This is a genomic window from Mesorhizobium sp. (genome assembly GCF_004962245.1).
Lineage (GTDB): Bacteria > Pseudomonadota > Alphaproteobacteria > Rhizobiales > Rhizobiaceae > Mesorhizobium.
In genome coordinates, this window is record NZ_SUHQ01000001.1 from 120,118 (window position 1) to 231,560 (window position 111,443).

Annotated in this window: 112 protein-coding genes, 2 tRNA genes and 1 pseudogene (2 of these 115 only partly in view); 48 read left to right on the plus strand and 67 right to left on the minus strand. The window is 62.1% G+C overall.

Translation table 11 applies throughout. From position 1 onward, the window contains the following. From E5X88_RS00585 to E5X88_RS00640, 12 genes are all read right to left on the minus strand, one after another. A protein-coding gene (locus E5X88_RS00585) for a protein-L-isoaspartate(D-aspartate) O-methyltransferase (protein WP_292157171.1) crosses the window boundary here: on the minus strand, positions 1 to 507 show its 5' portion. The gene continues 159 nt to the left of window position 1, outside the view; the window shows 507 of its 666 coding nt (coding positions 1–507); its start codon is at positions 505 to 507; the stop codon falls past the left edge of the window. Continuing rightward, on the minus strand, positions 504 to 1,262 hold the full coding sequence (gene surE, locus E5X88_RS00590) for a 5'/3'-nucleotidase SurE (protein ID WP_292157173.1): 759 nt from the start codon (positions 1,260 to 1,262) through the stop codon (positions 504 to 506). Before surE ends, E5X88_RS00585 begins: the two co-directional genes overlap by 4 nt. Further along, positions 1,262 to 2,773 carry a serine--tRNA ligase gene (gene serS, locus E5X88_RS00595; RefSeq protein WP_292157175.1) on the minus strand — a complete coding sequence of 504 codons (1,512 nt, stop codon included), beginning with the start codon at positions 2,771 to 2,773 and terminating at the stop codon, positions 1,262 to 1,264. The genes surE and serS overlap by 1 nt, the downstream gene beginning before the upstream one ends. A 216-nt stretch (positions 2,774 to 2,989) precedes the next feature. Then, complete coding sequence (gene tatC, locus E5X88_RS00600) at positions 2,990 to 3,799, minus strand: twin-arginine translocase subunit TatC (protein WP_292157623.1); 810 nt, start codon at positions 3,797 to 3,799, stop codon at positions 2,990 to 2,992. Between the two features lie 44 nt (positions 3,800 to 3,843). Continuing rightward, positions 3,844 to 4,527, minus strand: coding sequence for a Sec-independent protein translocase protein TatB (tatB, locus tag E5X88_RS00605; RefSeq protein ID WP_292157177.1), 684 nt, complete (start codon positions 4,525 to 4,527; stop codon positions 3,844 to 3,846). Positions 4,528 to 4,556: 29 nt separating this feature from the next. Beyond that, positions 4,557 to 4,778 (minus strand): twin-arginine translocase TatA/TatE family subunit, encoded by a 222-nt coding sequence (locus tag E5X88_RS00610; protein ID WP_013895102.1) that lies wholly within the window; start codon positions 4,776 to 4,778, stop codon positions 4,557 to 4,559. Between the two features lie 178 nt (positions 4,779 to 4,956). After that, positions 4,957 to 5,736: an SMC-Scp complex subunit ScpB gene (gene scpB / locus E5X88_RS00615; RefSeq protein WP_292157180.1), complete on the minus strand. Its 780-nt coding sequence runs from the start codon at positions 5,734 to 5,736 to the stop codon at positions 4,957 to 4,959. Beyond that, a complete protein-coding gene (locus E5X88_RS00620) occupies positions 5,733 to 6,533 on the minus strand; it encodes a ScpA family protein (RefSeq protein ID WP_292157626.1) in 801 nt (266 codons plus the stop codon). Before E5X88_RS00620 ends, scpB begins: the two co-directional genes overlap by 4 nt. Before the next feature lie 147 nt (positions 6,534 to 6,680). After that, entirely contained in the window at positions 6,681 to 7,700 is a 1,020-nt protein-coding gene (nagZ, locus tag E5X88_RS00625) for a beta-N-acetylhexosaminidase (RefSeq protein WP_292157182.1), read from the minus strand. Between the two features lie 158 nt (positions 7,701 to 7,858). After that, a complete protein-coding gene (locus E5X88_RS00630) occupies positions 7,859 to 11,302 on the minus strand; it encodes an SPOR domain-containing protein (protein ID WP_292157185.1) in 3,444 nt (1,147 codons plus the stop codon). A gap of 103 nt (positions 11,303 to 11,405) precedes the next feature. Beyond that, positions 11,406 to 13,163, minus strand: a complete 1,758-nt coding sequence (gene argS / locus E5X88_RS00635) for an arginine--tRNA ligase (RefSeq protein ID WP_292157187.1) — start codon at positions 13,161 to 13,163, stop codon at positions 11,406 to 11,408. A 62-nt stretch (positions 13,164 to 13,225) separates the two neighbouring features. Further along, on the minus strand, positions 13,226 to 14,440 hold the full coding sequence (locus E5X88_RS00640) for a deoxyguanosinetriphosphate triphosphohydrolase (RefSeq protein ID WP_292157189.1): 1,215 nt from the start codon (positions 14,438 to 14,440) through the stop codon (positions 13,226 to 13,228). Positions 14,441 to 14,529: 89 nt separating this feature from the next. On the opposite strand from E5X88_RS00640, the gene erpA reads away from it, so the two are divergent. The 5 genes and pseudogenes from erpA (at position 14,530) to E5X88_RS00665 (ending at position 17,020) form a co-directional block, all read left to right on the plus strand. Beyond that, on the plus strand, positions 14,530 to 14,877 hold the full coding sequence (gene erpA / locus E5X88_RS00645; RefSeq protein WP_292157191.1) for an iron-sulfur cluster insertion protein ErpA: 348 nt from the start codon (positions 14,530 to 14,532) through the stop codon (positions 14,875 to 14,877). A 7-nt stretch (positions 14,878 to 14,884) separates the two neighbouring features. Beyond that, complete coding sequence (locus E5X88_RS00650) at positions 14,885 to 15,397, plus strand: hypothetical protein (protein ID WP_292157193.1); 513 nt, start codon at positions 14,885 to 14,887, stop codon at positions 15,395 to 15,397. Between the two features lie 2 nt (positions 15,398 to 15,399). After that, positions 15,400 to 15,792, plus strand: coding sequence for a VOC family protein (locus E5X88_RS00655; protein WP_292157628.1), 393 nt, complete (start codon positions 15,400 to 15,402; stop codon positions 15,790 to 15,792). 7 nt (positions 15,793 to 15,799) lie between these two features. Beyond that, positions 15,800 to 16,599: pseudogene (gene xth, locus E5X88_RS00660) on the plus strand (exodeoxyribonuclease III). Positions 16,600 to 16,726: 127 nt separating this feature from the next. Continuing rightward, positions 16,727 to 17,020 (plus strand): hypothetical protein, encoded by a 294-nt coding sequence (locus E5X88_RS00665; protein WP_292157195.1) that lies wholly within the window; start codon positions 16,727 to 16,729, stop codon positions 17,018 to 17,020. 75 nt (positions 17,021 to 17,095) lie between these two features. Here the strand turns inward: E5X88_RS00665 and E5X88_RS00670 are convergent, their stop codons facing one another. From E5X88_RS00670 to E5X88_RS00685, 4 genes are all read right to left on the minus strand, one after another. Continuing rightward, positions 17,096 to 17,935 carry a tetratricopeptide repeat protein gene (locus E5X88_RS00670; protein WP_292157197.1) on the minus strand — a complete coding sequence of 280 codons (840 nt, stop codon included), beginning with the start codon at positions 17,933 to 17,935 and terminating at the stop codon, positions 17,096 to 17,098. Then, positions 17,922 to 19,646 carry a dihydroxy-acid dehydratase gene (ilvD, locus tag E5X88_RS00675; protein ID WP_292157199.1) on the minus strand — a complete coding sequence of 575 codons (1,725 nt, stop codon included), beginning with the start codon at positions 19,644 to 19,646 and terminating at the stop codon, positions 17,922 to 17,924. Before ilvD ends, E5X88_RS00670 begins: the two co-directional genes overlap by 14 nt. 278 nt (positions 19,647 to 19,924) lie before the next feature. Next, a complete protein-coding gene (locus tag E5X88_RS00680; protein ID WP_292157201.1) occupies positions 19,925 to 21,133 on the minus strand; it encodes an outer membrane protein transport protein in 1,209 nt (402 codons plus the stop codon). A 426-nt stretch (positions 21,134 to 21,559) separates the two neighbouring features. After that, on the minus strand, positions 21,560 to 24,343 hold the full coding sequence (locus E5X88_RS00685; RefSeq protein WP_292157203.1) for a valine--tRNA ligase: 2,784 nt from the start codon (positions 24,341 to 24,343) through the stop codon (positions 21,560 to 21,562). Between the two features lie 281 nt (positions 24,344 to 24,624). Between E5X88_RS00685 and E5X88_RS00690 the strand changes: the two genes are divergently transcribed. Further along, complete coding sequence (locus tag E5X88_RS00690; RefSeq protein ID WP_292157629.1) at positions 24,625 to 25,269, plus strand: VOC family protein; 645 nt, start codon at positions 24,625 to 24,627, stop codon at positions 25,267 to 25,269. A 61-nt stretch (positions 25,270 to 25,330) separates the two neighbouring features. Here the strand turns inward: E5X88_RS00690 and E5X88_RS00695 are convergent, their stop codons facing one another. From E5X88_RS00695 to E5X88_RS00715, 5 genes are all read right to left on the minus strand, one after another. Continuing rightward, positions 25,331 to 26,248: a PopZ family protein gene (locus E5X88_RS00695; protein WP_292157205.1), complete on the minus strand. Its 918-nt coding sequence runs from the start codon at positions 26,246 to 26,248 to the stop codon at positions 25,331 to 25,333. Positions 26,249 to 26,511: 263 nt separating this feature from the next. Beyond that, positions 26,512 to 27,918, minus strand: coding sequence for a TolC family outer membrane protein (locus E5X88_RS00700; protein WP_292157207.1), 1,407 nt, complete (start codon positions 27,916 to 27,918; stop codon positions 26,512 to 26,514). A 184-nt stretch (positions 27,919 to 28,102) separates the two neighbouring features. Then, entirely contained in the window at positions 28,103 to 28,771 is a 669-nt protein-coding gene (locus E5X88_RS00705) for a protein-L-isoaspartate O-methyltransferase (RefSeq protein WP_292157631.1), read from the minus strand. Positions 28,772 to 28,877: 106 nt separating this feature from the next. Then, positions 28,878 to 28,951, minus strand: a tRNA-Cys gene (locus tag E5X88_RS00710). A 330-nt stretch (positions 28,952 to 29,281) separates the two neighbouring features. Beyond that, a complete protein-coding gene (locus E5X88_RS00715) occupies positions 29,282 to 29,542 on the minus strand; it encodes a hypothetical protein (protein WP_126042622.1) in 261 nt (86 codons plus the stop codon). A 222-nt stretch (positions 29,543 to 29,764) separates the two neighbouring features. On the opposite strand from E5X88_RS00715, the gene E5X88_RS00720 reads away from it, so the two are divergent. Beyond that, positions 29,765 to 29,839 (plus strand) — tRNA-Asn (locus tag E5X88_RS00720). A 108-nt stretch (positions 29,840 to 29,947) separates the two neighbouring features. Next, positions 29,948 to 30,496: a hypothetical protein gene (locus E5X88_RS00725; protein ID WP_292157211.1), complete on the plus strand. Its 549-nt coding sequence runs from the start codon at positions 29,948 to 29,950 to the stop codon at positions 30,494 to 30,496. A gap of 176 nt (positions 30,497 to 30,672) precedes the next feature. On the opposite strand, the gene E5X88_RS00730 is transcribed toward E5X88_RS00725, so the two are convergent. The 3 genes from E5X88_RS00730 to E5X88_RS00740 form a co-directional block, all read right to left on the minus strand. Beyond that, the gene (locus tag E5X88_RS00730) at positions 30,673 to 31,014 is read right to left on the minus strand and encodes a hypothetical protein (RefSeq protein ID WP_292157213.1); all 342 of its coding nucleotides are present in this window, start codon (positions 31,012 to 31,014) and stop codon (positions 30,673 to 30,675) included. A 306-nt stretch (positions 31,015 to 31,320) separates the two neighbouring features. Next, positions 31,321 to 31,602 carry a hypothetical protein gene (locus tag E5X88_RS00735; RefSeq protein WP_292157216.1) on the minus strand — a complete coding sequence of 94 codons (282 nt, stop codon included), beginning with the start codon at positions 31,600 to 31,602 and terminating at the stop codon, positions 31,321 to 31,323. Next, complete coding sequence (locus tag E5X88_RS00740) at positions 31,599 to 32,372, minus strand: hypothetical protein (protein WP_292157218.1); 774 nt, start codon at positions 32,370 to 32,372, stop codon at positions 31,599 to 31,601. Before E5X88_RS00740 ends, E5X88_RS00735 begins: the two co-directional genes overlap by 4 nt. A 92-nt stretch (positions 32,373 to 32,464) precedes the next feature. On the opposite strand from E5X88_RS00740, the gene E5X88_RS00745 reads away from it, so the two are divergent. After that, on the plus strand, positions 32,465 to 32,758 hold the full coding sequence (locus tag E5X88_RS00745) for a helix-turn-helix transcriptional regulator (RefSeq protein WP_292157220.1): 294 nt from the start codon (positions 32,465 to 32,467) through the stop codon (positions 32,756 to 32,758). 516 nt (positions 32,759 to 33,274) lie between these two features. Then, on the plus strand, positions 33,275 to 33,508 hold the full coding sequence (locus E5X88_RS00750) for a hypothetical protein (RefSeq protein WP_292157222.1): 234 nt from the start codon (positions 33,275 to 33,277) through the stop codon (positions 33,506 to 33,508). Positions 33,509 to 33,517: 9 nt separating this feature from the next. On the opposite strand, the gene E5X88_RS00755 is transcribed toward E5X88_RS00750, so the two are convergent. After that, complete coding sequence (locus tag E5X88_RS00755) at positions 33,518 to 33,682, minus strand: hypothetical protein (RefSeq protein ID WP_292157224.1); 165 nt, start codon at positions 33,680 to 33,682, stop codon at positions 33,518 to 33,520. A 522-nt stretch (positions 33,683 to 34,204) separates the two neighbouring features. On the opposite strand from E5X88_RS00755, the gene E5X88_RS00760 reads away from it, so the two are divergent. The 7 genes from E5X88_RS00760 (at position 34,205) to E5X88_RS00790 (ending at position 40,818) form a co-directional block, all read left to right on the plus strand. After that, the gene (locus E5X88_RS00760) at positions 34,205 to 34,846 is read left to right on the plus strand and encodes a peroxiredoxin-like family protein (protein WP_292157226.1); all 642 of its coding nucleotides are present in this window, start codon (positions 34,205 to 34,207) and stop codon (positions 34,844 to 34,846) included. A gap of 1,046 nt (positions 34,847 to 35,892) precedes the next feature. Further along, positions 35,893 to 37,515, plus strand: coding sequence for a chaperonin GroEL (groL, locus tag E5X88_RS00765; protein WP_292157228.1), 1,623 nt, complete (start codon positions 35,893 to 35,895; stop codon positions 37,513 to 37,515). A 39-nt stretch (positions 37,516 to 37,554) separates the two neighbouring features. Continuing rightward, positions 37,555 to 37,857, plus strand: a complete 303-nt coding sequence (locus E5X88_RS00770; RefSeq protein ID WP_292157230.1) for an XRE family transcriptional regulator — start codon at positions 37,555 to 37,557, stop codon at positions 37,855 to 37,857. A 26-nt stretch (positions 37,858 to 37,883) separates the two neighbouring features. Then, positions 37,884 to 38,771, plus strand: a complete 888-nt coding sequence (locus E5X88_RS00775; RefSeq protein WP_366664792.1) for a universal stress protein — start codon at positions 37,884 to 37,886, stop codon at positions 38,769 to 38,771. 184 nt (positions 38,772 to 38,955) lie between these two features. Continuing rightward, positions 38,956 to 39,552 (plus strand): flavin reductase family protein, encoded by a 597-nt coding sequence (locus E5X88_RS00780; RefSeq protein ID WP_366929921.1) that lies wholly within the window; start codon positions 38,956 to 38,958, stop codon positions 39,550 to 39,552. Between the two features lie 14 nt (positions 39,553 to 39,566). After that, entirely contained in the window at positions 39,567 to 40,226 is a 660-nt protein-coding gene (locus E5X88_RS00785; protein WP_292157232.1) for a hypothetical protein, read from the plus strand. A 289-nt stretch (positions 40,227 to 40,515) separates the two neighbouring features. After that, positions 40,516 to 40,818, plus strand: a complete 303-nt coding sequence (locus tag E5X88_RS00790) for a DUF982 domain-containing protein (protein ID WP_292157235.1) — start codon at positions 40,516 to 40,518, stop codon at positions 40,816 to 40,818. A 161-nt stretch (positions 40,819 to 40,979) separates the two neighbouring features. Here E5X88_RS00790 and E5X88_RS00795 read toward each other — a convergent pair whose 3' ends face one another. From E5X88_RS00795 to ftsH, 4 genes are all read right to left on the minus strand, one after another. After that, positions 40,980 to 41,384 (minus strand): host attachment protein, encoded by a 405-nt coding sequence (locus E5X88_RS00795; RefSeq protein ID WP_292157237.1) that lies wholly within the window; start codon positions 41,382 to 41,384, stop codon positions 40,980 to 40,982. Between the two features lie 107 nt (positions 41,385 to 41,491). Further along, positions 41,492 to 42,139: a BON domain-containing protein gene (locus tag E5X88_RS00800; RefSeq protein WP_292157635.1), complete on the minus strand. Its 648-nt coding sequence runs from the start codon at positions 42,137 to 42,139 to the stop codon at positions 41,492 to 41,494. Positions 42,140 to 42,252: 113 nt separating this feature from the next. Then, positions 42,253 to 42,747 (minus strand): pyridoxamine 5'-phosphate oxidase family protein, encoded by a 495-nt coding sequence (locus tag E5X88_RS00805; protein ID WP_292157239.1) that lies wholly within the window; start codon positions 42,745 to 42,747, stop codon positions 42,253 to 42,255. 71 nt (positions 42,748 to 42,818) lie between these two features. Then, entirely contained in the window at positions 42,819 to 44,639 is a 1,821-nt protein-coding gene (gene ftsH / locus E5X88_RS00810) for an ATP-dependent zinc metalloprotease FtsH (RefSeq protein ID WP_292157241.1), read from the minus strand. A gap of 107 nt (positions 44,640 to 44,746) precedes the next feature. Between ftsH and E5X88_RS00815 the strand changes: the two genes are divergently transcribed. Beyond that, the gene (locus E5X88_RS00815) at positions 44,747 to 45,808 is read left to right on the plus strand and encodes a hypothetical protein (protein ID WP_292157637.1); all 1,062 of its coding nucleotides are present in this window, start codon (positions 44,747 to 44,749) and stop codon (positions 45,806 to 45,808) included. Here E5X88_RS00815 and prs read toward each other — a convergent pair. Then, positions 45,753 to 46,850, minus strand: a complete 1,098-nt coding sequence (gene prs / locus E5X88_RS00820; protein ID WP_292157242.1) for a ribose-phosphate diphosphokinase — start codon at positions 46,848 to 46,850, stop codon at positions 45,753 to 45,755. The two genes, E5X88_RS00815 and prs, sit on opposite strands and share 56 nt — an antisense overlap. An 88-nt stretch (positions 46,851 to 46,938) precedes the next feature. Here prs and E5X88_RS00825 point away from each other — a divergent pair, with 88 nt between their 5' ends. The 3 genes from E5X88_RS00825 to E5X88_RS00835 all read left to right on the plus strand — a co-directional run bounded on the left by E5X88_RS00825 (position 46,939) and on the right by E5X88_RS00835 (position 49,112). After that, complete coding sequence (locus E5X88_RS00825; RefSeq protein ID WP_292157244.1) at positions 46,939 to 47,760, plus strand: helix-hairpin-helix domain-containing protein; 822 nt, start codon at positions 46,939 to 46,941, stop codon at positions 47,758 to 47,760. Further along, entirely contained in the window at positions 47,760 to 48,203 is a 444-nt protein-coding gene (locus E5X88_RS00830; RefSeq protein WP_292157639.1) for a DUF3775 domain-containing protein, read from the plus strand. Before E5X88_RS00825 ends, E5X88_RS00830 begins: the two co-directional genes overlap by 1 nt. Before the next feature lie 369 nt (positions 48,204 to 48,572). Then, positions 48,573 to 49,112: an Hsp20/alpha crystallin family protein gene (locus E5X88_RS00835; protein ID WP_292157246.1), complete on the plus strand. Its 540-nt coding sequence runs from the start codon at positions 48,573 to 48,575 to the stop codon at positions 49,110 to 49,112. A gap of 147 nt (positions 49,113 to 49,259) precedes the next feature. On the opposite strand, the gene E5X88_RS00840 is transcribed toward E5X88_RS00835, so the two are convergent. Continuing rightward, entirely contained in the window at positions 49,260 to 49,457 is a 198-nt protein-coding gene (locus tag E5X88_RS00840; RefSeq protein WP_292157248.1) for a hypothetical protein, read from the minus strand. 47 nt (positions 49,458 to 49,504) lie between these two features. Between E5X88_RS00840 and E5X88_RS00845 the strand changes: the two genes are divergently transcribed. After that, entirely contained in the window at positions 49,505 to 49,903 is a 399-nt protein-coding gene (locus tag E5X88_RS00845) for a LuxR C-terminal-related transcriptional regulator (protein ID WP_292157250.1), read from the plus strand. A 674-nt stretch (positions 49,904 to 50,577) separates the two neighbouring features. Here E5X88_RS00845 and E5X88_RS00855 read toward each other — a convergent pair. The 3 genes from E5X88_RS00855 to E5X88_RS00865 all read right to left on the minus strand — a co-directional run bounded on the left by E5X88_RS00855 (position 50,578) and on the right by E5X88_RS00865 (position 53,205). Further along, positions 50,578 to 50,748, minus strand: coding sequence for a hypothetical protein (locus E5X88_RS00855; protein ID WP_292157252.1), 171 nt, complete (start codon positions 50,746 to 50,748; stop codon positions 50,578 to 50,580). A 503-nt stretch (positions 50,749 to 51,251) separates the two neighbouring features. Next, positions 51,252 to 52,289 carry a Gfo/Idh/MocA family oxidoreductase gene (locus E5X88_RS00860; protein ID WP_292157254.1) on the minus strand — a complete coding sequence of 346 codons (1,038 nt, stop codon included), beginning with the start codon at positions 52,287 to 52,289 and terminating at the stop codon, positions 51,252 to 51,254. Between the two features lie 409 nt (positions 52,290 to 52,698). After that, positions 52,699 to 53,205, minus strand: a complete 507-nt coding sequence (locus tag E5X88_RS00865) for a hypothetical protein (RefSeq protein WP_292157255.1) — start codon at positions 53,203 to 53,205, stop codon at positions 52,699 to 52,701. Positions 53,206 to 53,610: 405 nt separating this feature from the next. Here E5X88_RS00865 and E5X88_RS00870 point away from each other — a divergent pair, with 405 nt between their 5' ends. Next, the gene (locus tag E5X88_RS00870; RefSeq protein ID WP_292157258.1) at positions 53,611 to 53,865 is read left to right on the plus strand and encodes a DUF982 domain-containing protein; all 255 of its coding nucleotides are present in this window, start codon (positions 53,611 to 53,613) and stop codon (positions 53,863 to 53,865) included. A 334-nt stretch (positions 53,866 to 54,199) separates the two neighbouring features. On the opposite strand, the gene E5X88_RS00875 is transcribed toward E5X88_RS00870, so the two are convergent. Further along, positions 54,200 to 54,505 (minus strand): DUF982 domain-containing protein, encoded by a 306-nt coding sequence (locus E5X88_RS00875; RefSeq protein ID WP_292157259.1) that lies wholly within the window; start codon positions 54,503 to 54,505, stop codon positions 54,200 to 54,202. A gap of 237 nt (positions 54,506 to 54,742) precedes the next feature. Here E5X88_RS00875 and E5X88_RS00880 point away from each other — a divergent pair, with 237 nt between their 5' ends. Together E5X88_RS00880 and E5X88_RS00885 are read left to right on the plus strand one after the other, a co-directional pair. Next, complete coding sequence (locus tag E5X88_RS00880) at positions 54,743 to 55,534, plus strand: DUF1236 domain-containing protein (protein ID WP_292157643.1); 792 nt, start codon at positions 54,743 to 54,745, stop codon at positions 55,532 to 55,534. A gap of 615 nt (positions 55,535 to 56,149) precedes the next feature. Next, a complete protein-coding gene (locus tag E5X88_RS00885; RefSeq protein ID WP_292157262.1) occupies positions 56,150 to 56,683 on the plus strand; it encodes a hypothetical protein in 534 nt (177 codons plus the stop codon). A 38-nt stretch (positions 56,684 to 56,721) separates the two neighbouring features. Here the strand turns inward: E5X88_RS00885 and E5X88_RS00890 are convergent, their stop codons facing one another. Next, positions 56,722 to 57,396: a response regulator transcription factor gene (locus E5X88_RS00890; protein WP_292157646.1), complete on the minus strand. Its 675-nt coding sequence runs from the start codon at positions 57,394 to 57,396 to the stop codon at positions 56,722 to 56,724. Next, positions 57,396 to 58,805, minus strand: coding sequence for a sensor histidine kinase (locus tag E5X88_RS00895; protein WP_292157264.1), 1,410 nt, complete (start codon positions 58,803 to 58,805; stop codon positions 57,396 to 57,398). The genes E5X88_RS00890 and E5X88_RS00895 overlap by 1 nt, the downstream gene beginning before the upstream one ends. A gap of 334 nt (positions 58,806 to 59,139) precedes the next feature. Between E5X88_RS00895 and E5X88_RS00900 the strand changes: the two genes are divergently transcribed. Both E5X88_RS00900 and E5X88_RS00905 read left to right on the plus strand, forming a co-directional pair. Further along, the gene (locus E5X88_RS00900) at positions 59,140 to 59,439 is read left to right on the plus strand and encodes a DUF1236 domain-containing protein (RefSeq protein ID WP_292157266.1); all 300 of its coding nucleotides are present in this window, start codon (positions 59,140 to 59,142) and stop codon (positions 59,437 to 59,439) included. Beyond that, positions 59,399 to 59,956 carry a hypothetical protein gene (locus tag E5X88_RS00905; RefSeq protein WP_292157268.1) on the plus strand — a complete coding sequence of 186 codons (558 nt, stop codon included), beginning with the start codon at positions 59,399 to 59,401 and terminating at the stop codon, positions 59,954 to 59,956. The genes E5X88_RS00900 and E5X88_RS00905 overlap by 41 nt, the downstream gene beginning before the upstream one ends. Before the next feature lie 132 nt (positions 59,957 to 60,088). Here the strand turns inward: E5X88_RS00905 and E5X88_RS00910 are convergent, their stop codons facing one another. Next, positions 60,089 to 61,261 carry an amidohydrolase gene (locus tag E5X88_RS00910; RefSeq protein WP_292157271.1) on the minus strand — a complete coding sequence of 391 codons (1,173 nt, stop codon included), beginning with the start codon at positions 61,259 to 61,261 and terminating at the stop codon, positions 60,089 to 60,091. A gap of 97 nt (positions 61,262 to 61,358) precedes the next feature. Between E5X88_RS00910 and E5X88_RS00915 the strand changes: the two genes are divergently transcribed. Continuing rightward, on the plus strand, positions 61,359 to 62,186 hold the full coding sequence (locus E5X88_RS00915) for an AraC family ligand binding domain-containing protein (protein WP_292157274.1): 828 nt from the start codon (positions 61,359 to 61,361) through the stop codon (positions 62,184 to 62,186). A gap of 19 nt (positions 62,187 to 62,205) precedes the next feature. On the opposite strand, the gene E5X88_RS00920 is transcribed toward E5X88_RS00915, so the two are convergent. The 3 genes from E5X88_RS00920 to E5X88_RS00930 all read right to left on the minus strand — a co-directional run bounded on the left by E5X88_RS00920 (position 62,206) and on the right by E5X88_RS00930 (position 64,296). After that, a complete protein-coding gene (locus E5X88_RS00920; protein WP_292157276.1) occupies positions 62,206 to 62,754 on the minus strand; it encodes a nuclear transport factor 2 family protein in 549 nt (182 codons plus the stop codon). Then, on the minus strand, positions 62,751 to 63,731 hold the full coding sequence (locus E5X88_RS00925; RefSeq protein WP_292157278.1) for an alpha/beta hydrolase: 981 nt from the start codon (positions 63,729 to 63,731) through the stop codon (positions 62,751 to 62,753). Before E5X88_RS00925 ends, E5X88_RS00920 begins: the two co-directional genes overlap by 4 nt. Positions 63,732 to 63,792: 61 nt before the next feature. Further along, the gene (locus E5X88_RS00930; RefSeq protein ID WP_292157280.1) at positions 63,793 to 64,296 is read right to left on the minus strand and encodes a nuclear transport factor 2 family protein; all 504 of its coding nucleotides are present in this window, start codon (positions 64,294 to 64,296) and stop codon (positions 63,793 to 63,795) included. Between the two features lie 127 nt (positions 64,297 to 64,423). Here E5X88_RS00930 and E5X88_RS00935 point away from each other — a divergent pair, with 127 nt between their 5' ends. From E5X88_RS00935 to E5X88_RS00945, 3 genes are all read left to right on the plus strand, one after another. Beyond that, positions 64,424 to 65,332, plus strand: a complete 909-nt coding sequence (locus E5X88_RS00935; protein ID WP_292157282.1) for a LysR family transcriptional regulator — start codon at positions 64,424 to 64,426, stop codon at positions 65,330 to 65,332. Positions 65,333 to 65,468: 136 nt separating this feature from the next. Continuing rightward, positions 65,469 to 66,233, plus strand: a complete 765-nt coding sequence (locus tag E5X88_RS00940; RefSeq protein ID WP_292157284.1) for a copper homeostasis protein CutC — start codon at positions 65,469 to 65,471, stop codon at positions 66,231 to 66,233. 19 nt (positions 66,234 to 66,252) lie between these two features. Beyond that, on the plus strand, positions 66,253 to 66,750 hold the full coding sequence (locus E5X88_RS00945; protein ID WP_292157286.1) for a GNAT family N-acetyltransferase: 498 nt from the start codon (positions 66,253 to 66,255) through the stop codon (positions 66,748 to 66,750). 10 nt (positions 66,751 to 66,760) lie between these two features. On the opposite strand, the gene E5X88_RS00950 is transcribed toward E5X88_RS00945, so the two are convergent. The 5 genes from E5X88_RS00950 to E5X88_RS00970 all read right to left on the minus strand — a co-directional run bounded on the left by E5X88_RS00950 (position 66,761) and on the right by E5X88_RS00970 (position 72,624). Continuing rightward, complete coding sequence (locus E5X88_RS00950) at positions 66,761 to 67,783, minus strand: acyltransferase (RefSeq protein WP_292157288.1); 1,023 nt, start codon at positions 67,781 to 67,783, stop codon at positions 66,761 to 66,763. Positions 67,784 to 68,042: 259 nt separating this feature from the next. Further along, entirely contained in the window at positions 68,043 to 68,840 is a 798-nt protein-coding gene (locus E5X88_RS00955) for a xanthine dehydrogenase family protein subunit M (RefSeq protein WP_292157289.1), read from the minus strand. 108 nt (positions 68,841 to 68,948) lie between these two features. Then, positions 68,949 to 71,300 (minus strand): xanthine dehydrogenase family protein molybdopterin-binding subunit, encoded by a 2,352-nt coding sequence (locus E5X88_RS00960; RefSeq protein WP_292157290.1) that lies wholly within the window; start codon positions 71,298 to 71,300, stop codon positions 68,949 to 68,951. Positions 71,301 to 71,429: 129 nt separating this feature from the next. Further along, entirely contained in the window at positions 71,430 to 71,930 is a 501-nt protein-coding gene (locus tag E5X88_RS00965; protein WP_292157291.1) for a (2Fe-2S)-binding protein, read from the minus strand. A gap of 262 nt (positions 71,931 to 72,192) precedes the next feature. Next, the gene (locus tag E5X88_RS00970; RefSeq protein ID WP_292157292.1) at positions 72,193 to 72,624 is read right to left on the minus strand and encodes a nuclear transport factor 2 family protein; all 432 of its coding nucleotides are present in this window, start codon (positions 72,622 to 72,624) and stop codon (positions 72,193 to 72,195) included. A gap of 122 nt (positions 72,625 to 72,746) precedes the next feature. Between E5X88_RS00970 and E5X88_RS00975 the strand changes: the two genes are divergently transcribed. Together E5X88_RS00975 and E5X88_RS00980 are read left to right on the plus strand one after the other, a co-directional pair. Then, positions 72,747 to 73,997, plus strand: coding sequence for an FIST signal transduction protein (locus E5X88_RS00975; protein ID WP_292157293.1), 1,251 nt, complete (start codon positions 72,747 to 72,749; stop codon positions 73,995 to 73,997). A gap of 9 nt (positions 73,998 to 74,006) precedes the next feature. Continuing rightward, positions 74,007 to 75,347 (plus strand): hybrid sensor histidine kinase/response regulator, encoded by a 1,341-nt coding sequence (locus tag E5X88_RS00980; RefSeq protein WP_292157294.1) that lies wholly within the window; start codon positions 74,007 to 74,009, stop codon positions 75,345 to 75,347. 473 nt (positions 75,348 to 75,820) lie between these two features. Here the strand turns inward: E5X88_RS00980 and E5X88_RS00985 are convergent, their stop codons facing one another. After that, positions 75,821 to 76,504, minus strand: coding sequence for a response regulator transcription factor (locus tag E5X88_RS00985; RefSeq protein ID WP_292157295.1), 684 nt, complete (start codon positions 76,502 to 76,504; stop codon positions 75,821 to 75,823). A gap of 157 nt (positions 76,505 to 76,661) precedes the next feature. On the opposite strand from E5X88_RS00985, the gene maiA reads away from it, so the two are divergent. Continuing rightward, complete coding sequence (gene maiA, locus E5X88_RS00990) at positions 76,662 to 77,312, plus strand: maleylacetoacetate isomerase (protein ID WP_292157296.1); 651 nt, start codon at positions 76,662 to 76,664, stop codon at positions 77,310 to 77,312. A gap of 32 nt (positions 77,313 to 77,344) precedes the next feature. After that, a complete protein-coding gene (locus E5X88_RS00995) occupies positions 77,345 to 78,385 on the plus strand; it encodes a zinc-dependent alcohol dehydrogenase family protein (RefSeq protein ID WP_292157297.1) in 1,041 nt (346 codons plus the stop codon). A 54-nt stretch (positions 78,386 to 78,439) separates the two neighbouring features. Here the strand turns inward: E5X88_RS00995 and E5X88_RS01000 are convergent, their stop codons facing one another. Further along, positions 78,440 to 79,303: a DMT family transporter gene (locus E5X88_RS01000; RefSeq protein ID WP_292157298.1), complete on the minus strand. Its 864-nt coding sequence runs from the start codon at positions 79,301 to 79,303 to the stop codon at positions 78,440 to 78,442. A gap of 106 nt (positions 79,304 to 79,409) precedes the next feature. On the opposite strand from E5X88_RS01000, the gene E5X88_RS01005 reads away from it, so the two are divergent. Continuing rightward, positions 79,410 to 80,813, plus strand: a complete 1,404-nt coding sequence (locus tag E5X88_RS01005; RefSeq protein ID WP_292157299.1) for a PLP-dependent aminotransferase family protein — start codon at positions 79,410 to 79,412, stop codon at positions 80,811 to 80,813. Positions 80,814 to 80,993: 180 nt separating this feature from the next. On the opposite strand, the gene E5X88_RS01010 is transcribed toward E5X88_RS01005, so the two are convergent. The 3 genes from E5X88_RS01010 to E5X88_RS01020 all read right to left on the minus strand — a co-directional run bounded on the left by E5X88_RS01010 (position 80,994) and on the right by E5X88_RS01020 (position 83,519). Further along, complete coding sequence (locus tag E5X88_RS01010) at positions 80,994 to 81,491, minus strand: MaoC family dehydratase (protein ID WP_292157300.1); 498 nt, start codon at positions 81,489 to 81,491, stop codon at positions 80,994 to 80,996. A 223-nt stretch (positions 81,492 to 81,714) separates the two neighbouring features. Further along, positions 81,715 to 82,143, minus strand: a complete 429-nt coding sequence (locus tag E5X88_RS01015) for a phasin family protein (RefSeq protein ID WP_292157301.1) — start codon at positions 82,141 to 82,143, stop codon at positions 81,715 to 81,717. A gap of 80 nt (positions 82,144 to 82,223) precedes the next feature. Further along, entirely contained in the window at positions 82,224 to 83,519 is a 1,296-nt protein-coding gene (locus E5X88_RS01020; protein ID WP_292157302.1) for a DUF445 domain-containing protein, read from the minus strand. A gap of 197 nt (positions 83,520 to 83,716) precedes the next feature. On the opposite strand from E5X88_RS01020, the gene rirA reads away from it, so the two are divergent. Continuing rightward, positions 83,717 to 84,178 (plus strand): iron-responsive transcriptional regulator RirA, encoded by a 462-nt coding sequence (gene rirA, locus E5X88_RS01025; RefSeq protein WP_292157304.1) that lies wholly within the window; start codon positions 83,717 to 83,719, stop codon positions 84,176 to 84,178. A 279-nt stretch (positions 84,179 to 84,457) separates the two neighbouring features. Here rirA and E5X88_RS01030 read toward each other — a convergent pair whose 3' ends face one another. The 5 genes from E5X88_RS01030 to hemP are packed head-to-tail and all read right to left on the minus strand — an operon-like array spanning position 84,458 to position 88,595. Beyond that, a complete protein-coding gene (locus E5X88_RS01030; protein WP_292157306.1) occupies positions 84,458 to 85,246 on the minus strand; it encodes a heme ABC transporter ATP-binding protein in 789 nt (262 codons plus the stop codon). Positions 85,247 to 85,256: 10 nt separating this feature from the next. Beyond that, positions 85,257 to 86,357, minus strand: a complete 1,101-nt coding sequence (locus E5X88_RS01035; protein WP_292157308.1) for an iron ABC transporter permease — start codon at positions 86,355 to 86,357, stop codon at positions 85,257 to 85,259. A gap of 10 nt (positions 86,358 to 86,367) precedes the next feature. Continuing rightward, entirely contained in the window at positions 86,368 to 87,276 is a 909-nt protein-coding gene (locus E5X88_RS01040) for a hemin ABC transporter substrate-binding protein (RefSeq protein WP_292157310.1), read from the minus strand. 11 nt (positions 87,277 to 87,287) lie between these two features. Continuing rightward, complete coding sequence (locus tag E5X88_RS01045; protein ID WP_292157312.1) at positions 87,288 to 88,361, minus strand: hemin-degrading factor; 1,074 nt, start codon at positions 88,359 to 88,361, stop codon at positions 87,288 to 87,290. 27 nt (positions 88,362 to 88,388) lie between these two features. After that, a complete protein-coding gene (gene hemP, locus E5X88_RS01050) occupies positions 88,389 to 88,595 on the minus strand; it encodes a hemin uptake protein HemP (RefSeq protein ID WP_292157314.1) in 207 nt (68 codons plus the stop codon). Between the two features lie 299 nt (positions 88,596 to 88,894). On the opposite strand from hemP, the gene E5X88_RS01055 reads away from it, so the two are divergent. From E5X88_RS01055 to E5X88_RS01075, 5 genes are all read left to right on the plus strand, one after another. Further along, positions 88,895 to 91,030, plus strand: coding sequence for a TonB-dependent hemoglobin/transferrin/lactoferrin family receptor (locus E5X88_RS01055; RefSeq protein WP_292157316.1), 2,136 nt, complete (start codon positions 88,895 to 88,897; stop codon positions 91,028 to 91,030). Positions 91,031 to 91,035: 5 nt separating this feature from the next. Next, positions 91,036 to 91,479, plus strand: a complete 444-nt coding sequence (locus E5X88_RS01060) for a hypothetical protein (RefSeq protein ID WP_292157319.1) — start codon at positions 91,036 to 91,038, stop codon at positions 91,477 to 91,479. Positions 91,480 to 91,819: 340 nt separating this feature from the next. Next, on the plus strand, positions 91,820 to 92,584 hold the full coding sequence (locus E5X88_RS01065) for an energy transducer TonB (protein ID WP_292157321.1): 765 nt from the start codon (positions 91,820 to 91,822) through the stop codon (positions 92,582 to 92,584). Positions 92,585 to 92,652: 68 nt separating this feature from the next. Continuing rightward, a complete protein-coding gene (locus E5X88_RS01070) occupies positions 92,653 to 92,967 on the plus strand; it encodes an antibiotic biosynthesis monooxygenase (protein ID WP_292157323.1) in 315 nt (104 codons plus the stop codon). Between the two features lies 1 nt (position 92,968). Beyond that, positions 92,969 to 93,340: a VOC family protein gene (locus tag E5X88_RS01075; protein WP_292157324.1), complete on the plus strand. Its 372-nt coding sequence runs from the start codon at positions 92,969 to 92,971 to the stop codon at positions 93,338 to 93,340. A gap of 224 nt (positions 93,341 to 93,564) precedes the next feature. Here E5X88_RS01075 and putA read toward each other — a convergent pair whose 3' ends face one another. After that, the gene (gene putA, locus E5X88_RS01080; RefSeq protein ID WP_292157325.1) at positions 93,565 to 97,176 is read right to left on the minus strand and encodes a bifunctional proline dehydrogenase/L-glutamate gamma-semialdehyde dehydrogenase PutA; all 3,612 of its coding nucleotides are present in this window, start codon (positions 97,174 to 97,176) and stop codon (positions 93,565 to 93,567) included. Positions 97,177 to 97,338: 162 nt separating this feature from the next. On the opposite strand from putA, the gene E5X88_RS01085 reads away from it, so the two are divergent. Then, entirely contained in the window at positions 97,339 to 97,791 is a 453-nt protein-coding gene (locus E5X88_RS01085) for an Lrp/AsnC ligand binding domain-containing protein (protein WP_292157326.1), read from the plus strand. A gap of 1 nt (position 97,792) precedes the next feature. Here E5X88_RS01085 and E5X88_RS01090 read toward each other — a convergent pair whose 3' ends face one another. Then, positions 97,793 to 98,992, minus strand: coding sequence for a cytochrome c peroxidase (locus E5X88_RS01090; RefSeq protein WP_292157327.1), 1,200 nt, complete (start codon positions 98,990 to 98,992; stop codon positions 97,793 to 97,795). Positions 98,993 to 99,005: 13 nt separating this feature from the next. Next, positions 99,006 to 99,455: a FixH family protein gene (locus E5X88_RS01095; protein ID WP_292157328.1), complete on the minus strand. Its 450-nt coding sequence runs from the start codon at positions 99,453 to 99,455 to the stop codon at positions 99,006 to 99,008. A 153-nt stretch (positions 99,456 to 99,608) separates the two neighbouring features. On the opposite strand from E5X88_RS01095, the gene E5X88_RS01100 reads away from it, so the two are divergent. Next, on the plus strand, positions 99,609 to 100,538 hold the full coding sequence (locus tag E5X88_RS01100) for a sugar kinase (RefSeq protein ID WP_292157329.1): 930 nt from the start codon (positions 99,609 to 99,611) through the stop codon (positions 100,536 to 100,538). A gap of 122 nt (positions 100,539 to 100,660) precedes the next feature. Here the strand turns inward: E5X88_RS01100 and E5X88_RS01105 are convergent, their stop codons facing one another. Then, a complete protein-coding gene (locus E5X88_RS01105; RefSeq protein ID WP_292157330.1) occupies positions 100,661 to 101,701 on the minus strand; it encodes a class I SAM-dependent methyltransferase in 1,041 nt (346 codons plus the stop codon). Between the two features lie 382 nt (positions 101,702 to 102,083). Between E5X88_RS01105 and E5X88_RS01110 the strand changes: the two genes are divergently transcribed. Further along, positions 102,084 to 104,024: a GGDEF and EAL domain-containing protein gene (locus tag E5X88_RS01110; RefSeq protein WP_292157648.1), complete on the plus strand. Its 1,941-nt coding sequence runs from the start codon at positions 102,084 to 102,086 to the stop codon at positions 104,022 to 104,024. Positions 104,025 to 104,067: 43 nt separating this feature from the next. Here E5X88_RS01110 and E5X88_RS01115 read toward each other — a convergent pair whose 3' ends face one another. The 4 genes from E5X88_RS01115 to E5X88_RS01130 form a co-directional block, all read right to left on the minus strand. Next, positions 104,068 to 104,856, minus strand: coding sequence for a DUF899 domain-containing protein (locus tag E5X88_RS01115; protein WP_292157332.1), 789 nt, complete (start codon positions 104,854 to 104,856; stop codon positions 104,068 to 104,070). 290 nt (positions 104,857 to 105,146) lie between these two features. Further along, entirely contained in the window at positions 105,147 to 106,178 is a 1,032-nt protein-coding gene (locus tag E5X88_RS01120; RefSeq protein WP_292157334.1) for an aldose epimerase family protein, read from the minus strand. Beyond that, positions 106,179 to 107,636 carry an NAD-dependent succinate-semialdehyde dehydrogenase gene (locus E5X88_RS01125; RefSeq protein WP_292157335.1) on the minus strand — a complete coding sequence of 486 codons (1,458 nt, stop codon included), beginning with the start codon at positions 107,634 to 107,636 and terminating at the stop codon, positions 106,179 to 106,181. Between the two features lie 204 nt (positions 107,637 to 107,840). Beyond that, complete coding sequence (locus E5X88_RS01130; protein ID WP_292157336.1) at positions 107,841 to 108,788, minus strand: AEC family transporter; 948 nt, start codon at positions 108,786 to 108,788, stop codon at positions 107,841 to 107,843. Positions 108,789 to 108,958: 170 nt separating this feature from the next. On the opposite strand from E5X88_RS01130, the gene E5X88_RS01135 reads away from it, so the two are divergent. Next, positions 108,959 to 109,507: a histidine phosphatase family protein gene (locus tag E5X88_RS01135; protein ID WP_292157338.1), complete on the plus strand. Its 549-nt coding sequence runs from the start codon at positions 108,959 to 108,961 to the stop codon at positions 109,505 to 109,507. Positions 109,508 to 109,545: 38 nt separating this feature from the next. Here E5X88_RS01135 and E5X88_RS01140 read toward each other — a convergent pair whose 3' ends face one another. The 3 genes from E5X88_RS01140 to E5X88_RS01150 all read right to left on the minus strand — a co-directional run bounded on the left by E5X88_RS01140 (position 109,546) and on the right by E5X88_RS01150 (position 110,892). Further along, the gene (locus E5X88_RS01140; RefSeq protein ID WP_292157340.1) at positions 109,546 to 109,899 is read right to left on the minus strand and encodes a hypothetical protein; all 354 of its coding nucleotides are present in this window, start codon (positions 109,897 to 109,899) and stop codon (positions 109,546 to 109,548) included. A gap of 274 nt (positions 109,900 to 110,173) precedes the next feature. After that, positions 110,174 to 110,641: a hypothetical protein gene (locus E5X88_RS01145; protein WP_292157341.1), complete on the minus strand. Its 468-nt coding sequence runs from the start codon at positions 110,639 to 110,641 to the stop codon at positions 110,174 to 110,176. After that, entirely contained in the window at positions 110,638 to 110,892 is a 255-nt protein-coding gene (locus E5X88_RS01150; protein WP_292157343.1) for a hypothetical protein, read from the minus strand. The genes E5X88_RS01145 and E5X88_RS01150 overlap by 4 nt, the downstream gene beginning before the upstream one ends. Positions 110,893 to 111,110: 218 nt before the next feature. Between E5X88_RS01150 and E5X88_RS01155 the strand changes: the two genes are divergently transcribed. Beyond that, positions 111,111 to 111,395, plus strand: a complete 285-nt coding sequence (locus E5X88_RS01155; RefSeq protein ID WP_292157345.1) for an acyl carrier protein — start codon at positions 111,111 to 111,113, stop codon at positions 111,393 to 111,395. A 16-nt stretch (positions 111,396 to 111,411) separates the two neighbouring features. Then, on the plus strand, positions 111,412 to 111,443 hold the beginning of the coding sequence (locus E5X88_RS01160; protein WP_292157347.1) for a beta-ketoacyl-ACP synthase. 1,156 nt of this gene lie beyond the right edge of the window; only the first 32 of its 1,188 coding nucleotides appear in the window; the start codon lies at positions 111,412 to 111,414; its stop codon lies beyond the right edge, outside the window.

A 111,443-nucleotide genomic window follows, 5' to 3' on the forward strand; every position in this document is an offset into this window, starting at 1 on the left:
GTCGAGCAGGAAGCGCGGCAGGCTGTCGAAGGCCGCCCATGCGACGATGCGGTCGAACGGCGCTTCGTTCGCCAGTCCGTTGGAGCCGTCCACCTGGCGCACGATGACATTGCCGATGCCGAGTGCCTCGAAGCGCTGCTTGGCCTGCTCGGCCAGCGTCCTGTAGCGGTCGATGGTGACGACCCGCACGGCAAGCCGCGACATCACCGCTGCTGTGTAACCGGACCCAGTGCCGATCTCGAGCACGCGGTTGCCCGGGTCGATGGCAAGCGCTGCGATCACCGCGGCTTGCAGATCGGCCCCCTCGATCGCCTCGCCGCATTCGATCGGCAGCATGCGATCCGTCCAGGCGATCGAATGGAACTGGGCGGAAAGGAAGCCGCGCCGCGGCGTCGCCTCGAAGGCTGCGATCAGCGCCTTCGGCACCATGCCCTTGCCACGCAGGCGAAGCAGGAATGCGGCGAAGCCTTCGCGGTCGTCGACCATCGGACTGTGGTTCAGGGTCATGCGAGCGCCTTGGTCAGTTGATCGCGGATTTCATGAGCGGTGAGATCGAGCTGCAGCGGCGTCACCGACACCAGGCGGTTGCGCATGGCATGGAGGTCGGTGCCTCGCTTGCCCTCGACCGGCTCGCGGCCGAAGCGCAGCCAGTAGTAGGGAAGCCCGCGGCCGTCGCGGCGCTCGTCGACCCACAGGCTGTGGACGAGCTTGCCTTGCGAGGTGACCACCGTGCCGGCGATCTCTTCGGGAAGGCAATTCGGAAAATTGACGTTGAGCAGCACGCCGTCCGGCAGCGGCGTGGCGACAAGCTTCTTGAGCAGCGCCGGCGCCAGCGCCTCGGTGGTCTCGTAGGGAACGACGCGATCCTCGCCGACGTAGGAATAGGCCTGGCTGAAGGCGATCGAGCGCACGCCGAGCAGCGCGCCTTCCATGGCGCCGGCGACGGTGCCCGAATAGGTGACGTCGTCGGCGATGTTGGCGCCGGAATTGACGCCGGACAGGATCAGGTCGGGCGCCGCGGGCAGGATTTTCTTCACGCCCATGATGACGCAGTCGGTCGGCGTGCCGCGCACGGCAAAGTGCTTTTCGCCGATCTTCCTCAAGCGCAGCGGCTCCGAGATCGACAGCGAATGCGCGTAGCCGGACTGGTCCTGCTCCGGCGCCACCACCCAGACATCGTCCGACAGCGTGCGGGCGATGCGTTCGAGCGATGCAAGGCCCTCGGCATGGATGCCGTCATCATTGGTCAGGAGGATGCGCATTATTTCGATTCGATCTTTTCCAGACCGCCCATGTAAGGCCGAAGCGCTTCAGGAATGGTTATGCTGCCGTCCTCATTCTGGTAGTTTTCGATGACGGCAATAAGAGCGCGGCCGACGGCGGTGCCGGAGCCGTTCAGCGTGTGGACGAAGCGGTTGCCCTTGCCGTCCTTGTCCTTGTAGCGGGCGTCCATGCGCCGCGCCTGGAAATCGCCGCAGACAGAGCAGGACGAAATCTCGCGATAGGCGTTCTGGCCCGGCAGCCAGACCTCGATGTCGTAGGTCTTGCGCGCGCCAAAGCCCATGTCGCCGGTGCACAGCGTCATGGTGCGGAATGGCAGGCCGAGCCGCTTCAGCACTTCCTCGGCGCATTCGGTCATCCGCTCATGCTCGGCAAGCGAGGACTCCTGGTCGGTGATCGACACCAGCTCGACCTTGTAGAACTGGTGCTGACGCAGCATGCCGCGCGTGTCGCGCCCGGCCGAGCCCGCCTCCGAGCGGAAGCATGGCGTCAGCGCCGTATAGCGCAGCGGCAGTTTTTCATGCGGCGTGATGTCCTCGCGCACGAGGTTAGTGAGCGGCACTTCGGCGGTCGGGATGAGATAGAAAGACACAGGAACGTCAATGGGCTCGTTGGGATCGCGCTCTTGCAGTCGAAGTTCGGTCCCTAGAAAGCTTTCTATCGCGCGATGAACATACTCAATTTGCGCATTCCTCATTTGTTCAATCGGTGGAAAATTCCCATGGGGATATTGCCGCCTATAGGCCGACAAAAAATCTTGCGTTGCTCGAGCAATAGCAGGACGCAGATCCTCTATAGAGGCCGACTTCTCCGTTCTGAAAAGATCGTCTTCGAATTTTGGAAGTTGACCGGTGCCGAACATAGTCTCCGAATTCACCATCAGCGGCGGCTGGATCTCCTCATAGCCGTGCTCGGTCGTGTGCAGGTCGAGCATGAACTGGCCGAGCGCGCGCTCCATCCGCGCCAGTCCGCTCTTCAGCACGGTGAAGCGCGAGCCCGAGAGCTTCGCCGCCCGCTCGAAATCCATCATGCCGAGCGCTTCGCCGACCTCGAAATGCTCCTTCACCCAGTTCGGGCGCGTCGGCAGCTTGCCGACGATGCGCTTGACGACATTGTCGTGCTCGTCCTTGCCGACCGGCACATCGTCGAGCGGCACATTGGGCAGCACCGCCAATGCGTCGTTCAGCGCCTTGTCGAGCTCGCGTTCGCGCGCCTCGCCGTTCTGGATGAAGGCCTTGATCTCGCCGACCTCGGCTTTCAACCTTTCGGCAAGGGCGGCGTCGCCCGAACGCACGGCGTTGCCGATCTCCTTCGAGGCGGCGTTGCGGCGCTCCTGCCTGGTCTGCAGCTCGGTCAGATGCTCGCGCCGCGCCTCGTCCCGGGCGATCAGATCGTCGACCGTGGACTGCGCGTCCTCAGCCGACCACGAGCGCTTCTTGAGCACCTCGACAAGGGCCTTCGGGTTGTCGCGAATCCATTTGATGTCGAGCATGGTTTGTTCGTCCTCAGCGGGCATATCGCCCAAAGTGCGCAGCGGTTTTGGACAACGACATGCCCAAAAACAAAGACCTAAAACGCATCGCGTTTTAGGCCAGAGGGCGTAAACCGCATCCTTGATCGATGCAAGATGTCAAGGCCGAGTTCCTTCGCGCCCCCTCTGTCCAGCATATCTTGAAAGGATCAAGGGCATATCCGCCGACGAAGCAGACTATGTGGACGACGCATCCGCAGGCTTTTCGGCCACCTCTTCCGCAGCCTCCCGCTTCTCGCGCGCCAGACGTTCCCGTTCCTTGCTGCGCTCGATCAGCCGGGCCGACCAGATCGAGACCTCGTAGAGAAGGATCGTGGGAATGGCCAAACCGATCTGGCTTATCGGGTCGGGCGGCGTCAGCACAGCCGCGACGACGAAGGCGATGACGATGGCCCATTTGCGCTTTTCAACCAGCGCCTGCGACGACAGTATGCCCACACGCGCCATCAGGCTGGTCACCACCGGCAACTGGAATACCAGACCGAAGGAGAAGATCAGCGTCATGATCAGGCTGAGATATTCCGAGACTTTCGGCAGCAGCGAAATCTGCACCTGATCGTCGGTGCCGGCCTGCTGCATGGCGAGGAAGAACCACATCACCATCGGCGTGAAGAAGAAATAGACCAGCGACGCGCCCATCAGAAACAGGATCGGCGAAGCGATCAGGAACGGCAGGAAAGCGTTGCGTTCGTTCTTGTAGAGGCCGGGCGCGATGAATTTGTAGATCTGCGTGGCGATCAGCGGAAAGGCGATCACCATGCCGCCGAACATCGCCAGCTTGACCTGGGTGAAGAAGAATTCCTGCGGCGCCGTGTAGATCAGCTCGACCTTGTGCGGGTCGAGCCCTGCCCATTGGGTCGCCCATTTGAACGGGATGACCAACAGGTTGAACAGTTGCTTGGCGAAGAAGAAGCAGAACAGGAAGGCGACGAAGAACCCGCCGATCGACCACATCAGCCGCCGGCGCAACTCGATCAGATGCTCCATCAACGGAGCCGCCGATTGTTCGATCTCGTCCTTTTCCGAAACGCTCACTTGGTGGCTCCCGCCGTCTTTTTGGCGGCTGCAGCCGGCTTCTTCACCGCAGCCGGCGCTGGCTTCGGCTCGGCCTTTTTAGCTGCAGTCTTTGTCGCGGCAGGTTTTGCCGCTGGCTTCGCTGCGGCCGAGGGGGCCGGCATCGCTTTCGCCGGCGCAGGCTTCTTCTTCGCTGCCGGGGTCTTTTGCGACGCAGCCGTCGTAGCCGTCCCGGCGGGCGATGTCACCACCGACTCATCGGTCATCGCCGGAAAGGTCGGCGCCGCTGGGGCCGCTTCCGGCGCATCGACGCCCGGCAGCACCGTCGCGCCATTCTTCAGCCCGGTATCCTGCGGCGTCGAAGCAGCCGGCGCGACCGGGTCCACGGCCGGCTTCGGCTTCATCACCGCGTCCACGCCGGAGCGCACGTCGGCCGCCGCCTGCTCGAACGGGTTGAGCTGCTTCCTGATCTCGGCGGCCGGGTTGAGGCTCCTGAGTGAATCGACCGACTTCTTGACGTCGTCGAGCTCGGCCTCCTTCAGCGCGTCGTTGAACTGCTTCTGGAAGTCGGCTGCCATGCCACGCATCTTTGCCGTCGTGCGGCCGAAAGTGCGCAGCATCTTGGGCAAATCCTTAGGCCCGACGACCACAATCATGACGATCGCGATCACCAGCATCTCGGTCCAGCCGATGTCGAACATGGCGATACGTTCCGACTAAAGTTTTGGGCTCAGCTCTTGCTGGCCTTTTCCTTCACTGCCGAAACGGTCTCGTCGGCACGGTGCTCGACGGTACGCTTGTCCTCGGCGACATCGTCGTCGGCCATGCCCTTCTTGAAGCTCTTGATACCCTTGGCCATGTCACCCATCAGCTCGGGAATCTTGCCGCGACCGAACACCAGCAGCACGATCACCAGCACGATCATCCAGTGCCAAATCGAAAACGAACCCATAGCAACTCTCTCTCGAATGTTTCTCTGACGATGATCTATGCGTTTTCGCGCCGGGATTCAAACACAACCGCGACAGAGTTTAAGAATGAGTGGCCGAAGTCACGCACTTTCGTTGCGAGGGGGCGCTACGAATCCGCGCAGCCCCCGCCTGCGGGCCGTTTAGAAAGCGCGCCTGCGATCAATCGTCCTCGACGCGGGGCGTCAACAGGCCGAGTTCTTCGAGGTCGATGTCGGTCAGCGGATCCTCGTCGTCGGTTAGCGCGTCTGGATCGGCCGGCGGCAGCGGAATGGAAAAATTCGACGGCATGCGGCCGGAAAGCAGCCCGGCGCCCTTCAATTCCTCCATGCCGGGAAGATCGCGGATCTCCTCCAGCGCGAAATGGTCGAGGAAGATGTCGGTGGTGCCGTAGGTGACGGGACGCCCGGGCGTGCGGCGGCGGCCGCGCATCTTCACCCATTCGGTCTCCATCAGCGTGTCCAGCGTGCCCTTCGAGGTCTCGACGCCGCGGATATCCTCGATCTCGGCGCGCGTCACCGGCTGGTGATAGGCGATGATCGCCAGCACTTCGAGCGCCGCGCGGGAAAGCTTCCTCTGCTGCACCGTATCGCGGCTCATCAGGAAAGCGAGGTCGCCGGCGGTGCGGAACGCCCAGGCATCGCCGACGCGCACCAGATTGACCCCGCGCCGCTCATAAATCTGCTGCAGTTCAGCCATCGCCACTGCAATGTTGATGCGGTCGGGCAGGCGCGCGGCAAGCTGCTTTTCGCTGACCGGCTCGGCGCTGGCGAAAACGATCGCCTCGGCCATGCGCACAGCTTCCGCCATGTACAGCCGCTCGCCTGGATTCTGGGATGGGTTCTGGGCCTGATTTTCTGCCGGAGGCCCGGCGAGCACGCCCTCTTCGGTCTCGTCGTCGACCTTGAACGGAATGACCGAAGCGTTGGCGCGTTCACTCATGATGCCACCTCGACTACCCTGATGCCTTGCGCACGACCGCGCAGATAGAGTGGCGCGAACACCTCGTCCTGCCGCATTTCCACCTTGCCTTCGCGGACCAGTTCCAGCGTTGCCGCAAAGGAGCTGGCGATCGCTGTGCGCCGCTCTTCCGGATCGGTCAGATACTCGATCAGGAAACCATCCAGCGCCGTCCAGTCGCGAAGCGAGCCGATCAGCCTGGTCAGGACATCGCGCGCGTCCTTGAGCGACCACACACCGCGCCTGGCGATCGTCACATTGGTGATCGCCTGCTTCTGGCGTTGGGCCGCATAGGCGGTCAGCAGATCGTAGAGCGAGGCCGAATAGGCGTTGCGCTTCTCGACAATGACCATTTCCGGCATGCCGCGGGCGAACACGTCGCGTCCGAGCCGGTTGCGGTTGACCAGCCGAGCCGCCGCGTCGCGCATGGCTTCCAGCCGCTTCAGCCGGAACTGCAGCACCGCAGCCAACTCCTCGCCGCTTTCGCCGTCGTCGCCGGGTTGCTTGGGGATCAAAAGCTTCGACTTGAGAAAGGCCAGCCACGCCGCCATCACCAGGTAGTCGGCGGCAAGCTCCAGCCTGAGCGCCCTCACCTTCTCGACAAAGGCCAGATATTGCTCGGCCAGCGCCAGGATCGAGATGCGCGCCAGATCGACCTTCTGGTTGCGGGCAAGATGCAGCAAGAGGTCGAGCGGGCCTTCGAAACCGTCGACGTCGACGACCAGTGCGGGATCGCCGGTCAGCCGCGAATCATCGTTTTCGGCCCACAGACGGTCCATCGGTGCGGCCTTGCCGGCCTTACTGTCCAATGTTTCCGCCACGTCCTGTCGCTTTCCTCAGGTTCTATCTTGTTGTTTGACCATGATCTGTCCCGAAAACCGGTTCCCACTTTTCGCTGGCGCGGACCTTCGGTTCGTGATCACGGTCTAGGCTACCGCGTCGAAATAGGTGGCGAATTCTGCGCGTATCTCGGCTTCATCAGCCAGATCGCGGTTCTTGATATAGGTCAGCGCGCGCTGCGCGCGCTGCAGCGACGTGCCTTCAAGCCCCGTGGTGCGCGACGCAATGCCCGCCATCTCCTCGAAAACGCCGTTGCAGTGAAGGACCAGATCGCAGCCCGCCGCAAGGATCGCGGCCGCCTTTGTCGGGAAATCCCCAGAAAGTGCCTTCATCGAGGTGTCGTCGCTCATCAACAGCCCGTCGAAACCGATTTCGCCGCGGATGATCTCGTCGATGACCTTGCCGGAGGTCGTGGCCGGGTTGTTCGGGTCGATCGCGCTGTAGACGACATGCGCCGTCATCGCCATCGGCAAATGATTGAGCTCCCTGAACGGGGCGAAATCATGCCGCTGCAAGTCACTCATCGAGGCGTCGACGGTGGGAAGTTCGAAATGCGTGTCGGCAAAGGCCCGTCCATGCCCGGGAATATGCTTCATCACCGGCAGCACGCCGCCCGACATCAGACCCTCCGCCGCGGCGCGACCCAGTTCGATGACGGCACGAGGCTCCTTCCCGTAGGCGCGCGCGCCGATGACGTCGCTGGCCCCCTCGATCGGCACGTCGAGCACCGGCAGGCAATCCGCCGATATGCCGTAGCGCAGCAGATCGAAGGCATGCAGCCGCGCCAGCAGCCAGGCGGCGCGGTTGCCGGCGTCGTGGTCGTTGCGCCACAAGGCGCCGAGCGCTCCACCAGCCGGATAATTCGGCGCCAGCGGCGGCCGCAGGCGCTGCACCCGGCCGCCTTCCTGGTCGATGAACACCGGGGCATCCGGGCGCTCGACACAGTCACGCATCGCGGCGACCAGATCGCGGATCTGCTCGGCCTCTCCAATGTTGCGCGCAAACAGGATGAAGCCCCACGGGCATTCATTGCGATAGAAATTGATTTCGTCGCGTGTGAGCGAGTTCCCGGCGCAGCCGAGGATCATGGATTTTGATTCGGTCATGGGCAGGAGTTTAGAGCTTCACGCGAACAAAGGGAATCGCATCGAACCACATGCGGTTGAGCCAGAATCCCTTCCACACAAAGAACTCCCTTCCACAAAAAACGGCGCGGTCCGTGACCGCGCCGGTTCTTGCCCCTAAGGACGGGAGATTTGAAGTGTTAGCGCGACACGAAACAGTTGCCGCCGGCAGCCTTGTAGTTGGTGCACAGGTTGATGGCATCGTTGCGCGACTTCGCCGGGACGCGAACGCGGTAGAACGTTCCCTTGCCGGCGATCTCGGCCTTGACGATGTTGGCGGTGAGGCCGGAAAGCACGCTGCCATAGCGGCGCTGCAGATCCTGATAGGTCGACTGGGCGCTTTCGACGGTCGGCTGCGAGGCAATCTGCATCGACCACGAGCCACCGCCGTTCGAGGCCGCCGCCGGATTGATGGACGCAACCTGGTCGGGCTTGACCTCGCCGACGACATCGACCGGCTGGTCGGACGGACGCTGCGGCGCCACCGGAACCGTGGCCGGCGTGTTGAAAGGCTGGGCGGTTTGGGCCTCGGCCGTGGGCGCAGCTGCCGGCTTTACGGTTTCGATCATCTGGTCGCCGGCCGCTGGGTCGCCGCTTGCCTGGCCGGCAATAGGCGGCACAGTGCCGGTCTGCGCCGCGTCGTCGGCCTGGGCCGCCGGGGCCACATGCTGCGGCGCCGGATCGACAGGCTCGACGGCAGCCACCTGCGGCGCCGCAGGTGCCGGATCCTCGCGCGCAACCAGTGAACCGTCGGGCTTGACGACCATGGTCCTCACTTTGCGCGGTGCGACGGCGACGACATCGGGCGTTATGTCGTTGTCGGCCTCCTGCAGAACCTGGGCGATACGGTCTTCGGACTTGGGTGCCGGCGCGGCGACGTCGGCATTTCCGGCCGCTTGCGTGCCGCCGGCCGCTTGCGTGCCGCCGGCCGCTTGCGTGCCGCCGATCGCATCGGCGCCTTCCGCCGCGTCGATGTCGTCGGGCGAAAGATCGACCACACGGCTCTGCGGCGGCTCCTTGGCCGTCACGTCCACCGGCTCTTCAGTGTTGGTGACCAGCTTCTCCTGGACCGGTTCGGCAGGCCTCGCGCCACCCTTGGCCACGGCGTCATAGACCTTGTTGTTCTGGTTCGGCACGACGGTACCGCCCGGATTTTCCGGCTTGACCTTGATCGGTGCATTATCCGCCTTGACTATGACCGGCGCATCGCTGCCGCCGCTGCCGCCGAAGGACAATGCGAGGGCGCCAACACCACCGGCGATCGCCACGGCGCCAACGACCGCGGCGACCAGCAGGCCACGGCTCCGGGGTCTCGCGGCCTCCCGCTCGGCCAGGCCGGGAACCGACATGGCCTCATCCAGTTCGGGGTCGTAGTCGAGTTCGTCCAAGCCAAAGTCGTCGGCCTGCGAAGCCGGCCGGCCGCCGGGCAAGTCGCCCAGATCGAAGCCACTGGCGGCGTCGGCATAGGACGCACTGAAGGGCGCTTCTGCGGGCCTCGCCGCATAGGTCCGCGTTTCGACGCGGTCGGGCTCATAGCCTGACTTGAACTCGGCCTCTGAATGGAACCCGGGTTCATCGTCATACGCCGCGCTCCGCGCCGGGGCGGCGGCAACGTCCACGGCATTCATTTCCGTGAGAAGGTTGGCGAACTCGGTGTCAAGATCGTCATAGGCAGGCGCCGCCGGTTCGTCTTCCTCGAAGTCGAGTTCCGGAATATCGAGATCGTCCGCCAGCGCCACGACGCGCTCGGGCACATCGACCGTTTCGAGATCGGGCATCTCGTCATACGCCGAAGGCTGTTCGCCTTGCGCTGGCGCGGATGCCGCATTGGCGGCATCGTTTTCGACCGGCTCGTCCTGATAGGACGGTGCCGGAGCCATTGGCGGCGTGGCTTCCACGATCTTCGCCGAAGCCGTCGGTTGGGCCGCAAAGGCAGACTGCTGCGACTGTGCGACCGGCGTTACGCGGCTCCACGAACGGGCCGGCGCCGGCGGGACGGGCCGTGCCGCCAGCCAGTTGAGCGATTCATCCGAATCCTCCTGGGAAGCGGATGTCGCAACCCTATCGCCGTCGCCATCATCCAGACCGATGTCTTTGGCGAAGGCGGCATGCAATTCATCATCGTCGAAATCGATATCGGCCGGCTCGGCGGCATCTTCAGCACCGAAATCCTGGCCCTCGAGCTCATCAAGGAGAACGGTGTCGAGATCGGCGTCGGCGGCCTGAACCGCGTCGTCATCCGACGACTCCGAGGGCGCTTGCTCGTCAAGGCTCCAGTCCAGTTCGTCGACCACTGGTTTGTCGGCGGCTCTTTCAGCCGCGGCCACAGGCTGCTGAATCATGGCGGATTCGGGCACAACCACGGGAGCAGCCCGTGTGCTCATGGTACCCAACAGCGCATTCAACTCGTCTTCGAGGCTCCGCTCGTCAGCGACGGGGGCTGGCTCCGGCGGCTGAACCATGGTGGCTGACGCCGTCGGCGGGGACGCAAAGCCGGAGGCCTGCGCAACCGGCTCTTCGGCTTCCTCGGCAAGCGCGTCGTCGAAGCTCAAATCGAAATCGTCATCGAACGCATCTTCCGGGGGCGCGGCGGAAAGCTCGCCCTTGCCGGCGATTGTCCCCGGTTCGTCAATTTCGGGCTCGTCAATCTCGACTGGCTCATCCGTGCGAACGTCGAAATCCATGTCGACATCGGCCATGGCGTCGTCGAAACGGCTGGCAAAATCCTCGTCGGACTCATCCAAAACAGCCCGAACAGGCGCTGCAGGAACATCGACGGCGGCGTGCTCCGTCGGCGCATGGTCATCGAGCATCAGCTCGTCCTCGAGCGAGCTTGCGACCGCGTTGTCGAATTCATCGTCGAAGGCAGGCTCGGCGGCACGCGCGGAGACTTCAGCAGCTTCGGCGGCGCTCTCCATCCGCACGTGTTCGTCCAGCATCAGCTCGTCTTCGAGCGAGCTTGCGACCGCGTTGTCGAATTCATCGTCCAAGGCGGGTTCTGCGCGCGACGCGGAAACGTCGGCGGCGGCAGTATTCTGTTCAGCCTGGTCCGTCGCATCGTCGAGCAGGAAATCCTGTTCGAGCGACGCGGCAAGCTCGTCGTCTACCGCCAAATCATCTTCGAATGGCGAGACGTCTTCGAGCGAACTGGCGAGCGCATCATCGAAACCGTCATCGAAAGCAGATTCAACGGCCGGCGCGGATGCTTCGGCAGCGCCAGAATGCACTTCGTCGGCAGCAACGGCATGGGCGGCTTCGTCCGCCGCATCGTCATACTGGGGGAAATCCAGGTCGAACGGCTCGTCGTCCACTGCGTGAGTGGCAGCCGCGTTGAAAGCCGGCTCGCGAACCTCGGCGGCACGGTCATTGTCGTCGGCGCCGAATTCGCCCATCAACTCCTTCTCGAGGTCGATGTCGAAATCGCCCTCGTCCACCGGCTGGGTGGCGGGAGCCGCCTTCGGCTGGGCCTGCGGCTTGACCGGTTGGCGCGGGTCGAACCCCATGATCCTGGTCAGTTCCGCGAACGGATCATCGTCGGCGATATCGTTTTGGGCGGCTGCTCTCAGCTGGGTTCTGTCTGCCATTATTGTTCCCGAACTCGCACTCATTCGGACGCCATGGACGTCGCGTAGGGTTGGCCCTTACCAGCGCAATGTGGGCAAAAGGTGACAGGTTTTTTAGACAAACCTAACGCATTTCGGTGGGCGCATCTGCTCCGATCAGCGTCAGGCCGGACGTCAAAACGTCCGAAACAGCCTGCACCAGCCCTAGTCTGGCATGCGTCAATTGTCGGTCGTTAACCTTAACAAAACGTAAGTCGGGATTCTCGGTGCCGCGGTTCCAATGTCCGTGGAAGCTGGAGGCGAGATCGTAGAGGTAGAATGCCAGCCGGTGCGGCTCGAGCGCAAGTGCCGCGGATTCGATCAGCCGCGGGTATTCCGCAAGCTTGCGGATCAGGCCGATCTCGCCTTCGTCGGTCAGCGAAGCGGTCGCTGCGGCCAGCCGATTGCGGTCGAAATTGGCCTCGCCCAACTGTTCGCTCGCTTGCCGGAACACCGAATGGCAGCGCGCCGAGGCATACTGCACGTAGAACACCGGATTGTCCTTCGACTGCTCGGTCACCTTGGCGAAGTCGAAATCGAGCGGCGCATCGTTCTTGCGGTAGAGCATCATGAAACGGATCGGGTCGCGGCCGACCTCCTCCACCACTTCGCGCAGGGTTACGAAATCGCCCGACCGCTTCGACATGCGCACCGGCTCGCCATCGCGAAAAAGCCTCACCAACTGGCAAAGCAGGACGGTGAGCTTCACCTCGTCGCCTGCAATCGCCCGGGCGAGCGCTTCCAGGCGCTTCACATAGCCGCCATGATCGGCGCCAAGCACATAGATCAGCTCGACGAAGCCGCGATCGACCTTGTCCTTCAAATAGGCGACGTCCGCGGCGAAATAGGTGAAGGTGCCGTCCGACTTGACCAGCGCCCGGTCCATGTCGTCGCCGACGGCCGTCGAGCGGAACAGCGTCTGCTCGCGGTCCTCCCAGTCGTCCGGCTTCTCGCCCTTGGGCGGCGGCAGCTTGCCCTTGTAGATATGCCCCTTGAGCGTCAGGTCGCTGATGGCCGACCGGATTTTCCGGGCGTTGTCGGCATGCAGCGTGCGCTCCGAGAAAAAGACGTCGTGATGCACGTTGAGCAGCGCCAGATCCTCACGGATCATCGCCATCATGGCATCGATCGTCCTGTCCTTGACGATGGCAAGCGCTTCCTCGTCGGGCATCTGCAGCAAGGAGCGGCCGAATTCGCCGGCCAACGCCTGGCCAACCGGGATCAGATAGTCGCCCGGATAAAGCCCGGCCGGTATTTCGCCGATGTCGTCGCCGAGCGCCTCGCGGTAGCGCAGCATGACCGATCGGCCGAGCACGTCGATCTGCGAACCGGCATCGTTGATGACATACTCCTTGGTCACGTCATAACCGGCGAAGGCCATCATGTTGGCGAGCGCATCGCCCACCACGGCGCCACGGCAATGGCCGACATGCATCGGTCCGGTTGGATTGGCCGAGACGTATTCGACATTGGCCTTCTTGCCGCCGCCGACCGTCGAGCGGCCGTAATTGCGGCCCTCGCCGAGCAGCGCCGTCAGATGCGCCTGCCAGAACGCGTCCTTGAGCCTGAGATTGACGAAGCCCGGACCGGCAATGTCGGCGGCGGCGATGTCGGTGTCGGCGCGCAGCGCTTGCGCCAGCCTTTCGGCCAGTGCGCGTGGATTCTGGCCGGTCGGCTTGGCCAGCACCATCGCCGCATTGGTCGCCAGGTCGCCATGGCTGGCGTCGCGCGGCGGCTCGACGGCGATGCGCGACAGGTCCAGCGAACCGCCGTCCTTGTCTTTCAAATCAAGCGCTTCGACAGCTCTGGTGATTCGCGCGTTGAAATCGGCGAAGATGTTCATTTGGTGTGGCTCTGGCGGCTTTGCAGGGATCCGGCTTGTTGGCCGGCAAAATCGAGCCCGCCCTAGCTTAATTCAGGCGTATGGTCAAACAAACGGCGGTGTTCTTTCAAAGCGTAGGTATCCGTCATGCCCGCCAGGAAATCGGCAACGCTGCGCGCCTTGATGCGATCGTCGGCCCGGTCTAGCCCCTCGCGCCAGCCATCGGGCATGGCGCGCGGATCGGCGAAATAGACATCGAACAGGTTCTTGACGATCTGCTCGGCCTCGTTGCGCACGCGCAGGACCTCGCTGTGCCGGTAGAGATGCGTGTAGAGAAAGGCCTTCAATTCCTTTTCGAACGCGGCCATTTCGGCGGAAAAGGTCACCATCGTCTCGCCTGCCGCCCTCACCGCGTCTGCACTGTCCGGCTTGATGCGGGCCAGATTGGCGCTGGTGGAAACGATCACATCCTCGACCATCATCGTGATCTGCCTGCGCATCAGTTCGTGGCCGGTGCGCACGTGGTCGAGCGCCGGATAGCGCTGACGCACGCCTTCGAGGATCGATCCAGGCAGCGAGACCTTTTCCAGCATGTCCAGCGTCAGGAAGCCTGATCTCAGGCCGTCGTCGATGTCATGGGTGTTGTAGGCGATGTCGTCGGCGATCGCTGCGCACTGTGCCTCGATGCCGGCGAAGCGGTCGAGTTCGAGGTCGTGCAGCTCCGAGTAGTCGCGGATCGCTTGCGGCACCGGCCCCTTCAGGCCCTTTCCGCGGGCGTCGGTCAACGGTCCGTTGTGCTTGACCAGCCCCTCCAATGTTTCCCAGGTGAGGTTCAGCCCGTCGAACTCGGCATAGCGGCTCTCCAGCCGCGTCACCACGCGCAGCGATTGCGCATTGTGGTCGAAGCCGCCCCAGGCGGCCATCTTCTCGTTCAGCGCGTCCTCGCCGGTATGGCCGAAGGGCGTGTGTCCGAAATCGTGCACGAGCGCCACCGCCTCGGCCAGGTCCTCGTCGCCGCGCAGCGCTCGCGCGAGGGCGCGCGCGATCTGCGCCACCTCGATCGAATGCGTCAGCCGGGTGCGGTAGTGGTCGCCCTCATGCGCGATGAACACCTGTGTCTTGTGCTTCAGCCGGCGAAAGGCCGTCGAATGGATGATGCGGTCGCGGTCGCGCTGGAACGGCGTTCGGGTCGGGCTCTCCACCTCGTCGAACAGCCGCCCGCGCGACTTTGCCGGATCGCAGGCATAGGCCGCGCGCGGCCGATAGCCGAATCCGATGTCGCCCAACTCGTTTGTCATGGCCCCAATTGTCATAGCCTATGGCCGCAGTTGACTTGCCCCCTTGCGCTTCATACCTATCATGTGAAACCGAAAGCAAGGTGACGCCCATGGGCGCTGATGCCAAGACTGCCATGAAAGTGGAGATGACCGACGCCGCCGCCAGGCGGATCGCGAAGATTGTATCTGGCGAACCCGGCAAGACGGCGCTGCGCGTTTCGGTCGAGGGCGGCGGCTGTTCCGGCTTTTCCTACAGGTTCGACCTGGTTGACACGCGCAACGACGATGACGTCGCTATCGAGAAGGACGGCGCCACCGTTCTGATCGACGACCTCTCGCTGGTCTATATGGGTGGCTCGGTGATCGATTTCGTCGACGATTTGATGGGCCAGTCGTTCCAGATCAAGAACCCGAATGCAGTCGCCTCATGCGGCTGCGGCACCAGCTTCAGTATTTGAAGATATTATGAAGCCGCTCCTCGTGGGCCATGAGGATCCGAAGACGGCCCTTGTCGCCCGCGAAATAGAAGCGATTTCCGATGTCGATATCGCCGGTTGGGCCAACCGCCACACCGCGCCTCCGAGCTACGCCGAAGACGCTGCCTACGTGCAACTCGCGCGATGCAACCCGCGGAACGCGGTTAACCTTGCGAAAGCCCAAGGCCTTTTGAGGTCGCTGATCGCGCGGTGTTTTCCCGATTTCAACGACAAGTCCGATGAAGCCAAGGAAATAGCACGTAAGCTGTTCCTTCGACGCATTCGGACTTACCTTGACGGCGAACTGGAACCCTTTCAGGTCTGCCGTATGGTGTCGCCGATTGAGGACAGATACGATTTTCCAGACTGGCTTGGAGACCTTTACAACGGCTGCGATTGGATGGACGAGAATGCAACGCGCGAGCAGGCATCGCACCTACGATGGATGATTGAGCAAATACTCGCGAAAAATGCCGAATCTCAACCTTTCGGGAGTGAATGAACATGCGCCGCGTCGGCGCGGTCCGTCAGGTCGCGCTTTCCGCCGGGCGCGATCTCGATGCAACGCTGGCGTTCTGGCACGACGTGCTCGGCATGACGGTGCACGTGCGCTTCGATCCGCCCGGCATCGCCTTCATCATGGCGGGCGACGTGCGCCTGCTTTTCACGGACGGTCTGCCAGCCGGCACCGTCTATCTCGACATTTCAGACCTTGACGATTTCCATGCCTCGGCAAAAGCCGCCGGTGTTCCTTTCACCGCGCCGCCAATGCTCGTCCATCGCGACACAGAAGGCCTGTTCGGGCCGGCGGGGGAAAGCGAATGGATGGCCTTCCTAAAGGATCCGGCAGGCAATACGATCGGCCTCGTCGAACGTCATCCGCCGCAACAGCAATGAGGCCGTCATGAAAATCGTCACCTGGAACATCAACGGCGTTCGGGCCCGCATCGGCAATTTGACCCATTGGCTGACGGAAAGCGCGCCTGACATCGCCTGTCTGCAGGAGATCAAGACCGTCGACGAGCAGTTTCCGCGCGCCGAGATCGAAGCGCTCGGCTACAATGTCGAAACCCATGGCCAGAAGGGTTTCAACGGCGTCGCCATCCCATCCTGTCGAAGCTGCGCTTCGACGAGGTCAATCGCGGCCTGCCGGGCGACGACGCCGACGAGCAGGCGCGTTTCATCGAGGGCGTGTTCTCGACCGACAAGGGCGCGTTGCGCGTCGTCTCGCTCTACCTGCCGAACGGCAACCCGATCGATGACGAGAAGAAGTTTCCCTACAAGCTGTCCTGGATGGCGCGGCTGGAACGCTGGGCCGAGGCACGGCTTTTGCTCGAAGAGGCACTGGTGCTGGCCGGTGACTACAATGTCATCCCCGAACCGATCGATGCGAGATTCCCGGAGAACTGGCTGGGCGATGCGCTGTTCCAGCCCGAGACGAGGCAGGCGTTCCGCCGGCTGAAGCATCTCGGCTTCACCGAAGCGGTGCGTGCGGTCACCGACGCGCCGGACACTTACACTTTCTGGGATTATCAGGCCGGCGCCTGGCAGAAGAACAATGGCATCCGCATCGATCACTTGCTGCTCTCGCCCGAAGCCGCCAACCGCTTTTCCTCGGCCTCGATCGAAAAGCACGTGCGCGCCTGGGAAAAACCGTCCGACCACGTACCCGTGGCCATCGAACTGACTTTTGCGCCAAGCTGATCATTTCGAGGCCTGGACCGCCGGATCTTCTTACTGCGCCGGACCTTCAGTTCGGGATCATGGCCCAGACCCTCATATCGCCACAATCGGGGGTTCGGTTGCAATCTCGGCTTGGCTGGGGTTCAGGATGACGATCAGGTTTGCGCTTTGCCCGTGCGCCGCGGCGCTTGCCCTCGCAGCGACGTCGGCTTTTGCCGGCCCGCACTGCCTGGCCAACGGAAAATCGTTCCAGATCGGTCAGGTCGCCTGCTTGACGCTTGCCGGCCAGAGCCATCTCGCCCGCTGCGACACGGTGCTCAACAACACGTCGTGGAAAAAGATTCAGGGCGATTGTCCGGGAACACTGGCGCCGCGTCAGTCGGCCACGCCGATTTCAACACCGGAGCCCAGCCCCGTTCCGACGAAACCAACCGAGAACTGATCTCGGCTGCCCGACTGGATTTTTCGGGGTACCCAATCTTCGTGGCTACTGGCTTCGTGACGACTGGCTTTGCGACTACTGGTCGCCGCCGCCACCTTTGGTGAGGATATCACCGGCCAGCGAAATCGCGGTGCGGCGGTCGGCCTCGCCGGCCGCGGCAAACGCCTCTTCCTGCATGCCGCGTATCCATGGCCGGTCGGCGGGTGAGGCCCGCTCAAGTGCTGCAGTCATCATCGCCAGCCCCCGAACGATCTTGCCGCTCTGGAAGAGCAGGTTGCCGAGCGTCGCTTGCGCACCGGCATGGCCCTTTTCCGCGGCGAGCTGGAACCAGCGTCCGGCCTGCTTGATGCTGGCCTTGACGCCGCCCTTGCCATTCAGGAACATCTGGCCCATCTCGAACTGGGCGTTCGGATTGCGGTAGTTGGCGGCGGCGCGCATGTAATATTCCTGGGCCGCCACTTCGTCCTCTGTGATGGGGCTGCCGGGGATGCCCTTCCTCAGATAGTCGCCGAGCGCCACGAGCGCGTCCGATACATAGCTCTCTTCCGGCGAACCGGGCTCGACGTCCTGGTCGACGATCTCTGAGAAGAACTTGAACGCCGCGTAATCGTCGCGCTCCACGCCGTCACCCTCGGCATACATGCGCGCAAGCTTCCAGGTGGCGCCGATCTGGCCGTTTTCGGCCGCGTATTTGTAGGCCTCAGCGGCCTGCTCCTTGCGGCCGTTCTTGTAGGCGGAGAAGCCGAACTGGAACACTGCCCACGGGCTGGACTGCGGCTTCACGCCGGTCTTGTCGTCGAACACCTTGTCGTCGAAGGCCATGACCTGGCCAACGGCGCCCAAGGTCGCGCCAAAAGTGGCGATCGCGACCAGTGCCGAAAAGACAGACGACCTCAGCAACTCAGATATCCGCATAACAGTGTGTTTCTTTCGCACCGCCGGGATGGGTGACCGCGCCGTCGCGCGCAGGCCCTACCGTTTGCGCATATTTCCAGATCGCGCCCGACTGATAGTCGGTTGCGCGCGCCTTCCATGCCTTTGCCCTCGCCGCAAGTTCGGTGTCGGACAGCGCCACCTCGATCGTGCCGTTCACCGCATCGATCGAGATCACATCGCCGTTCTTCAGCAGCCCGATCGGACCGCCCACGGCGGCTTCCGGCCCGACATGGCCAATGCAGAAACCGCGTGTCGCGCCTGAAAAACGTCCGTCGGTGATGAGAGCCACCTTGCCGCCCATGCCCTGACCATACAGAGCCGCCGTCGTCGAAAGCATTTCCCGCATGCCCGGACCGCCGCGCGGACCCTCGTAACGAATGACGAGGACCTCGCCTTCCCTGTAGCTGCGATCCGTAACCGCCTCGAAACATTCCTCTTCCGAATCGAAGCAGCGCGCCGGACCCGAGAATTTCAGCTCCGACATGCCCGCGACCTTCACGATCGCGCCTTCGGGGGCAAGGTTTCCCTTCAAGCCCACGACGCCACCCGTTTGGGTGATTGGTCGGTTGGCGGGACGGACCACATCCTGGCTATCATTCCAGGCTACGTGCTCCATATTTTCGGCTAAAGTGCGGCCGGTCACTGTCAGGCAGTCGCCATGCAGATAGCCGTGGTCGAGCAACGTCTTCATCAAAAGCGGAATGCCACCGGCCTCGAACATGTCCTTGGCGACATATTTGCCGCCCGGCTTCAGGTCGGCGATATAGGGCGTCTTCTCGAATATCCTGGCCACGTCGAAGAGGTCGAACTTTATCCCGGCTTCATGCGCGATCGCGGGCAAATGCAACGCCGCGTTGGTCGACCCACCGGTGGCCGAAACCACGGTCGCCGCATTCTCCAGCGCCTTCAGCGTGACGATGTCGCGCGGGCGGATGTTCTTTTCGATCAATTCCATGATCTTTTCGCCCGAGGCGAAATTGAAGCGGTCGCGCATCTCGTAGGGCGCCGGCGCCCCGCAGGAATAGGGCAGTGCCAGGCCGATGGCCTCGGCGACGGTGGCCATGGTGTTGGCGGTGAACTGGGCGCCGCAAGAGCCGGCCGACGGACAGGCGGCTTGTTCGATTTCAAGAAGTTCGGCGTCATCGATCGTGCCGACCGAGTGCTGGCCGACGGCTTCGAATACGTCCTGGACGGTGATCTGTCGGCCCTTGTAGGAACCGGGCAGGATCGAGCCGCCATAGATGAAAATCGACGGCACGTTGAGCCGCACCATGGCCATCATCATGCCGGGCAGCGACTTGTCGCAACCGGCAAGGCCGACCAGCGCATCGTAGCAATGGCCGCGCATGGTGAGTTCGACCGAATCGGCAATGACCTCGCGCGACACCAGCGACGATTTCATGCCCTGATGGCCCATGGCGATGCCGTCCGTGACGGTGATGGTGCAGAATTCGCGCGGCGTGCCGCTAGCCGCGGCGACGCCCTTCTTGACCACCTGCGCCTGGCGCATGAGCGAGATGTTGCAGGGTGCCGCCTCGTTCCAGCAGCTTGCGACGCCGACCAGCGGCTGCGCGATCTCGGCCGCCGACAGTCCCATCGCGTAGAGATAGGAGCGGTGCGGCGCGCGCGCCGGACCGACGGTCACATAGCGGCTGGGCAGCTTGGCCTTGGAGATGACTCTGGCGTCCATGCTCTTCCTCGCCGCGGGCGATGCGGCCTGCCCCATTGCCGAGCCTTTTGGCACGTGTCCCGAGACAAATTCGAGGTGCGCCGGGTTTATGGCGGGAAATAGGCAATGTCCCCTGCTGCCCTCGCAGCGCGAGCGTTGTTCAGAAACTGTTGCCAAAACGTCACGATCGCAGGAGGCAGAGAGGCGGTGTATTGCAACGCCAGACGGATGTCGGGAAAGCCTGTCATGCAAAAAAAGGCCGGGCAATGCCCGGCCTTTTTGCTATTGAAAACTTGCACTTAAAACTTGATCTTAACCGAAGCTGAGCCAGCAAGGAGCAGATCGTCGTCGTATGTGTAGGTAATGGCATTTGCCGTGTCGCCAACACCGGTGAAGGTCGACGACCCACTGGTCAGCACGCCGATCGAGCCGCCAAGTCTGACCTCGACCTTGTCATTCGGCGAATAGGAGATGCCGCTGGCCACGGACCAGGTGTCCGACTGATAGCCGGAGGTCGTCGAGGTTCCACGATCCCAGGTCAGCGAAACCGCGCCCGACAACTGGTCCGTGAACTTGTGAGCTATGCCGCCCGACACCGTCCAGCCGTCGCGATAAAGTAGGTCGAAAGAAACGTTCGAGGGTGTACCGAAAACCGGGTTAATCACACCATTAATCGGAACAATGCCAAGCTTGCTCCATTCCTGCCAGCGAACCGAGCCAAAGGCCAGCCAGCCAGGAGCTATACCGCTCTGCAGCTTGAATTCCACGGCCTGGGGAATCTCGGCGGATGCGGTCACCGGGAACACTCCGGTAACATTTCCTAGCGGCCCACCTGCAAATCCGGTCGTGTCGACGGTTCCCGACAGTTCGTCATATTTGTAGCTCGAAGAGTACATCAAGCTCGCGCGCAAGGCGATTTCGGGAATTTCATAAGCGGCGCCCACGCGCCAACCCCATGCCTCATCGGAAAGCTTGAATTTTCCGAGGCCGGTATTGCCGAAGGCCAGCAGTGTCTGGCGGGACAGAAACGCATCGACCTCCTGGTAGGAGAGGCCGCCGATGAACCGGATCGCGCCCTTGCCGACATTTATCTTGTAGGAGCAGGTAAGGCCGAAATCATTTGTTTTGACATAGTATTTGACCGCCGTTGGCGAATAGGCGTTGTTCATTCCGAAGTCTGCCTCCGCACCATACGGTTCTGTATAAGACGCAAGGCAATCCACTGGTTCAAAGATGTTGGCCTTGAAGCCGATGCGCGGCACCACGTAGTCGCCACCAACGTCAATTTCCGACGTCGACATTCCCGAGCCATCCAGGCGCTGCACATTCTTCAGTGTGCGCTGCGGCGAAACATAGGTGACGCCGGCATCGAACGAATATGGCGCGGCATCAAACAACTGATCGATGTTGACACCGCCCCGGTCGAAGCCGCCCGCGTTCGCAACGCCGAAAATCGATAGCGAAAAGCACCCTGCCCCCAGCAGCGCTTTCAGACGCAAAATACTCATGAATGTCCCTCCCGAATACGAGTGGGCCAAGCTAGAGCCAATTCAGGTTAACGTCGCAACAACGAATTCTCGATGCGTACACGTACGCCTTCGCGGATCGTATTCTGGACAAAGTGACAGCTTTCGCGGCACGGCCAAAAAACGGCCCATTGGGATGCAAATCGACGAGAAAATTCCGAAAAATGGCATGGAACGACGCAAAAACGGCCCATTTTGCGAAGACCAGGCCTCATTGTTACATTATGGCAACATAGGGCCAAAACATTCCGTTTACGTCAAGATTTACGCTGCGGAATGCCTATTTTCGTGGCAAGGAGCCCTTCCGAAAAGCAGATTCTGGACTGACGAATCCGATGAACCCAGAGCATCGGACTCGGAAGTAGAATCCGATTTTTGGGCCAATCCGATCTTCAAACAAAAGATAGCTCAACCGGCTTCGCGCACCCGCGTCAACGCCACCGAAAGCTTCTCTTGCGCCTCGCGGTACTCGCCGAGTTTTTCGCGCTCGGCTTCCACGACGTCTTCCGGCGCGTTGGCGACGAATTTCTCGTTGGACAGCTTCTTGTGCAGCCGGGCGATCTCCTCCGTCACCTTGACCAGTTCCTTCTGCAGCCGCGCCGCCTCCGCGGTGAGGTCGATCAGGCTGCCAAGCGGCAAGCAGATGGTCGCCTCGTTGAGCACGATCTGGGCGGAACCCTTGGGTGCTGCTTCGCCGAGTGAAATATCGCCGACCCGCGCCAGCCGCTTGATCGCCGAATCCTGGCGTTCGAGCCTGTCGCGCGTCGCTTCGTTGGCGCCGATCACCACCAGCGGGGCGATCGCCGCCGGCGGCACGTTCATCTCCGAGCGCACGGAGCGGATGCCGGAGACAAGATCGATCAGCCAGTTGATGTCGGCCGCCGCGGCCTCATCCTCGAAGTCGGGCGACGGCCATGCGGCATGGCAAAGCAGCGACGGCCGTTCCTTGCCCTCGCCGGCCGTCTGCGCCCACAGTTCTTCAGTCATGAACGGCATCATCGGGTGCAGCAGCTTGTAGATCTCGTCGAGCACGAAGGCGACGCAAGCCCGGCTTTCGGCCTTGGCGGCCTCGTCCGGACCTGTGAACACCGGCTTCAACAGTTCCAGGTACCAGTCGCAGAACTGGTTCCAGACGAAGCGGTAGGCCGCACCAGCCGCCTCGTTGAAGCGGTATGAGGTGATGCCATCGGTGATTTCGCCCGCGGTGCGCGTCAGTTCGGTCAGGATCCAGCGGTTGACCGCCAGCTTGGCGTCGTTCAGCCAAAAATCGTCGTTTCTCGCGACGTCGTTCATTTCGGCGAAGCGCGTCGCGTTCCACAGCTTGGTGCCGAAATTGCGGTAGCCGGCGATGCGCGCCGGATCGAGCTTCACGTCGCGCCCTTGCGCCGCCATCACAGCCAGCGTGAAGCGCAGCGCGTCGGCGCCGTATTCGTCTATGAGATCGAGCGGGTCGATGACGTTGCCTTTCGACTTCGACATCTTCTGCCCGTTCTTGTCGCGCACCAGCGCATGCATATACACGGTATGGAACGGCTCCTCGTCCATGAAGTGCAGGCCCATCATCATCATGCGGGCGACCCAGAAGAAGATCAGGTCGAAGCCGGTCACCAGCACGTCGGTCTGGTAGTAGGTCTTCAGCTCCGGCGTCCGGTCCGGCCAGCCAAGCGTCGAGAACGGCCACAGCGCCGACGAGAACCATGTGTCGAGCACATCCTCGTCGCGAGTCAGGATATCGCCCGGCTTGAAGTTCTCGAGCTTGTCCTCGACCCAGGCCTTCCACGGCCCCTCCAGCGCCAGATAATATTCGACCGCGGCGGCGAGCGCTTCCTCCTCGGTCTTCTCGACGAAGACACGCCCGTCCGGCCCGTACCAGGCGGGGATCTGGTGTCCCCACCAGAGTTGGCGCGAGATGCACCAGGGTTCGATGTTCTCCATCCACTGGAAGTAAGTCTTCTCCCAGCTACCGGGTATGATCTTGGTGCGGCCTTCGCGCACGGACGCGATCGCCGGCTTGGCGAGTTCGGCCGCGTTGACATACCACTGGTCGGTCAGGAGCGGCTCGATCGGCACACCGCCGCGATCGCCATGCGGCACGGTGTGGCGATGCGGCTCGACCTTTTCAAGGAAACCGCCCGCCTCCATCAGTTCGACGATCTTCTTGCGCGCGACAAAACGATCGAGGCCGTCGAGTTCATCCCAGACGGCCTGCCGCTCGGGCGTCACCTCCAGCCCGGCGAGGAAGTCGTCATTGTCCGTGAGGGCCACCGCCGCCTCGACGGTGAGGATGTTGATCGCCGGCAGCTTATGGCGCTTGCCGACCTCGAAGTCGTTGAAATCATGCGCCGGCGTGATCTTGACCGCGCCGCTGCCCTTTTCCGGATCGGAATAGTCGTCCGCCACCACCGGGATCTTGCGGCCGACGATCGGCAGGACGAGGTTCTTGCCAACCAGATGCCGAAAACGCTCGTCGTCGGGATGCACCGCCACCGCCGTATCGCCCAGCATCGTCTCGGGGCGAGTCGTCGCCACGGTGATGAAGGTCTTCGGATTTTCCGGATCGAAGGCTTCGCCCTCGACCGGATAGCGGAAATGCCAGAGATTGCCGTTGACCTCCTGCTGTTCGACCTCGAGGTCGGAGATGGCCGTGAGCAGCTTCGGGTCCCAGTTCACAAGGCGCTTGTCCTTGTAGATCAGCCCTTCCTTGTAGAGCGTGACGAACACTTCGAGCACCGCCTTGGACAGGCCCTCGTCCATGGTGAAGCGCTCTCGGCTCCAGTCGGCCGAGGCGCCCAGCCGCTTCAACTGGTTAAGGATCGCGCCGCCGGATTCGGCCTTCCACTCCCAGACTTTCTCGATGAACTCACCGCGCGTCAGGTCGCGGCGGTGGATCTGCTTCTCCATGAGCTGGCGCTCGACCACCATCTGCGTGGCGATGCCGGCATGGTCCATGCCGGGCTGCCACAGCACGTTCTTGCCGCGCATGCGTTCGAAGCGCACCAGAATGTCCTGCAGGGTGTTGTTGAGCGCATGGCCCATATGCAGCGAGCCGGTGACGTTCGGCGGCGGGATGACGATGGTGAAGGCTTCCGCGCCCTCGTCGGCGCCCGCGCCAGCACGAAACGCGTCGGCCTCCTCCCAGATTTTGGCGATCTTCGGCTCGACGATTTTGGCGTCGTAGGTTTTTTCGAGCATGAAAAGAGGTCCGAGCTGTCGGGATGTGTTGGGTTCGGTGTAAATCGGAAGGCAGTTGGCAAGTCAACCGCAAGCGAGCGGCAGATGGCAATGGCTCATAGATAGCGCCTGGGCGGCTTCAGGCAACCTACGGGATGCGATGCCGACGCGGCCGTCCCCTTGACCACAGACCGTAAACCACCATAGCTTGCCGGTGCTGCTGTAGGGCGCATCGGCTTTTGGCCGGAGGGGCATTGCCCGCCTACGACACCTTCAACCCTCAGTGCGCCCAATTTTCGAACATGCCGAATCTCGAGACCTTCAGGAAACAGGCCAAGCTTTACCTGCGCTGGCATCGCGAGCGGTATTATCCCGTCGCGGATGCGATCGGTTCGATACTGCCGCGCTTCCGTAATCTGACCGATCGCCAAATCCTGGATCACGGCTTCAAGCTCGCCGATGCACAGGAGCTGGTCGCCAGGAGGGCAGGTTTCGAAAACTGGCAGGCGCTGAAGAAAGGCCTTCAAACCATGACCGACCGCACGCCCCCGGATGCAGAAAAACCCTTCCTCGCCTTTGCCGAGCCCCAGCTTTTCGTTTCCGATATAGACGCAGCCTGCGCGTTCTATCGCCAAAAACTCGGTTTCCGGACGCGGTTCACCTATGGCGAACCGCCCTTCTACGCCCAGGTCATCCGCGATGGCGTACGCTTGAACCTGCGCCACGTCGACAAGCCTCTTTTCGACAAGAGCTCGAGGGCCGATGAGGATCTGCTGTCGGCGACGATCGTGCTCGACGCCATCAAGCCGCTGTTCCTGGAATATCAGGCGGCCGGGGTCAGCTTTCATCAGACATTGCGGACCGAGCCATGGGGCGCCCGCACCTTCATCGTGGCAGATCCCGACGGAAACCTGATCGCCTTCGCCACATCGGTCCAGGGCGGCTGAGCCGCAGGCCAACAAAAACGCCGCCAGCGGCGGCGTTCCATCCGTCGATCGTCAGAAATTGTTACTGCGCGCCACGCGCCACGCGTTCGATTTCCTCGCGCACCAGCCGCTCGACCAGCGTCGGCAGATTGTTGTCCAGCCAGTCCTGCAGCATGGGCCTGAGCATCTCCTCGGCCATCTCGTCGAAGGTTTTCTTGCTGCGGCTGGCGAAAGCATCGGAAAGCTCGCCGAAGGCGGCGGCAACCTGCCGGCCCGTATGCTCGGAAAGGATCGCCGGACGAGCCGGCGGTGCCCCGCTTGCCGCCGGACGCGCCAACTCATTTGGCGGCGGGGCCGGCTCGAAAGCGGATTCGGCCGCGTCCTCGAAAACCTCGGCCTTCGGTTCGGCGTCCGGTGTTTGCCTCACCTCGGCCCTGTCCGGCTTGGTCACGGTCATCGCCTCGCCGACTGCGGCGATCTCACGCCGCCAATCGGCGACGATGCTATCGGTCGTCTCCACAACCCTTGCCGTCGCAGGCGCATCCGGCTTGACGGCCGGGACCGGCTCGGCAGCGGCTTTGTCACCCGCAAGCGTCACTGGCGCTTCGACCGGAGTCGGATTGGAACGCACCGGCGGCTCCATGCGCGCAATCACAGGCTCGACGACCGATGGTTGCGCCTTCGCCTGTGTAGCCGGCTCTCTGGTGTCTGGTCCGGCACGCAGTTCGGCGCGAAAGTCATCCACCTCCGGCGGCGCCCAGCCTGCCTCAGGCGGCGCCCAGCCTGCCTCAGGCGGCGCCCAGCCTGCCTCCGGCGGCGCCCAGCCTGCCGCCGGTGCCGGCACCACCGCCGGCGTCGGCGTCGGCTCCAGATCCTGGCGCAGGTCTTCTGCTTCGTCCGGAAACTTGCGGCCGGAATCGCTGTCCTCGATGATCCTCCTGATGGAAGCCAGTATCTCTTCCATGGAAGGTTCGCGCTGCACGCTGCTTGCCGTAGCCATCGTCACATCCGCCGCCCTTGTGACTCGTTGCAGATTTCCTGTCCGGCAAAAACCGGATTCGAATCATGGCGACAGCGTAACCGACGGATCGCCCTGCGAGAATCCCCAATCTGAGAGCGGATTGGATTTCAACAGATTAGGGCATTTTGACATTCAGCCGTCTTGGCTTGAATCCCAACATACATTGAAACGCCGCGCGTCCTTTGGGACGCACGGCGTTTCAGCATAGCGAATCTGGGCGGAACTTGAAACTGCTGATGCGATCAGCGGCCATCCGGCGTGCGCAGGCCGATCCACTTGTCCTTGACCGCATTGTAATGCTCTTCGGGCCTGTACTTCGTCACCTGAAGGGCGAGACGATCGACCGAAAGATGGCCGATCGCCGAGAGGATGGCATAGCTCGCCACCACCAAATCGCGTTCGGAACTGGCCTGGTTGATCTTGGCGGTGATGAGGGTGGCTTGGGCGTTAAGGACGTCGAGCGTTGTGCGCTGGCCGACATTGCGCTCCTCGATGACGCCGCTCAACGCAAGCTGCGCGGCGGCGATCACCTGCTTGTTGGCCACCACTGTTTGCTGGGCGGCGGTATATTGCGTCCACGCCGAGGTCACGGCTTGGCGCACTGTGTCGCGGCTGACGTCGACCTCGATCCGCGCCTGGCTGAGCGATTCCTTATTCTGGCGCACCGTCGCCGAGTTCCGCCCGCCGGAATAGATCGGCACGGTCAACGTGGCACCTATGCTGGCCGAATTGGTTGTGCCATCCGACTCCCCGGATACACCTGGCACGGTGTTGCGATAGGCGCTCGAAACGCCGGCGGAAGCCGAGAGCTGCGGCAGCAGCGCGCCTTCGGCCGATTTCACCGAAAACGCCGCCGCGTCGACCAGATGCTGGGTGGCGAGGATGGCGGGGTGCTCGCTGGATGCGATCGCGACCGCCGCATCGAGGTTCCGCGGCAACAGCTTCGACAGTGGCGAAGCGCCCCTGAGCTTGCCCGGCTCGTCGCCGACGATCTGGCGATAGGTCGCAGCGCTCGCCAGCGCCTGCGCGCGGGCCGCGGCCAGTTCCGCCACGGCGGAGGAGCGCTCGGCATCGGCCTGCGCCACGTCGGTGCGGGTGCCTTCGCCGACCTCGAAACGCGAACGCGCCGCGCGCGCCTGCTCGGTCAGGAACTGCAGGTTCTGCTCCGTCAGCACCGCCACTTGCCGATCGCGAATCACGTCCATGTAGGCGCTTGCCGCGTTGAACAAAATGTTCTCTTCGGTGTTGCGCAGGCTCTCGACCGAGGCGCGGACCCGCGATTCGGCGGCGGCGACATTGTTCTTGGTCTGAAAGCCGTCGAACAGGGTCTGGTCGATCTGGACGCCGAAGTTGCCGGTGGTTAACGCGAAGCTTCGATTCAGCCCGGGGACATTGCTACGGGCATCGAAATGGCTGCTGGAGTAGTCGATGTCAGCGGAACCGGTGATGGTCGGGCGCCAGCCCGACTTGGCGATGGCCACGCCCTCGTCGGTGACGCGGACACCGGCGCGGGCCGAATTGAGCGAGGAATTGTTCTGGTAGGCCTTCGAAAGTGCGCCGAGGATGGTTTCCGCCGAGGCGGCCACCGGAGAAAGCGCGGTCGCCGAAACAAGGATGGCGGCAAAAAGGCTCTTGCGTAAAGACGGCACGTTATTCCCTCATTCGTTTTGCATGGGAACCACACCGCGCCGGCTTTCTCGCATTGAGCAGCCGGCGCGATGTGTTTCAGGTTCCCTGCTGTCAGCCCCCAAGAGTACCCCAGTCATGCGGATCAGCAACGATTGTTCAAGCCCAAGCGAACATGACAACGCCTCGGCTGCAAGCCAAAATCACTCAGAACTCAAACGCACGAATACGTTCGAATCCGGGTAGTGGCTTAATTGCCGCATTAAATGCGCCTCTTCCGGTTACAACCCCCCCTGTCTTAATAAATAATCGGGCGACGCCTGAATTCCCCTGCCCTTCGACGGCGACGAGACGACCGCCCTCCGCAAGCTGGTCGAGCAGCGAGCTCGGCACTTTCTCCACACTGCCGCCGATGAAAATGACGTTGTAGGGCGCCTGCGCGGCATGGCCTTCCGGCAGCGGTCCCTTGACCACGCTGACATTGTCGCAGCCCAGCGCCGACAGCGTCGACATGGCGGTCTCGGCCAAAGCCGGATCGCTTTCCAGCGCGACGACCGACTTTGCCAGCCGCGACAGAATCGCCGCCGCATAGCCGGTGCCGCAGCCGACGTCGAGCGCCGAATCGCCGGGATCGATCGCGGCCAGTTGCATCAGCTTGGCCAGCGGCGAAGGCTCCATGAGGTAGCGTGGGCCATCCGCTCCATTGGCAATGCGGATGTCCTCGTCGATATAGGCAAGATCGCGCTGAGCGGGGGCGACAAAGGCCTCGCGCGGCACGACAAGCATCGCCTCGAGCAGCGGCGCGCTGGTCACGTCGGTGGTGCGGACCTGGCCATCGACCATTTTCACCCGACGTTCGGCAAAATCAGCGCTCATGTTCCAACCAATCCGCCCAAAACCAATTCGCTTGCCGCGCCAGGACCGCGACTCGTTTCGACCGGAACTCGAGCCCCTGGCGCTGATGCGCGGGAGCTTGAGCATTTGGAGGCCTCGCCCGGAATCGAACCGGGGTGCAAGGATTTGCAGTCCTCTGCGTAACCACTCCGCCACGAGGCCTCATTGCTCCCGGCGTTCCACCCGGTTCCAATAGGTTGCGGCGAAAATGTCGTCAAGCGGCCATGGTGCATTCCGGACGGTTTCCTCTGGGTCCACGATGCCACACGTCGAATCGTCGATACGTATGCTGCGATTAGCATGTTAGCGAACTCTTAAAATACGAAGTATGGCAACGGGAAGCCCTGGGCATGGACCTTACGTCGGGAGAAGCAGGAGGGCCGCCAAGAGATTTGTGAGCGCCTGGAAAAAGCACCGGCATTGGCCCAGATTGAGTCGAGCCGGAAAAACGCCCCTTCTCAGAGGCTTGCCAACCTGCCGCGCACAAACCTGTCAGTTCGGCCGCCGCCGCCGTTCCCACCACACGACGAGCCGGCGCCGATGGCGGCGCACCAAGGCAAACTCGTAGGAAAGCACCAGCAACCCAACCGGTATCATCCAGAAACCCAGGATTGGCAGGAAGCCAAGAATGCCGCCGAAGATCAGCACGGCGCCGATCGCAATCCTGAGGCCGCGCGAGCGCGGCATGGTGAACTGACGGCCAAAGACCGATATCTTCCGCGCCGGTGGATGGTTGTGGCTCGCTGCGCTCATGTCTGATCGGTGGTCCGTTCGGGCAAAGTAAAAACACCAGCTGGGGGAAGGCGCAACCGCGTTTTCGGTTCCGCGCTCCCCGCCAGACGGCTAATATGAGGGCGCCGGCGCACGATTGCGAGAAAGCGCCGCGCGAAAAAGCACCGAAAAAATACGAAATGCTTCTTTGCAAAGCCGAAACGGGTTTGCTATAGGCTGCGCCACTCACATGAGAGCCTCTGTTCCCCGGTAGCTCAGTGGTAGAGCAACCGGCTGTTAACCGGTTGGTCGCTGGTTCGAATCCGGCCCGGGGAGCCAACATTTTCAAGCACTTAGCGAATGTTCGAGCATCGGCAAATTTGCCGACCCATGCCCGGGGCTACATCTGGGGCTACATTTCGAGTTCCCGCTGGCGAGTTCAGAATAATGGACGACGAACTACAGATTGAGGAGATTTATCGGAAAAGCCCCCTCTTGGCCTTTTCAGTTTCCACCGTCGTTCAACTGCAGTCGCTCCAGCGGATGCGTTCGGAGATCGAGGCGGCTTTGTCCCGACAGGAGCCGGGGCCGGATCTTCTGAAAGCATATGACTTTTTCTGGTTTTGGACTTTGGGTGCCTATGAAATCGTCCGAACGATGGACGAAAACAGGTGTTGCTTTTCCAGCCTACTCGCGGAAAAAACCAATGCCTTGAAGCTGCGATTGGCCATTATCAGAATGCCATTTGCCAAACAGCAGTTGGTCAAGCATCCGACACTCGGTAAGCGCCCTATCCGTGGCGAAAACAGCATTGCGGATGTGCGAGACAAATCTCTGGTCTTCGAAATCGATGGCGAAACTTTCGATTCGCGCAGTCTTATGAGCGAAGTCGCAGAATTTTTCGCAGGCATAAAGCGCGAGGATGTCTTGTCCGAGCGATCTACCTTGAGAGCCAACGAAAAAGCCCGCCACCAGGCAGAGGCAGCGGGCCGCTAGTTCGGGAGGAGAGCCCCCTTGGCCCTTGAACAAGGTACGCCTCGCTTAGCTGGATAATAAGCTCGCGCCGGTTGAATCTCTGCATATTCACGCTGCGTGACTTTTCTGCCACAAGATAAAGAAAGCCCGCCACCTTTCGGCAGCGGGCTCTGGCAACCTCCTTGGGCTTGTTAGAACTAGCGATCCCGACGCGGGTCGCCGGCCACAAGAACGAGGCCCAACAACAAGCCTACCGCCGCGCCCAGTATGAAGGCGGACGACACCGTGCCAGGATTTTCTTGAACGGCACCGGAAACCGTAGACGCCCTGTTGCGAAGTGCTTGCGTGGTGCGAGACGCGCTATCGGCCGCGCTCTCATACCAACCAGTGGCTTCCTCAACCACCTCTTCAGCGCGCTCCGCTAGCGTCCGATTGATCTTGCTGATCTCGCGCTTCAATTGCGCAACCTGCTTTTCCAAGGCTTCCTGAGCTTCGCGTTGCGTGCTCGGCATTGCGGCTTCGTTCGGGTCGTCGGCCATTGTGATCTCCTTTGGTGGGCCTCAACGGCCAGCCGCGGCGTAAGGTTCCTCAGCGACAAAAAAGCCCGCCACCGTGAGGCAGCGGGCGCTATCGGGCAAATTGCCTGATACGGGATTAGTGCAACGTCGGCTGTTGGGACTCATCTCGATCCGCAGGACCCACAAGCCTTATCGGCTCTTCCCGGATCGACTTCATCAGCTCGCGCCAGTGATCATCCAAGATCGAATTGCACTGGCGCACCGCACGCCTGTCTCCGGCCATGAAGCCGACAACGAAGACAGCGGCAATGAGAACGGCTGTTGTCATCATAACCGCACCAGCACTTCTTGCGACTTCAGGTCGTCGCGCCACATGACGATTTCGCCGTAGTCATCCGGACATGGTTCTGCGTCGTGCTGCTCTTCAAGGTCGCAGTCGTCCTGCTCCCGGTCATCGGTGCCGACGACTTCGGCGCCGCCCGCCAGCCAGGGCTCTAGATCCGGGTCGCCGTCGATCTCGTCGAGCAACGCAAGAAGGTTCTCGATCGTCGTTTCGATCCGCAGGCGTAGGGTCGGCGTCATGCCGATGAATACGGTCTGGCGCCTCATGACGACGCCTCGCTAGCCATTCGAATAACCGATGCCGCGAGTTGCGAACCCCAATCGAAGCCATCGACATTAAGCACTCGGTAGACACGGTCAGCTTTTTTCCATGTGGCCAGCGCCTGCGCCTTGATCATGACGCCCTGCATGGACGTTCCCGGCTGCGCCATGATGGCTACGATCAAGCTGCTTAAGGCCTTGATTGCCGCGCAATGCCGCTCCGAGGCCTGCTCATAACCTGAAGCCTCACGGATGCGTGCGGTTTCGGCAGCATACCTCTCGGCAATAGAGATTTTACGCTGCGTTTTCTTGATCTCCTTGCGGAGATGGGTGCGGCGCGCTTCCGACTTGATCCGCTTCGAAGCTAGCTGACGTTCAAGCGACTCTTTCCACCAGCGGAAGTCATTGGCGGTACCGACACGCAAGCAATCCTTGCGTCCGTCTCGATGTAATCCCGCGCCGGTAAGATTGCGCTCGATCTCGCACCCGTGTTCTATTATTTCGTCCGGCGCGAGAGGCCAGCGTGGCGACCATTCCGCGATCACCGCGCTTTTGGCGGCTTTGGCTGCGAGCATTTCCGCTTCCGCCGCCGGCAACTCATTTCCGAGCCGGACCGGTTCGGGGTTTTCATTCACCGCGGCAGAGTGCGCGGCCGGCGCCACAGTAACAGCGGCGGCGGCAGTGGATGCAGCCGCGAGCCCCATCAGAAGGCGGCGGCGGTTTAGGTTGGCAGCGGGCATGCCTTCGGCGGCTGCCCGAACAGTGGTGTTCGGCATTGTTGTTGCTCCTAGAGCGTTGTTGATGTAACATCATGCAAAATACATGACATCACCATCAAGTCAATACATTTTGCATGAAGTTGGAGCCTATGACGATCACAGCAAGTCAGTTGAGGGCAGCGCGCGGCCTGATTGGATGGTCGCAACAGGATCTTTCGGAGAAGGCCGAAGTTGGAAGGGCAACGATCGCAGACTTTGAGTCCGGGAAACGCGCACCTTACGCCACAACGCTTGCAAGGCTTCAAGAAACGCTGATCGCGGCCGGTGTCGAGTTCATCCCGGAAAACGGCGGCGGCGCTGGTGTGAGGCTCAAGAAATCGCGGCCGTCCGCACCTCACCTGCCAGACGGCGAAGCCGGCATCATCGAAAACAACGAAATGTAGTTGGCAGATCGTCAAGTGCCTTGCGGGGGCGAAGCTTTTGACGTCCATTGCGCGGAGGGGGAAATCACTCATACGCAAACGCTATATTTTCGCGGCTCTGGCTATTGCTGGATGTCAGTCCACACCGGCTTATGTAGTCTTCAAGCCTGGTGTTGATCTCAACTCAACCCAGACCGCGACCGATCAATGCAAGATTGCCTCGTTCAGAGAAATTCCGCAGTCGCTGGCCACGCAGATTAACCCCGGCTACAACAACCCCGGCACGATCCAATGCAATACGTATGGCACTATGACGACTTGCAACCGCGTCGGGGCCATCAACATCCCCGCCTCATCGACTACCTATGACGTGAATGCCGAACTGCGAGACCGCTACATTGTTCGCTGCCTGGAGGGCCAAGGATTCGGCGTCAAGCTTGCGAGGGCGTGCGCTACCAAATCCGAGGTAACGAAAGCTCTTGCGGATCGGGCCGCAGGTCAGTTCCCAACGTGCGCTGTTAGATAGGACGGAAACCGATGCCCGCTACGAAAGACCAGTGGAAGGCTTTCCGAGAAAAACTTAGCCAGCAGCTTGACGATGAGCGGCGGTTTATCGCCAATGCCGAAGCGGGGAAGACCGGCATTTGGACCGTTCAACCGGGCAAGGGAAAAGTCGACAACACGGCCGCTCATATTGAGATTGCGAGGCGTGCAGTGCAGGCCCTTGAGGAGGTAATTGCCAAGATCGATCAGGACCATCTGGCTGAATAGCGCCTTCCCCTAACGCTTCTTCGGCTTCGGCGTGATCTCTTCGATCTGCACCTTGTCGCCGATCTCCTTGGCCAGGGCTTCCGCCTTGGCCTTGTCCTTCGTGGTCAGCACTGTGCGCCAATGCGGCTTGTCGAACACGCTCACGATGTAGGTTGTTGCCGGCTTGTCGGTCATTCGCTTGGATATCAATCCCTATTGGGCCGCACCTAAATTCCAGATGTCCCGATGCAGGCGCCGAAGCACCTCGCGCGTCCTGGCGCCCGCCTGTGACCAGCGCCATGCATCGCTGGGCCATACTGCGGGAAAGGCCTTCCTGCTTGTCGAGCCATGGCCCAAAATGACCACGCGGCAATGACGCGTTGTTGCGGCGCCGGAGGCGATGCGCCTGCCACAAGTCGGCCGCGCCCCTTGGGCGTTGCAGTCTTGAACCTCCAAATAGATGTCGGAACCTGACCTTCAGCGCAAGAGCATTCGGGAGTGCGCTCGCGTGAGGTCATTCATCACATTTGGCGGCGACCCGCAGATGCTTTTTCGTGTTATGATGGGCTTGCAACGCGCGTAATCTCGACCTCGGCAATATGGCAGAGGTCGAAAGCTATTGCCTTGGCACAGGAAGCTTTCGCCCCCAGCACTTGATCGCCTCCGAAACGCTGGTGTGCTGCTTTCCCTGACTGACCCGGGGCGAGGAGGTTGTCCATGTCCACGAGTAGTGTTGACCGCCCGCTGCAGCCGGGCGACCGGGCACCGAATGTTGTGCTCAATGCGATCTCACGCGAAGGCAAGATCGCGCTCGATGATTTTCGAGGCCGTAGCCCGTTGTTGATCGGTTTGTTCCGAGGCCTGCACTGTCCGTTCTGCCGGCGCCATGTCGCGGCGATGGCGCAACTCAAGCCGGCCCTGCGTGAGAAAGGCGTCGAATGCCTGGCGGTGGTCAATACGCCGGTCGAGCGGGCGCGGCTCTATTTCCGTTACCACCCGGCACCCGATCTTCTCGCCGCATCCGACCCGGAGCGGGCCTCGCACCGTGCTTTCGGCTTGCGCGAGGTCGGGATGGACACGGTCATGGCGATACCGTTCCATCTCCCAGGCGAGTTGCCCGAGCCTATGGACGTCATGGCAATGAACGAATTTCTTAACAAGAAGGAAGGATATGAGATTACGGAAGCCGATCAGCAGGCGATGGCTTCCGGCCAGGCGCAGCTTGTCGGTCAGTTCCTAATCGACCGGGCGGGCATCGTACGCTGGAACTTCACTGAAGTTCTGGAGGATGGCCTCAACACCTTCAGAGCGCCGAATCCCGAGGAATTGATGTCGGCAGCTTCCCAAGTTGCACATTAATAGGCTGCGGAAATGGGCTGCTGAAAACTCGCTCGACGGCCACCGTCCTGTGGTGATTCTTTGGATTTAACAATCATCGAAATGCTCAGCGCGGGAGGCTAAGGTCTGCCCGTGGGCTTCGTAGCGATTTCGATTCAACGGTCTGCGGACCGCCCGGACGCTAGAGTGAGCAAGCCGCATAGGCGGATTATCTTAGGTTCCAAAAATACACGGTGCGGGCAACAAAACCGGCATCGTCAACGTTGCAGGTCAATGAAGCTCCGCACGGACAACGAAGCCACTGGCTACATGGGAAGGCCGCACGACAGGGAGCCGAGAGCTGAAGCCGAGCACTTCGTGCAATGTCCCATCTGCAAGCAGATGATCGACATGCGCGACCTTGGCCAGGTTCTTCACCATGCCGATGAAGCAGCCAGTGAATTGAAAGCAAGAAGCCCGCGCCTCTGGCGGAGAGCGCGGGCCCGATCGGGTTCGGGTCCCGATCTGCAGCAGGCAGCGGAGGGGAGCGTGCCCACTGCTCACAGAAAAATAATCAGAACCTTCTAATGTTCCACGGGAGTGGCTTGGAGGGATGCCATGCTGGCCGCATTGTTTCCTGCGGCTGCGTTCGACACGTCTCATGTGTAGCCAGGGCGGCGAACCTCGGGACTGGGGTTCGCCGCCCCTTTCGCGCCAATGAGGGAAAGTTGGCCCTCAAGGTAGCGATATCGGCTTGGAAAGCGGGCCATACGCGCTGGTACGGATTTCGCGCGGCATGTCGCCGTGGCGCAGCTTCGCCCTGCTGCAGGCGATGCAGCGAGGTCGCGTCCCAACCTGCGGGATTGAATTTGGGGCAGCAACCGGTCGTGTTGACACTGGCGTCGTATCGAGGCGTTTCATTCGTCTTCATGGCTGTTCCCCAAAATTGCATCGACGGCACCCAACAGAAAACGGGGCCAGCCATCATTGATCCTGGTCAACATGGCTCTGGAACGCGATTGATGCGTGTCAAAGCGGGCTGAACGCACGCCTGTTAGGCAAATACGCAAAGAAGTTTGGAGACGGTCATGGCCCACAAACAGGTATTGTTTCGTTCCGCTGCACGCGAAAAAATTCTTCGTGGCGCAACCCAGCTCGCCGACGCCGTGCGTGTGACGCTCGGGCCGCGCTCCAAGTCGGTCCTGATCGAAAAGAAATGGGGCGCGCCCATTGTCTGCAATGATGGAGTGACCATAGCCAAGGAATTCGACCTGAAGGACTCCGAGGAGAATCTTGGCGCGCGGATGCTCAGGCAGGCGGCCGAGAAAACCGGAGACATGGTCGGTGACGGCACCAGCACGTCGACAGTTCTGGCCCATGCGATGTTCGCCGATGGGGTACGCAACGTCGTCGCCGGCGCCAGTGCGATCGACATCAAGAAGGGCCTCGATCGTGCAACAAAACGCGCGATCGAGACGCTCAAGCAGATATCGCGACCGGTCTCGACCCGCCGCGAGAAAGAGCAGGTGGCGACGATCTCCGCGCACAACGATCCGCTCATCGGCCAGTTGGTCGGCGAGGCAATGGAGAAGGTCGGCGGCGAAGGCGTCATCACGGTCGAAGAGTCGAAGACCACCGAAACCGTTCTGGACGTCGTCGAAGGCATGCAGTTCGATCGCGGGTTCCTCTCCCCCTACTTCGTCACCGATGCCGAGAAGATGGAGGCGGTCCTGGAAGACGCGCTGGTGCTGATCGTCGAGAAGAAGATCGCGTCGCTGAACGATCTCATCAAGTTGCTGGAGGCCGTGGCAAAGTCTGGCTCGCCTTTGCTGGTTGTCGCCGAAGAAGTCGAAGGCGAGGCGCTTGCGACGCTCATCGTCAATCAGATCCGGGGCACCTTCAAGAATTGTGCTGTCAAGGCACCGGGCTTCGGCGATCGTCGCAAGGCCATGCTGCAGGACATCGCCATCCTGACCGGCGGACAGGTCATCTCCGAAGACCTTGGGCTCAAACTGGAAAATGTCACGATGGAGCAGTTGGGGCGTGCGAAGCGGATAGTCATCGACAAGGACAACACGACGATCATCGGCGGTGGCGGAGACGCCAAGGCGATCAAGGGTCGCGTGGAACAGATCCGGCGCGAGATCGACAATACGACGAGCGACTATGATCGCGAAAAGCTGCAGGAGCGGCTGGCCAAGCTTGCGGGCGGCGTCGCCGTCATCAAGGTCGGCGCGCCGACCGAGGCCGAGATGAAATCGAAAAAGGAAGCGCTCGATGATGCCATCAGCGCCACCAAGGCCGCGGTCGCCGAAGGCATCGTTCCTGGTGGAGGCCTTGCCCTGTTGCGCTGCATTGCGACAGTGGCTGACGAGGAGCAGCATTGCGAAGGCGACGAGCGGACCGGCGTGCAGATCCTCAAGCGTGCGCTGGAAGCACCGGTCAGGCAGATCGCAGAGAATTCAGCAGTCGACGGCGGGGTCGTCATTGCCAAGATGATTGAAGGCACCGGCAACTTCGGATTCGATGCCGGACGCAAAGAATACGTCGACCTCGTCGAGGCCGGCATCATCGACCCGACCAAAGTGGTGCGCATCGCTTTGGAAAACGCCGTCTCGGTCGCCAGTGTTCTGCTCTTGACGGAAGCGACCATGACCGAAATTCCGGAACCCGCGAAAGAACGCGCTCTCGAACCGGAAATGACGATGTAGCTGACCTGGGGGCCTGATATGGTGGAAACACACAACTCGATGATTTCGCCGCAACAGTGCCGCGCTGCGCGCATTCTCATCCAGGTCGACCGTCCTCTCTTGGCTGCCGCGTCCGGCGTTTCGGCACAGGCTATCCTGTCTTTCGAAAGGTCCGGCCGCAGTTTACCCGACGCCGAGATGCTCGCCCTGCGGCAAGCTTTGGAGGGATTGGGCGCGGAATTCATTCGCGAAGACGCCATGGGCGGCGCCGGAGTCAGGCTTCGCTTCGATGCTGACCAATCCCGCAAGATCTCGGATTGGGAGGCGGAAGGCGGCAGGGTCGGCGATGACGATGTGCCCTGACGAACTGGCAAAGTATGCATGCTTTGATGCGCATCAAGGCGCAGCATCTGACCTGCGGTGATCCTGCGATAAATCCTATCGGAGGCACGAAAATGATCTTCAACACTATTCTCGTTCAACTCGACCTCGATTCTCCGGCAGCGCCGCGAACGACCTATGCGCTGGAGTTGGCGCGACGCTTCGAAGCTACGCTGATCGGTTTCGCCGCGGCCGATTCATATGTGTTTGTTCCTGGCAACGATGGCGGCATGGCGGCGGCGGAAATCATGCGTCAACGCCGGACCGAGATCGAGGATCGCCTGAAGGTCCTGAAGGAAGAATTCCTGAGTGTCGTCGGAGACGATGCCTCCTGGCGCGAAGAGATCGGCGATCCGACACGTCTGCTCGCGGTGCATGCCCGCGCAGCAGATCTCATCGTGACCGGAACGCCGGCCTCGGGTGTTGCCGGTGATCACCACCGGGTGGTCGATATAGGAACGCTAGTGCTGTCGGCCGGACGGCCCGTGCTGGTTGCGGCCGACCAACTTGCTCCGCCCGACCCCAAGAAGGTTCTGGTGGCGTGGAAGGATACTCGCGAGGCTCGGCGCGCAGTCACCGATGCACTGCCCTTTTTGACCGGCGCACAAGATGTGCTCGTGGCGACGATCGAGGAACAGAACCAGAGGGATGCGCGCGAAAGTGTCAGCGACGTCGTGCGGTTCCTGATGAGGCATGGCGTGAAGGCGAGATCGGAGGTCCTAGGCGCCGGTCATGCGGACGCTTGCGAAACCGTCACCGAACTCGCTCGCGGCATGGGTGCTGAACTTGTGGTCGCTGGCGGCTACGGTCACAGCCGGATCCGTGAATGGGCCTTTGGAGGCATGACCCGCTCCCTGCTCAAGCAAAGCTCAATCAACCGATTGTTTTCGAACTGACGCTACCGCTGAATACAAGGCTGTTCGCCGGCTGATTGGGCGAGCGACAGGCTAATAAGGGTCGCATCGTTCGGGACGGCGGCGAAATCCTGCTTTCGTTCAAGCTCGATCGCTTCGAAAAAACCGAAGTCCCGCAGGGCGCGCCTCGCGCTTCCTGATCTGGAAATGCAGCTGAGGTATCGAGATGAAGGAACTGCCGCTTGCCGAGGTCTATCGGCTGATCGAGCCTGGTCCCGTTGTTCTCCTGACAACCCGGGCCAGAGGACGCGCCAACGTCATGACCCTGTCGTGGCACACAATGGTGGAGTTCACACCCCCAACGATTGCCTGTGTCGTATCGAGCGGCGACTTCTCTTTTGCCGCACTGCGCGACACGAAGGAGTGCGTGATCGCGATCCCGGCCGTAGGTCTGGCAGAAAAAGTCGTGGAGGTAGGCAACTGTTCAGGCCGGGACAAAGACAAGTTCGCGACGATTTGGCTGACACCGCTGCCCGCCGAGCACGTGGCGGCACCCTTGGTCGCTGAATGCTTCGCCAATCTCGAATGTCGCGTCGTCGATACCCGCCTGGTCAACAAATACAATCTTTTCGTTCTGGAAGTTGTGAAGGCTTGGGTTGATCCGGGGCAGCCAAAGCCGAAGACCATCCACCATATTGGAAAGGGAGCCTTCGTATGGACGGAGAGATCATCCATTTCGAGTCGGCTATGCCTTGAGGTCGGCCGCTTGATACGGATCAAGGTCGTGGCATCCAATCTCTGTTCTGGTGGCGGCAGAGCCTGAATGGAGTCATCAAAATGGTTGGCATTACACTCAGCCCTGAACAGATTCGGTCCGCTCCACCGGAAGTGCGGCAGTGGCTCGAGCAGGAGATCGCCCGTTCGCTGGGCCTGCATCCGCAATCCGAGACAGTCGTGGCCGATGCGCCGCATCTGGCCGCCTGCAGTCCTCAGGAAGCAATGGCGATCTATACGTCGATCAGGGGCCTGCTGCCTGTGGTCAACGTCTTCTTCGAACTTGGCCGCGATACGGCGAGGAACAGCGAAGACGGCATTGAAGTCTTCCGGCTTGCCGACATGCTGCGCCACACCCGCCTCCCGGACTTGGAGCGACTGGTCGCCTGCCTGCAAGTCATCGACAACGCTTTCCACCAGATTCGGAATGAAGATGACGAGGCGCTCTTCATCTTGGATCCCCGAGGCTACTGCATCGTCACGGTCACGACCCAGCAGAGCGTTCTTGCCGTCTGGACGCAGGAAATAGCCGCAAAACAATTTGTCACAGGCGATGCCGCGGCGGACACCAGTACAGATTTGTCGCCGGCAGGGCCTTTCTCGATCTCGGGTACGGTACCGCAGACATCCATCCACCTCGGGAAACCCTTCTCGGTGCCAGCCAGTCCGAAGGTCGCCGGCGCTGCCAGCGCTGCGGCCTCCATAGCCGGACAGGAAAGCTGATCGTCGGTGTGACCTACAAAGTGATTCAGGAAGCACTCCGCGCAGCGGGAATTGTGATGAGCAAGAGGGGCGAGACCCATCGCATAAACTTCCTAGCGGCCTCGACGATACCGCTCAGTACACGACGAGCGCCGCATCCCCATCGCCTGTTGGCTAGACTCTCCCCCGAGCCAATGTGGAATTCTTCAGCACGTAGCGCGGCTAATGAAGAACGCCCAACCACGACAGGCTCCACAACGCAATCGACGCTGTCAGGTTCAGATGCGACCCAGAGCTGATGGAGGATCCTATGAGCGATAGACGTTTTGATCGACCCGTTCTGGTCAGGAATGGGCAGTTCCTGATCGAGGAGATTGGATGCCTGGCTGAAGCATTCGAGTTTCTTGAGGGGTGGCCGAAAGATCGCAGGGGACCGATCTATAAAACTGCCTTTCGTGCCTGTGAACGGGCCCATGCCGGTGGCGTTCCGCTTTCTGTCGCGCACGATGCATTCGCGAGCTTCGCCAGATCTGCCAAGATTCTGGAAGGCGCATCCGCCGCTATGCCCTGCGCCATGGGGGCGAAGTCGAGTCGTGGTAGCAAATCGACCTAAGCCTCGGGGCGCGAGAGCGTCCTCCGGTTAGCCCACCAAGCCAGGTCGCCTCAAACTGATCCGCGCCACTGCGACAAGGCGATGTCGTCGCTTTGTCGCGACGAAGCTCTCGGTTCCGCGTCAACACCCCTGTGGTTGAGCGCTTCAAGTACTGGAACGATTCACGCCATCGTCAACGTGTTCTCGATGGCTTCGGTGGAATGTTTCGCAAGGTCCTTGGCCAGCTCGCCCACCAGCTTTGCTCTCAACGGTGCCTGAAAGTGCCTACGCAGCTCGCCCAGCGTCCGCGGATCGGCGATCACTACCACATGCTCGAACGCTTCCGTCAGCGCCTCGCGATTGAGATAGGCAGCCACGGCCGCAGCAAAGTCGTCTTCCCGCAGGCGGGAGTCGTCGGGATTAGCGGTGGAACTGCGATGCCTGCCGCCCGAGCCCGTGTTCGCCAGGTGCAACCCCGGCTCGGGCATTTCGACCAGGTCGATCCGAGGTTCGTGACCTTTGTTGCGGAACAAGCGCAGCTTATCGCCGTCGATTACCGCGACGAGGGTACCGTTAGCCAGAATCATGTTGTTTCTCCCGCGACATGGTTGGACCGAGATCCAGCGCACTCTCTAGCCATCGTTGGCGACGCGGCGGCCACTGACGAAGCCGCCGCTTCCAACTCATAGGCCCATCAGATTATGGAAATACGATCTTCCACAGTTCGGACGCCTGGCGACGACCAGGCGGCGCGTTCCGCAGCCTGGCGCTCTGACCAGGCCCTGACCTTGCCTTCCAGGGTCACCTTGCCATTCAGAACGTGGACGCGGATCGCCTGTGCTTCGGTTTCCGCGTCACGCTTCAGCGCATCCTCGATGCGCTTCTTGATGTCGGCTCCTGATGCACGGGGGGTGATTTCGATCTGGTTGGCTACGCCGACAACGCCTGCCAGGCCGCGTACGGCCTCAGCTGCGGCATTCTTCTGATACTGCCATTCGAGTTTGCCCATTAGCGTGATCCATCCGTCCTGTACCTTGACCTGCACCTTGTCCCTCGGGATGGAGACATTCCAGGTGATCGCATCGACCGCGCGTTTGGCGATCTCGTCGTCGGCGGTCCCTTTCAGGCCAACCAACCGAACTTCGATTTCCTCGGCGATGCCCTTCACTCCCTTGATCCGCTTGACTACATCTTCGGCAGTCGTCTTTTCCCAATAGGAAGAAACATGCCCGGTAAGTGTGACGATGCCGTCTTCCACGGCGACACCGATGTGGGCAGCGTCGATGCTCGGCTCGAATTCCAACTCATCGAGAATGTTCTGACGCAACGTTATATCCGTCATGGTCTGTCTCCTGTTTGTTGAGCGGGATTTTCTCCCGCAGCCAAGCAAAGAGCATCTTTTGCGCCATTCCTCATTGATCCGGCTCAATGCCGGGCTGACTGGCTGAAGGACTGTCATGAAGTGGCGGACGTGCCCACAAGCCAATGGTGTCGCATGCTGTCCAGGGTCTCGGCGATGTCATCGGCCTCGATCTTGACGAGATCGGTGTGACCAAAACCCAGGGAATAGTCGAGAACAGAGATGATCGTGGGCCGTACTCTGAACAGCTTCACGGGTGTGGCCTCACTGGGCTGGATAACCGAAATCTGAGGGAAGCGCTGCACCATCATGCGTCCAATTTCTGTGAGTTCGGACGGCAACACGACCTCCGTGGCGGTCGCTGCCATCGACAATCCCTGAATCTCCAGCCAGTTCGCATAGGGCGCAGTCATGGCGACCGAAACGCGCGGATCGCGAGAAATATTCATAGCCTTCTGCGAGCCGGCTCCGCAGCCGAAATAGAGCAACAGACCGTCATGGACGAACGAGACGACCGTCGCCTGCGGCGAGCCGTCGGAGCGGGTCGTTGCAATGGTCATGTCCATGCAACGCGCCAGGATGTTGATCATCTTCTGCTGAAGCTTGTGTTTCATGACACTCCCTCATTCAAGAATGGTCGGTATCTCGGTCGGCGTCGCCTTCACGCCGCCGGGGCCAGCACCGCGGTTCGCCGCAACGGCGCGAACTCGTCGGGCGTCAATGTTTCTTTCTCGAGCAGCAGTTTCGCGCCGGCGCGTAGGTCGGTGATCCTCTCCCGAAGCACATCCCTGGCAATAGCAAAGGCCTGGTCGATCATGCCGCGCACTGCCAGGTCGACTTCCCGCGCCGTAGCCTCCGAATAGTCTTTCTTGCTCGGTAGGCCAGGGCCGTCACCCAGCCATTGCAGGCGCTGCTCTTCGAGAACGGCCTGCCCCACCGTCGAATCCATTCCGAAGCGGGTGACACATTGACGGGCTACATCCGTGACCTTCGCGAGGTCGTCGGCCGCCCCGGTCGAGACTTCGCCGAATATGACTTCCTCCGCCGCGCGGCCGCCCATCAGGACGACCATGCGGTCCTTCAACTCACCGACGGTGATCAGAAACCGATCCTCCGTCGGGCGCTGCATGGTGAACCCGAGTGCGCCGATCGAGCACGGGATGATGGATACCTTGTGCACCGGATCGGCGCTTGGCGTCGCGACCGCCACCAGGGCATGCCCCATTTCGTGAAAGGCGACACGCTCACGCTCCTGCGGTTTCAGCAATCGGCTTTTACGTTCCGACCCTTCGACGATGCGCTCGACCGCATTGGTAAAGTCATCCATCGTTACCTTGTCGGCGCCACGCCGCGTGGCGATGATGGCCGCCTCGTTGACCAGATTGGCAAGGTCCGCGCCGGTGAACCCGGGCGTTATCGCGGCAATCTCGTCCGCTCTGACGCCAGGCGCGATTGAAACGTTCTTGATGTGGACCTTGACGATGGCCTCCCTGCCCTTGCGGTCAGGCCGGTCCAGAACGACCTGCCGGTCGAAGCGCCCGGCGCGCAGCAAGGCCGGGTCCAGGATTTCGGGCCGATTGGTGGCGGCAAGCAGCACGATACCAACGCGCGGATCGAAACCGTCGAGTTCCGACAGCAGTTGGTTCAATGTCTGCTCTTTCTCATCACCGCCGCCATAACCCGCGAATGGGCTGCGGGCGCGGCCGAGCGCGTCGAGTTCATCGATGAAGATAATGCAGGGCGCGGCCTGCCGGGCCTGCTCGAACAGATCACGCACCCGGGCCGCCCCCACGCCGACGAACATCTCGACAAATTCCGAGCCGGAGATGGAGAAGAAGGGCACCCCCGCCTCGCCGGCGACGGCGCGCGCCATCAGCGTCTTCCCTGTGCCAGGTGGGCCGACAAGCAGGATGCCCTTAGGGATACGCGCGCCGAGGCGGCCGTATTTGTCCTTGTCCTTGAGGAAGGAGACGATTTCCTGCAGTTCCGCCTTGGCTTCGTCGACGCCCGCCACATCTTCGAAAGTGACCCCCGTCTTGCGCTCCAGATAGACCTTCGCCTTCGACTTGCCGATATTGATCAGACCACCCATGCCCTGGCGATTGGCGAAGCCTCGGAACAGGAAAGCCCACAGACCAAAAAAGAGAAGCGTCGGCAGCACCCAGGACAGGATCGTGGTCAGCCAGTTGCTGTCGGTGGCTCCGGTGATTTGGACGCCGGCTTTCTCGAACAGCTCGGCCATGGCGGGATCGACACGATTGGTGACGAAGTATTGCTTTCCGTCCTGCGGCGCCGAGAAGCGACCCTGGATGGTCGTCTCGGTCACCGTGACTGACGCGACCTTGCCATCCGCAACATAGCGAATGAGATCGCTGTAGGAAATCGAAGCCAGATCGCGATACCCGAACCAAAGCTGAAAAAGCGCCATGAAGACCATAGCGGCGATAACGTAGCCGATGTTAAAAGTGTGTTTGCGATCCATAGCGTTCCGCCCGTCGACTTTGCTTGTCTGCAAAATGTCATGCCCTGCGGGCGCGTCCTTGATGCGCATCAAAGTGACAGCCGTCGCCGGCTACCATTGTGCCGGCGATGGCGAGACAGCGACAAATTGCAAACCTGGCAGCGAAGGTACGCTTTCTGAGCGATCCGGCGGCATACGGGAGCGGAACGACACATGTGGAGGCCCGCGAGACGCATATGTCCTGGGTCTTCCTCACGGACGAACTGGTCTACAAGCTCAAGAAACCGGTCAGGCACGCGTTCCTGGATTTCAGCACGATCAGGAAGCGGCAGTTTTACTGCGGCGAGGAACTGCGGCTGAACGCTCGCCTTGCCGCTGAAACTTATCGGCGGGTCCTTTCTCTTCGCCGTGACGCATCGGGCCGCTTAACCCTCGGCGGCAGCGGCCGCGTCGTCGACTGGCTGGTCGAAATGAAACGCCTGCCGCAAGGCGACATGCTGGACGAGCGCATCGCTTGCGGTCGCCTGGCCGCGGCGCAGATCGACGACGTCGCGAACACGCTGGCGGTCTTTTATGCGCAACGTCAGGCCGAAATTGACGGCGGCGGCGCCTATCTGCGCCACCTCACCGGAGAGCAGCGGATCAACCGCGCCATCCTGCTCCGGCCGGAATTGGCGTTGGCGGATATCGCTTCTGGCGCGCTGGACATGGTGGATGGACTGCTGCAGCGATTGAAGCCGCGGATCGAAGCGCGCATTCTTGGCGGCGCGATCGTCGAAGGGCATGGCGACCTGCGCCCCGAACACGTCTGTCTTTGCCAGCCGCCCCAGATCATCGACTGCCTCGAGTTCAACCGGTCGATGCGCGTCATCGATCCCTATGACGAGATCAACTATCTAGGCATGGAATGCGAGATGCTGGGCGCGCCATGGATTCGGCCGCTGCTGGTCAAGGCTCTGCAAAGTCGGCTGCCGGATAGCCCCGATGCCGAGCTGCTGGCGCTCTACGGCGGTTTCAGAGCATTGCTGAAGGCCCGTCTCGGGGTCGCTCATCTCTTCGAGACGCCGATCCGTCATCCGGAAAAATGGCGCCCGCAGGCAATCCGCTACATCAGGCAGGCGGAGCGCGAGATGTTCAGTGTTCGATCCCGATCAATTCGGAAATCGACCCCTGTGTGTGGAGACGCCTGATCGCTTTGCCTATCAGACGGCCGACCGGCACAATTTCCAAGCGCGCCTCAGTGTAACGAGCTTTGGCGGCTGCAGCCGAGTCCACGCTGTCAGTGACGATGATGCGGTCTATCGCCTGGCTGCCGAACAGCACGTCGGCGCCCTTGCCAAACAGTCCGTGCGTGGCGATCGCTTGAACGGCGCTGGCACCGCGTTCACGACAGGCAAGTGCTGCGCGCAGCATAGTGCCACCCGTGCTGATCAGATCATCGACAATGAAAACGGCACTGTCCGCGACGTCGCCTGCAAACAGTTCGCCGGAAACTACATTCCGGCTGCGGCGCTTTTCCATGAAGCCGAAGCCGATTTGCTTCCCAGTTTCCGCCTCCAGGGCCTCCTTGAGCAATTGCGCGCGCTTTACGCCGCCGCTGTCGGGTGAGAAAATGGTGATCGGCAGATCGCCGGCCAGCTTGCCCATGAGGGGAGCGAAGAGCTTTCGCGTGTCGAGGTGCACGCTCACGCAGCGAAAGGCGTTCTGGAACGCCGCGAAATTATGGACGTCGAGCGTCACAATCCGGTTCGTACCCATAGCCTCGAAGAGTTGCGCGACATAGCGCGTGGTGACGGGGTCGCGCGCCTTTGTCTGCCGGTCCTTGCGCGCGTAGGCTAGATAGGGAACGACCGCTGTTACTCGCGCGGCGCCGTTTTCCTTGCATGTCGCCAGGAAGAACAGGAGTTTGCACAGCTTGTCGTTGGCGGACACGCCGCCACTTCCACCAAGGCTGTGCAGTACATAGACGTCCCTGCCGCGCACGCTGACAAGCGGGCGCGCCTTATGCTCCCCGTCCTCGAAATCTCGCTCTTCATGCGGATCGAGTTCGATCGAAAGCGCCCGCGCCGCGGCCGCGCCGAGTTGTTCCGAGCCTTTGAGTGCGAAGAAACGCATGTTTCCTGTTATCCAGTTTCGGGCACGGATGGATTGATCCGCATCAAGGATGCGGGCCTGCGAATGGCTTAGGGGCACTAATCGACAATCTTGAAGTCCTGCGCTGGGGGAAGCCATGCCGGAGCTGCTTCGGACCACGACGCCGGACACAGGCGTCAAGCCAATGATGACATTGGCGACTAAACCACTCCCTGAGAACATCGGCGTGGCAGCAAAACTCCGCGATTTTGCCGATCTGCTAGACAGCCAGGGCGCGGACGGTTTCCGCGCGCGGGCTTACAGATCGGCGGCCGATGTAGTCGCCAAACTGGAGCGGCCCTTGGGCGAAATCCTGGCAAAGGAGGGACGCGACGGCCTCGTCGCCCTTCCGGCAATCGGAACAGGCATAGCCGGCGCGATTGCCGAGATCATCGCGACGGGACGGTGGTCCCAACTGGAACGGCTGCGCGGCGAGATGGAGCCGGAAGCGTTGTTTCGGTCGATCCCCGGCATCGGCCCACAATACGCGCACCGCCTCGCCGACGAGGCACAGCTCGAGAGCCTCGAAGACCTCGAGAACGCCCTCCATAGCGGCGCGCTTCATATCAAGGGGATTGGCCACCGGCGCAAGGAGATGCTGGCTGCGACCCTCGCCGAGCGGCTCGGCAGAGTTCGGCTGAGAACGACACATCAGCCTCAACCCTTACCGCCGGTGTCCATGCTGCTCGATGTCGATCGCATGTACCGCGAAAAAGCAGCTGCCGGCGAGCTTCGCAAAATCGCCCCAAAGCGCTTCAATCCCAAGGGCGAGGCCTGGCTGCCGGTCCTGCACGCGCGACACGACAACTGGCATTTCACCGCGTTCTTCTCGAACACCAGGCTGGCGCACGAATTGGCGAAGACGCGCGACTGGGTCGTGATCTATTTCCAGGCCGAGGGTCAGCCGGAAGGGCGCTGCACAGTCGTCACCGAAACACGTGGGCCGATGGCGGGCAAGCGCGTCGTCCGGGGACGGGAAGACGAAAAGCAACTGAAGGAACCAGCATGATGAAAAGAGCGGCGACCAGGATTGGTGACGGCGAGACGGAACTCGAAGTTCCGCTCGAAACCGTATGCTTCATTATCATCAAGGCGCGCGAATTCGATGCCAAGGATCCGGTTACCGAACCCAGCCCCGCCTCCAATCCGTCCGACGATCATTCCGCCGCGATCCTCGAGGATCATGACGACGACCCGGTCCTTGAGGAACTGCGGTCGCTGATTTCCGATCTTTCCATTGACGCACAGATCGACCTAGTGGCCCTGATGTGGCTGGGCCGCGACGATCATTCCGCCGACGAATGGCAGAGTGTCCGCTCGCAGGCGGCTGACGCGCACAATGAGCATACGGCTGATTATCTTTGCGGGACACCCCTGCTTGCTGACCATCTCGCCGATGGTCTGTCGACACTCGGCTACTCCTGCGCCGAGTATGAGGGCGAGCACCTTTAGCCATTGCAGCGCCCTGCGCTTGCTGACGGATTGCGTTTCGCGCGGCGACGATCGCCGTTGCGCTATCCCTTGATGTTCGAGCATCTCCATCGCTCTAGCGGAAAACATTTTCTGTCGCCTTTGATGTCAATCAATGAGCCTGCTCCCTGCATCGGCTTTGATGCAATTCTCGTCAGGCCGAGCCGAACTTGGTGACGCGGGCGCGATGGACCGTGGCAAAACGCGGATTCGCGAAGCAATGGACTAGTCCGGCAGCGATACCTGGCGAGCGGGTCCGCTGGCCTCCAACTCTAGCGCCTCTTGGGAGACCTAAAGGTGGAAGGGTAGGCCGCGGTACCTGTCGATCAACCCACTTTCGAGGATAAAGCCATGGCCGAAGCTGCCACCAAACTGCCTGTGAAATCCGAAAAAACTGCCGCCCCTGCCCGGTCCGACAGCTGGACTGCCCCGTTCGAGAGCCTGCGTCGCGAAATCGACCGTCTGTTCGATGACTTCCATCCGTTCGATTTTCGCCTGCCGTCGGCACGCTCCCTGTTCGGCCGCGAATTGCCAACGCTGCGCTACGCGGATTGGCAGATCGCGCCGGCGATGGATCTTGTCGAAAAGGGCGAGGAATATGAGATCACGGCCGAACTGCCCGGCATCGACGAAAAGAATGTCGAGATCAAACTCGCCAACCGGACGCTGACGATCAAGGGCGAGAAGACGGAAGAGAAGGAAGAGAAGGACAAGGACTACTATCTGTCCGAGCGCCGTTACGGCTCCTTCCAGCGTTCGTTCCAGCTGCCCGAAGGGGTCGACGCCGACAAGATCGACGCGAGTTTCGCCAAGGGTGTATTGACGGTGAAGCTGCCGAAGACCGCCGAAGCTCAGAAGGCCGAGAAGAAGATCACGGTCAAGGCGGCGTAATAGGCGTGACCACTGATCGTCTCAGCGCGTCTGTTCGGCGCGCTGAGACCTTCTAAGAGAAGACGATTTGCAAGCTGCGCTTATTTGAGACCTGGGTCGCGGAACGAGCAACATTTCGACCTAGGGCTGTGTTGCCCCCGCGCCATATCAACGCGATGGTCTGGCAATACTTCCTGGGCTGCCAGGTTCGCGGGACTGATCGCGTGCTTGGCCTTCGGCTATCTCGAGCTTCTTCTGCTCCAACGCCAACAAGCCTTCGATGACGCGCCGTTGTTCCGGATCGGTCTCGCATGCGAGCAGATCCCGAAAATGGGCGATATTGGCACGCGCAATGAACCGGTCCATGACAGCAGCATCCTACACCCAAGCTCGGGCCGCCCAAAGCTATTTTGATGCATGTCGATGCTGCGACTCGCGCTTTCGGTCGCCCCTCGGTCTCGTCAGGCGCGAGTGATTTCATCGAGAAGCCCTTCGAGGATGAAGTCCTGATCAACGCCATTAAACGAGCGGCGAACCGGTTCGATACCGACACCGAGGAGGCCCACGACCTGGCGGCGATCCGCTCCCGGCTCGATCAACTTTCAGAGAGGGAACGTCAGGTTCTGACGGGCGTTGTGGCCGGATTGCCGAACAAGACAATCGCCGATGACCTGAGCATCGGTTTGCGGACGGTCGAAGTTCACCGCGCCGACATCACGTCCAAAATGCAAGCGAGCAACTTGCCAGAGCTGGTACGGATTTCAATGGCTTTGGAGCTGGCCGACAAGGGATATCCGGGGAGCCGGAGCTGATTGCAGGACATCACCCAAAGCTACCTCCACACCCCTTTCGACCGCCCGTCCGGGGCTTGCTGATATTGCAGCGATGCGGACAGGCATGGCAGGTCTGCTGAAGCAGTCTAGGTGGAATCCCATAAGGACCAAACCGGATTTCGTAATTTCAGATATTGCGCCATTGATCTCATAAGCAGAGGCAGAATGTCGTCTCGATCTGGTGACGTCAGCTTCACCATCGAGACTATCTTCCCCGTGCGTCTCTACCCCCAAGCAGAAGGCACAATCCACATGCCGGGCCTGCGCAGCAGCGAGATGATGAAATGGCAGACCTTGCGGAACGTGGCGGCCCAATAACAGGAAACTCGACTGCTGACTGCCGTTCGGAAGGCATTCCCGTGCCCGGCAGGCAAGATGCCCGATCGTCAGATTTGACCTGCGTCAAGGATGCCTTTTCCTTTCCGTCCAAAAATAAACCTATGTGGCAACCAATATCGACTGCCCCTTTTGATCGGGATTTGGAATTGGCCGTCATGGACAGGGACGGCGCTCACGCCCTCGTTTTTCCCTGCAGGCGTATACTGACAGGCTGGATCAAATCGGCCACGAAGGAGCGGGTCGATATCTCACCCACCCATTGGAGAATATGGGAACCTGCCAACAAGGAGGTTTAGCGGCGTTGCCGCGTTTCTCTATTTATTATTGTGCCTGTTTATTCCCCTATCGGCCTCCTCGGCTTTCCTGAGCTTTTCCTCTTCTTTCACGAGCAGATCAAGCAGGGTCTTCCGCTTGACCTCATCTTGCTCCTCGGCCAAGAGCTGTCGAAAATGCTCGATATTTAAGCGAGCGATCTGCTTATCCACTCATCACATAAGCAGCCGCAGCGGCTTCCCTGTTCATTGTGTACCAACATAGCACAGCCAGATTTGCAGGTATCGCGACAAAATTCAGTCGCACATCGGGTAGCCGCAGTTCGATCTCTTCGAACTCGCCCACGTCTGATCCCGCCCACAAACGTCAGCTCCACCAAAGGAACGCGGCAGATGGCGCGGGACCCCGGTAGCTTTGGAACGGCGCGATCCCGCAGCGACGGCTTCGACCTTCACGAGCAAGCCTTGGCCACACATCCGGTGAGCGACTGCCTTCGACCGGAAGGACTCGTCGCTGCCGCCTGTGCCTTGATGGTGAGGCGGGTAACCGTCAGCACGTGGTCATACGGCACCGCCGTCGCGGTGCGGTTGCGCACTTCGGCGAGAAAGTTGCGGAAGTAGGTGAGCGGCTCACCGCTGGCGCCGATGTAGCGGGTGCCGGCGCGATTGGATGTAGCGATGATCCAGCCCGATTGCTGCGAAACGCAACGGGCGGCTCATGCTTCCGCCCCGGCAACGCGGACAGAACCGCCCGACCTGCCGGCCTCGATCAGCGCATCGATCAGCCGATGCACCTTGAGCGCCTCCTCGCCGGTCACCTTCGGCTCGCGGCCGGCGCGGATCGCCTCGACGAAGTCGGCCATCACGGCACGGTGGTAGTCGTGTGGAAAGGCCATCGGATCGGCGCCGGTGCCACCAGCCGATCGGTCCGGCTCGATCGCGATCTTTCGGCCGTTTTGGAACTGCACTAAGAGTTCGGTGCCGCGCACCAGGGCCGTGCCTTTCGCGTAGGTTAGCACGATCTCCTCGAGAAAGCCGGGATAGGCGGCCGTCGTCGCGTCGATTGTGCCGAAGGCGCCGTTGGCGAAGCGCGCCGCGGCGCAGACCATGTCCTCTGTCTCCATGCTGTGGACGGGCGTGGTCGCCGCGAATCCCCTCACCTCGGCGATCGGTCCAGCCAGGCTCAGCATTAGGTCGAGCGTGTGGATGCCTTGCGAGATCAGCACGCCGCCGCCGTCCCGCGCGAACGAACCCCGCCCCGGCTCGTCGTAGTAGCTCTGCGGCCGCCAAAGGCGGATCACCGTCGAGCAGCCGACGATCGCGCCGAGTTCGCCGGACGCGAGAATCTCGGCCAGCCTCACCCCCGCCGGCCGGAAGCGGTGCTGCAGGACGACGCCGAGCTTGACACCGGCCTTACGGCAGGCGGCGACGAGTTGTTCGGCGCGGGCGGTCGTGATGTCGAGCGGCTTTTCCATCAGCACATGTTTGCCCGCCTCGGCGCAGCGGATCGCGATGTCGCGATGCGTGTTGGCGGGCGTGAAGACGGCGACCGCCTCGACGCTGCCGTCATTCAGGATGGTGTCCAGACTGTCGCAGAGCGGGAACGGGAACGTCTCGCCGAAAGCACGTCTGCGCGCCTCGCTCGGAGCGAAGGCGTGGATCACCTCGACCCTGTCCGACAGGTCCATCAAGCCGCGGGCATGCGGCGTCACCGCCATGCCGAGGCCCACGATTGCGATGCGCGTCTTCTTCACGGGAGGATCCTTGTTTCGATACGGCGAGGCCTGCCGATGCCCTCGGTGTGGGCGATCTTGAAGACGAACTTATCTTGCGCGAACGCGGCCGGCGATTGCCGGCATGGCGAGTGCCGCTGCGCCAGCCTTGACGAAAATGCGGCGGCTCAAAGCGAATATTCCGGATTTCATGTCGGTTCCTCCCGTTGAAACCCTGATTGCGCGACCGCGTCGAAGCTTGCGGTACGGCACCATGCCGGTGACCGGCGGAACTGTTCTGCACCGAAAGGAGCGCCCAATGCCTCGTCTCGTCACCTGGATTGTGATTATATTGGTGGTGATAATATCCAACGGCAACGAAAGCCAGCCGGCGCCTCATGCGATAGACCAGAGCGAATGAGGCGAACGGCCGGGTGGCCGCGATCTTCCCCTACCCCGAAGATGATCTGCTGTTATTCTCAGCCGCCTGCTCTCGCTGTTTTTTCAGGACTTCGTCAGTCCCGACCAGCTTTTTCGACCCGCCGGATATCGTTGTGGACACCACGGCAGGCGGGTCGCTCGCGGGGAAGGAATCCTCAAGGCCGGCCTGCAACTGATCTTCCAGGATTTCCGGCTCTTCCGACCGACCGGCTGTCCTTCGGGTTTTTGTTTCCTTCAGAGGCTGTTTCAGCTTCGGTGAAGACTTGACCTCTCGAACACAGGCATAAAGCTGTTCGATGGCAAATTCCTTCAGTGCATCGAAGTCGGCTCTACCGTCATCATGCATTGCCTCGATCTGATCGACCGTTGTTTTCTCGAACTGGTCAAGGCTATCGCTTCCGCAAGCCTGGCAAAGGCGCAACAATGCTTCATTGAGCATTTTCGGGCCAAAGTAAGCCGACGCCTCGAGCTTTAGCCGCTGCAACTGCTCTGGAGTTGCCGCCTGAAGTTTTGACATATGCAGCCCTTTCGCCTGATGAGCATATCAACGGCAATTATCGGCAGATGTTCCATCCGCCGGCACTGATGCATCGCTCTTGTTCAGCAAGCCGCCGCCAATCGCCGGGCTACCAAAGCGTCTTGCGATCTTGATTTAACGCTTATGAGCCGGCGCAACGGCACAGCGTTATGCAACGGCTATCTGTGGCGCAGGGCAAATCCGACAGTGCAAGGCGATCGTACCGAGCCTAAGACGTTAATCGGCCGATTTCTTTGGCGGGGTCCCGGATCGCTTGCGTGATGCTGGAAGATCACCTTCGTGACGTCACCTTGCACAGGGCAGTTGCAAGTCCGACGGCAATTAACATTTGGGGTGGCGAAAAAGATCGGACGCAGCTAACGTATCGTTGCTTTGGAGAGTGTCGTGCGTACGAGACGTTTCAGAAAGCCGATAGTCGTTCAACCAGGCCGGATCGATCGCGACCGGGTTGTTTTGTCGGTGTCCGACGCGGCTAAAGTGTTGCTGAGGGACTGGCCGGCGCCAGCCTCCGAGACGCGGCTCGCTGCGATCGAAGCCTGCCTTGCTGTTTTCCGCGGCGAGAAGCCGCCAAGGGTCGCGCGCCAAGCGTTCATCGTCGCGGCCAAGGATGCGAGGATCCTGCTCGGCGAACAAATCTAGACCGGCGCCGTCAAGCCGAGCCTCGTTCAGACAATCGCTCGAGCGAAAGTTTAATAATCGATTCCCTATAGCAAATATTGCGGGATACCCCGGCCACGGCTCACCGTGCACACCACCGCAATCGGCGGCCATCGTCCGACGTCATAAGGGATCGAGATGCGCCTGCTATGTGTAGGCCAGGCGAACTTCCGCGATCACGCCATAATCAATCCGGCGAATTTTGCTATTCTTTCTTCGCGGCGAATCCCAACGCCGCTTGGCCGGCGCCACCTAGGCAACCCCACCTTCCCCCGCCCCTGCGGCGCCGGCCATCCTTCGCCAGGTACTACATCGGTTACGCTGACACGCCCCCGCGACCGGTTTTCGGCTCCGTCATCCAGGGCATAGCTGCAGAGATGTCCTCAAGGATTTTGGCCGATCTCGCAAAGCCGGCGAAAGCGTCACGTGCAACCGAAATGGGAACTTGACCATCGTAGGCGCGCTGGCAAGCTCGGAACGCTGCGTTAAAGATTGGCCCTCTGCGATCCTTCGGCCATTCCTGCAGGAATTCGAAAGCATCAGCCAAGCATCCGATTTCCCCCACCATGACCCCTCCTCCTTTCTTGACAAAAACAGGTCGGTCGAAAGTCCTGTCGTTCATTAGATCCTCCATTCAACTGAACGAGTGTTTGAGCTTCCATGAGAGAGCCGTGAGCGACGGCTGCGGGAAATATGTGAAGAGCATTTTTTGCCGTCAAGGAGATCAATTCGAAATGCCGAGGACTGCTCGTTCCACAAGCTCTGACCGCATCCACCCGGTCAATTCGCCTGGAACAAAATTTTCCAGAGGTGGTTCTCCCCATGAAGGGACACACTTTTTCGAAGGAGATGTCTCATGATGAGAAAAGTTCTGATCACCAGCATGCTGGCCATCGGCGTTGGCTGTGGAGCAGCGTTCGCTCAGGAACAGCAGCCGGCCGAAAGCCAATCGGGCGGCACCAGCTGCGCACCCGGCACGGCTGATTGCCCGAACGGTTCAAAGATGGGCGGACAGGCCCAGGGCGAGACCGGCAGCACGACCGAGGAGCAGGCTCAAGGCAAGGCGAAGATCCAGACCGATGAGCAAGCTCAGGGCAAAGCCGGCGCAACCACCGATCAGCAGGCGCAAGACAAGATGAAGGTCAAGCCCGAGGATCAAGCCGAAGGCAAGGCGGGCGCCTCAACCGAGCGACAGGCCCAGGACGAGATGAAGGTCAAGCCGGAGGATCAGGCCGAAGGCAAGGCCAGTGCTACCACCGAGCAGCAGGCGCAGGACAAGGCGAAGGTCCAGACCGAGCAGCAGACCCAGGGCGAGGCCGGTGCCGCCACCGAGCAGCAAACTCAGGGCAAGACCTCTGCTGAGCCACAGGACGAGACTTCGACCGGCTCGATCGAAAATGTGAGCGTTGAACAGAAAACGGAAATCACTCAGATCCTGAAGGAGGAGAAGGTCGAACCGGTCGCGAGCATCGATTTTGACATCTCCGTGGGCGTCGAGGTTCCGCGCGACAAGGTCAGACTGTATCGTCTGCCACCGCGTATCGTCAAAATCGTCCCAGCTTACGAATCCTATGAGTATTTCGTGTTGGCTGACGGCCGGATCGTTATCGTCGACCCGGATACGCTCGAGATCGTGCTTATTCTGACCTGAGGTCCTTGTTAGCGTGAAGGGGTTCGCCTCACCCACGGCGGACCTCTTCAACACTCATCGACCGACGTCGGAGGGCAATCTCCATTCATCGAACGGCGACAGCCATTTACGCCGCTGTTCTCATGGTGTCCTTCCTATCCAAAAAAACCCAGGATAGGACTTCAGTCTGCCCCTTGGCCGACCATGGGCTGGCGCAGGCAGTGCTTTGGTCCCGGACTGCCATCGCAAAAGCCCTAGTTGGGGCGTTTTCAGGAACCGAGTTCCTGCAGGCGTCGTTGCGATGCCGAACCTGTGACTGGAGGCTGCAATGGACCTTAGCATTCACCAAGCACTTTGGCTGCCTTTTCCGTTACTTGGCTTGGTGTTCGGGGTCGCGTCCGTCGGGCTTGTTGTCGGCTGATTGAGCCTGATCGTTGAAGCTACACACTTGCGCAGTAATTAGTCCCTTCCTGCGCCAGCTAGACCCACCGGTTTCTCCCCCCATGAGACTGGTGGGTCTTGACACCACCTGATGGTGAAGGAAGCGTGTCAGCAGGGCACAGAAGATGGCTCGGGCGAATTCGAAACAGCAGGCAGAATACGAGGCGCGCTGTGACGGTTAGAGGATATTCTAACATGCTGTTGACGGCACCGGCCATACGGCGACCAAGGCTTCGCATTGCCATCTGCCTTACTGCGCTGACCTTCATTCTCACCGTGAGCCCCTACCGTGTGGCACAAGACGGATTGTCACTGACGATCAGCCCGCAGGCCGCCTGGGCAAAGGATGGCGGCCAGGGAAACTCTGGGAATTCCGGAAATTCTGGGAATTCCGGAAACGCTGGGAATTCTGGAAATGCTGGGAACTCTGAAAACGCCGGGAATCCGAACTCCACCGGCAAGGACAAAGCAAAATCATCGGAAGACAATCCCCCCCAAAATCCGGTCATGGCGGTAAACCCCAAGGCCAAACCAAAACTGTACATCAACGCGACCACGGGAGACCGGATTGAGGTGCGCGGATCGAGCCTTGATGTGGTGCATTCCAACGGGCTCAGCGAGCGCATCGATGGCGGCCACTATGAAATGCGCGATGCCAAGGGCCGCACCATCATTCGGCGCGTGGCAACGCGCTCCGACCGGTCAAGACTGCTCGCCATGATCGAGTAGGTTTCACAAGCGGCGAGCCATCCGGCCGCACCGCAACTTCATGCAGGGTGGCGGACAGGCGACTGCTGACGCTCGGTCGCGTCGCGCAATGTCATCGCGGCTTCGGTCCGGTTGCTCACATTAAGCTTGGCGAGAATGCGCGTCATGTGATGCTTTATGGTTTTCTCGTGCAGGTTCAGCTGAAGACCGATCCGCTTGTTGCTCAATCCCGCGGCAACGAGGGTCAGGATCTCTCTTTCACGACTGGTGAGTTCGGCCAGCACGTCAACTTTCGCGGTCGCGGTTGACTGGGTGGACAAGTCGACCAGCACACGCGCCGACAATTGCGGGCAAACATACCGTTCGCCCAACGCCACCGTGCGCAATATGGCGGCCAGTGTTCTCGACCCGACACCCTTCAGGACATAGCCTCTTGCCCCGCTCTGCAAGGCGGTCATGACGTCCTGGTTTTCCTCCGAGACGGTTAGCATCACGATTTTCAGATCCGGGTTCCGCTGCAGAGCCGGCTCGATCGCGCTCAGGCCCCCTCCAGGCACCGAAATGTCCATCAGAAGGATATCGAGCTGCAGGTCTTCCGATATCCGCAAGGCGTCATCCCTGCTGCTGCCTTGGGCGACGATCTCGAACCCGCCGATCTGGTCGAGAGTGCGCACGACGCCCTCCCTGAACAGCGGATGGTCGTCGATGACGGCGAGCTTTATGGCCGCTGGCATCATGCCTGTCCCATTTCAGCTATGTTGAGAACCATTTTCACCACTGTACCATTCTGTGAAGATGTTACGGCAAATTGGCCGCCGAGGCTTTCTACCCGCTCACGCAACCCGACGAGCCCCAGCCTTTCAGGATGGACGATCTTTGGGTCGAAACCTTGGCCGGTATCTGAAACCTCGATACAAACGCGCTCCCCGTCGAAATGTTTCGCGACCGATTGACCGGCACCTCCGGCGTGGTGGAAGCCGTTGTTCAGCGCCTCCTGGATAAAGCGAAAGATGCAGATCTTGGCCGCTGGAGACAAGGGTGTGTGCCCCCCGGTCATGGACAGCATTACTTTGACGCCGGTCCGCTCTTCGTGCGCTCGCACGGCAAGCTCGAGGATTTCCGTCAACTCCGCATTCTCGACATGCGGCAGCACAAGGCCCTTGCTGATGTTCCTGATTTCGCGCATGGCGTCGTCCAGATTGGCTTTGACGGTCCGCAGTTCCCGTGCGCGCGCCGCAGCCGGCGTGGCAGGATCGGCAAGCACAGGGCTGTCGATCCCTAGCGCAGCGAGGGCAACCAGTTGCGCCGGCCCGTCGTGCAGATCCGCACCGATGCGCCTGAGGTAACGTTCGTTGAGCGCCGTGGCGCGCTGCGAAGCGCGCTGCACCCGCAACCTCAACATTCTGTTTTGAGCAAGCAGATTGGAAAGTTCGGCAATGCGCTGCTTCAATGAGCGGCTCTGGGAGTCAATCGTACGGCTGCCACGAAAAACGATCGCGGAAAGCCCGAGGAAGAAAATTGCGGTAACCGCAGCGACATCGAACCATGTTCGAACGAGTGCCCGCCGGAGATCCTTTTCAAAATCGGTGGCGATCTCGTAGAATTCCAAAACAGCCACGACTTCGCCCGACCACGGCTGAAGCACCGGATTGTAGATTTCTAGAAGATGCAAACCACTGTCTCTCTCAGCCTGGCTCTCCAGGTCATCGAGCTTGTCGAACTCCGAGACCATGTGACCTGCGAACGCGGTCCGAAGGTTGTCGCTGGGTGGAAAGCGCTTCCCGGTCAATTTCTTGTCGGTTGAATAGAGGATGGTTCCGTCGCGGCGCCAGAGCTTGAAGGATTGGAGCCTTGTGCCGAGTGCGCCTTGTCCCAGCGTTTCATCCAGCGCATGGGCAACGCTCTCCTCCAGCACCTCGCTCCTGCGCATGTCGGGGAGCAGCGGCGCAATAACGCTGTCGACGTAAAGAGCGGTGGCGGAAGCCGAGTTCCGGGTGACCGCGGCTTCTATCTGGCTTGTCATGGACATGCCCACCACGATCATCGCCGACAGCGAGAATAGCCCGCCCGCGAGCAGAAACTGAGTGGCCAGCGACAGTGCATTCCATCGATCGACCAGTCTTGTCGCTCTATATGGCGCCATATCCCAGCGAACCGGCCAATCTGTTGTCGAGCGACGCTAAGCGACGCCATCTTTGATCTGCACAGATCAATTGCTAGGGAACTTAGCGCTTACGGACCAGACGGAAAACCGCACCCGACGATTTTTTTGCGTAAGTTCCACCGCTCATGTTGAGCGCGGTTCCGGACGGCTCGATATCCGGACCCATTGCGCGCAGCAGGTCAGACTTAAGTCCAACGACAGGACGTCTCGGATCGGACCGAAGCCCGGCCAAGGAACATTTGCGGCGGTCTCATGTTTGAGTGCGTCTGGCGCGAAGATGATGCCAAGAGAGATCACATACAAGGAGGCAACTATGACAATGCGTCTTTCCACTGCGGCCGCGGGGTTTTTGCTGCTCGCAGGTGTCGGCGCCGCTGCCGCTCAGGACGTGATCATCGCGCCTGAACAGGAGACCGTCATCAAGGAATATGTGGAAAAGCAGCCGCTCGCATCGGTGAAAATCCCTGGAGTGGAGCTCAATATCGGCTCAACGCTGCCCGATACGGTCGAGCTTTATGAAGTCCCCGACGTCGAATACCGCTACGTCGTCATCGACGATCAGACCGTTATCGTTGATCCAGGCACTCGCAGGATCGTCAAAATCATTCAATGACCTGAACGCGAGGGAGGAGGAGCCCGCCGCTTCGAAACGAGCGGCGGGCGACGTTTGTGCTATGGGCCGTCAAATGCGAACAATCAGCAAGCTTTTCGATTCCCGCGACCAGGCAGCGCGGGCCATTGCCGCGCTTCAGGCGGCAGGAGTTTCTCACGAACAGATCAGCGTCATCGGACCCTACGACGACGAAATCGGCGCTGCCTTGCGCGGCCCGGGCGGTACCGCTTTTGGCGCGGCGGCTGGTCTGGTAATCGGTCTGGGTGCTTTTGGTGCCACCGGCATTGATCCTGTCGGAGCGGCGGCTGGCATGGTCCTCGTCGGCGCAGCCTGCGGCGGCTTTGCTGGCAGGCTTCTCCGGGCATCCGCCGATCCTGCCAAAAAGCCGGATGAGCCGAACATTGCACAAGGCGTCATTTTCGTGATGGTGCACGTCGATGAAAAGCAGGCCGACACCGCGCAGGCAGCGCTCGAACGTCCCGTTCGCGCAACGCAACTCGTGGCCACGGCCGGGTGAGATACGCCGCGCTGGTGCCCGCGAGACCGGCGTTTGCCATGCGAAGCCTGTATTTCCCAGCCTGTGGCCACCAAGCGCATTCAGCTCGGCACGTCTCGCTGAACCATCAGTCTTCCCTTCGGAACTGACGGTTCACAAGGCGGGAAGCGTCTGTTCGACCAGATTGACGTAGTAGCGCATCACGGTCGGCACGATCTCGTCATTGAAGACGTAGCGATCACCATGCAGACCCTCGCCTGGGCCGACATCGCCGGCGCCGATCCACGCGTAGCAGCCGCCTGCCTCGCGGGTCATGAACGCGAAATCCTCGCAGCCGAGGCTGGGGCTGAACTCGGTCAAAACGTTCTCCCTCCCAACGGTGGCGGCGGCCGCCTCGACGGCGCGGGCCGTGGCGTCAGCCGTGTTGATGAGCGGCGGATAACCCTTCTTGTAATCGAGCGTGGCCTTGAGCGCATGGGCCGCGGCAATGCCTCGAGCGATCTCGCCGATCAGATTCTCGCAGTGATCGGAATGACCGGGCTCGAAAAAGCGGCAGGTGCCTTGCAGCCAGACCTTGCCGGGCACGATGTTGCCGACATTGCCGCCATGGATCTGCGTGAGACTGACGACCAGCGCGGTTTGCGGATCGACCGAACGGCTGACGATGCGCTGGACCGCCTGGACAAAGGCCCCCGCGGCCAGGATCGGATCGTCGCCGAGCTGGGGCATGGCGGCATGCGCGCCAAGCCCCTCGAAGGTCAGCTCAAAATTGTCGACGGCCGCCATCTGCGCTCCGACGCGGGCGGCGATCGTGCCGAGCTTGACGCCCGGCCAGTTGTGGACGGCATACACCGTCTCGGCCGGGAAGCGCTCGAACACGCCGTCTTCGATCATGCGCAGGCTGCCCCCTTCGTTTTCTTCGGCTGGCTGGAAGATGAAGTAGACGATGCCCTCGAAGGCGCGCGATTGGCTGAGCAGCCTGGCGGCGCCGAGCAGCATGGCGGTATGGCCGTCGTGACCGCAGGCGTGCATCACCCCCTCGTTTCGAGACGCATAGGGCAAGCCGGTCTTCTCCACCACCGGAAGCGCGTCCAGTTCGGCGCGAAGACCGATGGCGCGTGTGCCCGTGCCGCTGCGCAAGACACCCACAACCCCGGTGCCGCCGATCCCCTCATGTACCTCGTCGAAGCCGAAGGAGCGCAGTTTCTCAACAACGAAACGCGCCGTTTCGTTCTCATTGAATCCGAGTTCGGGATTGGAGTGGATGTGGTGGCGCCAGGCTATGACCTCTGGCGTCAGCGCGGCGATAGGGTCATTATGCAGCATGATGCTTTCCTTTCGGCCGATAAGGAGCGGTTTGATCCGGAATCAGGATTAGAAAGTCGCACAACAGGCGTCTTGAACCAGATTGACCGCAGCAGGGATGAAAGACGTGCACGCGACAGAGACCAGGACATACTGGCGCCATCCCTGCTTTCCTGACCTTGGCCTGTTCAAGGCGCGCTTCACGCAGCATCGCTACGAGCTGCATACGCATCCAACCTATGTGATCGCGCTGATTACGGCTGGCTGCGAACGCATTCGCATCGGCCGCCAGACCGTTGTCGCTCCGGCAGGCACCATTGCCATCGTCAATCCCGAGGAGTGGCATGACGGGGAACAAGGCGCGGACGAAGGCTGGGCCTACCGCACGTTTTATCCCTCGGTGCCGCTGATGACGGCGGTCGCCCGCGAGCTGGGCCAGGACCGCGCTCCAGTCTTCTCACGCGCGATCATCGAAGACAGCGGCCTCGCCGCCGCGTTGGCGGCAGCCCATGAAGGTTCGACGTCCCAGGATACGACGAAAGCCGAGGCGTCGCTTCTCGTCGCATTGAGGCGCCTCATCGTTCGGCATGGCGATTGGAGCGGGCGGGCCGAGGAGGTCGAAAGCTCGGGATCACGACAGAGGTTTTCGCTCTACGAGGACCTTGTCGAACGCGGACTTGGCTCGCAGCTCGACCTGCAGCGACTTGCCGACGCCGCGCGCGTCACCCGGTTCCAGGTCATCCGGGATTTCAAGAAGGCGATTGGCCTGACGCCCGCCGCCTATATCCGCGACCGGAGATTGCGTCGCGCCAGTTCCTTGATCGAACAGGGCCTCGGCCTCGCCGACGCCGCCATGGCAGCGGGTTTCGCCGACCAGAGCCATCTGTCCCGAACGTTCCGGGCTACGCGCGGCATGACGCCTGGCATGTTCAGGAGGGGCGGCTAGGCGCTCACCAGCCGGCTGCTCATTCCTTCCCTGCGCTCACCCGGTCCGCAGCGGCAGCCAGCACGGCACGGTCGCCCTCCTCGTACAAGCGATGGATGGCGATGGCGCTGACGCGCCAGCCTTCCGGCGTGCGCACCAGCCGGTGGAGATAGCTCGCGCCGACCGTCCAGAACCGGGTGTCGATCCAGTGGGTCGCGCGGACATGGCTGCGCGCAATCGCCTCGTTGCCCGCGCCTTCGACAACGATGTTGGTGATGAGATGCTGGGTAGCGTCGAAGCCCGGCAGCAGGCCTTGCCACTGGGCAATCAACGCGTCGCGGTCGCCAGTCGCGACCTCGCCGCCGAAAAGGCTGGTGTAGTCGGTCGTCACGCGGGCCGCGAAATAGGACCTGACGCGGTTCCATTCGCGCAGGTCGGCATAGAGGCCGATCCCGGCAACTGCCTCGGCGATGGCGATCCTGTCTTCGACCGTCAGCGCAGCCCCCGAGGCGCTCAAGGCGGGTGCAGCGGCAATCGACGCGGCGAAAACTGCCGAGGCCAAGACGTGCCGGCGGGTGACGGGGCTCATTGTCCCGCCTCCCCTGCACTGTCCAGCGTGGCGCGGAAATGCGCGGCGACGGCGTCGCTCGCGGCTTTGACCGGCGCGGCGCCGTCGTAGAAATCGAACTGGGTGACGTCATCGAGCCACAGCTCCTGCTTCGGCCCGCTCAGCCGCGCGTAAAATTTGTGGGCGCCCTGCGGGATGGCAGCCGCCTCGCTATGCACCATCATAAAGGGCTGATGCAGGCGCGGAGCAGCTTGGATCGCATCGAACGTCAGCCAGCCGTGCCAGAAGGCCGGATCGGCCTCGTTGCGCCAGGCCGGGATCATCCCACGATCGGTCTCGGTGTAATAAGGCACCTTGAACATGATCGCGCGGTCGTCGGTCAGGCTGGCGGCGGGCAGGAAGGCCTGTTTGCCGGTGCTGCGATACGCGGCCTCGGCCGCATCGCCCACAGCTTCGAGTTGGGCGACGCCGTCCTTACCGCCATAGGTCTGCTCGACCACCTCGGCATCGTGCAGCCACGGCGCGACGAGGGCGACCGACTTGATCGCGGCATCTTTGGCGGCGGTGACCATATAGCCGGAGCTGGCGCAAATGCCGAGCCCGCCGATGCGGTTCTTGCTGGTCTCGGGCCGGGTCGCGAGATAGGCGACCGCCGCTTCGATATCGGCGATCTTGGCGTCGGGATCTTCATACTGGCGACGTGCGCCGCCGCTCTCGCCCCAGCCGCGGAAGTCGAAGGTCAAGGCGACGAACCCGCGGTCGGCCATCTCGCGGGCGTAGCGGGCCGGCATCTGCTCCTTCACCGTCATCCAAGCGCCGGTCACGACCAGCGCGGGCCGAGGTTTAGCCGCGTCCAAATCCTCGGGCAGATAGAGGTCGCCGACGATCTGCTCGCCATGTGCGCCGAAAGTGACGCGTTCGACGCGCGGTCCGGCGACGACATCTGAGGCAGCGAACGCGACGGCGGTCATCGCGGCCAGCGTCAGGGTTTTCAGCATCGCAAGTCTCCTTTAGCTTGAAGCGAGAAGCGCGGCGCGACCGGTTGAGAAAGTCGCCGTCTCAACGGTCATCCGCCAGCCGGCCGGGAAGCGGCTTCAGCGGGTAGTGCGCCCAGTAGAAGGCGTCGGATTGGTACATGTCGGTCAAGAAATTCTGGGCTTCGGCGATCTTGCCATCCTTGATGCGAAACATCAGGGCGTAGAGCTGGTCGATCTCGGGCGCTGAGCCGACGTTCGACCAGCCGCGATGGATGTCGACGACGAGGTCGCCCTGCGCCTGGAAGAAGATCGGCTCGGCCTTGAATTTGCCGTCGGCTAGGCCACGGAAGAAGGCGACCACTTCCTCCGGCCCGCGCTTGTCGCCGGCGAGCGGATGATGGCCGGGAATGTGCCACACGATGTCGGCCGCAAGGAAGGACCGGACGGCCTCAGGATTCCCGGTCGCATAAGCTGCGTAATAGTCCTTGATGAGCTGGATGTTTCGGTCTTCTTGCGGACCGCCGTTCGCGGGGGCGGCAGACACCGCCAGGAGAGCACCGGCGGCGAGCGAAGCGAGCCTGGTCATTGGCCTTGTCTCCTTGCCTTTCGAGCCGTCGCAACAAGCGAGGCTCGTTCGTCGGACCTAACATGAGGCTTTTTGTTCACCGGAAAAACCCGTATGGTTCGATAAGGCTGTTCGGAATATCCTCACAATGCGTCTCGACCAATTCAGCGGCATCGTCGCCTTCGTCAGGGTCGCGGAGGCCAAGAGCTTCACCCGCGCCGCCGCCGAGCTCGGCGTCGCTCCGGCCTCGTTGAGCGAGGCCGTCAAGGGGCTCGAGGAGCGTCTGGGAGTGCGGCTCCTCAACCGCACGACCCGCAGCGTCGGTTTGACCGAAGCAGGCGCCTATTACCTCGACCACGTGCGCCCGGCGGCCGAAGAGGTCTGGGCGGCAGGCGCGGCGCTGCGCGAAAACCGCGATCGCCCCGCCGGCACGCTGCGCCTGAGCCTGCCGTGGATCGCCGCGCCGCTGCTGATCGAGCCGCTGATGAGACCGTTCATGGACGCTTACCCGGAAGTGCGCCTTAGCCTGATCTTCGACGACAGCTTCGTCGATATCGCCGCCCAGGGCTTCGATGCCGGTCTGCGGATCGGCGAGCTTCTCGATAAGGATATGATAGGCGCGCGTCTGGGCAGGCCGCTGCAGACCGTTGTGTTGGGCAGCCCGGACTATCTGGCGCGGAACAGCGCGCCCAAGCAGCCCGCCGATCTCGCCGCCCACTGCTGCATCGCGTTCGCCTTCACCCGCAACCGCGCCATCTCGCCCTGGGAGTTCGTCGTGGATGGACGCCAGGTCGAGTTCACGCCCGACGCCCGTCTGATCGTGAATACGCTTCCGCTCTGCATCACCGCCGCCGCGCAAGGGCTTGGCCTTGCCTTCGCCGTCGAAGGCCTCGCCGCGCCGCTTCTCGCCTCGGGCGCGCTGGTCAAGGTGCTGGAGCCTTTCTGTCCCACTTACGAGCCGCTCCACCTCTATTATCCCAGTCGCCGGCTCGTGCCGCCGAAGCTGCGGGCCTTCATCGACTTCGTGCGCGCGAACGCTCACAGTTTGCGGATCTGACGTGTCGTTGCGCTGCCGCCGATCGCGAGCCGGTTCCACTCAAGCCAAAGCGCCGGCTGAGCCAACAGTTCCGGCTTTCACGACAATGGACTCCAATGCTAGGGCAGGATCAGCCGAATCGACCGATGGATCGCCCGTGACCGACGCCGAACGCCCTCGCCTGCCCCTAGTCGAAATCTGTGTCGAAGGCATAGACGGCCTGCTGGCCGCGCAGGCAGCCGGCGCCGATCGCGTCGAGCTCTGTGCCAGCCTCGTCGAGGGCGGCATCACGCCGAGTTTTGGCACAGTGCGCGCGGCCCTCGAGCTGGCGACGATCCCGTTCCACGTCATCGTGCGGCCGCGCGGCGGCGATTTTCTCTACAGCGACGCCGAGTACAGTTCGATGCTCGCCGATGTCGCCGCGCTGAGCGAGCTTGGTGTGGCCGGTGTCGTCTTCGGTTGCCTGAACGCCGACGGCACCATCGACGAAAGGCGCATGAGCGAGTTGGTGCAGGCGGCGGGGTCCTTGAACGTGACCTGCCACCGTGCCTTCGACATGACGCGCGATCCGGCCGAGGCGCTGGAAGCGCTGATCCGCTGCAGGGTTGGTCGCGTGCTGACCAGCGGCCAGCGCGATACGGCACTGGAGGGCGTGGCCCTGCTGGCGGACCTCGTCCGGCAGGCCGGCAAGCGCATCATCATCCTCGGTTGCGGCGGGCTCGACCCCAGGAATATCGCCGAGGTGCGGGAAAGAACCGGACTGACCGAAATGCATTTCGCCGCACTCAAGGACGTGCCGAGCGCCATGCGCTACCGCAATCCGCAGGTTGGGATGGGCGGCACCGACCTCGATCGCGAGTACCGCAACACCGTGACCGACGCGGCGCTGGTGGCGACGACGATTGCGGCGGCGAGAGCATGATCCCGAAGGAAGAAAACACGTGACGGAAGTACGCTTGCCGATCGACCGGGTCTCGCCGCAGGACGAGCCCGCCATCCTCGCCCTCAACAACGAGCACGCGGCCGAACTGTCGTGGCTTGAGCCGGAGCGCCTGTCCTTCCTGCTTGGCGAGGCGTTTTACACGCGCCGCATCGGTGCGCTCGAAGCCTTCATCATGACGTTCGACCAGAACGCCCGCTACGACAGTCCGAATTTCCTGTGGTTCCGCGAGCGCTATCAGCGCTTCGTTTATGTCGACCGTGTCGTCGTCGCGGGAGAAGCGCGTGGCCGCGGCCATGCCCGCAGGCTCTATGAGGATCTGTTCGACCATGTCTCGCGTGCCGGCCAGACCATCGTCACTTGCGAGGTGAATGCCGACCCGCCCAATCCGGCCTCGGATGCCTTTCACGCCGCACTCGGCTTTGTCGAGGTCGGCGACGCGGTGATTCACGGCGGCAAGAAGGCAGTGCGCTACTATACCAGGCAGATCACGGCCTGAGGCGACAGCCCTACCAGTTGCGGTTCAGCCAGGCGCGGGCCGGCTTTTCGACAATGTAATAGCTGCACAGGGCGCAAGCGAACGCGCCTGCCAGCATCAGCAGCGGCGAACTGCCCTGCGAATAGACGAATTTGTAGAACGGCTGCTGCCACAGATAGAGCGAATACGACCACAGTCCCAGCATCGCCATCGGCCGGGAGGACAGGAATCCGGTCAGGTAACGAGCGCTGAAGCCGAGCGAATTGACGGCCAGCGCCAACAGCGGCACCGCGACCAGATAGTGGATCGGCGTCGGCACCGAATTCAGGAACAGAAGAACCGCCCCGACGGACGCGGCAACCGCGACATGCGGCCCCTTGAACAAGGCCGGCAGCCTGTCGTCGGCCTTGAGCAGGCATATCACCGCCGACAGCAGGATCGAGGCGATGTGCACATCGGTTCGCCAATAGGTGCTCTCATAGTCCATTCCGAGGACCCAGTACGAAATGGCGCCGTTCGCCATGGCCAGCACCGACAGCGCGCTGAGCAGCATGACGACGCGGGCACGCCCCGAAACAACAAAGCTGATCAATGCCAGGATGACATAGGCGTGTTCCTCGACGCACAGCGACCAGATATGGTCCAGCGCGCCGACGCGGTCGATGAGAATTCCGGCATAATTGTAGGTGAATGTCAGCGCCGTCAGCGCCGCCTTCCATTTGAAGGCGACAAACGTGCCTGACAAGGCAACCATCGAAACGACGACGAAAGCCAGCAGCGCCGGATAGATGCGGGAGAAGCGGCGCTTGAAGAACGCCTTGAGCGGATAGCGGTCGACAAAGAGAATCTCGGCCATGAGCCGGCCGCTGAGCACGAAGAAGAACTCGACGCCCATGACGCCGAGGCTGATTCCGGGAACCGGAAAGAAGTGGCCGATCAGCACCAGTGCGATCGACAGGCCGCGCCATCCGTCGAGATAGGCCAGCCTTGTTCTTGACGATGTGCCGGCGGCGGACCGGGGCACGACAAGCTGCGTCGCGGAAATATCCGTCATGCCGGCCCCCTCGCATTTGAACGATGCGAAAGGGCTGTAGGCCAAGACTGTGCGCTTCGAGCCCCCGCTCGCATTCTTCAGGCATATTGCAGTGCAATAGAGCGCGGCGCAAGGGCGAGATTGGCCGCACCCTCGTCTGTCCGGCCGTCAGAACCGAGAGTGACGAAAAAGGGGCCGCGAAGGCCCCTTCCTCAAAACTGGCAATCCCAAAATCGGCAATCCCAAAAACCGGCAATCCCAAAATCGGCAATCGATGCCGTCAGGCATTGGCGGCGGTCACCGCGCGCTTGGCCATCACCGCGATCAGGTTGGCCCGGTAGTCGGCCGACGCGTGGATATCGCTCATCAAATTCTTCGCCGAAATCTTCATGCCGTCGAGCGCGGCGGCCGTGAAGCTTTTGGTCAACGCTGCCTCGATTTCCTTCGAACGGAAGACGCCGTCGTCGCCGGCTCCGGTGACGGCGACCCTGACGCCGTCCTTGCCCTTGGCCACGAACACCCCGACAATGGCGTAGCGCGAGGCGGGATTGCGGAACTTTTCATAGGCCGCCTTGGCCGGCGCGGTAAAGCTTACCGCTGTGATGATCTCGCCGTCCTTCAGCGCCGTCTCGAACAGGCCCGTGAAGAACTTGCCGGCCGCGATCTCACGCTTGTTGGTGACGATGGTGGCGTCGAGAGCAAGGAGTGCCGCCGGATAGTCGGCCGCCGGATCGTTGTTGGCGATCGAACCGCCGATCGTGCCCTTGTGACGCACCGCCGGATCGCCGATCAGGGACGCCATATGGGCGAGCGCCGGACAGGCTTTCTTCAGCTTCTCGTCACTGGCGACATCGTAATGCGTGGTGGCGGCGCCGATGGTGACGGTCTTGCCCGACACCTTGACGCCCTGCAGTTCCTTGATCCGCAACAGGTCGACAAGGTCGGAAGGTGCGGCAAGCCGCGTCTTCATGGCAGGGATCAGCGTCATGCCGCCCGACAAGAGTTTTGCATCGCCACTCTTGAGCAGCTTGGCGGCCTCGGTGACAGAGGCGGCGCGGTGATAGTTGACCGAGTACATGTGTCTTTCTCCATTCGGGGAAAGAGCGAACAGGGACTGGCAAGCAGGGATTTCTACCCCGATGCACCGCTCTTCCCTATTCGCTACTCCCTATTCGCTATTCGTTTGTCAGTGTTTCGTCGTCGCCTGGATCGCTGCCCAGACCGTGGACGGCGATGCCGGCATGGCGATGTCGGTGATGCCGATGGCGTCGGTGATGGCATTGATCACCGCCGGCGGTGAGCCGATGGCGCCGGCCTCGCCGCAGCCCTTGATGCCGAGCGGATTGCCCGGGCACGGCGTGTTCGAGGTCGAGATCTTGAACGACGGCAGATCGTCGGCGCGTGGCATGGTGTAGTCCATGTAGCTTGCCGTCAAAAGCTGCCCGCTGGCGTCGTAGCGAGTGCCCTCCAGCAAGGCCTGGCCGACGCCCTGCGCGATACCGCCATGCACCTGGCCTTCGACGATCATCGGGTTGATGATGTTGCCGAAATCGTCAGCGGCGACGAACTGGACGATCTTCGTCACGCCGGTTTCCGGATCGATCTCGACCTCGCAGATATAGCAGCCTGCCGGGAAGGTGAAGTTCGACGGATCGTAGAATGCCGTTTCCTTCAGCCCGGGCTCCATGCCGCCCGGCAGATTGTGGGCGGTGTAGGCCGCAAGCGCCATCTGGAACCACGGCACGTTCTTGTCGGTGCCGGCGACCTTCAGCGCGCCGTTCTCGATGACGATGTCGCCCTCGTCTGCTTCGAGCAGGTGGGCGGCGATCTTCTTGGCCTTGGCCTCGACCTTGTCGAGCGCCTTGACGATGGCCGACATGCCGACGGCGCCCGAGCGCGAGCCATAGGTGCCCATGCCCATCTGCACCTTGTCAGTGTCGCCGTGGACGATCGAGACGCTATCGATCGGCACGCCGAAGCGCTCGTTGACCAGTTGCGCGAAGGTCGTCTCATGGCCCTGGCCATGGCTGTGAGAACCGGTCAGCACCTCGATCGTGCCGACGGCGTTGACACGCACCTCGGCACTTTCCCAAAGACCGACACCCGCTCCAAGACTGCCGACCGCCGCCGAAGGCGCGATGCCGCAGGCCTCGATGTAGCAACTCATGCCGATGCCGCGCAGCTTGCCTTTCTTGGCGGCGTCCGCCTTGCGCTTGGCAAAGCCGGCGTAGTCCGAAGCCTTCATCGCCGCGTCGAGCGAGGCGCCATAATCGCCGGCGTCATAGTTCATGATGACCGGCGTCTGGTGCGGGAACGAGGTGATGAAGTTCTTTCGCCGAAGCTCCGCCGGCGACACGCCCAATTCGCGGGCGGCGGTCTCCATGGTGCGTTCGAGCAGATAGGTGGCCTCCGGCCGCCCCGCCCCACGATAGGCGTCGACCGGCGCGGTGTTGGTATAGACGGCGCGCACATTGGCGTGGATCGCCGGAATATCGTACTGGCCCGACAACAGCGTCGCGTAGAGATAAGTCGGCACAGAGGACGAGAACAGCGACATGTAGGCGCCGAAATTGGCGATGGTATCGACCTTCAGCCCGGTGATCCTGTTGTCCTTGTCGAAGGCCATCTCCACTGTCGAGACATGGTCGCGGCCATGCGCATCGGTGAGAAAACTCTCGGTGCGGTCGGCAACCCATTTGACCGGCACGCCGGTCTTCTTCGAGGCCCATAGGCAAATGATTTCTTCCGGATAGATGAAGATTTTCGAGCCGAAGCCGCCGCCGACATCCGGCGCGATGACGCGCAGCTTGTTTTCGGGGGCGACATTGTAGAAAGCGCTCATCACCAGCCGCGCGACATGCGGGTTCTGGGAGGTCGTCCAGCACGTGTAGTGATCCTCGGCCTTGTCGTAATAGCCTAGTGCGGCACGCGGCTCCATGGCGTTGGGCACCAGCCGGTTGTTGACGATCTTCATGCGGGTGACGTGGGCAGCGGCCTTGATCGCCGCGTTGGTCGCCGTGCTGTCGCCGAGCTCCCAGTCGAAAATCAGATTGCCGTCGGCTTCCGGATGGATCTGTGGTGCGCTCCGCTCGAGCGCCTTCGGCGCATCGACGACTGCCTTCAGTTCCTTGTAGGTGACCTCGACCGCTTCGGCCGCGTCGCGCGCCTGGCCCTTGGTCTCGGCGACCACGATCACCACCGCATCGCCGACATAGCGGACCTTGTCGAAGGCCAGCGGCGACCACGCCCCCATCTTCATCGGCGTGCCGTCCTTGGAATGGATCATCCAGCCGCAGATGAGATTGCCGATGCCGTCGGCCTTGAGCTCCCTGCCGGTCAGCACGCCGATGACGCCCGGCATGGCCTGAGCCTTTTTGACATCGATCTTCTTGATTTGCGCATGCGCGTGCGGGCTGCGCACGAAGGCCGCATGCTTCATGCCGGGAACCACCATGTCGTCGACATAGCGCCCGGCGCCGGTGATGAACCGCTTGTCTTCCTTGCGCGCTACACGAGCGCCAACACCCTCAATGCCCATCGCAGAAATCCCTCCCGAATTGCCGAACGTAGGTGAGTAGGGAAATAGGGCAGTAAGGGAGTAGGGATTTAGGGGGCCAATTTTCCCCTATTCCCTTACTGCCCTACTCCCTTACTGCCCTCATATCTCTCAAGCAGCCTTCTTCGTCTTGCCCCTCGCCCCCTTGGCCATCGTCTTCGATGCGGCGAGGATCGCTTTCACGATGTTGTGGTAGCCGGTGCAGCGGCAGATGTTGCCTTCGAGTTCGGCGCGCACCGTGGCCTCGTCGAGGCCTTCGGGATGGCGGGCGATCATATCCGTCGCCGCCATGATCATGCCCGGCGTGCAGAAACCGCACTGCAGCCCGTGATGTTCCTTGAACGCCGCCTGCACCGGATGCAGGTCGGCGCCATTGGCCAGACCTTCGATCGTCAGCACGGTCGACCCGGAGGCTTGCACAGCCAGCATCGTGCAGGATTTTACCGCCTTGCCGTCGACATGGACCACACAGGCGCCGCATTGCGAGGTGTCGCAGCCGACATGCGTCCCGGTCAGGCCGAGATTCTCCCTCAAGAAATGAACCAGAAGCGTACGGTCTTCGGCCGCGCCGCTGACCCGCTTTCCGTTCACCGTCAACGATATGTCCGACATGAAACCTCCCTGGGTGCTACCTTGGTCGTTTTGGCGTCGGTGTTGCCCGAGCCGTCTGTCTGTCCGCCATTCTTATACTGCATTATGCACGGGAAAAAGTGCCGCGAAATGCCGGGATTGCGAGAATGCAGTTCGCCCCAGAATCCGCATATTGTACTTTCGGTCACGCAAAGACTGGGAAACGGGGCGATGAGGCGAGAAACTTCGATCGCTGTGCGATGCCCCTTCCCGGCCATGACCGGCTGACGGCGGCGAGCCGATCTCAGCCGATGCCGTGTTTCCTGAGAACCTCCTGTTCGTCGCCTGACACCCACCCAAATATCTTGGGCTCTCCGCCCAGCTTCTGCACGAGGTAGTGGACGTCAAAATCTATCGTGACGTCCGGCTGGCCTTTACGGGCATAGCTCGCCGTCCAGGCGACATGGGCAACGCAATGATGCTCGTCTATCGGCGAGATGCGAACATCCCGTTTCCGCACCGCCTTCGTGCCGATCGCTCGATAATGAGCATAGCCTTGTTCCATAACCTGCTTGAGCTGGTCGTCGTTCTTCCCGACCATGACGCCGGCAGGCGACGCCGCGATGAAGGCGGAGGCATAGACCGATACGACTTCATCCATGTCGGCATCGCCGGCGAGGGATTTCTGGAAAAGCTGCTCGTACCTTTCGAACAGCTTCTGGACCTGTGCTTCCATGGATCAGCTCCCTTCCCGTCTGGTTTTGGGGTTGAAGTTTCTGAGCACCGATGCCGTCAAAATAGCGGAAACTTCAAATCCATCATGTTGGCTCATTGCCAAACCAGCACTTGAAGACAACAATGACGTCGACGCCGGCGCGCCAGGAGCACAAAAAAGGGCCGCGCACAAAAAGAGCGTTGGAGGAATGGAGGAGGAAGCCGCTGGCCAGTTCACGGACGCGCTATGCATGCGGCCTGTCGGTGCTCACCACGGATGAGCCCGACGCCAATGCCTTCACCCAAGCGATCGCGGCCGAAGCCGCGGCTATCGATGCCGGCTTCGCCCTGCTGTTTTTCTCCCAGAGCCTCGTCGATGCGGCAGCCCTGTCGGACGCTCTGAAGATCAACGCGCCGGCACTTGCCTATGCCGGCTGCTCCACCGCCGGCGAAATCACGCCGCGCGGTCTGGAGGAAGGCCAGATCCTCGCGCTGCTGCTTCCGTCGGCGTCGTTTTCAGTCGCAAGCACCATGGTCGACAGCCTCTCTTCGTCGGGCATGGACAGGATCACCGATGAAGTCGGGGCGCTGCGGCGCTCGCTGCAGGGCCGCGTCGGGTACGAACGAACCAACACCACCTTCGCGCTCTGCTTCATCGACGGGCTGTCCTATGCCGAGGAAGCGGTGACCTCGGCTATCCACTGGGGCCTCGACGACATTCCATTGATCGGCGGATCGGCCGGAGACGATCTGAAGTTCGAGACGACGCGGCTGATCTCGAACGGCAAGGTTACCTCCGACAGTGCCATCATCGTCCTGATCACCACGGAAATTCCCTTCCACGTGTTCAAGACCGACAATTTCGTTCCCACCGACGAGAAGCTGGTGGTGACCGCGTCCGATCCCGATCACCGCACCGTGCGCGAATTCAACGCCACCAATGCCGCCGAGGAATATGCCGCCTCGGTCGGCGTCATCCCGCAGATGCTGACGCCGCTGAGTTTCGCTTCGCACCCGGTGGTGGTGAAAGTGGGTGGCGAATTCTACTGCCGCTCGATCCAGAAGATGCATACGGACGGCTCGCTGTCGTTCTTCTGCGCCATCGACGATGGCGTCGTCCTTTCCATCGCCCAGCCCAAGGGCATGGTTGAATCGACACGTGCCGCTCTTAAGGACGTCGAGGACAGGCTTGGCGGCATCGACATGATCCTCGGCTTCGACTGCGTGCTGCGCCGGCTCGACGCGCGCAACCGGCAGGTCTTTCGCGAGATTTCGGAACTCTACAAGGTCAACAACGTCATCGGCTTCGGCACCTATGGCGAACAGTACCGGTCGATGCATCTGAACCAGACTTTCACCGGCATCGCCTTCGGAGAGCGGCAGGCGGCGGAGTAGGAGGTTCTTATGCCGCTCAGGGACATCAACGACCTGGAGAAGCTGAAGAAGATCAACGCGGCTCTTGTCAGCCGCGTCGAGCGCTCGATGGACCAGCAGGGCAACGCGTTCTCGCTGTTCCAGACCGCGATTTCGCTCGAGAATCGAGTGCGCACGCGCACTGAGGAACTGCACTCGACACTGCGTAGATTGGAACAGTCCAACATCGATCTCAGCGCGGCCAAGGAAAACGCCGAGCTGGCGAACCTGTCCAAGACCAGGTTCCTGGCGGCCGCCAGCCACGACGTGCTGCAGCCGCTCAACGCCGCGCATCTCTCCGTCTCGGCGCTGGCCGAGGTGCAGACCAGCGACGAGGGCAAGAAGCTGGTCCGGCAGGTCGAGCGGTCGCTGGAGACGATGGAGGATCTGCTCCGCACCCTGCTCGACATTTCCAAGCTCGACGCCGGCGTCGTGCAGCCCGACATCGGCGACGTCAGCCTGGAGACGCTGTTTTCATCGCTGCGCTCGGACTTTCAGCCGGTCGCGAAGATGAAGGGCTTGACGCTAAAATTTCGGCCGGTCAACGCCGTCGTGCGCTCGGACCGCACCTTGCTGCGGCGCATCCTGCAGAACATCCTTTCCAACGCGCTACGCTACACCCGTTCCGGCGGCGTGCTGGTCGGCACCAGGCATCGCGGCGACACGATCCGCATCGATGTCGCCGACACCGGCTGCGGCATCCCCGACGACCAGCGCGAGGCCGTGTTCGAGGAATTCCATCGCGGCACGATCTCGACCGATGCCGGGCTTGCTGGCGGCGGGCTGGGCTTGGGCCTGGCCATCGTGCGCCGCATCGCCGCCGCACTCGGCCATCCCGTGACGTTTTCGTCGAAGGTCGGGCACGGCACGATTTTCCATATCGACGTTCCGGTCGGGATCGGCGCCACGGCCGACGTCATCGCCAACGCCGCCGACATGGAGCGACCGCGCGGCTACGGTCTGTTCGGCACTAAGGTGCTGCTGGTCGAGAACGACATCGAGGTGCTGCAGGCGATGACGTTCCTGCTCGAGCGCTGGCAATGCCTGGTGCGCCCCGCCACCTCGACCGGCGATGCGCTCGACATGCTTGGCGATACGGACTGGGTGCCGGACATCGTCATAGCCGACCAGCATCTCGACGGCGGCGATCTCGGCACCACGACCATCGCCGAGGTCCGCGATTATCTCGGCCGCGCCGTGCCGGCGCTGATCGTCACCGCCGACGGTTCGGAAACCGTTGCCATAGCTGCCCGCGCGGCCGGCATCGAGCTGATGCGCAAGCCGCTGAAACCAGCACAACTACGCGCGCTGCTGGCGCATTTGCTGGCTTGATCCGCCAAAAGACACGGGCAGAGGACCGCGAGCGGCAAGAAATGGTCACTGTCACCGTAATTTAAAATAGTGCACTGTCACCGTAATTTGTAATTTCCGTAATTTCACGCTCCGGAGATTGGCTGAAAACGCCCATCGCTTCGTCATCTTGGGGCGGAGCAAGGAGCGAAGCGACGCGGCGCAGACCCCAGGATCCATGCCGCGACTTGAGAGCACCGCTGCGGCGCAGAATTTCTGCTCCGCGGCACCCTTCGGCCAAGGTTACGGCATGGATCCCAGGGTCTCCGCGACGGAGCTTCGCTCCTGCTTCGCCCAGGGATGACGAAGTTGGGGGGCCTCGGCCAATCCCCAACGTTTGCGGTGGCCAGCACGGCAGGCGCGCTCGACGTCATCGACCGCAAGAACGATATGATCGATCGCTGTGACTTTCATCGTGGACGTCCTGTCGCGGAACGCCTGTCCGCAGCCGGCGCCTAAAACCCCGCTTGACCCCGAAACAGCTCGGCACTGTCGAGCTTCGAAACCTCGATGACGGCCTGCGTCCGGCTGTAGACGTTGAGCTTGCGCAGTATCTCCGAAACATGCGCCTTGACAGTGGTTTCGCCGACCTGCAGTTCATAGGCGATCTGCTTGTTGAGCAAGCCCTGGCGCAGCATCTGCAGCACCCGCAATTGCTGCGGCGTCAGTTTGGCAAGACGCTGCACCATCTCGGCGCGGTCGGTGCTCTCGGCATCCGGCGGCTGGCCTTCATAGGTTTCGGGCACGTAGATCGCGCCTTCCATCACCGAGCGGATGGCGGCGGCCAGATCGCTCTTGCGCGCCGATTTCGGGATGAAACCGGCAGCACCATAGGACAGCGCCTCGGAAATGATCCTAGGCTCCTCATGCCCCGAAACGATGACCACCGGCAGGCGCGGATAGCGGGTCCGAAGCTGCAGCAGCCCGTCGAAGCCATGCACATCAGGCATGCTGAGGTCGAGCAGCGCGAGATCGAATGGCTTCGCATCCGCCAGAAGCTCAAGCGCCTCGGTGATCGAACGCGCCTCGACGGTGTCGACGTCCGGATAGGCCATTTGCACAGCGCTGTGCAGCGCCTCGCGAAACAGCGGGTGGTCGTCGATGATCAGAAACCGGGCGCTGTCGTTGACTGCGGTCATGGCGTTCGTTTCAGTTCAGGCAGGGATAGAATAGCCCAGTGACCATGGGCAGATTATTGGCAAATAGTACATCGCCATCCTTGGCCCAAGCACGGAGATGGCAATTTCCGCGCCACCATGCCTTGCCCGGTCGTCAAAATCGGCCGAATGTGCCGCAATGAGCGACATCGTCCTTCATAACTACTACCGCTCCTCCACCTCCTACCGGGTGCGGATCGCGCTGGAGATGAAGGGCCTGGCCTACCAATACGTGCCGCATCACCTTCGGCACGGCGAGCACCTGGAGCCCGCCTATCTCTCGGTCAACCCGCAGGGACTGGTGCCGGCGCTGATCCTGGGCGACGGCACGCTGCTGACGCAATCGCTGGCGATCATCGAATTTCTGGACGAGACCAGGCCCGAACCGCCGCTTTTGCCGAAGGACGCGCTTGGCCGGGCCCGCGTCAGGATGCTGGCGCAGATGATCGCCTGCGACATCCATCCGGTGAACAATCTGCGCGTGCTGACCTCGCTGCGCACCCTGTTCGGCGCCGGCGACGAGGACGTCGTCAACTGGTTCCGGCACTGGGTGAACGAAGGCTTCCAGCCGCTTGAAAAGATTCTGGCTTCGTCGTCCGAAACCGGGACATTCTGCCATGGTGACATGCCCGGGCTGGCCGACATCTGCCTGGCCGCACAGGTCACCAGCAATGCCCGTTTCGGCGTCGACATGACGCCCTACCCGATCATCACGCGCATCCACGCCGCCTGCATGGCGCTACCGGCCTTCCAAAAGGCAGCACCGGAGAACCAGATCGATGCCGAATAGGGCAAGTTGAATAAAAGCATGAGGAATTGCCGATGAAAGCCGTCGTCTTCGAAAAATTCGGTGAAGCGCCGACGATTCAGACCGTTCCCGATCCGGAGCCGGCACCGGAGGGCGTCGTCATCAAGGTCGAGGCGACTGGTCTCTGCCGCAGCGACTGGCATGGCTGGATGGGCCACGACGACGGCATCCGCCTGCCGCATGTGCCGGGTCACGAGCTGGCCGGCGTCGTGGTGGCCACCGGCAAGCAGGTGACCCGCTGGAAAGCCGGCGAGCGCGTCACCGTGCCGTTCGCCGTCGGCTGCGGCCGCTGCTTCGAATGCAGCTCCGGCAACCACCAGGTCTGCGAACACCAGACCCAGCCCGGCTTCACCGCCTGGGGTTCGTTCGCCGAATATGTCGCCATCGACCATGCCGACACCAATCTGGTCCGCTTGCCCGACGAGATGGAATTCGCTACCGCCGCCAGCCTCGGCTGCCGCTTCGTCACCTCGTTCCGCGCCATTGTCGACCAGGGCCGGGTGACGCCCGGCGAATGGGTGGCCGTGCATGGCTGCGGCGGCGTCGGCCTGTCGGCGATCATGATCGCCAGCGCCATGGGCGCCAACGTGATTGCCATCGACCTGACCGACGAGAAGCTGGACTTCGCCAGCAAGATCGGCGCCGTGGCGACGATCAACGCCGCGAAGACGCCGAACGTGGTCAAGGCGGTCAAGCAGATCACCAATGGCGGCGCGCATATGTCGATGGACGCGCTCGGCCATCCCAGTACCTCGTTCAATTCGATTGCGAACCTGCGCCGGCGCGGCCGCCATGTGCAGGTCGGCCTGATGCTGGGCGATCACGCCAGGCCGCAGGTGCCGATGGACAAGGTGATCGCCTTCGAGCTCGAAATCCGCGGCAGCCACGGCATGCAGGCCTACCGCTACCAGGCGATGATGGAGATGATCCGCACCGGCAAGCTGAAGCCCGAACTGCTGGTCGGCAAACGGATCAGTCTCGACGAGGCGCCCGCGGCCTTGATGGCGATGGGCAGCTTCGAAGGCATCGGCATCGGCGTGGTGACGAAATTCTAGCCACGTAAAGCGCTATCCGAAGTCTCGTTCGATAGTCTGGTTTCACCGTCGGCGCTATCTCGCATATCTCTTCGCCCCGACCACGCAAAGCACGACGGCGGCGGTGACGGCGACCATGGCGGGACTGACCTGCTCATGCAGCAGCGTCGCTGCCAGCCCAAGGCCGAAGAAAGGCTGGAGAAGCTGCAACTGCCCGACCGCGGCGATGCCGCCTTGCGCCAGTCCGCGATACCAGAACACAAAACCGATCAGCATGCTGAACAGCGAGACATAGGCCAGGCCGATCCAGGCGGCCTCGCCGACACCCGCAAACGAATTCGGCATGGTGAAGAGCGTCAGAGCCAGCATGATCGGTAGCGACAACACCAACGCCCAAGAGATCACCTGCCAGCCGCCGAGTTTGCGGGACAGTTTGGCTCCTTCCGCATAGCCCAGTCCGCACACGATGATTGCGGCCAGCATCAGCATGTCGCCAAGCGGCGAGGCCGAGACGCCTTGCGTCACCGCAAAACCGGCAACAAGGGCGCTGCCAAGGCATGAAAACAGCCAGAAAGCCGGTTTGGGGCGATCGCCGCCGCGAATGACGCCGAAGATCGCGGTCGCCAGCGGCAACAGGCCGATGAAGATGATGGAATGGGCCGAGGTAACGTGCTTGAGCGCCAGCGCGGTCAACAGCGGAAAGCCGACCACGACGCCGAGCGCCACGATGGCCAGAGACAACAGATCTCGCCGCTCCGGACGCTTCTGGCGAAAAACGAGCAGAAGCGCGAGGCCGAGTATGCCTGCCGTGGCGGCACGGGCGACAGTTACGAACGCCGGATCGAAGTCCATCACCGCTACGCGCGTTGCTGGAAGCGATCCGCTGAAAATCAGGACGCCTACGAATCCGTTGATCCAGCCACCCGCCGTCTTGTCCATCGCATGCTCCTGATGTTCTCGCCCTCTATCGGGCCGGACGGATGGCGCCACCAGAGACTATGAGGTACAGTTCGATAAAACTGTCATGGTAGATTGAGCAGTACGGATGGACGAGCAGACGACTGCAAGTGAGGGTAGCGGGACGCTTGTCGAAAGCGTCATGGCGACGATCAGGCACAGGATCGCGGCGCGCAGCCTGACACCGGGAACACGGCTGCCTTCGATCCGGGCCTTTGCCAAGGTCATGCGGGTGTCCAAGTCCACCGTGGTCGAAGCCTATGAGCGTCTTGCGGCGGAGGGCACGATCCGCTCGCGCCCAGGTTCGGGTTTTTATGCCGCCGGGCCGCTGGCTCCCTTGTCCCTGGCCGAGATCGGCCCCAGACTCGATCGAGCGGTCGATCCGCTCTGGGTTTCGCGCCAGTCGCTGGAAGCCGGCGACGGCGTACTCAAACCCGGCTGCGGTTGGCTGCCTGCCTCGTGGATGCCGGAGGCCGGATTGCGCCGGGCACTGCGCGCAATGGCACGCGGCGACGATGTCACGCTGATGGATTACGGCACCCCCCTCGGGCTGCCGCCGCTGCGTCATCTGCTCGCACGGCGCATGGCAGAGCACGGCATCGAGGCATCTCCCGACCAGATCATGCTGACGGAATCGGGCACCCAGGCCATCGACCTCCTGTGCCGGTTCCTGCTCGAGCCGGGCGACACGGTGCTGGTGGACGATCCCTGCTATTTCAACTTCCATGCCCTGCTGCGCGCCCACAGGGCCAAGGTGGTCGGCGTTCCCTATACGCCCTCGGGACCGGATATCGAGCTGTTCGCGCAGGCGCTGACCGAGCACCGGCCGCGCCTCTACATCACCAATTCCGCGCTTCACAATCCGACGGGTGCGATCCTATCGCCGGTCGTCGCCCATCGATTGCTCAAGCTCGCCGATCAATCGGATCTGACGATCATCGAAGACGATATCTTTGCCGACTTCGAACACACGCCTGCGCCCAGGCTGGCGGCGTTCGACGGTCTTGGTCGCGTCGTTCATATCGGCAGCTTCTCCAAGACGCTTTCGGCGTCGGTGCGCTGCGGCTTCATCGCGGCGCCGCGCGACTGGATGGACGGACTGACCGACCTCAAGATCGCCACATCCTTCGGCGGCGGGCGGCTGGCCTCCGAACTGGTGCTGACGCTGCTGAAGGACGGCAGCTATCGCAAGCACATGGATTTGCTGCGCACGCGGCTTTCACGCGCCATGGTCGAGACGAGCACCCGGCTGAAGGCGATCGGCATCACCCCTTGGATCGACCAGCCGACCGGCATGTTCTTATGGTGCAGCCTGCCGGAAGGCGTGGATGCGGCGGATATGGCCCGCCGCGCCCTGTCAGCCAATGTCGTGCTGGCGCCCGGCAATGCGTTCAGCCTGTCCCAGACAGCCAACCGTTTCCTGCGCTTCAACGTCGCGCAGTCGACAGACGAGAGAATTTTCAGGACGCTCGAGGACGCGATGTCGTGTTGATTGTCACGAAATGCAGGCCTTGGCGCTTCGCCCCTTAGAGACTGTTTGGAAATCGATCAGGCCACGGCGAAAATGGTGGGTTCCGAGAACCGGAGCGCAGCGTACTTTTGGGTACGTGAGCACCGGAAGCGCAGGAAGCCGCCGTTTGCAGCCCGGCCTGATCGATTTCCAAACAGTCTCTCACGCCCCTGCCCGCTTGCGCCGTTCGTAAAGCATGACGAGCGTTTCGGCCGTCAGCGCCGGCTTCTGCTCGCCTTCGATCTCGACGATGTTGGCGGCCTTCATCAGATACTGGCCGGGGCCTTTGTCCTCCATGGACAAAAGCGTGATGCGCAGCCTGATGCGCGCGCCGACCCTGACCGGCGCCAGGAACCGCACTTTGTCGAAGCCATAGTTGAAGACGGCCTGCGTGTTTTCGGGCACGATGCCCATGTCGAGCGCCAGCGCGCCGATGATCGACAGTGTTAGATAGCCATGCGCGATGGTGGTGCGGAACGGGCTTTGCCGCTTTGCTCGCTCTGGATCGACATGGATCCATTGGCGGTCGCCCGTGCATTCGGCGAACTGATCGATGCGGCTCTGGTCGACCGTCGTCCAGTCCGACACGCCAAGCTCCTGCCCTGTCATCGTCTTGAGCTGCTCGTAGGTCGGCGGCGTCCTCAGCCGTGTTTGCGTCATTCCTGCTTTCCCGATCGCTTCCCCGCCTCCGGACCACGAACCGGCCGCCTCTGTCAATTCGCTCCGCGCGTTCCCGCTGCGTCAATGCCTGTATCCAGCGCCGGAAACAGGTTTATCCGGATCAGGAGAAACTTTGTGCGCCTCGCCGGGCGAGGAGCAACAACACGGCTTTCAGGAGCTGGATCAGACGGAAGAAAAGTCCACCTGCTTTGATTGGGAAAGCTTACTTCTTGTTGTAGCCGGTGCGGATCTCCTCCATGGCCTCCTTGATGCGGTCGCGCAGGATCTCGACCGATTCGGTGCCGGATTTCTTGGCCAGTTCGGCCACCTCGCCAGCATTCTTCAATGCAGTCTCGAAGGATTTTCTGGCGAATGCCGCTTGCTTGGCCATCAAGTCCCGCGGATCGCCCGGCGCACGGTAGCTCTGCGCCATGTCGGCGATTTCGTGCAGCGTGTCCTGCAGCATCTCGCGTTGTCTGGAGAATAGCGACGACGCTCCAGCGGCACTTGCCCTGGCCGATTTTTCCAGTGCTTCGAGGTTCTTGCGATGATGGTTGAGGATCGCCTCGACATCGACTTTCGGCAGCTTCAGATCGCGGCCGAACCTGCCGAACATGTCCATGAAGGAGTCGGAATCCGGTTGCTTTGCCATGGTGGTTCTCCCCTGTTGCCGAAAGGGACAATAGAGCACTGGAGCTTCGCGGTCCATTCGCAGGTGCAATGCATCGTGGCTCAGCCGACGAGGAACAGCCGTTCCACCGTATGGAGCCCGACGCCGGCAAGGCCGCCGATGACCATACCGTTGAAGCGGATATATTGCAGGTCCTTGCCGATGTTCATCTCGATCAGCCTGGTGAGCTGGGCAAGATCCCAGCGCTTGACCTGATCGGCGATGAATTTCGACACGCCGCTCTTCTGGCTTTCGACGAAGGAAGACAGCGCCACGACGAAACCCTGGTTCATGTCGGCCCTGATCTGCGCGTCGCCGGCAAGATGGCGGCCGACCTCGACGAACATGTTGGCGAGATGGGCGCGGATCATCGAATTCGGTGCCTTGGCGTCCTGCTCTATGAACAGGCGGAGGCTTTCCCACATGTCGCCGGCCAGCGCCTTCAGCTCCGGCCGGGCGAGGAAATCGCGCTTCAGCTTCTCGGCGCGCTTGGCGTATTGTTTGGACGTCCTCAGCCGCTCGACGAAGGTCTGCACGAAACGGTCGAATTCGGCGCGCATCGGGTGATCGGGGTCGGCCCTCACCTCGTCGAGCAGCGAACCGGCGGAGGCGACGATCTTCTTTAGGAGATAGGCGTCGGCGCGGAACAGGTTGAACAGCGACGGCAGCTCCTCGCGGATTTTCTCGCGCATCGTCGCCAGCGCCTGCTCGTCGCTCAGGAAGCGGCCGACGACCTTGGTGAATTCGTCGAACAGTCTTTGGTGGCGACGGTCGTCGGTCAGAGCCGACAGCAGCTCGGCGGCGAGCGGCGCCAGCGGCACCTTTTCGATCTGCTCCAGCATGCGGCTGGTGACGAAGCCGCGCAGGCCGGATTGCTCGACGGCCGCCAGCGTCTGCGGCACCAGCCGGCCGACGAAATGCGACAGATCGGCGGCGCGGTTGGGATCGGCCAGCCAGTCCGCGACGAGCGCGGAAAAGTCGACCTCAGCGAGCTTTTCGCGCACCGGCTCCGGCGCCAGGAAATTGACCTCGATGAAGCGGCCGAGATTGTCTGCGATGCGGTTCTGGTTCTCCGGGATGATGGCGGTATGCGGGATCGGCAGGCCGAGCGGCCGTCTGAACAGCGCCACCACCGCATACCAGTCGGCCAGCCCGCCGATCGTCGCAGCCTCGGCGAAGGCGGCGACGAACCCCAGCCACGCATGCCGCCCCTCGAACGACTTGGCCACCGCAAAGATGAGGACGCAGAGCGCGAGCGCTGCGGTGGCGACGAACTTGGTGCGCCGAAGCGCCGAAAGCTTGGCGTCCGCGTCGGCATCGAACCGGGCGGATGCCGAAGTCAGTGCTGATTGTGACATGGATGAACTGCTCCTGGTCGATCTAGCAGACTTAATTTAGTGATCCGCCCACCCGAATGCGCGCCAGACCAGGGTCGTGGTTTGCACGACCGCGCACACAAACTTGACAAAATTATTCACCTATATGCGATGCTTGTCTGGAATTATTCCAAGGTATAGGCCATATTAGGCTTGAGCCATTGCTTCGTGAGGACAAAATGCGGCTGACACGCCAGACCAATTACGCCATGCGCATCCTGATGTATTGCGCTGCGAATAACGATCGGCTGAGCCGGATTCCCGAGATCGCTGCCGCCTACTCGGTGTCCGAACTTTTCCTCTTCAAGATCCTGCAGCCTTTGGTCGAGCATGGTCTGGTCGAGACGGTGCGCGGCAGGAACGGTGGCGTCAGGCTCGGCCGCCCGGCTGAATCGATCAGCCTGTTCGACGTCGTGCGCGTGACCGAAGAGAGCTTCGCCATGGCCGAATGCTTCGAGAACGATGCCGCCGAATGTCCGCTGGTCGACAGTTGCGCACTGAATTCGGCGCTGCGCGAGGCACTCAACGCCTTCTTCGCCGTGCTCGCGCGCTATACGATCGCCGACATGGTGGCGGCGCGCCCGAATGTGCGCAACCTTCTCGGCATCGACATGCTCGAACGCCGGGCGCCTGCCGCCTGATTTTCGATCGCCGCAGCCAAGGGAATCGCTTCAGGTTTTCCTGCCGGTGCCTTCTCCCCGTATAGTGACGGGGGAGAGGGACAATGTCATCGACGGTTTCGCTAATCTCCAACGTTGCAAAAAGGACGCCAGCGTTCCGGCCAGCTACTTTCTCCCCGTCACTATACGGGGAGAAATGCCCGGCAGGGCAATGAGGGGCGGCGCCGACTTCGACAATTGGCGCGTCAATGCTGGAAGCGCGGGGAACGGCATTTGCAGGCCGGCTGAATCCCAACAGGCCTAGGCCGCGGACTGCGGCAATACGAACGGCACGTTTCCGGCCGGCAGCACGCCCACCCTCAGCCGGCAGTCGAACACTTTTTCGATCAGATCGTCGCTCAGCACATCCTGCGGTGAGCCGGTGGCGGCAAGCCGGCCGCGATGCATGACGAAAATCCGGTCGGCATACATGGCCGTCAGATTGAGGTCGTGCAGGATGGCGACCACGCCACCGCCTCGTCTGGCGAAATCGTGGGCAATGTTCATGATGATCAACTGGTGCTTGATGTCGAGGCTGGAAAGCGGCTCGTCGAGAAACAGATAGCGCGGTTTGCCGTCGAGGACCGGCGCCCAGACCTGGCAGAGCACGCGGGCCAACTGCACGCGCTGCTGCTCGCCGCCCGAGAGCTCCTGGTAGAAACGGCCGGCAAAGCCGTCGAGATCGACCCGCGCCAGCGCCCGTTCGGGCAGGCGCTCATCCTCGCCGGGCAGCGCGCCCGAGCGCCCGCCGAGCAGGCCGAGCCTGACGATCTCGCGCACTGTGAACGGGAAGGACAGCGTCGTCGCCTGTGGCAGCACGGCGCGCATCGTGGCGGCCTCGACCGGCTTCATCGCCGACAGGTCGCGGCCGTTGATGGTGACCTCTCCCGAGTAGGCAAGGTCGCCGGACAGCGCCCTGAGGAAGGTCGTCTTGCCCGAGCCGTTGGGGCCGACGATGGCCGCGATTTCACCAGGCCGCATGTCGAAATCGACATTGGCGACGATACGCTTGCCGCCGATCGCCACCGACACATCCCGCGCTTCGATCATGAAAACTCTCTCACAGGTCGACGACCCCACGCTTGCGGAGCAGTATCCAGAGGAAGAACGGAGCGCCGGCGATCGCGGTGACGATGCCGATCGGCAGCTCGGCCGGCGCCACCATGGTGCGTGCGACGGCATCGGCCAGAAGCAGCAGCGAAGCGCCAAGCAGGGCCGAGGCCGGCAGCAGGTAGCGGTTGTCCGGGCCGATGGCCAGACGCAGCAGGTGCGGCACGACGATGCCGACAAAGCCGATGCCGCCGCTGGCGGCAACAGACGCTCCAACCGCCGCCGAAACGCCGATAATGGCCGTGTATTTCAGCCGCTGCACCGGGATGCCGAGATGGCCGGCGGTGGCTTCGCCCAGTGCCAGCGCGTTGAGGCCGCGCGCCAGGAACGGCATCGCCGAAAGCGCCAGCACGATGATTGGCCCGACGGAACCGATCTTCTGCCAGGTCGCGCCGGCAAGCGAGCCGAGCTGCCAGAAGGTCAGGTCGCGCAACTGCCGGTCGTCGGCCATGAAGATCAGGATGCCGGTCAGCGCTATTGCCAAGGCCGCCAGCGCGATGCCGGCAAGCAGCATGGTGGCGACCGAGGTTCGACCGTGCCTGGTGGCGACCTGATAGAGCACCAATGTCGTCGCCAGCCCGCCGCAGAACGCGGCCAGCGGCAGCGCGAGCGTGCCCAGCGCCACGGTGAACGGCGCCAGCACCGTGGCGCCAAGCACGATGACGGCCACCGCGCCGAGGCTCGATCCAGCCGAAACACCGATGAGACCGGGGTCCGCCAGCGGGTTGCGGAACAGCCCCTGCATGACCGCGCCGGAAACGGCAAGTGCAGCGCCGATCAGCACGCCGAGGATGACGCGCGGCAGGCGGATGTCGTAGACGATCAGGCGGTCGCGCGCGCTCAGCGCCTCATCGCCAGGTGCCGCACCCAACAGCCAGTCGCCAACGACGCTGACAACCGAGGCATCGGATGCGCCGGATGTCAGCGACAACAGGACGGCAACGGCAAGCCCCAGGCACAAAAACAGGATGACAACACGCGCGCGCCCCGAACGGTCGCCGTCGGATGCTGTCGCCATAATGCCCGCACCAGCGATCGATTGATCGGCCATCGTATCCTGCTCAGTCCGCGGCCTGCCCGCCATAAAGCGAGGCGGCAAGGTCGTGGATGACGTCGGCGGTGCGCGGCCCGAAGCCAAGCAGATAGCCGCCATCCATGCGGACCACCTTGCGCGTGGCACCCGCCGGTGTCGACAGGATGGACGGGTTCGCGAACAGTTCGTCATCCGATGCGACGGGACCGGCATTGTTCATCATCAGGATCACGTCGGGCCTGGCGGTGATAACAGCCTCGTCGGACAATTGCTTGTAGCCGGAGAAGCCGGCAACCGCATTGACGCCGCCCGAAAGCTTGATGATGCCATCGGCGGCGGTATCGCTGCCGGAAGCGAGGATCTTGCCGCCTTGCATCGACAGCACGAACAGGACGCGCTTGCGGCCCTTGATCGAAGCGGTCTGTTTTTCGGCGGCCTTCAACTTGGCGTCGATCTCGGCTGCCAGCGCATCGGCCTTGGCGTCCGCGCCAAGCGCCTTGCCGACGATGTGGATCTTTTCGAGGATGCCTTCATGGTCGTAGCGCTCGGGCACCTCGATGAACGGGATGCTCGTCTTCTTCAGCACGTCGACGGCTTCCTTCGGCCCGCTGCCATGCAGCGCCAGGATGCCCGACGGATTGACCGACAGGACACCTTCCGGTGACAGTTGGCGCATGTAGCCGACATCAGGCAGTTTGAGCGCCGCCTCGGGATAATTGCTGGTCGAATCGCGGGCGACCAGCCGATCCTGCTCGCCGAGCGCAAAGACGATCTCGGTGATAGAACCGCCGATGGCCGCGATCTTCGACGGATTCGCGAAGACCACCGTCTCTTCGGCGGCGCGGGCCGGCAGCAATGCTGCAATGGCCAGGGAAAGGCCGATCGCCGGCCCAAGCGCCATTGTGAAAACACGCGCCCGTTTACGCAAGGGAACCATTGTCATTATCCTCAGGCTGCGGTCGGGCTTGGAATGCGCGGCAGGTTCTCTGCCAGAAACCGCCAGTCCTCGCGCTCGCTTTCACCTTCATGGCGCTTGCCGAAGAACTGGATGAACATCTTGCCGTCGGCGCCATAGGCCTCGAGCGACGTGACGTGGCCGTCCTTGGTCGGTTTACGCACGGCCCAGACCTCATGGATGTGGTCGGTTCGCAGATGCAGATGGAAGGTTTCGTCCAACACGTTGATCCATGGTCCCATCGGCTTGATCGACTTGATCGGGCCCGAATGGATCTGGATGCAGCCGCGATTGCCGACAAAGCACATGATCGGCATCTCGCCCTCGGCGGCATGATGGAACATGGCGCTGACGGCATCGTTGTCGAGCAGCCAGGCGTAATCCTGGCCGACCATGCGCATCGCCTGGCGGCGGTCGAGCTTCAGCGTCTTCAGCATGCCGAAGAACTGATGCACGTCGGTCAGCCGGCTCCAGCGGTCGCGCAGATCGTCGACATCGGCGGAAGCGTCCGAAACTCCGGCCTCGTCGGCAAATCCGCGCTCCACAACTCCTTCTGAAATCGCCACCATTGGCTCCTGGTTCGGCGATTCGAGCTCGGCCACTAGCTTCTGATAGGCATAGAGGTTGGACGCGGGCCGCAAATGCACCTTGTGCACTGCCTCGCCTGCCGCATCGAAGAACTGCAGGCTGCGCCTGATATCGCCGCCGTCGCGCTTTTCAACGGCAAAGCCATGCGCCCAGACTTTCGGGAAGATGCGCAGGTCGATGTTCTCGCCAAGCACCATGGCATTGTGGTTGCCGGTGACGACCTTGTCGTAGATGCCGATCTTCTCGTGCACGGCGCTTTCGTTACGAGTCAGCGCCATGACCTCGCCGACGGCTTCGAGGCCGGTTAGAAGATCGTTGACGCGCGGCTCGACGCGGACGACGCCGTCGCCGCAATGCGCGGCAACCAGCTCGGCCTCCGAGATGCCAAGCTGGGCGGCGAGATCGCGCTCGCGCGTCGTCGGATTGTCTGCCCGCGCCCGCCGGATCTCGTGCGGAGCGGGTTTTACGCGCTGTTCCATGTCTTGAACACCTACTTGTCTTACTACCTATTTGTTGAGGATGAGCTTGCCCTGGCGGGTGATCTTCAGCCGGTAGAGCGCTCCATGATGCTCGATGCCGATCTCGTGCTCGCCCTGGAACAGCGTGTTGCTGGACAGGGTCCTCACGGTCAACGGAAGCCGATCGAAACGAGCCGAATTGTCGTCGGAACGGCGGACGCGATAGCGAAAGTCACTGGGATTGTGCGTGTTCATCTGTTCGATCCCTTTCCTGGGCCGGGCTTGGTCAGCTGGCTCGACGCTTGCGTGAAAATGCCGATTCATTTCTTGACTTGAATAATCATGTTTACTAGTCAGTGCAATACCGGACTAAGTGAGTCAACATTTAAGACGCCGGACACGATGAAAAATGCCAGCGAGCCCCAAGCCAGCCAGCATCGAACCAGGATTTTTGGAGTTGGGGCATGGGGTTGGCGAATTGGGGACGGCTGGCGGACAGCAACGCGGGCCCGGCACACCGGTCTATGGCAAAGGGCCGGTCTATGGCAAAGGGAATGGCCGCATTGCTGGCGGGTGCAGCGGCGATCGCGCTGCTCACGCCGTCGGCCAACGCGCAACAGGCTGCCCAAACAGACCAGCAGCAGACCGAACAGGCGCCTGAAGAGGCTGGGCAGGCCCCGGCAGGCGTAACGCTGCTCGACCAGATCCTGGTCATCAGCCGCACTGGCGAGACGGCGATCGATTCTCTGGCTTCGGCCAGTCATGTCGATCAGGAGCAATTGGAACGCCGCATGGCGACGACGCCTAACGAAATGTTGTTGGGTGTGCCTGGAGTAGCGGTCCAGGCGGACGCAAGGCGCGTCAGTTCCAGCATCAATATCCGTGGCTTGCAGGATTTCGGCCGCGTCGCGGTGATCGTCGACGGTGCGCGGCAGAATTTCCAGCGCTCCGACCACGGCACGCAATCCACCTTCTATGTCGACCCGGAGCTCATCAAATCCGTCGACGTCATCCGCGGCCCCGTCGCCAACACCTACGGTTCGGGCGCCATCGGCGGCGTTGTCTTTTTCGAGACCAAGGACGCGGACGATTTTCTTCGCGACGGCGAAACCTGGGCGGCGTCAGCGACCGGACGCTACGAGAGCAATGGCGAGGGCTGGACGACCAGCGCTGCCGGCGCCTACCGTTTCAACGAAAACTGGGATGTCCTCGGCAACATCGTCTATCGCGACTACGACGACTACAAGGATGGCGGCGGCGATACAGTGAACGGCACCGGCTTCGACGTCTTGAGCGGCCTTCTCAAGACAACCATCCGCCCCAGCGAAAACAGCGAATTGAAGCTGGGCTGGAATGGCACGAGCGACGGGTGGAACGAGGTCAGCGGCGGCACGGCGGTGAATGACGTCGACCTGGAGGCGAATACCTTCACCGCCCGCTACAACATCACCGATGAAGACAAGAGCTGGCTCGATCTCCATATCAACGCCTCCTACAACAAGACCAAGCTGGACATGACAAGCCTTGTCCCGCAGAACCGGTTTGATCCCGTCACCGGTCTCCCCATCGTCCTGCCGGCGGGTTCGATGTCGACTTTCGATATCGGCACCTCGGGCATCGACATCTGGAACACTTCGCGCTTCGAGACCGCCGGGATCGCGCACGAGCTGACCTATGGCGGCGACTGGGTTGGCGATGACGTCGAGACGGGTGGCGCCGCAGGCGGCGACAGTTTCTATACCCCTTCGGGCAAGCGGAACGTTTCCGGCGCCTACATCCAGGACAAGCTCACCTGGGACTGGCTCGAGATCGTCGCCGGCCTGCGCTACGACAGTTACAAGCTCGACAGCGATGTCGGCGAAACCTCCGGCGACCGGCTGTCGCCGCGCATCACCGTCGGCGTCTCGCCGTTCGAAACCGCCAGCCTTTCGGGACTGCAATTCTACGGCACCTATGCGGAGGGATATCGCTCCCCGTCGCTGTCGGAAACCCTCATCAGTGGCAACCATCCGGCAGGCGTCAGCTTTCCGTTTCTTCCCAATCCCGATCTGAAGCCTGAAACCGGCAAGACCGTCGAATTCGGCGTCAACTACAAGCACAACGACCTCCTCGAGGCCGGCGACGCGTTTCGCTTCAAGGCGGCCTACTTCAACAACGACGTCGAAGACTACATCGACGGCGTCACCCTGTCGGCCTTCGATCCGACCAGTGGCTGCCCGTTCGGCCCCGGCATCCCGATCTGCTTCCAGTACCAGAACTTCGCAAAAGCCAAGATCCGCGGCTTTGAAATGGAGGGCGTCTACGACGCCGCCTGGGGTTTCGCCGGGCTTTCGGCATCGATCATCGATGGCCACACCATCTCCTATGACGGCGAGCGGGCAGACCTCGTTACCGTTCCCTCTTCCCAGGTCACCGCGCAACTCGGCTTCCGCTTCCTGGAGGACAAGCTGACCGTCGGCGGCGAGGTGCAGTACAATGGCAAGCCGAAGGGCAACGCGATCGCCAAGGACTACACGCTGGTCAACGCTTTCGCCAGCTACCAGGCGACCGACAATTTCAAGGTCGATTTCCGCGCCGACAATCTGTTCGACGTGAAATACACCAATCCGTTGAATGCCTCGGCCACGAGTGTAGTTTACGAGCCTGGCGTCACGCTGAAGCTGGCGGCCACGATGCGGTTTGGAGGTTGACGACAATGGCAAGCTTGACGGCATCCCTTCGCCTGCTGACCTCGGCGCTGGCGATGCCGCTTGTGATGGGTCCGGCGTGGGCGCAAGAGTCCGCGCCGGTCCCTGCTCTCACACTTGAGCTCAACGGCGCACAACCCTCCGACAAGGGCTGCCGTCTGACGTTCGTGGTCAACAACACCCTGGGCGCCGACCTCTCGAAAGCGGCGTTCGAGATCGCGCTGTTCAACGAAGCCGGCGTCGTCGACCGGCTGACCGTGCTCGACTTCAAGGACCTGCCGGCGGGCAAGACCAAGGTGACGCGTTTCGATCTTGCCGGCGCCGACTGCGCCAAGGTCAGCCGCGTGCTGATCAACAGCACGACGGAATGCGCGGGCACCGGCATCGAGCCGGACGCCTGCATGCGCGGCCTGAAGACCGAGACCAAGACTGGCATCGCGTTCGGGGTCTGAGAAGACAGTGGGACTGGAGCCCGCACTCGGACGGAACATCGTGGCATGGCCGTTGGCCACCTCCGTTCTGTGGTCGCCAGGGGCAAATGATCTTGATTTGACAAGTCCGCGCCGGTCGCGGCAGGTCTCGTCGCGAGCCATGCAGAAAATCAGCCCCCTCCCCGACGCCAAAGGCGAACTGGCGATTGCGCCGACCGAACCGCTTGCGCCGGCCCGGCCGTCAGCCATGAGCCGCAAATGGGCGGCGGCGATCATCGCCTCCTGCCTGTTTCATGCCGCGGTGGCGGCCGCCTTTCTCATCACACCTGCCGGCACATTCGATTCCAAGGATGCAATCCAGATGGAAGGCACCGATCAAACCGGCGCCAACGTGGTTGGCAGCGCCTTGGATGCTCAGGCCCCGGGCGCGATGAACGTTACCTTGGTGCCCGACCCACGGCCGGCCAAACCTGAGGTCAAGCCCGAGCCGCCTGCCGACCGGCCCGCCAGGGAAATGGCCGCGCAGCCCCCCGCGCCCTTGCCCCGGGTCGCCAAACAACCCATCGCCGCCCCAGACATACCGATGGCCGACACCTCGCGCCTGGACGAACAGAGCGCGGCTCCGAAGATTGAAACGCCGGCAGAGCCGGCTGCTCCGGCCGAAAGCACCGAGGCGCCTCCTGCCGATGTCGGACAGCCGCCGATCCCGACTGCAAGGCCAAGCGCGACAGCAGGTCTTGGCGGAGCGGGCGAAACGAACGAGGCCCGCGGCGCGGCGGATGGCGAGGAACGCGACGCGGTGACTTCCAGCACGGGCAAGAAGCAGGCAGCGGCAGGCAATGCGATAGAATCCCGCTACAGCGGTGAAGTTCAGAAAAAGCTTGCCCGCGCCAACCGTCGTGTTTCGAAATCGATACAAGCGAGCGCTCGCAACAATGCCAGGGTCGTATTCGTTGTCATGGCCGACGGCAGCATCAGCGACATACAGCTTGCCGAAAGCTCAGGTTCTGCGGAACTTGATCAATTCGCTTTGGCACTGGTGCGCAAGCAAGCACCGTTCCCTCCCATTCCAACCGAAACCGGCAAGTCAAGTTGGGTGTTCAAAGCGCGGATCGGTCCATTTTGACAGCCTGCGCCTCGGCGTTTCAGGCAATCCACCAAGCATCATAATCCGCAATCCCGAAAGGACAGCCAATGTACATCGCCATGAACCGCTTCAAGGTCCAGAACGGCTCTGAGGAGGCCTTCGAGGACGTCTGGAAGAACCGTGATTCCAGCCTTTCGGAGATGAAAGGTTTCAAGGGATTTCATCTGCTGCGCGGTCCGGTCAACGAAGCCGAAGGCTATACGCTGTTCGCCTCGCACACGGTGTGGGCGAGCCATGAGGATTTTGTCGCCTGGACCAAATCCGAGAATTTTCGCGCCGCGCACCGCAACGCCGGCACCACCAAGGTGCACTATCTCGGCCATCCGCAATTCGAGGGCTTTTCGGTCGTCGAGGGCGCGTGAGGTGGCCTCGCCCGCAGCCGACGCGGCCCGCAGCATTCCTGTGCTGCCCTCGCCCGACATCAAGGCAACGCGCGATTTCTACCGCGACCAGCTCGGTTTCGGCATCGTCGGGCCGGAGATGGACGACTATCTCATCATGCGCCGCAACGAGATCGAGATTCACTTCTGGAAGAGCGACGACCGCAAGCTGCCAGAAGTGTCGTCCTGCTATATCAGAGGCGGCGAGGTGCCGGCGCTGCATGCCGAATTTTCGGCGCGCGGCATCGAGAAACTCAGCCCCTTCACCATTCGCCCGTGGAACATGAAGGAATTCTACGTCTGGGACCCGCATGGCAACCTGCTGAAATTCGGCTGCGCGCCCGAGGAAGTGTAAGGCTTCGGCGGGTCAATCGCGTCAGACCAATCGCCGATCTCGGTGCCGCCCCTCATCGCCTGCCGGGCACTTCTCCCCGTGAACGACGGGGAGAAGGGGCTTGGTCGCAACGCTGGCGACCCCCTCTCCCGGTTCTTCACGGGGAGAGGGTAAGGGTGAGGGGCAGCGCCAACATCAAGCGATTGCCACGACGCCTAAGAGCAACGAAAAGTCATCGCTGAATCTTACGCCGCGGCCAGCAGGCTGGCATTGCCGCCCGCGGCCGTGGTGTCGACGCAGACGGCGCGCTCATGCGCGTAGGCCGCCGGGTTGAGCACTTCGCTGACCAGCGGCACGATTGGACCGACGCGGTCGGCGATGACTTTCCGCACGATGCGCGCGGCCTCGGGCGTGCCGGAAAAGGCGACGACGTCGACGCGCAGCGAGCGCGCCTCGACCGGGTCGGGACGGCCGTCGATGGCCGCCAGCGGCAGGCCCTTGCCGGTCAGCGCCGACAGTGCCGCCGGCGCACCGGGCGCGACGGCCAGCACCGCGTTGCCGGCCGCGAGCGCCTGGATGGTCTGGGCAAGCAGCGTGTCGGCGTCCGGCCCCAGGCAGAGCACGCGACCGCGCGGCGACAGCGACAGCGTGTTGGCCTCGCCGGTCGGTCCGGGCAGATCGATCTGACCGAAATCGATGCTGGCGGCGGCACCAATGGCCGCGGCACCCTTGCCGCGCAAGTGCTTTCTGAGCACCGCCACCCGGTCAGCCCGCGTCGACCAGTCGCCCAGCGTGGGGTCTGGCAGATTATCGGCCAGCTCTGTCGCCGTTACCTTGCGGCCGTCAAGGATAGGCGTGCCCGCCTCCGGCCCCTTGCGGAATCGCCTGAGATAGTGCGGCCCGCCAGCCTTCGGCCCGGTGCCCGAAAGCCCTTCTCCACCGAAGGGCTGCGAGCCGACCACGGCGCCGATCTGGTTGCGGTTGACGTAGATGTTGCCGGCATGGATGCCGTCGACAAAATGCTGGGCGCGACCTTCGATGCGCGTGTGCAGGCCAAAGGTCAGGCCATAACCCTTGCGGTTGATCGCGGCGATCACCGCATCGATGTCGTCGGCGTCGAACGTGGCGACATGCAGCACCGGCCCGAACACTTCGCGCTCCATGTCCTCGATGCCCTTGACCCGAAAGACATGCGGCGCAACGAAGCGGCCGTTCTTCGGCGCTTCGAGCTTGGCGATCAGCCGGCCCTGCAGACCCATCCTGGTGCAATAGTCGCGGATCGATTTTTGCGCCTCGTCATCGATGACCGGGCCGACATCGGTGGAGATCTGCCAGGGATCGCCGAGGCTGAGCGCTTCCATCGCGCCCTTCAGCATCTCCAGCATCTTCCTCTCGACGTCCTTCTGCACGTAAAGCACGCGCAGCGCCGAACAGCGCTGGCCAGCGCTCTGGAAAGCCGAGGCAAGGATGTCGCGCACCGCCTGCTCGGGAAGCGCGGTGGAATCGACGATCATCGCATTCAACCCGCCGGTCTCGGCGATCAGCATGGCGTCGGGCGCGGCGGTCTCGGCCAGTTGCTTTTCGATCAGCTTGGCGACCTCGGTCGAGCCGGTGAAGCAGACGCCGGCAATACGTGGATCGGCGGTGAGCGGGCCGCCGACCGAGGGGCCATCGCCAGGCAGAAGCTGGATGACGTCTTCGGGCACACCGGCCTCGCGCAGCAATTCGACGGCGCGGAAGGCGATCAGCGACGTCTGCTCGGCCGGCTTTGCGATGACCGAATTGCCGGTGACGAGTGCTGCCGCGATCTGGCCGGTGAAGATGGCGAGCGGAAAGTTCCACGGCGAGATGCAGGCGATCACGCCGCGCGCCTCGGTGCCCGGCTCGGCACTGGCCGCTTCGGCTGCGTAATAGCGCAGGAAATCGACCGCTTCGCGCACCTCGGCAACACCGTCGGCCAGCGATTTGCCGGCCTCGCGGGTGGCGAGCGCAAAGAACTCGACGGCGTTGGCTTCATAGAGGTCGGCGGCGCGGTTGAGGATGGCTGCGCGTTCGGCAACGGCACGCTTCGCCCAGGCCGGCTGCGCTTCCACGGCGATGCGCACGGCAGTCGCGACCTGCTTGGCGGTCGCCTCGCTGACCGTCCCGACCACCTCGTCGGGCTTTGCCGGATTGGCGACCGGGCGCTGCTTGCCATAGCCGGCGGCGCGGGTGATCGGCTTGGCGTGCCAGCGATCCGGTCCGGCGAACTCCGCCCTGGCCGTCTCGATCGCAGTCAGCGTGACGGTGTCGGTGATGTCGAACCCCTTCGAATTGCGGCGGCCGGCGCCGAAGATCGCCGACGGCCGGGCGATCGCCGGATTGGCGGCGGGACCCTGTTTCTCGACCGTTTCGAGCGGGTCGCGGGCGATCTCCTCCGGCTCGACCTCCTCGTCGGTGAGCTGATGCACGAAGGAGGAGTTGGCGCCGTTCTCCAGCAGCCGGCGGACCAGATAGGCAAGCAGGTCGGAATGCGCGCCGACCGGCGCATAGATGCGGCAGCGCGTGCCCTCGGCCCGACGCACCGTCTCGTGCAGCGCCTCGCCCATGCCGTGCAGGCGCTGGAACTCGAAGGAGTCACGCTCCCCGGTCATCGACAGGATGGCGGCGACCGTGTGGGCGTTGTGGGTGGCGAATTGCGGATAGATGCGGTCGGTCATCGACAAAAGCTTCTTTGCGCAGGCCAGGTAGGACACGTCGGTGTTGGCCTTGCGGGTGAAGACCGGATAGCCGTCGAGCCCCAGCGTCTGCGCTCGCTTGATCTCGGTGTCCCAATAGGCGCCTTTGACCAGCCGCACCATGATGGTGCGGTCGTATTTCTTCGCCAGCGCATGAAGCCAGTCGATGGTGAAGGCGGCGCGCGGACCATAGGCCTGGACGACGACGCCAAAACCGTTCCAGCCGGCAAGCTCCGGCTCGGCCAGCACCCGTTCGATGACGTCGAGCGACAGGTCGAGGCGGTCGGCCTCCTCGGCGTCGACGTTGAGGCCCATGCGCGAGTGGCGCGCCGCCAGCGCCAGCGACAAGAGCCGCTCGGCCATGACAGGCAGCATCTTTTCCTTCTGCGCCACCTCGTAACGCGGATGCAGCGCCGACAGCTTGACCGAGATGCCGTGGTTCTGGCGGATGTCGGGGCCGTTGGCGCCGGCATCGAGCGAGGAGATGGCGTCGGCATAGGCCTTGAGATAGCGCAAGGCGTCGGCCTCGGTGCGGGCTGCCTCGCCCAGCATGTCGAAGGAATAGAGATAGCCCTTCTGGGTCATCGTCCGGCCGCGCTTGACGGCCTCGGCAATGGTGCGACCGAGCACGAACTGCTCACCCATTTCGCGCATTGCGGCGGCGACTGCCTTGCGGATGACCGGCTCGCCCAGCCGGCGCACCATGGCGCGCAGCGTGCCTTCGATGCCGCCCTCGCCTTCGTCGAGCACCCGGCCGGTCAGCATCAGCGCCCAGGTCGACGCATTGACGAAAATCGAGCTCGAACCGCCCGAATGCGCCGACCAGTCGTGCGGCGCGATCTTGTCGGCGATGAGGTCGTCCATCGTCTCGGTGTCGGGCACCCGCAGCAGCGCCTCGGCCAGGCACATCAGCGCCACGCCCTCCTTGGTGGACAGGCCGTAGGCGGACAGGAACACTTCCATCAGCCGCGGATCGGACGAGCCGCGCACCGCCCGCACCAGATCGGCGGCACGGGCCGAGATCGCCTTCTGCTCTTTGGCCGAAAGCCCCGTCGCCTCGGCCAGCCGCTTCACGGCCTCGTCTTCGTCAGGCAAATAATTGGCACGGATCTGCTGGCGGATGGCATCGAGCGCTGGCATGGCGGTCCTGTAGAGCGAGCATCAGGGGGCGGGCCGGCGGTCACCGGACCGAATGGCGCAAGCTAGCACAAAGCCCGATTTCAGTCGGTCCAAAGAAATCGACAGGACAGGTCGATTGGTCTATCGTGGGTCTGAATTTTCTCCAGTTTGACCACAAATCCGATGATGGAAGACCAATTGGACCGCATTGACAGGAACATCCTGTCGGCGCTGGCGCGCGACGGGCGGCTTTCCATGTCGGAACTCGCGGCAAAAGTCGGCCTGTCGAAGACGCCGGTACAGGCGCGGGTCAAGCGGCTGGAAAAGGACGGCGTCATCCGTGGCTACCAGGCGATCATCGACCGTGAGCGCATGGGCGAAGGCCATGTCGCCTTCGTCCAGGTGAAATTATCGGACACCCGCTCGGCCGCGCTCGAAGCCTTCAACCGCGCCGTGCAGGCGGTGCCGGAGATCGAGCAGTGCCACATGATGGCGTCGAGCTTCGACTATCTCCTGAAGGTCCGCACCACGGACATCGCAGCCTACCGCCGCGTGCTCGGCGAGCGCATCTCCGCCCTGCCCCACGTCGCCCAGACCTCGACCTTCGTTGCGATGGAAACGGTGAAGGATCGGTAGCTCACTCCGCCAGCGTCTTCAGGAACGCCACCAGCGCCGCGCGTTCGCGGTCCGAAAGTTGCAGCGGGTGGATTTCGGATTCACCCTCGACACTCGTCGGCGCCGTCGAATAATGCGCCACCACCTCGTCGAGCGACGAGAACTGCCCGGCATGCATGTAGGGCGCCCGGTTGGCGGCGCCGCGCAGCGACGGCGTCTTGTAGGCGCGGATGAGTTCCGGTCCGGCCTTGACCATGAAGCGCAGTTCGCCGCAGGCGCTGGCGTCGCCATCGCGAAAGGCGCCGAGACAGTTGAACGGGTCGGCTTCGACCTGCGCCACCGCGTCCATGCGGCCGCGGTCCGGCGGCAAATTCGCAACCGGCGGCACGCCGGTGTTGTGAAAGCTGCTGTCGGTGAAACGCGGGCCGGTATGGCACGTCACGCAATTGGCCTTGCCGATGAACAGCTTCAGCCCGAGGATTTCCTCAGGCGAAAAGGCATCGTCGCCTTGCGGCTGTATACCGGTAGCCAAGGCGGCGGCGAACCGGTCGAAGCGCGTCCGCGGCGGCGCGATCGAGCGCTCGAAGGCGGCGATCGCCTTGCCGATATTGGCGAAGACGCGGTTGACGGCCTCGGCCTGCGCAGCGGGCATGGCGTTCCACGCCGCTTTCTCGGCATCGCTGCCGAGCGGGCTGGCATTGGCCGCCACATCGGAAAGGTCGGGCAGCGGCCCGAAGATGCGCTCGTAGCGCTCGCCGAAACGCGCCTTGATATAGTGCGCATAGGCGGCGCGGTTGCCGGCCTGCTCCAGCGGATTTTCCAGCGGCGCCAGCGCCTGCGCCCAAAGACTGTCGCGCCGTCCGTCCCAGAAGAACCATGGATCGTGCGCGACGCCGGCCAGCGGCATGGTGCGCCGGTTGGTGCGTCCGACGCCGACCGCCCGCGGCAGGTCGTCCTGGAACTGCCGGTCGATCTTGTGGCAGGTCGAGCAGGAGACCATGCCGTCGCCGCTCATCCCGACGTCGAAGAACAGCGTCGAGCCAAGGGCGGCGGCGGCCGGCACATCGGCGTAGCGGTTGGTGGTGTCGGTCTTCAGCGGTGGCAGCGCCGACAGCGCCAGCGAGGCGATGGTCTTCTTCTCGGCATCGGAAAACGCCGGCTTGCCGCAGCCGGCGAGCACGGCCATCGCCATCAGCACGAGAAGACGCGAAAGCCGGCTCATCTTGCTCCGGCTCTCACAGCAGCACGTTGAAGACGACCGTGTCGGATCCGGCCGCCGCGGAGATGGCGAAATGCAATTGCCACAATCCGCTCATCGTGAATTTCACCCCGTCGATGCGATAGCACCCTTCGCCGAGATAATCGGTCGCCTGCGGGCTGGTCGGCAGACCGTGCCTGTGCTGCGGCATGCCGCCCGAAATCGCGATCGCGGCACCCTCCACCGGGGCTCCCGCAACTGTCTTGAGGGTCAGCAGCCAGGATTGCAGCTCGCCTTGCCGGATAACGCCCCGCTCCGGCTCGAAACTGGCCACGAACAACCCGTTCGCCGTCGATTTCGAGCGTACAATCTCGGAGCCGGCCCGCTGTGGTGCGTGCGGCGCGGTCAGATAGACGGCGGCGAGAACGCCAGTCAGCAATGCAGCCAGACCGAGACCTGCCAGAACATAGCGCCATAACGATGCCAAACCGGTTCCCTCTCCCAGGATAACGTCTTGCTGGGCAGATCGCGTCCCGCCGCGCCGTCGAGAAAACGCATCTGGCGCAAAATCCGCTGACGCCAAGCATGGCGCTGCCGGCCGCAAAAAGCTACAGCAGCGCAGTTACGCGGAGAGAGATTCATGACAGGAAACGGCGTCGCCTCGATCGGTGAATGCATGCTCGAACTTTCAGGCCAGGCGGGACCGAACTGGCGCATGGGTTTTGCCGGCGACACGTTCAACACGCTGTGGGCGCTGCATGCGCTGAGCGGCGACCGGCCGGCGACCTATGTCTCGGCCTTCGGCGACGACCCGTTCTCGCGCAGCCAGATCGATTTCTTCGCGCAAAATGGCATCGGCATCGGCGCCAGCCCGGTCATACCGGGCGCACGGCCCGGCCTCTATGCGATCACGCTGACCGGTGCCGAACGCTCCTTCACCTACTGGCGCGGCGATGCGGCCGCAAGGCAGCTTGCCTCCGACGCGCAAGCATTGGCGAAAAGCCTTGAAAATCAGGCGCTTGTCTACTTTTCCGGAATCACTTTGGCAATTCTGGATGATGCCGCGCGCAAGACATTGCTGGCAGTGGTGGCCAAGGCGCGCGCCGCCGGCTCACTTGTCGCCTTCGATCCCAACTACCGGCCGCGGCTATGGCGCCAAAAGGAGGAAGCGCAAGCCTCGATCCTCGATGCGCTTGCAGTCACCGACATCGCGCTGCCGACCTTTCCCGACGAGCAGATGCTGTTCGGCGACGCAACGCCGCAGGCGACCGCGAAACGGCTGGGAAAGCTGGTCGCCGAGGTCGTCGTCAAGAACGGCGAGAAACCGGCGCTGATCGCCGCAAACGAAACGCTACGTTCCGTTCCGGCCGTGCATGTCGCCGCCCCCGTCGACACGACCGGCGCCGGCGATTCGTTCAACGGCGCCTATCTCGCCGCCCGGCTCGCCGGCCATGCCCCGGCCGCGGCCGTGCTGCGCGCGCATCGCGTCGCAGCAAGCGTCGTCCAGGTGCGCGGCGCGCTGGCGCCGTTCGAGACGCTGAGGGCGGCGTTCGAAGATCAAGCAGGCTGATGAGAGCGGAGGTCGAACTCCGCCCCGCTTGTGCGAGCCATCGCTTCTAGCCGCACGCGTGAGTACTCCGGCCGAAAGTGCTTGAGGTTTCACGTCCGCTGGCGTGCAGCCCGAGGCGGTCGCTATCCGCGCTTTTCGATGACGCCATACAGGACGTTGCGGTTCTCGCCAAAGAACACCTGCGCCTCGACGGTGTTGCGGTCGACGCTGGCATTGATGATGTTCCACATGTCGGCCTCCGAGCGCTGCAGCAGCGCCCAGTTCATGACCGTCTCCATGAAGCCGTCGTCGATCATTTCCGGCGAGAAATTGGCGAAGAGAAAGGTCCCGCCCGGCTTCAGCTTGCGCAGGCAGCACCGGGTGAGCTTAACGGCTACCTTGTGGGTAAGGTAATCGTAGAGACCCGCCGCATAGATAAAATCGAACCGGCCGAGTTCGTAGGCGTTGGTCAGCAGGCCACTAACGGAGCCGTCGAGCGCCTCAACGGCGGTTCCGCGAAAGTCGCGCGCGACCGATCCTACGCTCTGGGGATCCTGATCGAGTGCAATCCACCGCTTGATCCGCCCTTCGCGAAGGGCGGCGGAACGATCGGCTTCGCGCAGATGTCCCGCGGCGATGGTGAGGATTTCCGTCTCCCGCCCTTGAAGAGCCGCGGTTTCGTCGACATGCCGCGCCAGGAGATCGCGCCGCTCCCTCACTGCGTTCGAGGAAAGGGAATCCTTCGTGCTGTCGTAAAGCGCCTTCCCGAGCGGGCTGGCGCCGGCGATCTCCGCCGCGACGCTCGGATGGCCGTAGATAAAGTCAAGCAGATGGGCGTCGCCCGAATACCCCCTGGGCTTTTCGAACGACCAGCGCGTGAAAGGATCCTGCAGGAAGAACTCCAGGGCCGGGTGGTTCTGGGCGATCGGGATGAGTTCCTGCCAGACCGCCGGATGCACCTTGCCGCGCAATGCATGCAGATCGATATTGGCGCGATTGATGATCGCGGCCGTGTCGCTCTCCCGTTCGAACCTTTGCCCGGCAAACCCCAGGACCAGCGCCAGCTCGGCCTTGCCGGCTTCGAACTGCTCGTCATGCCGACGGGGGCGGCGCGGGGAAACCAACGCGTCCGCGATTGCTTTGGGAGTTATAAGACTTTCCCCGTCGAACGACATTTGATTCATACTGCAACCTTTATGTTAATACTCCATTAACCTACGGCTAAATGAAAGCGTTTGCCAAGGAGGACGAAAGCAAATTCTCCTGTACGGTCGGCGTGTGTGCAGTCGGCGCCCGTTGCCACCGAATATTTGATGAAAATTGGCGGAATGCCGAAGAACCTTAGGTAATGAGGCATCTGCTATGGTGGTCTCGTTGGAGCCTGAAACGAGTTGCGGTCGGGTCGGGGGATCGGTCTGTCTGGCGTGCGACGAACATCGCGGTCGAACGCCGTCCAACCGTGAAGTGTAACAAATCGCGTTGCGCGAGGGGGGCAATCCGCTGGGTCAGTCCGTGCCAGAACCGTCGACCGATCGTGTCGAAGAAGGTCTGCCGCAGCGGCGCCAGCTGTCGCGGGAGGAGCTTCCCGTTCTCTACCGGCAGTACCACGACGAATATGGAACGAAGGCGACCAGGCTAGGGATCTGGTCCTCGTTTTTCGTCTACATGCTCTTCTCGATCACCGATATCCTGCTGGTGCCGGACGTCGCGGCCTACACCGTCGCCGCGCGCTTCACGTTCGGCGTGGTAATGTTGTCGATATTCGAGTTGCTGTTTCGCTGGAACGGCAGATCCGCCTGGTTGGACCGGCTCTGCGCCGCGGCCGTCTTCCTCGGATATTTGATCTGGCTCGTCCCGTCGATGATGACCGAGCACACGGTAAACATGTCGTACTACATGGTTTTCGGCGCCATTTTCATGATGGGCGCGAACCTGTTTTTCAGCTTTCAATTTCAGTTGTCGGTCATAACCTCGAGCCTTGTGTTTTCCGTTTTCTTCCTGGCCATGATGGTCCTCTATCCGCACGACACGTCGTATCAGATCGCTTTCGGCACCTTCTATCTCTCATGCTTCGTTTTCACGTCCTACGTGAACTGGAAGCTGAATGAGGAGCGTTACAACGTCTTCCTGAACGCCCTCGAGGCCAAAATCCAGCACAAGGAAGCCACTGAACGCGGACAGGCGCTGTTGAACCTGTCGAGAACCGATCCGCTTACGGGGTTGGAGAATCGGCGGGCGATCGACGAGAAGCTGCGGCACTACTGGAGCGACTGGCAAAGGTATGGCAGCGGTTTTGTGGCGATCCTCATCGACGTGGACTTCTTCAAAAGGTTCAATGACTTCTACGGGCATCAAGAAGGCGACCGCTGCCTTATTCTTGTCGCCAATGCCCTTGCCGATATGGTCAAGCAGCACAATGGCTCGATCGGCCGCTACGGCGGTGAGGAATTCATTGTCCTGGCTCACATGGAGAAAAGAGAACAGGTCGCGGATATCGCGGAAGCCATTCGAAGCACGGTGGAGAACCTCGCGATTGCCCACGAGCACCGCAGGGACGGCACCTCGGTTGTGACGGTGAGCGTTGGCGCTGCATTCACCAGGCCGCAGACTGGCGCCAAGCTGGAGAAGATCATCCACGAGGCCGATCGCGCGCTCTATCTGTCAAAAGCAGGCGGTCGAAATTGTGCTCGGCTGTTCGATCCAAACGATCCCCAGAGCAGCGACGAGAGCGAGAACATTGCGGCTTTGCTGAAGATCGCGATCGGCCAGGATCTCGTTTCACTCGTCTATCAGCCAATCCAGAATGTCGTGTCCGGCCGAGTTGAAGCCGTCGAGGCTCTGATGCGCCTCAACATGCTGGACGGTACATCGGTTCCGCCGAGCCTGTTCATTCCCGTGGCGGAACGAACTGGCGCGATCCTGGCGCTCGGGCGCTGGGCAATAAGGACGGTGTGCGCCGAGCTTCTGGCGCACGATCACGTCCGTGTCGTCAGCGTCAACGTCTCTCCAATTCAGCTCAAGACGCCGGGCTTCGCAGCTTCTGTTGCGACCATTTTGAGCGACACTGGCGTCGCCGGCAGCAGGCTGGCCTTCGAGATCACCGAAGGGCTGGAGATGGAGATACACTCCGACATTCTTCGCTGCATCAGCGACCTGAAGCTGCTAGGGATCAGGATCTGGCTTGATGACTTCGGGACGGGCTTCGCGGGCCTCTCATGGCTTCGTTTGATCGATTTCGATACCGTGAAGATCGACCGCTCGTTTCTTCATGACTGCGGCGCCCCGAGGGGCAAGGCGATGCTGCAGGACATTATCGCCCTGGTCCGAAATCGCGGCCATAAAATCTTGATCGAAGGGGTGGAAACCGACGAGCAGATGGCCCTTGTACGCGAACTCGGCATAGATGAAGTCCAAGGCTTTTATCTCGGCCGTCCTGCCCCCGCCGCGAGGTTCCGCGCGAGACCGGCCACCCACAAACGCTCACTTTCGCTTGTTAAGTCCGCATGAACAGCGGCGGAGCGCTCGTCGGATCCACCGGAACCGGCCTGGCTCATGGCTTCGTGCTCGCCTCCCGGAACGCCGCCTCTCCGGCGTCCGACACCTCGGCCCACTTCTTGTCGGCTGCGGGATCCGCGGCGTAGCTGTCGTGCCAGTTCCACCACTTGTAGGTCGGGGTCTGGGGATAGCCCTCGGGCGAGTCCTCCCAGACCTCCTGGCGGCCCAGCGGGGTGATGTCGAGATAGTTCCAGGTGCTCCCCATCTGCTCGTCGCCGCGGTTGTTGACGAAGTAGGTGCGGAACACGCGGTCGCCGTCGCGGATGAACACGTTGTGGCCGTGCCATTCGTCCACGCCGAAGTCGGCGTCGAAGCTGTCGGTGAGGGTGAACCACGGTATGTTCCAGCCCATCCGCGCTTTCAGCCGCGCGATATCAGCCTGAGGCGCCCGCGAGACGAAGACGAGGGTGGTGTCGCGGGCGTTCAGGTGGGCGACGTGGGCGACCTGGTCGGCCACCAGGGAGCAGCCCCGGCAGGCATGGTCGGGCCAGCCGAACACTCCGGGCTCGAAGAAGGCGCGGTAGACGATCAGCTGACGCCGACCGTCGAACAGATCGAGCAGGCTCGCCTTTCCGTCAGGCCCCTCGAAGGCATACGTCTTCTCCACCGCCATCCATGGCATCCGCCGCCGCTCGGCGGCCAAGGCGTCACGGGCGTGGGTCTGGGCCTTTTCCTTCACGAGCAACTGCTCGTGGGCCGCCTGCCACGCCTGCGGCGACACCACCGGTGGTGTGTGCATGGCGGGCTGTCCGTTTTTCTGTCCGTTCTTGGCTGATGCAGTCATGGCTCAAAACCTCCTGATTTGGGCGAACTCCCGCGCCTCGTGGCTGAGGCGCGGTTCCATTCGCTGTTCATCGCTCGTTGTTGGTCGTGAGATAGTCTGGCACCGGAAAGCGGACGGTGGGAGTAACAAGTGTGGCGCTATTCCGAAGGGGGCGCCGATTACAGGCGCGCCGCGCGTGCGCCCGAAGCGGGTGATCCCTCGGGGCTTCGGGTGGATTTTTCCTGTTCCCCAACGACGCAGACGGCGGACATGATCCCTTCCGAACCGACGTCAGCGCAGGAAACCCGGGTTCAGGCGTCAGGCAATCTGAACCTATATTCCGTCACGTGATGATAGATCTGGCCCGGCCATAATGTGGCCTGCGGGAAATACGGCCGGTTCGGCGCGTCCGGCCAGACCTGCGGTTCCAGGCAGAAGCCGGAATAAGTCTTGTAACGGCGTCCCTCGAGTCCCGGCGAAGGCGGCGCCAGATACTGGCCGGTATAGAGCTGGACGCCCGGCTCAGTGGTCCAGAGCTCCATCTCGACGCCGGAATTGGCCCCTTGCGCCCATGATGCCTGCCTGAGAGGCCCGCGCGTCGAGGCAAGGCAGAAATTCTCGTCGTAGGGGAGCTGCTGGCCCTCGTTCTCCAGGCGCAACGGCCGCGCCTGGCGGAAGTCGAAGGGCGTGCCGTCGACCGGCTTCACGACGCCGGTCGGGATCAGGTCGCCATCGACTGGAAGGTAGGCGCCGGCGTTCAGCATCAGCCGGTGGTCGAGGATATCGCCGGCGCCGCCGTCATCCAGGTTGAAATAGGAATGCTGGGTGAGATTGCACAGCGTCGGCTCCTCGCAGGTCGCGGTTATCTCGAGGCTGAGCGTGCCGGGGATTTTCAGCCGGTAGGTGCAGGTCACGTCGAGCGCGCCTGGAAAGCCCATCGTGCCGTCGGGATCATGCAAGGTCAGCGTGACAAAATCCCGTCCATGCAGCGATACCGTCCACGGCCGGTGGGAATAGCCCTGCGAACCGCCATGCAGCGTGTGCTTGTCGAGGAAGTTGCGCTCGGTCTGGTGGCGCTGGCCGGCGATGGTGAAGCGGCCATCGCGGATGCGGTTGGCATAGCGCCCGACGACGGCACCGAAGAAGGCCGTATCCGTTTCATAGGCTTCGAAACTGTCATAGCCGAGCACCAGCGGCGCATCGTGCCCGGCCAGGCGCAGATCCTGGATGATGGCGCCCAGCCCGATGATGTTGGCGGTAAGGCCGCCACCACGGATGGCGAAGCGGCGGACGGCGTCGCCTGCCTGTGTCGTGCCGAAGACCTCGCCGTCCTTCATCGCCAATCAGAGGCCGAGGCCGCCGATGCAGACATATTTGGTGTCGAGATAGTCCTCGATGCCCTGATGTCCGCCTTCCTTGCCGAGGCCCGATTCCTTGACGCCGCCGAACGGCGCCTCAGGCGTGGTGATCAGGCCTTCGTTCACGCCGACCATGCCGTATTTCAGCCCTTCCATGACCCGGAAGGCGCGGCCGAGATCGCCGGTGTAGAAATAGCAGGCGAGACCGAATTCGGTGTCGTTGGCGAGTGCGATCGCTTCTTCTTCGGTTTCGAACTTGAACACGGGTGCTACCGGGCCAAAGATCTCTTCCTTCATAAAGCGCATCTTCGGCGTCGCATCGGCGATCACCGTCGGCTGGAAGAACGAGCCGCCCAGCGCGTGGCGCTTGCCGCCGGCGACGATCTTGCCGCCCTTGGCGGTGGCGTCGGCGATCAGTTCCTCGACCTTTTCCACCGCCTTCTCGTCGATCAGCGGCCCCTGCTGGACGCCATCCTCGAGGCCGGAACCGACCTTCAGACCGTTGCTGGCGGCGGCGAGCTTTTCGACAAACTTGTCATAAACGCCAGACTGAACCAGGAAGCGGTTGGTGCAGACGCAGGTCTGGCCGGAATTGCGGTATTTGGCGGTGATCGCGCCAGCGACGGCACGCTCGATGTCGGCGTCGTCGAACACGAGGAACGGCGCGTTGCCGCCAAGCTCCATCGACACTTTCTTCACGGTCGTCGACGACTTCTGGATCAGGATCTTGCCGACTTCAGTCGAGCCGGTGAAGGTGATCTTCTTGACCAGCGGGTTGGCGCAGATCTCATCGCCGATCTCACCGGCGGCGCCCGTCAGGATGTTGATGACGCCCTTGGGGAAGCCGACCTCCTCGGCGAGCGCACCCCAGGCGAGGCCTGAATAAGGCGTCTGCGACGCCGGCTTGACGACGGCGGTGCAGCCTGCGGCAAGCGCCGGGCCGAGCTTGCGGGCCAGCATCGAGGACGGGAAATTCCAAGGCGTGATGGCGGCGATGACGCCGACCGGCTCCTTGGTCACCAGGATGCGGCGGTCCGCCCAGGGCGACGGCACGACGTCGCCATAGGTGCGGCGGCCTTCTTCGGCGAACCACAGGATGTAGGACGCCGCCGAACCGATCTCGCCCTTCGATTCGAACAGCGACTTGCCCTGCTCGATGGTGAGCAGCTCGGCCAGCACGTCCTGATTGTCCATCATCGCGTCATGCAGCTTGCGCAACAGCTTCGAACGCTCGAGCGCGGTGGTCTTGCGCCATGTCTTGAAGGCGGCGTCGGCGGCTTCGATGGCGCGGCGCGTCTCGACCTTGCCCGACTTCGGCACGGTGCCGATCTTGAGGCCGGTGGCCGGATTGTTGACGTCGACCGTCTGGCCGCTGTCGGCCTGCACCCACTCGCCGTTGATGAGATTGGCCTGGCGCATGAAATGGCTGGTTTTCTGAAGCATGGTCTAGCCTCCGTTCGGCGCACTGACGGGCCGGTATCTGGATTTCTTTGGTGGGCGTGCGCACTGGCATCGATGCCGGCACGCCTGGAGCCACTGCTCTTTACCTAGGGCAAGCCCCGCAATCAATCGCAAGATGGCATATAGGGTTTGGGCCAGCGTAGGGCGAGGTCAACTTGCGCTCAAGTTTGCCATCCGAAGACATTGCTATCCAAAGACATAGACGACCACCGTCAGCCAGAAAGCCGTGGTGACGACCGCGCAGGCGGTGGCGATGGTCATCTGGTTCGACGCCAACGCCTGGCCGGTTCCGAACTGCGTGGCAATCAGGTAGGAATTGACCCCCGATGGCAGCGCGGAAGCCACGACCGCCACCTTTGCCGACAGCGGCGGCAGGCCCAACAGCCAGACCAGGCCGAGCACAACGGCCGGCATCAGAAACAGCTTCAGCGCCGACAGCGCCAGCGCCGGCCGCACATTGCCGGAGATGCCGAAACGGCACAGGCCAAGCCCCATGGCGAACAACGCGACCGGTCCGGCGATGTTGGCTAGCGCATCGACCAGCCGGACGGCCAGCGCTGGCAGTGGCAGGTCGGCTATACGCCATACCCATCCGGCCATGATGCCGATGATCAGCGGATTGGAGAACATCTTTCGAAAGAAGCTCCGGATGACGCGGAGCGGATGCACGTGCTCATCACGGCGGCCAAAAATTTCAAACAGGATGATCGACGCCATGATCATCGTCGGCAGATGCACGGAGATCAGCAGCGACAGCACCTCGAATCCACTTGGCCCGAATGTGCCAAGGACGAATGGGATGCCGAGCAGGACGAGATTGGAAAAAGCCGACGACACGCCGCCGACGACCCCGGCACGCGCATCGCGCCCGAACACCCGCGTGGTGACCAGATGGCCCGCGGCCCACGTGACTGCCGCCGCCGCGAAATAGGCCCCCCAGAACAACCAGGGCGCGGAGCCATGGAAATCGGCGTTGACCATGGTGCGGAACAGAAGCAGCGGCATCGCCACCCCGACGGCGAATTCGGCGATGGCCTCGCCCGCCTCGGCCTTCAGATAGCCGGTAAGCCCGGCCAGATAGCCGAGCGCGACAAGGCCGAAGACAAAAAGGACCGTTTCGATGAGTGGAGACATTTTTCTCCTGATAGGCGAGCCGGGATCGCAGCGCAATCGCCCCGCTTCGCCAAAACGGCCCGCGCCGCAAGCAACCAGGGCTTGGTCATGCCTTGTCTTTCAACTGAGTTTGCCGTCCCTATATGCCGGTCACCGGAACCCACCTGCCGGTCACCGGAAAAGGACATCTGATGCTTCGATTTGTGCTGGCGCTATTGCTGCTCGTCATTCCCGCCGCCGCAAATGCGACTGAAGCCGGCTGGGCATTGTTGCGCGACGGCGGACATGTGGTGCTGCTTCGCCATGCCATGGTCACCGGCACCACCGATGCGGCGAATTTCGACATCGAGAAATGCGCGACCCAGGTCAACCTCTCGGTGCGCGGCAAGCAGCAGGCGCGCAAAATCGGCGCGCTGTTCGGCGCCCGCGCGGCACCGATCGAGCGTATGCTGTCCAGCCGCTATTGCCGCTGTCTCGACACCGCCCGCATCGCTTTCAGAGAAGAGCCCGAGCCCTTCGCGCCGCTTGACCTGTTGAAGACCGACGCGAGCGAGAAAGCCGCCCAGCTCGCCGCGGTCATGGACGAGATCCGCGCTTATTCCGGCTCCGACAATCTGGTCATGGTCACCCATCTGGAAAACATCATGGCCCTCACCGGCATCTCGCCGCGCGAAGGCGAAGCCGTGATCGTCGAGCCGCAAGGCGACGGCCTGCGTGTGCTCGGCCGCGTCACCTTTTAGAAGCGAGAATATCAAACTCTCGAGGCGCTCAACTTAACCTAAGGATATTTTGTTGTGGCCGGAGGGCTCGGATCTCCCTCGAGTTCCTTCGGCAATGGCAAACTTGAACACCGCGAATGTATTTTGCGGGCGTATATCTTTCGCTCCTTTTGCTCGTGCTCTTTGATGGCTGCTGCGAGCCCTAATCCGTAAGGGCCGAGGAAGATGCCGGTCCCCCAACCGGGATGCTCTTTTTCGCGAGCATCATAGTCCGAAGCCTCAACACGGGCCTGTTGACATTCCGGCGATACCCACTTCGGATCTTGCTTCGAAAGCGACACTCCATAATCGACCGGAGAGCTCACACATCCAGTTGCTGCCGTGGCCAACGCGACTAACACTGCAAGTCTCATCCCGGGTCTTCTCCAGAGCATTTTCGAGAGTACATAGAACCCTCCTCGCTACAAGGGGGACAACTGCGATGAGGCTGGGAGAAACGCAGTTCTTGGTACCGTTGATTAACGAAAGACATGTCTGCGTCTGGCGCTTTCCGCGCGTTTAGATCAAGGGCGGCAACGCGAACTTCCCACCGCTTGCGGACTTAGAGGGCAGGCTTGGGACGACGGAGGGAGTTCCAAGTCGGAGTGGTCTCCAATTCGGTTAAGTCGCCGCCGCGATCTCCAAGCGTCAGATTTCACCACTAGGGCCAGCGCTCGTCCGCAGCCACGTGTCGATGCCGACCTTCCATCCCTCGATCATGCGCGCGAACGCATCCTCCGTCAGCTCGGACAGGTACGATCGTCCTGCCGTGCTCAGGGCCGTGAACGTGTAGGCAATCGACGCCTCCGTGCGCCCTTCGGCGGTCGGGCGGCAGGCCACTTCGACAAATCCGAAACGCGAATCCGGCGTAACCCGGACATAGCGGACACGATGCGCCAGCGGGTCCCAGTCCGTGCAGGCCCACAGCGTGGTCTCGTCGCCGTGGGCGGTCCGGAAGACCATGCCCTGGCGCGTCTCCCCGTCCTGTGGATGCAGAAACTCCGGGTTCCAGCCGTCCACCCACAGCGTCTCTCCGATCGGCGTGAACAATGCAAAGACGCGGTCGACCGGCCCCGAAAGCACGATGGCGTGGCTGCGCTCGATATGGCTTGTCATCCGCCCTCCCCGCCGGTTTCCGCCAGACGGTGGCTGTCCGCCGCGCCAAGCTCCAGCCCGTAGATCCGCTTCAACTGGCTGATCGTTTCCAGGGTCGCCGGGGAAAACGGCGTCCGGCCTTCGAAGGCATGCAGCACGATGCCCTCGATGAGATCACCCAGGCTCATGTCGCGGTGTTCGGCCAGGGCCTTGAGCACCTTCACCAATTTTTTTTCCAGGCGCACCCCGGTCTGCACGCGTTCTATGGTCATGGATTTATGTACCATGGTACATTGGTACGTTCAATAACCTAAAATGGGATGGTTGCGGCATATCGCCGGGAGGGATTGCCGGCGGCCCTTCTTGCGTTCGCCAAGTAACCATCCCATCTGCGCCCGGCGCATCAGGCCTTTTCCTGCCCGGAAAAACCGATTAGACAGCGCGCAAACACATGCGGACAGATTCCGCCCGCAACCCGAAGGAAAAGCCGTTGTCCACCACGTTCGACAAAGTCGCCAAGATCATCGCCGACACCAGTGAGATCGATATCGACACGATCACCCCTGAAAGCCACACCATCGACGATCTCGGCATCGACAGCCTCGACTTCCTCGACATCGTCTTTGCCATCGACAAGGAATTCGGCATCAAGGTGCCACTGGAAAAGTGGACGCAAGAGGTCAATGACGGCAAGGCCTCGACCGACGATTACTTCGTCATGAAGAACCTGTGTACCAAGATCGACGCTCTGGTCGCGGCCAAGAACGTCGCCTGACCCACAACAGCCGCCCATGAGCCCCCACCACGTCGTCATCACAGGCAT

Bases quoted from the DNA above. Each gene is read 5' to 3' on its own strand.
- E5X88_RS00925 (WP_292157278.1), bottom strand. From the start codon at position 63,731: ATGCTGAAAACCCTGACGCTGGCCGCGATGACCGCCGTCGCGTTCGCT.
- E5X88_RS00715 (WP_126042622.1), bottom strand. From the start codon at position 29,542: ATGAGCGCAGCGAGCCACAACCATCCACCGGCGCGGAAGATATCGGTC.
- E5X88_RS00750 (WP_292157222.1), top strand. From the start codon at position 33,275: ATGCCCGCTACGAAAGACCAGTGGAAGGCTTTCCGAGAAAAACTTAGC.
- E5X88_RS00970 (WP_292157292.1), bottom strand. From the start codon at position 72,624: ATGGAAGCACAGGTCCAGAAGCTGTTCGAAAGGTACGAGCAGCTTTTC.
- E5X88_RS00965 (WP_292157291.1), bottom strand. From the start codon at position 71,930: ATGTCGGACATATCGTTGACGGTGAACGGAAAGCGGGTCAGCGGCGCG.
- E5X88_RS01005 (WP_292157299.1), top strand. From the start codon at position 79,410: ATGGACGAGCAGACGACTGCAAGTGAGGGTAGCGGGACGCTTGTCGAA.
- E5X88_RS01130 (WP_292157336.1), bottom strand. From the start codon at position 108,788: ATGTCTCCACTCATCGAAACGGTCCTTTTTGTCTTCGGCCTTGTCGCG.
- E5X88_RS01040 (WP_292157310.1), bottom strand. From the start codon at position 87,276: ATGGTTCCCTTGCGTAAACGGGCGCGTGTTTTCACAATGGCGCTTGGG.
- E5X88_RS01090 (WP_292157327.1), bottom strand. From the start codon at position 98,992: ATGAGCCGGCTTTCGCGTCTTCTCGTGCTGATGGCGATGGCCGTGCTC.
- E5X88_RS01070 (WP_292157323.1), top strand. From the start codon at position 92,653: ATGTACATCGCCATGAACCGCTTCAAGGTCCAGAACGGCTCTGAGGAG.
- groL (WP_292157228.1), top strand. From the start codon at position 35,893: ATGGCCCACAAACAGGTATTGTTTCGTTCCGCTGCACGCGAAAAAATT.
- E5X88_RS00955 (WP_292157289.1), bottom strand. From the start codon at position 68,840: ATGTACTCGGTCAACTATCACCGCGCCGCCTCTGTCACCGAGGCCGCC.
- erpA (WP_292157191.1), top strand. From the start codon at position 14,530: ATGGGCGCTGATGCCAAGACTGCCATGAAAGTGGAGATGACCGACGCC.
- argS (WP_292157187.1), bottom strand. From the start codon at position 13,163: ATGAACATCTTCGCCGATTTCAACGCGCGAATCACCAGAGCTGTCGAA.
- E5X88_RS00770 (WP_292157230.1), top strand. From the start codon at position 37,555: ATGATTTCGCCGCAACAGTGCCGCGCTGCGCGCATTCTCATCCAGGTC.
- E5X88_RS00890 (WP_292157646.1), bottom strand. From the start codon at position 57,396: ATGCCAGCGGCCATAAAGCTCGCCGTCATCGACGACCATCCGCTGTTC.
- E5X88_RS00975 (WP_292157293.1), top strand. From the start codon at position 72,747: ATGACGTCGACGCCGGCGCGCCAGGAGCACAAAAAAGGGCCGCGCACA.
- E5X88_RS01145 (WP_292157341.1), bottom strand. From the start codon at position 110,641: ATGACAAGCCATATCGAGCGCAGCCACGCCATCGTGCTTTCGGGGCCG.
- E5X88_RS01055 (WP_292157316.1), top strand. From the start codon at position 88,895: ATGGCCGCATTGCTGGCGGGTGCAGCGGCGATCGCGCTGCTCACGCCG.
- prs (WP_292157242.1), bottom strand. From the start codon at position 46,850: ATGGCTTCCCCCAGCGCAGGACTTCAAGATTGTCGATTAGTGCCCCTA.
- E5X88_RS01135 (WP_292157338.1), top strand. From the start codon at position 108,959: ATGCTTCGATTTGTGCTGGCGCTATTGCTGCTCGTCATTCCCGCCGCC.
- E5X88_RS00910 (WP_292157271.1), bottom strand. From the start codon at position 61,261: ATGCTGCATAATGACCCTATCGCCGCGCTGACGCCAGAGGTCATAGCC.
- E5X88_RS00745 (WP_292157220.1), top strand. From the start codon at position 32,465: ATGACGATCACAGCAAGTCAGTTGAGGGCAGCGCGCGGCCTGATTGGA.
- E5X88_RS00775 (WP_366664792.1), top strand. From the start codon at position 37,884: ATGCGCATCAAGGCGCAGCATCTGACCTGCGGTGATCCTGCGATAAAT.
- E5X88_RS00730 (WP_292157213.1), bottom strand. From the start codon at position 31,014: ATGGCCGACGACCCGAACGAAGCCGCAATGCCGAGCACGCAACGCGAA.
- E5X88_RS01030 (WP_292157306.1), bottom strand. From the start codon at position 85,246: ATGATCGAAGCGCGGGATGTGTCGGTGGCGATCGGCGGCAAGCGTATC.
- E5X88_RS00935 (WP_292157282.1), top strand. From the start codon at position 64,424: ATGCGTCTCGACCAATTCAGCGGCATCGTCGCCTTCGTCAGGGTCGCG.
- E5X88_RS00865 (WP_292157255.1), bottom strand. From the start codon at position 53,205: ATGTCAAAACTTCAGGCGGCAACTCCAGAGCAGTTGCAGCGGCTAAAG.
- E5X88_RS00805 (WP_292157239.1), bottom strand. From the start codon at position 42,747: ATGATCAACATCCTGGCGCGTTGCATGGACATGACCATTGCAACGACC.
- E5X88_RS00740 (WP_292157218.1), bottom strand. From the start codon at position 32,372: ATGCCGAACACCACTGTTCGGGCAGCCGCCGAAGGCATGCCCGCTGCC.
- E5X88_RS00835 (WP_292157246.1), top strand. From the start codon at position 48,573: ATGGCCGAAGCTGCCACCAAACTGCCTGTGAAATCCGAAAAAACTGCC.
- E5X88_RS00800 (WP_292157635.1), bottom strand. From the start codon at position 42,139: ATGACGGATATAACGTTGCGTCAGAACATTCTCGATGAGTTGGAATTC.
- E5X88_RS01060 (WP_292157319.1), top strand. From the start codon at position 91,036: ATGGCAAGCTTGACGGCATCCCTTCGCCTGCTGACCTCGGCGCTGGCG.
- hemP (WP_292157314.1), bottom strand. From the start codon at position 88,595: ATGAACACGCACAATCCCAGTGACTTTCGCTATCGCGTCCGCCGTTCC.
- E5X88_RS00915 (WP_292157274.1), top strand. From the start codon at position 61,359: ATGAAAGACGTGCACGCGACAGAGACCAGGACATACTGGCGCCATCCC.
- E5X88_RS01115 (WP_292157332.1), bottom strand. From the start codon at position 104,856: ATGACTGCATCAGCCAAGAACGGACAGAAAAACGGACAGCCCGCCATG.
- E5X88_RS00785 (WP_292157232.1), top strand. From the start codon at position 39,567: ATGGTTGGCATTACACTCAGCCCTGAACAGATTCGGTCCGCTCCACCG.
- E5X88_RS00620 (WP_292157626.1), bottom strand. From the start codon at position 6,533: ATGGACCGTCTGTGGGCCGAAAACGATGATTCGCGGCTGACCGGCGAT.
- E5X88_RS01020 (WP_292157302.1), bottom strand. From the start codon at position 83,519: ATGTCACAATCAGCACTGACTTCGGCATCCGCCCGGTTCGATGCCGAC.
- E5X88_RS00795 (WP_292157237.1), bottom strand. From the start codon at position 41,384: ATGATTCTGGCTAACGGTACCCTCGTCGCGGTAATCGACGGCGATAAG.
- E5X88_RS00725 (WP_292157211.1), top strand. From the start codon at position 29,948: ATGGACGACGAACTACAGATTGAGGAGATTTATCGGAAAAGCCCCCTC.
- E5X88_RS00610 (WP_013895102.1), bottom strand. From the start codon at position 4,778: ATGGGTTCGTTTTCGATTTGGCACTGGATGATCGTGCTGGTGATCGTG.
- maiA (WP_292157296.1), top strand. From the start codon at position 76,662: ATGAGCGACATCGTCCTTCATAACTACTACCGCTCCTCCACCTCCTAC.
- E5X88_RS00815 (WP_292157637.1), top strand. From the start codon at position 44,747: ATGGCGAGACAGCGACAAATTGCAAACCTGGCAGCGAAGGTACGCTTT.
- E5X88_RS00985 (WP_292157295.1), bottom strand. From the start codon at position 76,504: ATGACCGCAGTCAACGACAGCGCCCGGTTTCTGATCATCGACGACCAC.
- E5X88_RS00790 (WP_292157235.1), top strand. From the start codon at position 40,516: ATGAGCGATAGACGTTTTGATCGACCCGTTCTGGTCAGGAATGGGCAG.
- E5X88_RS01140 (WP_292157340.1), bottom strand. From the start codon at position 109,899: ATGAGACTTGCAGTGTTAGTCGCGTTGGCCACGGCAGCAACTGGATGT.
- E5X88_RS00845 (WP_292157250.1), top strand. From the start codon at position 49,505: ATGCATGTCGATGCTGCGACTCGCGCTTTCGGTCGCCCCTCGGTCTCG.
- E5X88_RS01100 (WP_292157329.1), top strand. From the start codon at position 99,609: ATGACAGGAAACGGCGTCGCCTCGATCGGTGAATGCATGCTCGAACTT.
- E5X88_RS00900 (WP_292157266.1), top strand. From the start codon at position 59,140: ATGACAATGCGTCTTTCCACTGCGGCCGCGGGGTTTTTGCTGCTCGCA.
- E5X88_RS01085 (WP_292157326.1), top strand. From the start codon at position 97,339: ATGATGGAAGACCAATTGGACCGCATTGACAGGAACATCCTGTCGGCG.
- E5X88_RS00705 (WP_292157631.1), bottom strand. From the start codon at position 28,771: ATGAGCGCTGATTTTGCCGAACGTCGGGTGAAAATGGTCGATGGCCAG.
- E5X88_RS00650 (WP_292157193.1), top strand. From the start codon at position 14,885: ATGAAGCCGCTCCTCGTGGGCCATGAGGATCCGAAGACGGCCCTTGTC.
- E5X88_RS00880 (WP_292157643.1), top strand. From the start codon at position 54,743: ATGAGAAAAGTTCTGATCACCAGCATGCTGGCCATCGGCGTTGGCTGT.
- E5X88_RS00980 (WP_292157294.1), top strand. From the start codon at position 74,007: ATGCCGCTCAGGGACATCAACGACCTGGAGAAGCTGAAGAAGATCAAC.
- E5X88_RS00875 (WP_292157259.1), bottom strand. From the start codon at position 54,505: ATGAACGACAGGACTTTCGACCGACCTGTTTTTGTCAAGAAAGGAGGA.
- putA (WP_292157325.1), bottom strand. From the start codon at position 97,176: ATGCCAGCGCTCGATGCCATCCGCCAGCAGATCCGTGCCAATTATTTG.
- scpB (WP_292157180.1), bottom strand. From the start codon at position 5,736: ATGAGTGAACGCGCCAACGCTTCGGTCATTCCGTTCAAGGTCGACGAC.
- E5X88_RS01000 (WP_292157298.1), bottom strand. From the start codon at position 79,303: ATGGACAAGACGGCGGGTGGCTGGATCAACGGATTCGTAGGCGTCCTG.
- E5X88_RS00665 (WP_292157195.1), top strand. From the start codon at position 16,727: ATGACGATCAGGTTTGCGCTTTGCCCGTGCGCCGCGGCGCTTGCCCTC.
- E5X88_RS00995 (WP_292157297.1), top strand. From the start codon at position 77,345: ATGAAAGCCGTCGTCTTCGAAAAATTCGGTGAAGCGCCGACGATTCAG.
- E5X88_RS00685 (WP_292157203.1), bottom strand. From the start codon at position 24,343: ATGCTCGAAAAAACCTACGACGCCAAAATCGTCGAGCCGAAGATCGCC.
- E5X88_RS01105 (WP_292157330.1), bottom strand. From the start codon at position 101,701: ATGAATCAAATGTCGTTCGACGGGGAAAGTCTTATAACTCCCAAAGCA.
- E5X88_RS00950 (WP_292157288.1), bottom strand. From the start codon at position 67,783: ATGACGGATATTTCCGCGACGCAGCTTGTCGTGCCCCGGTCCGCCGCC.
- E5X88_RS00670 (WP_292157197.1), bottom strand. From the start codon at position 17,935: ATGCGGATATCTGAGTTGCTGAGGTCGTCTGTCTTTTCGGCACTGGTC.
- E5X88_RS00690 (WP_292157629.1), top strand. From the start codon at position 24,625: ATGCCGAATCTCGAGACCTTCAGGAAACAGGCCAAGCTTTACCTGCGC.
- E5X88_RS00920 (WP_292157276.1), bottom strand. From the start codon at position 62,754: ATGAGCCCCGTCACCCGCCGGCACGTCTTGGCCTCGGCAGTTTTCGCC.
- tatC (WP_292157623.1), bottom strand. From the start codon at position 3,799: ATGGAGCATCTGATCGAGTTGCGCCGGCGGCTGATGTGGTCGATCGGC.
- E5X88_RS01150 (WP_292157343.1), bottom strand. From the start codon at position 110,892: ATGACCATAGAACGCGTGCAGACCGGGGTGCGCCTGGAAAAAAAATTG.
- E5X88_RS00760 (WP_292157226.1), top strand. From the start codon at position 34,205: ATGTCCACGAGTAGTGTTGACCGCCCGCTGCAGCCGGGCGACCGGGCA.
- E5X88_RS00680 (WP_292157201.1), bottom strand. From the start codon at position 21,133: ATGAGTATTTTGCGTCTGAAAGCGCTGCTGGGGGCAGGGTGCTTTTCG.
- E5X88_RS01125 (WP_292157335.1), bottom strand. From the start codon at position 107,636: ATGCTTCAGAAAACCAGCCATTTCATGCGCCAGGCCAATCTCATCAAC.
- E5X88_RS01045 (WP_292157312.1), bottom strand. From the start codon at position 88,361: ATGGAACAGCGCGTAAAACCCGCTCCGCACGAGATCCGGCGGGCGCGG.
- E5X88_RS00960 (WP_292157290.1), bottom strand. From the start codon at position 71,300: ATGGGCATTGAGGGTGTTGGCGCTCGTGTAGCGCGCAAGGAAGACAAG.
- E5X88_RS01010 (WP_292157300.1), bottom strand. From the start codon at position 81,491: ATGACGCAAACACGGCTGAGGACGCCGCCGACCTACGAGCAGCTCAAG.
- rirA (WP_292157304.1), top strand. From the start codon at position 83,717: ATGCGGCTGACACGCCAGACCAATTACGCCATGCGCATCCTGATGTAT.
- surE (WP_292157173.1), bottom strand. From the start codon at position 1,262: ATGCGCATCCTCCTGACCAATGATGACGGCATCCATGCCGAGGGCCTT.
- nagZ (WP_292157182.1), bottom strand. From the start codon at position 7,700: ATGACCGAATCAAAATCCATGATCCTCGGCTGCGCCGGGAACTCGCTC.
- E5X88_RS01015 (WP_292157301.1), bottom strand. From the start codon at position 82,143: ATGGCAAAGCAACCGGATTCCGACTCCTTCATGGACATGTTCGGCAGG.
- E5X88_RS00930 (WP_292157280.1), bottom strand. From the start codon at position 64,296: ATGACCAGGCTCGCTTCGCTCGCCGCCGGTGCTCTCCTGGCGGTGTCT.
- E5X88_RS00755 (WP_292157224.1), bottom strand. From the start codon at position 33,682: ATGACCGACAAGCCGGCAACAACCTACATCGTGAGCGTGTTCGACAAG.
- E5X88_RS00735 (WP_292157216.1), bottom strand. From the start codon at position 31,602: ATGAGGCGCCAGACCGTATTCATCGGCATGACGCCGACCCTACGCCTG.
- E5X88_RS00830 (WP_292157639.1), top strand. From the start codon at position 47,760: ATGAAAAGAGCGGCGACCAGGATTGGTGACGGCGAGACGGAACTCGAA.
- E5X88_RS00655 (WP_292157628.1), top strand. From the start codon at position 15,400: ATGCGCCGCGTCGGCGCGGTCCGTCAGGTCGCGCTTTCCGCCGGGCGC.
- E5X88_RS00840 (WP_292157248.1), bottom strand. From the start codon at position 49,457: ATGGACCGGTTCATTGCGCGTGCCAATATCGCCCATTTTCGGGATCTG.
- ftsH (WP_292157241.1), bottom strand. From the start codon at position 44,639: ATGGATCGCAAACACACTTTTAACATCGGCTACGTTATCGCCGCTATG.
- tatB (WP_292157177.1), bottom strand. From the start codon at position 4,527: ATGTTCGACATCGGCTGGACCGAGATGCTGGTGATCGCGATCGTCATG.
- E5X88_RS00885 (WP_292157262.1), top strand. From the start codon at position 56,150: ATGCTGTTGACGGCACCGGCCATACGGCGACCAAGGCTTCGCATTGCC.
- E5X88_RS01065 (WP_292157321.1), top strand. From the start codon at position 91,820: ATGGAAGGCACCGATCAAACCGGCGCCAACGTGGTTGGCAGCGCCTTG.
- E5X88_RS00895 (WP_292157264.1), bottom strand. From the start codon at position 58,805: ATGGCGCCATATAGAGCGACAAGACTGGTCGATCGATGGAATGCACTG.
- E5X88_RS00780 (WP_366929921.1), top strand. From the start codon at position 38,956: ATGAAGGAACTGCCGCTTGCCGAGGTCTATCGGCTGATCGAGCCTGGT.
- E5X88_RS01035 (WP_292157308.1), bottom strand. From the start codon at position 86,357: ATGGCCGATCAATCGATCGCTGGTGCGGGCATTATGGCGACAGCATCC.
- ilvD (WP_292157199.1), bottom strand. From the start codon at position 19,646: ATGGACGCCAGAGTCATCTCCAAGGCCAAGCTGCCCAGCCGCTATGTG.
- E5X88_RS00695 (WP_292157205.1), bottom strand. From the start codon at position 26,248: ATGGCTACGGCAAGCAGCGTGCAGCGCGAACCTTCCATGGAAGAGATA.
- serS (WP_292157175.1), bottom strand. From the start codon at position 2,773: ATGCTCGACATCAAATGGATTCGCGACAACCCGAAGGCCCTTGTCGAG.
- E5X88_RS00630 (WP_292157185.1), bottom strand. From the start codon at position 11,302: ATGGCAGACAGAACCCAGCTGAGAGCAGCCGCCCAAAACGATATCGCC.
- E5X88_RS00640 (WP_292157189.1), bottom strand. From the start codon at position 14,440: ATGACAAACGAGTTGGGCGACATCGGATTCGGCTATCGGCCGCGCGCG.